Annotated in this window: 103 protein-coding genes and 2 pseudogenes (1 of these 105 cut by a window edge); 44 read left to right on the top strand and 61 right to left on the bottom strand. The window is 59.9% G+C overall.

Going from position 1 to position 115,343, the window contains the following annotated elements; all coding sequences use genetic code 11:
* The first annotated feature begins 109 nt into the window (after positions 1-109).
* Positions 110-1,054, top strand: coding sequence for a LysR family transcriptional regulator (locus BW33_RS25000; protein ID WP_047602037.1), 945 nt, complete (start codon positions 110-112; stop codon positions 1,052-1,054).
* Here BW33_RS25000 and BW33_RS24995 read toward each other — a convergent pair.
* A complete protein-coding gene (locus BW33_RS24995; protein WP_236645239.1) occupies positions 1,039-1,587 on the bottom strand; it encodes an oxidoreductase in 549 nt (182 codons plus the stop codon). The two genes, BW33_RS25000 and BW33_RS24995, sit on opposite strands and share 16 nt — an antisense overlap.
* On the opposite strand from BW33_RS24995, the gene BW33_RS30585 reads away from it, so the two are divergent.
* On the top strand, positions 1,498-1,809 hold the full coding sequence (locus tag BW33_RS30585) for an FCD domain-containing protein (protein WP_442965418.1): 312 nt from the start codon (positions 1,498-1,500) through the stop codon (positions 1,807-1,809). The genes BW33_RS24995 and BW33_RS30585 overlap by 90 nt on opposite strands.
* A 117-nt stretch (positions 1,810-1,926) precedes the next feature.
* Here BW33_RS30585 and BW33_RS24985 read toward each other — a convergent pair whose 3' ends face one another.
* From BW33_RS24985 to BW33_RS24975, 3 genes and pseudogenes are all read right to left on the bottom strand, one after another.
* The gene (locus BW33_RS24985; RefSeq protein WP_047601930.1) at positions 1,927-2,943 is read right to left on the bottom strand and encodes a zinc-binding dehydrogenase; all 1,017 of its coding nucleotides are present in this window, start codon (positions 2,941-2,943) and stop codon (positions 1,927-1,929) included.
* Positions 2,944-3,146: 203 nt separating this feature from the next.
* On the bottom strand, positions 3,147-4,109 hold the full coding sequence (locus tag BW33_RS24980) for an ornithine cyclodeaminase family protein (RefSeq protein ID WP_047601929.1): 963 nt from the start codon (positions 4,107-4,109) through the stop codon (positions 3,147-3,149).
* Between the two features lie 85 nt (positions 4,110-4,194).
* Positions 4,195-4,437 (bottom strand): annotated as a pseudogene (locus BW33_RS24975) (tautomerase family protein); the annotation flags it as partial.
* A gap of 48 nt (positions 4,438-4,485) precedes the next feature.
* Here BW33_RS24975 and BW33_RS29730 point away from each other — a divergent pair.
* The 3 genes from BW33_RS29730 to BW33_RS24965 all read left to right on the top strand — a co-directional run bounded on the left by BW33_RS29730 (position 4,486) and on the right by BW33_RS24965 (position 6,735).
* Positions 4,486-4,791, top strand: a complete 306-nt coding sequence (locus tag BW33_RS29730) for a hypothetical protein (RefSeq protein ID WP_152546157.1) — start codon at positions 4,486-4,488, stop codon at positions 4,789-4,791.
* A gap of 112 nt (positions 4,792-4,903) precedes the next feature.
* Positions 4,904-5,569, top strand: coding sequence for a GntR family transcriptional regulator (locus tag BW33_RS24970; RefSeq protein ID WP_047602035.1), 666 nt, complete (start codon positions 4,904-4,906; stop codon positions 5,567-5,569).
* Positions 5,570-5,769: 200 nt separating this feature from the next.
* Entirely contained in the window at positions 5,770-6,735 is a 966-nt protein-coding gene (locus tag BW33_RS24965) for an NAD(P)/FAD-dependent oxidoreductase (protein WP_236645238.1), read from the top strand.
* Between the two features lie 20 nt (positions 6,736-6,755).
* Here BW33_RS24965 and BW33_RS24960 read toward each other — a convergent pair whose 3' ends face one another.
* Genes BW33_RS24960 through BW33_RS24950 form a run of 3 tightly spaced genes read right to left on the bottom strand, consistent with a single transcriptional unit; the run spans position 6,756 to position 10,526 of the window.
* Entirely contained in the window at positions 6,756-7,196 is a 441-nt protein-coding gene (locus BW33_RS24960; protein ID WP_047601926.1) for a GNAT family N-acetyltransferase, read from the bottom strand.
* Positions 7,197-7,249: 53 nt separating this feature from the next.
* Positions 7,250-8,290 (bottom strand): Ldh family oxidoreductase, encoded by a 1,041-nt coding sequence (locus BW33_RS24955; protein ID WP_047601925.1) that lies wholly within the window; start codon positions 8,288-8,290, stop codon positions 7,250-7,252.
* A 4-nt stretch (positions 8,291-8,294) separates the two neighbouring features.
* Positions 8,295-10,526: a N,N-dimethylformamidase beta subunit family domain-containing protein gene (locus BW33_RS24950; protein ID WP_047601924.1), complete on the bottom strand. Its 2,232-nt coding sequence runs from the start codon at positions 10,524-10,526 to the stop codon at positions 8,295-8,297.
* Between the two features lie 241 nt (positions 10,527-10,767).
* Here BW33_RS24950 and lhpH point away from each other — a divergent pair, with 241 nt between their 5' ends.
* The 5 genes from lhpH (at position 10,768) to BW33_RS24925 (ending at position 14,823) form a co-directional block, all read left to right on the top strand.
* On the top strand, positions 10,768-11,775 hold the full coding sequence (gene lhpH / locus BW33_RS24945; RefSeq protein WP_047601922.1) for a trans-3-hydroxy-L-proline dehydratase: 1,008 nt from the start codon (positions 10,768-10,770) through the stop codon (positions 11,773-11,775).
* A 124-nt stretch (positions 11,776-11,899) separates the two neighbouring features.
* Positions 11,900-12,721 carry a transporter substrate-binding domain-containing protein gene (locus tag BW33_RS24940; RefSeq protein ID WP_081794250.1) on the top strand — a complete coding sequence of 274 codons (822 nt, stop codon included), beginning with the start codon at positions 11,900-11,902 and terminating at the stop codon, positions 12,719-12,721.
* Between the two features lie 56 nt (positions 12,722-12,777).
* Positions 12,778-13,440: an amino acid ABC transporter permease gene (locus tag BW33_RS24935; protein ID WP_047601920.1), complete on the top strand. Its 663-nt coding sequence runs from the start codon at positions 12,778-12,780 to the stop codon at positions 13,438-13,440.
* Between the two features lie 10 nt (positions 13,441-13,450).
* A complete protein-coding gene (locus tag BW33_RS24930) occupies positions 13,451-14,104 on the top strand; it encodes an amino acid ABC transporter permease (protein WP_047601918.1) in 654 nt (217 codons plus the stop codon).
* Entirely contained in the window at positions 14,101-14,823 is a 723-nt protein-coding gene (locus BW33_RS24925; RefSeq protein WP_047601916.1) for an amino acid ABC transporter ATP-binding protein, read from the top strand. Before BW33_RS24930 ends, BW33_RS24925 begins: the two co-directional genes overlap by 4 nt.
* A 112-nt stretch (positions 14,824-14,935) precedes the next feature.
* On the opposite strand, the gene BW33_RS24920 is transcribed toward BW33_RS24925, so the two are convergent.
* Both BW33_RS24920 and BW33_RS24915 read right to left on the bottom strand, forming a co-directional pair.
* Positions 14,936-15,139, bottom strand: a complete 204-nt coding sequence (locus BW33_RS24920; RefSeq protein WP_045122186.1) for a hypothetical protein — start codon at positions 15,137-15,139, stop codon at positions 14,936-14,938.
* Positions 15,140-15,209: 70 nt separating this feature from the next.
* On the bottom strand, positions 15,210-15,485 hold the full coding sequence (locus tag BW33_RS24915) for a hypothetical protein (RefSeq protein WP_047601915.1): 276 nt from the start codon (positions 15,483-15,485) through the stop codon (positions 15,210-15,212).
* Between the two features lie 167 nt (positions 15,486-15,652).
* On the opposite strand from BW33_RS24915, the gene BW33_RS24910 reads away from it, so the two are divergent.
* A complete protein-coding gene (locus BW33_RS24910) occupies positions 15,653-15,982 on the top strand; it encodes a hypothetical protein (RefSeq protein WP_047601913.1) in 330 nt (109 codons plus the stop codon).
* Positions 15,983-16,039: 57 nt separating this feature from the next.
* Here BW33_RS24910 and BW33_RS24905 read toward each other — a convergent pair whose 3' ends face one another.
* Positions 16,040-16,453, bottom strand: a complete 414-nt coding sequence (locus BW33_RS24905; protein WP_047601912.1) for a VOC family protein — start codon at positions 16,451-16,453, stop codon at positions 16,040-16,042.
* A gap of 202 nt (positions 16,454-16,655) precedes the next feature.
* On the opposite strand from BW33_RS24905, the gene BW33_RS24900 reads away from it, so the two are divergent.
* A complete protein-coding gene (locus BW33_RS24900; protein WP_047601911.1) occupies positions 16,656-18,467 on the top strand; it encodes an ABC transporter ATP-binding protein in 1,812 nt (603 codons plus the stop codon).
* Here BW33_RS24900 and BW33_RS24895 read toward each other — a convergent pair.
* The 3 genes from BW33_RS24895 to BW33_RS24885 form a co-directional block, all read right to left on the bottom strand.
* Positions 18,464-19,408: an alpha/beta hydrolase gene (locus BW33_RS24895; RefSeq protein ID WP_047601909.1), complete on the bottom strand. Its 945-nt coding sequence runs from the start codon at positions 19,406-19,408 to the stop codon at positions 18,464-18,466. The two genes, BW33_RS24900 and BW33_RS24895, sit on opposite strands and share 4 nt — an antisense overlap.
* 109 nt (positions 19,409-19,517) lie before the next feature.
* The gene (locus BW33_RS24890; RefSeq protein ID WP_047601907.1) at positions 19,518-20,516 is read right to left on the bottom strand and encodes an NAD(P)H-quinone oxidoreductase; all 999 of its coding nucleotides are present in this window, start codon (positions 20,514-20,516) and stop codon (positions 19,518-19,520) included.
* A gap of 61 nt (positions 20,517-20,577) precedes the next feature.
* The gene (locus BW33_RS24885; protein WP_047601905.1) at positions 20,578-21,768 is read right to left on the bottom strand and encodes a YbfB/YjiJ family MFS transporter; all 1,191 of its coding nucleotides are present in this window, start codon (positions 21,766-21,768) and stop codon (positions 20,578-20,580) included.
* A 111-nt stretch (positions 21,769-21,879) separates the two neighbouring features.
* Between BW33_RS24885 and BW33_RS24880 the strand changes: the two genes are divergently transcribed.
* Together BW33_RS24880 and BW33_RS24875 are read left to right on the top strand one after the other, a co-directional pair.
* The gene (locus BW33_RS24880) at positions 21,880-22,755 is read left to right on the top strand and encodes a LysR family transcriptional regulator (RefSeq protein ID WP_047601904.1); all 876 of its coding nucleotides are present in this window, start codon (positions 21,880-21,882) and stop codon (positions 22,753-22,755) included.
* Between the two features lie 182 nt (positions 22,756-22,937).
* Entirely contained in the window at positions 22,938-23,426 is a 489-nt protein-coding gene (locus BW33_RS24875) for a hypothetical protein (protein ID WP_236645237.1), read from the top strand.
* Positions 23,427-23,478: 52 nt separating this feature from the next.
* Here the strand turns inward: BW33_RS24875 and BW33_RS24870 are convergent, their stop codons facing one another.
* Positions 23,479-24,201, bottom strand: coding sequence for a pirin family protein (locus tag BW33_RS24870; protein ID WP_047601901.1), 723 nt, complete (start codon positions 24,199-24,201; stop codon positions 23,479-23,481).
* 219 nt (positions 24,202-24,420) lie between these two features.
* Between BW33_RS24870 and BW33_RS24865 the strand changes: the two genes are divergently transcribed.
* Both BW33_RS24865 and BW33_RS24860 read left to right on the top strand, forming a co-directional pair.
* Entirely contained in the window at positions 24,421-25,371 is a 951-nt protein-coding gene (locus BW33_RS24865) for a GlxA family transcriptional regulator (protein WP_047601900.1), read from the top strand.
* A gap of 90 nt (positions 25,372-25,461) precedes the next feature.
* On the top strand, positions 25,462-26,931 hold the full coding sequence (locus tag BW33_RS24860; protein WP_047601899.1) for an ATP-binding protein: 1,470 nt from the start codon (positions 25,462-25,464) through the stop codon (positions 26,929-26,931).
* Here BW33_RS24860 and BW33_RS24855 read toward each other — a convergent pair.
* Positions 26,896-29,703, bottom strand: a complete 2,808-nt coding sequence (locus tag BW33_RS24855) for an ATP-binding protein (protein ID WP_047601897.1) — start codon at positions 29,701-29,703, stop codon at positions 26,896-26,898. The genes BW33_RS24860 and BW33_RS24855 overlap by 36 nt on opposite strands.
* A gap of 355 nt (positions 29,704-30,058) precedes the next feature.
* Between BW33_RS24855 and BW33_RS24850 the strand changes: the two genes are divergently transcribed.
* Positions 30,059-30,628, top strand: a complete 570-nt coding sequence (locus BW33_RS24850; protein ID WP_047601895.1) for a flavodoxin family protein — start codon at positions 30,059-30,061, stop codon at positions 30,626-30,628.
* A gap of 32 nt (positions 30,629-30,660) precedes the next feature.
* Here BW33_RS24850 and BW33_RS24845 read toward each other — a convergent pair whose 3' ends face one another.
* On the bottom strand, positions 30,661-31,116 hold the full coding sequence (locus BW33_RS24845) for a helix-turn-helix domain-containing protein (RefSeq protein ID WP_047601894.1): 456 nt from the start codon (positions 31,114-31,116) through the stop codon (positions 30,661-30,663).
* 316 nt (positions 31,117-31,432) lie between these two features.
* Between BW33_RS24845 and BW33_RS24840 the strand changes: the two genes are divergently transcribed.
* The 7 genes from BW33_RS24840 (at position 31,433) to ycaC (ending at position 41,031) form a co-directional block, all read left to right on the top strand.
* On the top strand, positions 31,433-32,356 hold the full coding sequence (locus tag BW33_RS24840; protein WP_047601892.1) for a LysR family transcriptional regulator: 924 nt from the start codon (positions 31,433-31,435) through the stop codon (positions 32,354-32,356).
* 121 nt (positions 32,357-32,477) lie between these two features.
* Entirely contained in the window at positions 32,478-34,232 is a 1,755-nt protein-coding gene (locus tag BW33_RS28100) for a hypothetical protein (protein ID WP_052032748.1), read from the top strand.
* A 123-nt stretch (positions 34,233-34,355) separates the two neighbouring features.
* Complete coding sequence (locus BW33_RS28095) at positions 34,356-37,262, top strand: RCC1 domain-containing protein (RefSeq protein WP_152546156.1); 2,907 nt, start codon at positions 34,356-34,358, stop codon at positions 37,260-37,262.
* 172 nt (positions 37,263-37,434) lie between these two features.
* Positions 37,435-37,851, top strand: a complete 417-nt coding sequence (locus tag BW33_RS24820; RefSeq protein ID WP_047601891.1) for a DoxX family protein — start codon at positions 37,435-37,437, stop codon at positions 37,849-37,851.
* Entirely contained in the window at positions 37,844-38,470 is a 627-nt protein-coding gene (locus BW33_RS24815) for an antibiotic biosynthesis monooxygenase (protein WP_047601890.1), read from the top strand. The genes BW33_RS24820 and BW33_RS24815 overlap by 8 nt, the downstream gene beginning before the upstream one ends.
* Positions 38,471-38,500: 30 nt before the next feature.
* Positions 38,501-40,339, top strand: a complete 1,839-nt coding sequence (locus BW33_RS24810; protein WP_047601889.1) for an amidohydrolase — start codon at positions 38,501-38,503, stop codon at positions 40,337-40,339.
* A gap of 68 nt (positions 40,340-40,407) precedes the next feature.
* Positions 40,408-41,031, top strand: a complete 624-nt coding sequence (gene ycaC / locus BW33_RS24805) for an isochorismate family cysteine hydrolase YcaC (RefSeq protein WP_047601887.1) — start codon at positions 40,408-40,410, stop codon at positions 41,029-41,031.
* Between the two features lie 199 nt (positions 41,032-41,230).
* On the opposite strand, the gene BW33_RS24800 is transcribed toward ycaC, so the two are convergent.
* Complete coding sequence (locus BW33_RS24800; RefSeq protein ID WP_047601886.1) at positions 41,231-42,658, bottom strand: mechanosensitive ion channel domain-containing protein; 1,428 nt, start codon at positions 42,656-42,658, stop codon at positions 41,231-41,233.
* Between the two features lie 108 nt (positions 42,659-42,766).
* Positions 42,767-43,786, bottom strand: a complete 1,020-nt coding sequence (locus BW33_RS24795) for an alpha/beta hydrolase (protein WP_047601885.1) — start codon at positions 43,784-43,786, stop codon at positions 42,767-42,769.
* A gap of 156 nt (positions 43,787-43,942) precedes the next feature.
* Here BW33_RS24795 and BW33_RS24790 point away from each other — a divergent pair, with 156 nt between their 5' ends.
* Positions 43,943-44,830: a LysR family transcriptional regulator gene (locus BW33_RS24790; RefSeq protein WP_047601883.1), complete on the top strand. Its 888-nt coding sequence runs from the start codon at positions 43,943-43,945 to the stop codon at positions 44,828-44,830.
* A gap of 199 nt (positions 44,831-45,029) precedes the next feature.
* The gene (locus BW33_RS24785) at positions 45,030-45,836 is read left to right on the top strand and encodes a class I SAM-dependent methyltransferase (RefSeq protein ID WP_047601882.1); all 807 of its coding nucleotides are present in this window, start codon (positions 45,030-45,032) and stop codon (positions 45,834-45,836) included.
* 338 nt (positions 45,837-46,174) lie between these two features.
* On the opposite strand, the gene BW33_RS24780 is transcribed toward BW33_RS24785, so the two are convergent.
* The 16 genes from BW33_RS24780 to BW33_RS24705 all read right to left on the bottom strand — a co-directional run bounded on the left by BW33_RS24780 (position 46,175) and on the right by BW33_RS24705 (position 64,033).
* The gene (locus BW33_RS24780; protein ID WP_047601881.1) at positions 46,175-46,861 is read right to left on the bottom strand and encodes a hypothetical protein; all 687 of its coding nucleotides are present in this window, start codon (positions 46,859-46,861) and stop codon (positions 46,175-46,177) included.
* The gene (locus BW33_RS24775) at positions 46,858-48,048 is read right to left on the bottom strand and encodes a GNAT family N-acetyltransferase (RefSeq protein WP_047601880.1); all 1,191 of its coding nucleotides are present in this window, start codon (positions 48,046-48,048) and stop codon (positions 46,858-46,860) included. The genes BW33_RS24780 and BW33_RS24775 overlap by 4 nt, the downstream gene beginning before the upstream one ends.
* 4 nt (positions 48,049-48,052) lie before the next feature.
* On the bottom strand, positions 48,053-48,742 hold the full coding sequence (locus tag BW33_RS24770) for a GNAT family N-acetyltransferase (protein WP_047601879.1): 690 nt from the start codon (positions 48,740-48,742) through the stop codon (positions 48,053-48,055).
* Positions 48,743-48,803: 61 nt separating this feature from the next.
* Positions 48,804-50,723: a hypothetical protein gene (locus tag BW33_RS24765; RefSeq protein ID WP_047601878.1), complete on the bottom strand. Its 1,920-nt coding sequence runs from the start codon at positions 50,721-50,723 to the stop codon at positions 48,804-48,806.
* Positions 50,720-52,027 carry a lipopolysaccharide biosynthesis protein gene (locus BW33_RS24760; protein WP_047601877.1) on the bottom strand — a complete coding sequence of 436 codons (1,308 nt, stop codon included), beginning with the start codon at positions 52,025-52,027 and terminating at the stop codon, positions 50,720-50,722. Before BW33_RS24760 ends, BW33_RS24765 begins: the two co-directional genes overlap by 4 nt.
* The gene (locus tag BW33_RS24755) at positions 52,024-53,025 is read right to left on the bottom strand and encodes a polysaccharide deacetylase family protein (protein WP_047601876.1); all 1,002 of its coding nucleotides are present in this window, start codon (positions 53,023-53,025) and stop codon (positions 52,024-52,026) included. Before BW33_RS24755 ends, BW33_RS24760 begins: the two co-directional genes overlap by 4 nt.
* Before the next feature lie 13 nt (positions 53,026-53,038).
* Positions 53,039-54,175 (bottom strand): glycosyltransferase, encoded by a 1,137-nt coding sequence (locus BW33_RS24750; RefSeq protein ID WP_047601875.1) that lies wholly within the window; start codon positions 54,173-54,175, stop codon positions 53,039-53,041.
* Positions 54,168-55,136: a glycosyltransferase family 2 protein gene (locus BW33_RS24745; RefSeq protein ID WP_047601874.1), complete on the bottom strand. Its 969-nt coding sequence runs from the start codon at positions 55,134-55,136 to the stop codon at positions 54,168-54,170. Before BW33_RS24745 ends, BW33_RS24750 begins: the two co-directional genes overlap by 8 nt.
* Entirely contained in the window at positions 55,133-56,500 is a 1,368-nt protein-coding gene (locus BW33_RS24740) for an O-antigen ligase family protein (protein WP_047601873.1), read from the bottom strand. Before BW33_RS24740 ends, BW33_RS24745 begins: the two co-directional genes overlap by 4 nt.
* On the bottom strand, positions 56,497-57,588 hold the full coding sequence (locus BW33_RS24735) for a glycosyltransferase family 4 protein (RefSeq protein ID WP_047601872.1): 1,092 nt from the start codon (positions 57,586-57,588) through the stop codon (positions 56,497-56,499). The genes BW33_RS24740 and BW33_RS24735 overlap by 4 nt, the downstream gene beginning before the upstream one ends.
* Entirely contained in the window at positions 57,585-59,174 is a 1,590-nt protein-coding gene (locus tag BW33_RS24730) for a GumC family protein (RefSeq protein WP_047601871.1), read from the bottom strand. Before BW33_RS24730 ends, BW33_RS24735 begins: the two co-directional genes overlap by 4 nt.
* Before the next feature lie 16 nt (positions 59,175-59,190).
* Positions 59,191-60,213, bottom strand: a complete 1,023-nt coding sequence (locus BW33_RS24725; protein WP_047601870.1) for a polysaccharide biosynthesis/export family protein — start codon at positions 60,211-60,213, stop codon at positions 59,191-59,193.
* Positions 60,214-60,234: 21 nt separating this feature from the next.
* Positions 60,235-60,882, bottom strand: coding sequence for a CpsD/CapB family tyrosine-protein kinase (locus BW33_RS24720; protein ID WP_047601869.1), 648 nt, complete (start codon positions 60,880-60,882; stop codon positions 60,235-60,237).
* Positions 60,882-61,628: a sugar transferase gene (locus tag BW33_RS24715; RefSeq protein WP_047601868.1), complete on the bottom strand. Its 747-nt coding sequence runs from the start codon at positions 61,626-61,628 to the stop codon at positions 60,882-60,884. The genes BW33_RS24720 and BW33_RS24715 overlap by 1 nt, the downstream gene beginning before the upstream one ends.
* An 18-nt stretch (positions 61,629-61,646) precedes the next feature.
* On the bottom strand, positions 61,647-62,684 hold the full coding sequence (locus BW33_RS24710) for an NAD-dependent epimerase (protein WP_047601867.1): 1,038 nt from the start codon (positions 62,682-62,684) through the stop codon (positions 61,647-61,649).
* Positions 62,681-64,033: a UDP-glucose dehydrogenase family protein gene (locus BW33_RS24705; protein WP_047601866.1), complete on the bottom strand. Its 1,353-nt coding sequence runs from the start codon at positions 64,031-64,033 to the stop codon at positions 62,681-62,683. Before BW33_RS24705 ends, BW33_RS24710 begins: the two co-directional genes overlap by 4 nt.
* A 389-nt stretch (positions 64,034-64,422) precedes the next feature.
* On the opposite strand from BW33_RS24705, the gene BW33_RS24700 reads away from it, so the two are divergent.
* The 6 genes from BW33_RS24700 (at position 64,423) to BW33_RS24675 (ending at position 72,093) form a co-directional block, all read left to right on the top strand.
* Positions 64,423-66,120: a sulfatase-like hydrolase/transferase gene (locus tag BW33_RS24700; RefSeq protein WP_047601864.1), complete on the top strand. Its 1,698-nt coding sequence runs from the start codon at positions 64,423-64,425 to the stop codon at positions 66,118-66,120.
* Positions 66,121-66,800: 680 nt separating this feature from the next.
* Positions 66,801-67,454, top strand: a complete 654-nt coding sequence (locus BW33_RS24695) for an ABC transporter ATP-binding protein (RefSeq protein ID WP_047601862.1) — start codon at positions 66,801-66,803, stop codon at positions 67,452-67,454.
* Entirely contained in the window at positions 67,451-69,922 is a 2,472-nt protein-coding gene (locus BW33_RS24690) for an ABC transporter permease (RefSeq protein WP_047601860.1), read from the top strand. The genes BW33_RS24695 and BW33_RS24690 overlap by 4 nt, the downstream gene beginning before the upstream one ends.
* Positions 69,912-70,982: a lipocalin-like domain-containing protein gene (locus BW33_RS24685; RefSeq protein ID WP_047601858.1), complete on the top strand. Its 1,071-nt coding sequence runs from the start codon at positions 69,912-69,914 to the stop codon at positions 70,980-70,982. The genes BW33_RS24690 and BW33_RS24685 overlap by 11 nt, the downstream gene beginning before the upstream one ends.
* 167 nt (positions 70,983-71,149) lie before the next feature.
* On the top strand, positions 71,150-71,392 hold the full coding sequence (locus BW33_RS24680) for a hypothetical protein (RefSeq protein ID WP_047601856.1): 243 nt from the start codon (positions 71,150-71,152) through the stop codon (positions 71,390-71,392).
* Between the two features lie 116 nt (positions 71,393-71,508).
* Positions 71,509-72,093, top strand: coding sequence for a hypothetical protein (locus BW33_RS24675; RefSeq protein ID WP_047601854.1), 585 nt, complete (start codon positions 71,509-71,511; stop codon positions 72,091-72,093).
* 328 nt (positions 72,094-72,421) lie between these two features.
* Here the strand turns inward: BW33_RS24675 and BW33_RS24670 are convergent, their stop codons facing one another.
* Complete coding sequence (locus BW33_RS24670; protein ID WP_047601853.1) at positions 72,422-73,228, bottom strand: glycosyltransferase family 2 protein; 807 nt, start codon at positions 73,226-73,228, stop codon at positions 72,422-72,424.
* A gap of 226 nt (positions 73,229-73,454) precedes the next feature.
* Here BW33_RS24670 and BW33_RS30580 point away from each other — a divergent pair.
* Both BW33_RS30580 and BW33_RS24665 read left to right on the top strand, forming a co-directional pair.
* Positions 73,455-73,589, top strand: a pseudogene (locus tag BW33_RS30580) (VanW family protein); the annotation flags it as partial.
* A 108-nt stretch (positions 73,590-73,697) separates the two neighbouring features.
* The gene (locus BW33_RS24665) at positions 73,698-74,672 is read left to right on the top strand and encodes a tetratricopeptide repeat protein (RefSeq protein WP_047601851.1); all 975 of its coding nucleotides are present in this window, start codon (positions 73,698-73,700) and stop codon (positions 74,670-74,672) included.
* Positions 74,673-74,722: 50 nt separating this feature from the next.
* Here BW33_RS24665 and BW33_RS24660 read toward each other — a convergent pair whose 3' ends face one another.
* From BW33_RS24660 to BW33_RS24605, 12 genes are all read right to left on the bottom strand, one after another.
* On the bottom strand, positions 74,723-75,748 hold the full coding sequence (locus BW33_RS24660; RefSeq protein ID WP_047601850.1) for a hypothetical protein: 1,026 nt from the start codon (positions 75,746-75,748) through the stop codon (positions 74,723-74,725).
* A gap of 240 nt (positions 75,749-75,988) precedes the next feature.
* On the bottom strand, positions 75,989-76,336 hold the full coding sequence (locus BW33_RS24655) for a hypothetical protein (protein WP_047601848.1): 348 nt from the start codon (positions 76,334-76,336) through the stop codon (positions 75,989-75,991).
* Positions 76,333-81,258, bottom strand: coding sequence for an RHS repeat-associated core domain-containing protein (locus BW33_RS24650; protein ID WP_081794249.1), 4,926 nt, complete (start codon positions 81,256-81,258; stop codon positions 76,333-76,335). Before BW33_RS24650 ends, BW33_RS24655 begins: the two co-directional genes overlap by 4 nt.
* Positions 81,255-81,998, bottom strand: coding sequence for a DUF4123 domain-containing protein (locus BW33_RS24645; protein WP_047601847.1), 744 nt, complete (start codon positions 81,996-81,998; stop codon positions 81,255-81,257). Before BW33_RS24645 ends, BW33_RS24650 begins: the two co-directional genes overlap by 4 nt.
* On the bottom strand, positions 81,988-84,030 hold the full coding sequence (tssI, locus tag BW33_RS24640; protein WP_047601846.1) for a type VI secretion system Vgr family protein: 2,043 nt from the start codon (positions 84,028-84,030) through the stop codon (positions 81,988-81,990). The genes BW33_RS24645 and tssI overlap by 11 nt, the downstream gene beginning before the upstream one ends.
* Positions 84,031-84,164: 134 nt before the next feature.
* Positions 84,165-84,680: an Hcp family type VI secretion system effector gene (locus BW33_RS24635; RefSeq protein ID WP_047601845.1), complete on the bottom strand. Its 516-nt coding sequence runs from the start codon at positions 84,678-84,680 to the stop codon at positions 84,165-84,167.
* A gap of 456 nt (positions 84,681-85,136) precedes the next feature.
* Positions 85,137-86,525: a 2-oxoadipate dioxygenase/decarboxylase HglS gene (gene hglS / locus BW33_RS24630; protein ID WP_047601844.1), complete on the bottom strand. Its 1,389-nt coding sequence runs from the start codon at positions 86,523-86,525 to the stop codon at positions 85,137-85,139.
* 88 nt (positions 86,526-86,613) lie between these two features.
* Positions 86,614-87,834 (bottom strand): glycolate oxidase subunit GlcF, encoded by a 1,221-nt coding sequence (gene glcF / locus BW33_RS24625; protein ID WP_047601843.1) that lies wholly within the window; start codon positions 87,832-87,834, stop codon positions 86,614-86,616.
* Positions 87,835-87,836: 2 nt separating this feature from the next.
* The gene (glcE, locus tag BW33_RS24620) at positions 87,837-88,886 is read right to left on the bottom strand and encodes a glycolate oxidase subunit GlcE (RefSeq protein WP_047601842.1); all 1,050 of its coding nucleotides are present in this window, start codon (positions 88,884-88,886) and stop codon (positions 87,837-87,839) included.
* The gene (gene glcD / locus BW33_RS24615; protein ID WP_047601841.1) at positions 88,886-90,385 is read right to left on the bottom strand and encodes a glycolate oxidase subunit GlcD; all 1,500 of its coding nucleotides are present in this window, start codon (positions 90,383-90,385) and stop codon (positions 88,886-88,888) included. Before glcD ends, glcE begins: the two co-directional genes overlap by 1 nt.
* Positions 90,386-90,569: 184 nt before the next feature.
* Positions 90,570-91,496: an alpha/beta fold hydrolase gene (locus BW33_RS24610; RefSeq protein ID WP_047601839.1), complete on the bottom strand. Its 927-nt coding sequence runs from the start codon at positions 91,494-91,496 to the stop codon at positions 90,570-90,572.
* Between the two features lie 21 nt (positions 91,497-91,517).
* Positions 91,518-92,969: a flavin-containing monooxygenase gene (locus tag BW33_RS24605; protein ID WP_047601838.1), complete on the bottom strand. Its 1,452-nt coding sequence runs from the start codon at positions 92,967-92,969 to the stop codon at positions 91,518-91,520.
* A gap of 190 nt (positions 92,970-93,159) precedes the next feature.
* On the opposite strand from BW33_RS24605, the gene BW33_RS24600 reads away from it, so the two are divergent.
* On the top strand, positions 93,160-94,233 hold the full coding sequence (locus BW33_RS24600) for a diguanylate cyclase (RefSeq protein WP_047601837.1): 1,074 nt from the start codon (positions 93,160-93,162) through the stop codon (positions 94,231-94,233).
* Between the two features lie 209 nt (positions 94,234-94,442).
* Positions 94,443-95,678, top strand: coding sequence for a M20/M25/M40 family metallo-hydrolase (locus BW33_RS24595; RefSeq protein ID WP_047601836.1), 1,236 nt, complete (start codon positions 94,443-94,445; stop codon positions 95,676-95,678).
* Between the two features lie 61 nt (positions 95,679-95,739).
* Here the strand turns inward: BW33_RS24595 and BW33_RS30050 are convergent, their stop codons facing one another.
* From BW33_RS30050 to BW33_RS24545, 11 genes are all read right to left on the bottom strand, one after another.
* On the bottom strand, positions 95,740-95,916 hold the full coding sequence (locus BW33_RS30050; protein ID WP_177327527.1) for a hypothetical protein: 177 nt from the start codon (positions 95,914-95,916) through the stop codon (positions 95,740-95,742).
* A gap of 17 nt (positions 95,917-95,933) precedes the next feature.
* Positions 95,934-96,593, bottom strand: coding sequence for a hypothetical protein (locus BW33_RS24590; protein WP_047601834.1), 660 nt, complete (start codon positions 96,591-96,593; stop codon positions 95,934-95,936).
* A complete protein-coding gene (locus tag BW33_RS24585) occupies positions 96,590-97,294 on the bottom strand; it encodes a hypothetical protein (protein ID WP_236645236.1) in 705 nt (234 codons plus the stop codon). Before BW33_RS24585 ends, BW33_RS24590 begins: the two co-directional genes overlap by 4 nt.
* A 396-nt stretch (positions 97,295-97,690) precedes the next feature.
* On the bottom strand, positions 97,691-98,560 hold the full coding sequence (locus BW33_RS24580) for an isocitrate lyase/PEP mutase family protein (RefSeq protein WP_047601833.1): 870 nt from the start codon (positions 98,558-98,560) through the stop codon (positions 97,691-97,693).
* 185 nt (positions 98,561-98,745) lie between these two features.
* Positions 98,746-99,780 carry an arginine N-succinyltransferase gene (gene astA, locus BW33_RS24575; RefSeq protein ID WP_047601832.1) on the bottom strand — a complete coding sequence of 345 codons (1,035 nt, stop codon included), beginning with the start codon at positions 99,778-99,780 and terminating at the stop codon, positions 98,746-98,748.
* A gap of 61 nt (positions 99,781-99,841) precedes the next feature.
* Positions 99,842-100,858 (bottom strand): arginine N-succinyltransferase, encoded by a 1,017-nt coding sequence (locus tag BW33_RS24570; protein ID WP_047601831.1) that lies wholly within the window; start codon positions 100,856-100,858, stop codon positions 99,842-99,844.
* Between the two features lie 119 nt (positions 100,859-100,977).
* Complete coding sequence (locus BW33_RS24565; protein ID WP_047601830.1) at positions 100,978-102,327, bottom strand: APC family permease; 1,350 nt, start codon at positions 102,325-102,327, stop codon at positions 100,978-100,980.
* Between the two features lie 88 nt (positions 102,328-102,415).
* On the bottom strand, positions 102,416-103,168 hold the full coding sequence (locus BW33_RS24560; protein WP_047601828.1) for an N-formylglutamate amidohydrolase: 753 nt from the start codon (positions 103,166-103,168) through the stop codon (positions 102,416-102,418).
* Positions 103,152-104,483: a glutamine synthetase gene (locus BW33_RS24555; protein WP_047601826.1), complete on the bottom strand. Its 1,332-nt coding sequence runs from the start codon at positions 104,481-104,483 to the stop codon at positions 103,152-103,154. Before BW33_RS24555 ends, BW33_RS24560 begins: the two co-directional genes overlap by 17 nt.
* Positions 104,480-105,124, bottom strand: coding sequence for an isochorismatase family cysteine hydrolase (locus BW33_RS24550; protein WP_047601825.1), 645 nt, complete (start codon positions 105,122-105,124; stop codon positions 104,480-104,482). Before BW33_RS24550 ends, BW33_RS24555 begins: the two co-directional genes overlap by 4 nt.
* A gap of 2 nt (positions 105,125-105,126) precedes the next feature.
* Positions 105,127-105,981, bottom strand: coding sequence for a MurR/RpiR family transcriptional regulator (locus tag BW33_RS24545; protein WP_027611641.1), 855 nt, complete (start codon positions 105,979-105,981; stop codon positions 105,127-105,129).
* 332 nt (positions 105,982-106,313) lie between these two features.
* On the opposite strand from BW33_RS24545, the gene BW33_RS24540 reads away from it, so the two are divergent.
* Complete coding sequence (locus BW33_RS24540) at positions 106,314-106,883, top strand: histidine phosphatase family protein (RefSeq protein ID WP_047601818.1); 570 nt, start codon at positions 106,314-106,316, stop codon at positions 106,881-106,883.
* On the top strand, positions 106,883-107,638 hold the full coding sequence (gene cobF / locus BW33_RS24535; RefSeq protein ID WP_047601816.1) for a precorrin-6A synthase (deacetylating): 756 nt from the start codon (positions 106,883-106,885) through the stop codon (positions 107,636-107,638). Before BW33_RS24540 ends, cobF begins: the two co-directional genes overlap by 1 nt.
* 146 nt (positions 107,639-107,784) lie before the next feature.
* Here cobF and ftrA read toward each other — a convergent pair whose 3' ends face one another.
* On the bottom strand, positions 107,785-108,759 hold the full coding sequence (ftrA, locus tag BW33_RS24530) for a transcriptional regulator FtrA (protein WP_047601815.1): 975 nt from the start codon (positions 108,757-108,759) through the stop codon (positions 107,785-107,787).
* A gap of 100 nt (positions 108,760-108,859) precedes the next feature.
* Between ftrA and BW33_RS24525 the strand changes: the two genes are divergently transcribed.
* The 4 genes from BW33_RS24525 to BW33_RS24510 all read left to right on the top strand — a co-directional run bounded on the left by BW33_RS24525 (position 108,860) and on the right by BW33_RS24510 (position 112,599).
* Positions 108,860-109,288, top strand: coding sequence for a rhodanese-like domain-containing protein (locus BW33_RS24525; RefSeq protein ID WP_047601813.1), 429 nt, complete (start codon positions 108,860-108,862; stop codon positions 109,286-109,288).
* 331 nt (positions 109,289-109,619) lie between these two features.
* Entirely contained in the window at positions 109,620-110,399 is a 780-nt protein-coding gene (locus BW33_RS24520) for an ABC transporter substrate-binding protein (protein ID WP_003226194.1), read from the top strand.
* A 199-nt stretch (positions 110,400-110,598) separates the two neighbouring features.
* On the top strand, positions 110,599-111,711 hold the full coding sequence (locus BW33_RS24515; RefSeq protein WP_047601812.1) for a M14 family metallopeptidase: 1,113 nt from the start codon (positions 110,599-110,601) through the stop codon (positions 111,709-111,711).
* A 171-nt stretch (positions 111,712-111,882) separates the two neighbouring features.
* The gene (locus tag BW33_RS24510) at positions 111,883-112,599 is read left to right on the top strand and encodes an alpha/beta hydrolase (protein ID WP_047601811.1); all 717 of its coding nucleotides are present in this window, start codon (positions 111,883-111,885) and stop codon (positions 112,597-112,599) included.
* 3 nt (positions 112,600-112,602) lie between these two features.
* On the opposite strand, the gene BW33_RS24505 is transcribed toward BW33_RS24510, so the two are convergent.
* Both BW33_RS24505 and BW33_RS24500 read right to left on the bottom strand, forming a co-directional pair.
* A complete protein-coding gene (locus BW33_RS24505) occupies positions 112,603-113,169 on the bottom strand; it encodes a hypothetical protein (RefSeq protein WP_047601809.1) in 567 nt (188 codons plus the stop codon).
* A gap of 75 nt (positions 113,170-113,244) precedes the next feature.
* Positions 113,245-114,039 carry a hypothetical protein gene (locus BW33_RS24500; RefSeq protein WP_047601808.1) on the bottom strand — a complete coding sequence of 265 codons (795 nt, stop codon included), beginning with the start codon at positions 114,037-114,039 and terminating at the stop codon, positions 113,245-113,247.
* Between the two features lie 131 nt (positions 114,040-114,170).
* Here BW33_RS24500 and BW33_RS24495 point away from each other — a divergent pair, with 131 nt between their 5' ends.
* Together BW33_RS24495 and BW33_RS24490 are read left to right on the top strand one after the other, a co-directional pair.
* On the top strand, positions 114,171-114,707 hold the full coding sequence (locus BW33_RS24495; RefSeq protein ID WP_047601807.1) for a chalcone isomerase family protein: 537 nt from the start codon (positions 114,171-114,173) through the stop codon (positions 114,705-114,707).
* 143 nt (positions 114,708-114,850) lie between these two features.
* Positions 114,851-115,343, top strand: partial view of an Nramp family divalent metal transporter gene (locus BW33_RS24490; RefSeq protein WP_047602029.1) — the start only. It continues 827 nt past the right edge of the window; the window shows 493 of its 1,320 coding nt (coding positions 1-493); the start codon lies at positions 114,851-114,853; its stop codon lies off the right edge, out of view.

The following is a 115,343-nucleotide window of genomic DNA, read 5'->3' as shown; positions in this document are numbered from 1 at the left end:
GGAGGGTGTGTTCGATCGGCAGTCGCCTGATCGTTGATACAACTATATTCATGCCTGGATGGGCGATAAACTTGCTGGAAAGCAAAGCATCTGTTCTTTGGAGGTAAAGGTGAGCCGTCGATTCGATTATCTCGCGGACGTAGAAGTCTTTATCACCGTGGTGGAGAAGGGCTCCCTGAGCGCTGGGGCCGTGTTTCTGGCGACCACCCCGTCAGTGGTCAGCCGGGCAATCTCTCGCCTGGAAGCACGCCTGGGGGTTCAGTTGTTGCGGCGCACGACTCGACGCCTGAGCCTGACCGAGGCAGGTCTGCTTTACCTTGAACAGTCCCGCGCGGCGTTCTCGTTGATCGATGAAGCAGAGCGGGCTATTCGTGGGCAGGAAGGCGCGTTGACGGGCCGTGTACGGCTCAGTGTGCCGACGACGTACGGACACTACCGGCTGCCGGCATTGCTCTGTCGTTTTACTCGGCAGTACCCGCAGGTGCGCATCGAGTTGAGCATCAGCAATCGAAATGTGGATCTGGTGGCCGAAGGGTATGACTTGGCTATTCGCCTTGGGCAATTACCTGACAGCGGCCTGATTGGACGCAAACTTGAGGATGCGGGTTTATGCCTGGTCGCCGCGCCGGACTACCTGCGGCGCGCCGGTACGCCGCGCAGTGTCGACGAACTGCCAGCGCATGTCTGCCTGCCATTTGTGATGCCCAGCAGCGGCCGGATCGGCCCCTGGTTGTTCTGTGAGCAGGGTATTGATCGGGAGTGGATACCTGAGGCGAATGTTCAAGTGTCCGACGACGTGCTGGGCACTGTGTCTTTGGCCGAGCACGGTATGGGGATTTGTCAGACCTACGACTTTATTGTCCGGGAGCGGATTCAAAGCGGACGCCTGGTGCCGCTGCTCGAACAGTCGGGTGGACGGTCCCGACCGTTCTCGGTGATTTTCCCGCCTCATCGCCAGCTATCAGCAGCGTCCCGGGCGCTGATCGACTTCTTGACCCGCGAGGTGGCGGATCAAGCCCACACGCCACTCAACGAGCGTCAAGCGATCGAGTAGGTTGGGTAATCGGTATATCCCTTGGCGTCGCCACCATAATTCAGTGCGCGGTCTGGTTTTAACAGCGGCCAGCCGTTGTGCAAGCGTTCAACCAGGTCGGGGTTGGCGATAAAGGGTTCACCGAATGCGGCGAGGTCAATCAACCCGTTGCGCAGGAATTTCTCGGCACGCTCTTTGGTCATGCCCCCGGCGAGAGCGAATGTTCCTCGGTAGTGGCTGCGAAATTTTTTCAGGAAGTCGTCTGGAATCGGCGAGCTGCCACGCGACAGTTGATCCATGAAATGGACGTAGGCCAATCCACGCCGAGAAAGCTGATCGGCGACATACAGGTAGGTTTCTTCGACGTCCTCGTAAAGCCCCATGTCGAACAGGCCGCCAAACGGTGACAGGCGTATGGCCGTGCGTTGTGCACCAATTCGTTCAATGACGCCCCCCGACCTGAACTGGAGAACCTCGAGGCCATTCAGGATGCGTTCCAGAAAGCGGTAACGGTCGATTACAAACAAGCGGCGTTGCTCAACCGGGAGTTTCACTTCGGGTTGATCTCTGCGGCACGCATGCCCGTGGTGTCGAAAACACTCGAAAATATGTGGGTTATCATGGGGCCGCTGCTGAGCCGGTTTCACGCCGAGGTCCCAAGCGGGAGCTGGCCAGTGCCAAACACAAGCATTTCGAAGTACTGGAAGGTTTGCGCACCCGAGACTCGACCAAGGCCAAAGACGCACTGCAAGCGGACATCGCTTGGGGTGAGTTGATGATCGATTGGTTGGAGAAAAAGGAAAATCTCGCGGAGGTATAACCAGAGCGCCTCCGTTCGGTCATGCTGATCTGTCGCCCGAGGGCTCCCTAAAAGAGCCTCGGGCGATTTCTTTTTACGGCTGTCCGGAAGGCGTGACGCCTGACTCGTTCAACAGGGCAATCCATTTTCCACCTTCGCCACCTTGCTTGAGAGCCAGCAGGGCTTCAGGAAGGTTACGAAAATCAAAGATTCGACGTTCAGGTATTGTCAGGCGACCGCCCAGCATGCTTTCGAGGAGGTGTTCGCCAGCGTCTCGAAGCAGTTGTCGATCGCCCAGGCATGCGTAGGAATGGAAGCTGTTGAGCGCAACCTCATGCAGGGAAATCGCGGTGCTGAAGGCCGGCAGCGGTGCAGTTTCTTGCCGATCCTGAATACACACCAGATGACCGTTATAACCCAGCAGAGGTGCCAGGGCCGCTGCATGCGCGCCACTGACAGTATCGAAAACAACCTTGAGGCGACGCTCACCCAGGCTAGCTTGAAGGTTGTGCTGCCAGTTGTGGTCCTGGTAGTCGAATACGCCAACGGCACCCAGCGCTTTCAAGTTCGCATGATGCTTTGTACCCGCCGTGGCCCACACTCGGCAACCACGTTGCACTGCCAGTTGTACCAATAGCAGGCCCACCGCGCCACCTGCACCGACTACCAACATGTCACTCGGCCCGCTAACCGGAACTTTGTCCAATGCTTGCCAGGCTGTCAGGCCGGGGCAGGGGATTGACGCGGCGATGGAGTCATCAAGCGCTGCCGGCACCGTCATTACGGTCGCCCAATCGAGCAAACAGAACTCGGCAAAGCTGCCATCGCGCTCCAGTGACTGGTGATACGCCACGCGAGTCCCCGGTTTGATTGGCACTCCGGCACCGCAGGCAACCACTACGCCCATGCCATCCACGCCGGGCACGTGGCCGGTGTTCCAGGCAGGGTGACCCCATTCGATGATTTTCCAGTCCACCGGGTTGAGCGCCAGCGCTCGGTTGGCAATCAGAACCTCACCTGGGCCAGGTTGCACAAGGGGTTTGCGGATCAGTTGTAATCCGTCGATACCTCGACCAGCGGTCCAGGACCAGGCGGCGAAATCAGTTTGCATCGGGAGTCCTCATGAATGGCCGGATTGAAACTATTTCAATCCGGCAACAGGCTTCGAGTGGCACGACTTACGGTCGTAAGTATCCCCTCAGCCATCCATGGGGAGAACGTTGATTTACGCAAAGGTGTTGTGAACATGGATCATCAATTGATTCGACGTACTTCCAGGTGCCACAGATTATTCATGCTTGACCGCGTCATGGGTCAGTTGGCAGTCGTACTCCGCTGGTAAGCCAAGATCGCCGCCGCGAGATCCTCTACTGACGCGCCAACCGACTTGAACATCGTCATGGCCTGGGCGGGCTCCTTGAGGGCGGAGCGGCCGGCATGTTTTTCAGCGCACAGTTCGCTGAACTCGGCGATGACATCGGCTTCGGTGATGACGCCGCTGCGAATTGGCTGGATCAGGTCACCGGTCTCTGCGAGAGCACCTTCGCGTGTGTCCACGAATATGCTGCAGCGTGCCGCGACATCGTCGTCGACTTCACGCATGGTCGGAGTGAAGCTGCCGACCAGATCCAGATGTACTCCCGGCTGCAACCACTGGCCCTTGATCACGGGTTCGGTGGCCAACGTCGCGCAGCTAATGATGTCGGCGACCGCCGCGGCAGTGGGCAGTTCTTGGAGTGTCACCGCCTGCGCCTGGAGTCCCTGGTCGCGGAGGTCGCTGGCGAATGCTCTTGCTGCTTCGATATTGAGGTCATAAACCAGCACCTCTTCCAGATCGCGAACCGAGCGGTGAGCACTGACCAGATAACGTCCCATGCGGCCAGCCCCAACCATTAGCAAGCGTTTCGAGTTTGCACGCGACAGATAACGTGACGCCAGGGCAGATGCTGCGGCAGTGCGACGGGCCGTCAGTTCGTTACCGTCAAACTGACCCAGGGGTACACCGGTTTTTGCGCAGCTCAGGAGATAATGACTGCTGAGGCCTGGCTGACCTTTGGCATTGTTGCCGGGGAACACGGTGACTTGTTTGACCCCCAAGTATTCACCTTCGATCCAGGCCGGCATCAGCAGCAGCATGGCGGCGGGGTCGCCTGGTACATCAATTTTGTGATGATGACGCACAGGCGAGTGCACGGTGCGGGTGAAGATCTCGGACAACGCGTCCATCAACGCGTCCCAAGGCAGTGCGTTGGCCAGTTGCTGGGCATTCAAATACATGAGAGACACTCGACATTGGAGGAGAGAAAATGGCGCGCTGCGGGATTGGTGTTCAGCAATCGAAGCTGCCATTTGATGATCGATTTCAGCGTTGGGGCGGCGGGAAAACCGTCGCTGAAGCACTAAGCGGCTCACCGGGGATCACCCAGTCAGAAGTCGCCACATCCGTGAAGACAATGGTCACGTCCTTGGGCGCAGAGCCAAGGATTCTGGCGAAGGCAGCAGTAATTTCGCGCGCCAGTTGGTGCTTTTTCTCGTCCTTCCGCCCGGCGAGCATTTCAATTTTTACTATTGGCATTCCAGGGTTCTCCTGAGTGTTCGAACCGCGGGGTTCAAAGGCGCGGTTTGCGCTAAACCCGTATCAAAGAATCAGCATGTGTTCATTGGCGCTGGGGACCCACGCCAGGTCGTGGATGACGGATCTGATGTCGTCACGCCTGGCGGTTTTCTGTGCGTGCTGCTGATGCCCGCCGACTCGGTTAATGCCTCCGTATCTCTGCAATTTATCGTCAGCGGTTTTTTTCTGGTTTTGCATGCAGAGCTTCTCTTGTTGTTTTTTGAATTGGGGTGTAGCGCAGGTTATGCAGCGCGATGCAAGGCATCGGGTAAGCCAAACCGTTCATTGAATATCGTATACGCAAATGGTAATGTCAACCGTGTTTTAGGAGCCGATCAGCCATAGCCACCCTTAGGCGAGGTGGCGTCAGCTGACAGATCGGCCAATGGTAAGCTGTGATCTGATATAGAATACGTTATTTGATCGTGTCCTTCCGATTGCGTACGTGGAGTTCAAATTGCCCCTAAATCCTGTAGATCTGCCATCACTTGGTTTCGCGCCAACGGCGTCCGACATCATCGCCAACCATATTCGCGAGGCAATTATCAGCGGTGATTTTGACGAAGGCGAACCGATTCGCCAGGATGACGTCGCCAAGCTTTTCGATGTCAGTAAGATTCCGGTGCGGGAGGCACTTAAACGGCTCGAAGCTGAGGGTTTGGTCGAGTTTCAACGCAACCGGGGGGCTGTCGTCAAAAGCATTTCAGAGCCGGAAATTGCGCAGATTTTCGAAGTCCGGGCGATGCTGGAGTCCAGCGCGCTGAAGCTGTCCGTGCCGCTGATGACCGAAGCGACCTTCAAGAGAGCCGAACAGTATTGCGATGAATTCGCGCAAGAGACGAACGTGGCGCGCTGGGCGGAACTCAATTGGCAGTTCCATTCCTGCCTCTATGAAGATGCCAACCGGCCGTTCCTGATGGGCCTCATTCGCTCGGTCAATGACCGAATCGAACGGTACCTGCGCATTCAACTGACGCTTTCCGGTGGCACCGGGGTGGATGATCGTGAGCATCGGCAAATTCTCGCCGCGTGCCGCAAGGGCGATGCCGATAAAGCCGCCGAGTTGCTGTATCAGCACATCACCAAAGCCTGCGAGTCGTTGCTGACCAGCATCCGTAAATAAGACCAGCCGTTATATGTCGAGCATCGCCGTGGCCCTAGCTACGGCGAATTGGCATTGCTCATTATGGTATACGATATCTTAAGAGGTCTCGATTTAGCGTAGCCTTTAAAGGAGGGATACATGGCGCCTGTTCATTCTTCTGAGTCCCCTCGTCTATTTTCCGAAAGGGTCATTGTTGTTGGTGGGGGAATGGTGGGGGGGTGTTGCGCCCTGTATCTGCAGAGGGAAGGTTATGCGGTGATATTGATAGCCTTACTCATCATGTCCACGCTGATTATGCGCTGCTGCTGCAGGGCTGTACCGAGCAGGCACTGCTGTGCGAAAAACCGGTCATCAAGTTGTTCGAGTCCGCCGCAGGCATGGATCAGGAACGTCCCCATTTGGCGTTTCGCACGGCCCTGGGCTTCAAGGCAGAAGTACTCGATGCCGCCGCGATAGCCGATCTTGAACCGGCGTTGGCCGGTACATTCAGTCATGGCTTGTTGTTCCCCGACTGGTGTTCGGTCAGCGACACCGAAGGTTTCATTGCAGCGCTGACACGAAGCTTTATCGATCAGGGCGGCGTTCGGGGACGCGGTCAGGTCAAACGACTGGATGAGGTGGTCGATCATGCCAGTGGCGTCACACTCAACAACGGTGTGCGCTACGCAGCGGATCATGTGGTGATTGCGGCAGGTCTCGGTTCGCGAGCGTTTCTTCATCAGCTTGGCGTAAAGATCCCACTGGCTGGGATCGCCGGGTATCAAGTGCTTTTGCCGACACCAGAGGTGACAATACACCACTCCGTAACATTGCCTGATGGTGGGTTCTGCTTAAGCCCCATGACCCGCGGCCTGCAAATCGCTGGCACTATGGAGTTTGCCCGGCCCAATGCCGAGCCGAACTTCAAGCGCACCGACATCATTCTTGAGAAAGCGCGAAAGATCCTTCCCCGACCGCAAATGGCTAACTTCGAATACGGTGTTGGCTACCGCCCATATCTGCCCGACACCAAGCCGGTGATCGATCGCAGTACCCGGTTATCGAATGTGTTCTTGGCGTTTGGTCATGGACAGCTCGGCCTGACATTGGGCGCCACGACCGGACGACTCATCGCACAGATGGTCGCCGGTCGCGTGCCTGCGAAGAACCTGGAGCCCTTCAGCGCCGCTCGTTTTTTTCCGTGACGGTAGGCGGCCGACGCTGGTTATATCTCTGCCTTGCGCATGAAGTTCAGGCCGGCCGCTACGGTGGCAAAGCCCCATTTTTCATAGAACGGAACCATGTTATCCAGGCAGTAGAGTTCGCGATGTTTGATGTCGACCAGCGCTGGGTCGTTCAGCACGGTGTTCATCAATACACCACCCAGGCCCGTCCCGCGCCACGTCTCCTTCACGATGATGTCGAAGATCATCGCTTTATAGACACCGTCGGTCATCGCCCGGGCGAACGCGACGAGTTCGTCGTGGTGCGGGTCGATGAAAGCGAAGAGGGGGCCGCCCGATTGCAGCATCTTTTCCACGTCTGCTTTGTTGCGCCCCTTGGTCCACCATTCGGTTTGAAAAAGCGCGGTCAGTTGATCGATGTGGGAAGGGGTCAACGATCGATGGAATTGAAGCTTTTCGGTGTCGCGCGATAGGTCGTTCATGTCTGTTCCAGAGCAGTGCTTGTGAGGTGGGTCGAAGGTGTCTGTGGTGAGAATCACGGTGCGGGCGTGGGGCTGCGCGTGGCCAAATGATGCAAGTTCGCCAAGGCCTCATTTTCAAGCGGGATGCCGAGGGTTTGCGCGGCGTTTCGGTTCTTGTAGCGACGCTCACCCGGCAAGCGCTCCTGTCCGGCGTCGATCAGTTGCTTGCAGAGTATTGCCGCGCGCTGACTGAAGCAGGTTGAGCTACCGCGATCCGGATCGATAACGATCAACAGCTGTCCGGCCTTGGGAGTCTGCGCGCCAACGCAATGGCCGAAATCGTTCTCGAACGATAATTGCCCCCCGGTCAATGCGCCTGCCAGCAATTCGACCATGAGTGCAATCGAGGAGCCCTTGTAGCCGCCGAATGTATTCAGCGCGCCGCCGGCCAGCACCGCATGCGGGTCGGTGGTGGCTGCACCTGAGCTGTCGACCCCGACGTCGGGAGCAAGTGGCCGGTTGTCTAACGCATGAAGCCGGACTTCACCGTTGGCTATGACGCTGGTTGCCTGATCCACCACAATCGGATCGCCGTCGGCTATCGGCACCGCAAAGGCAATAGGATTGGTGCCGAAAACCGCAGTGTGTCCGCCGTGCGGGACGACATTGGCCAGGCCGTTGACGAAGCTGATCGCGACCAGTCCTCTGCGAGCAAACGGTTCAACGTCCGGCCAGAGTGCGCTGAAGTGATGGGAGTTGCGGATGGCAACGACGACCACGCCGGTGCGCTCGATTGCTTCATCAATGGCACCCGCGGCTGCGGCCAGGGCTGGCTGGGCGAACCCGTTCCGGGCATCGATGCGGATGAATGAGGGGCTAACAGCCTCCACCTCGGGTTCGGCTTGCCCATCCACCCAGCCGGTCTTCAGCGAGGCCACATAACCGGGCATGCGGAATATGCCGTGACTAAGGGCGCCATCTCGCTCACAGCCTGCACAATTGGTGGCCAGGATGTCAGCGACGAACGCAGACGTTCCATTGCGTATGAAGACATCCTTCAACAGCTCCGTCAGTTCGTCGAAGTCCTTGCGCACCAAGCGTTGTTCGTCCGTCATAGCGTCAATCACCTTTTGAATGGAGGTCGGGGCGATACGGGTACTGCGGCGCCTCATCAGTAATGTGTGAGGCTGCAAGGAATTTGCGCAGGCAGTTTTCCAGCAGGCGCGATACGTTGTTGTCGTAATGGTTGTGCGACAGGCTCCCACAAAACGTAATGGAGCCGACCGAGAACAAACCGCCTCCGTTTTCGTCGATGCCGTAGACGATGTTGGAGCGGATTCCGCCGTAAGGTCGCGGGCCTCCGTCAAAGACGCCCGGAAGCAGCAGCTCTTCAAAGGTGGTTTCAAAGGTCGGGCCATGACCTTCGGAGGCGGCTATCACTGTCACGAAGTCCGGGGTTCCCAGGTCCGAACAGACCTGGTCGATTTCGAAGCCGGCAGCGCCGCCTCCCGAAAGGCCGAAGTCGCCGATTTTTTGACCGGGGGGTATACCCTCGAACAGAAAGGCCAATTCACTGCGAAATGATTCGGGGGTGCGGACGTAATACGTTCCCTCGAAGGCTCCTTCAGCGGTAAAACCCACGCCGGAAATTTGTTGTGGTGCAATGCCGTTGCGGCGCCACAAGCCTCCGTACTCGCCATCGAGCTGGTGGTAATACTCGCCAGGCTGGCTGGCCCAAACTCGCATGCCGCCTTCCGCTCGGCGCACCTCGATCATATGCGGGTGGCTTGGGTCGCGGCCGATTTTCCAATAGAAGCCGTTGCCGCCGAGGTACATCAATTTTCCGCCGCCTTCTCGATAGGCTATCAGCGCTTCAAGTGTGCGGCGCGTGTGATATTCAGGCTGGGTGCCGGTCAACACGACATCGTAGTGCGCCAGGGTATCGACGCCTTCACGATCCAGATCTTCATCTGTGATGACATCGAACTCGAAGCCCTTGGCTTTCAACCAGTCCGTCAGGTGGGAGTCTGATGCGAAGCCGCGCATACCCGAGCCATTCTCATCGGGGTAGACCAGATAGCCCGGGCGCATAGTCATGATCGGCCGCAGTCGGGATGAAAGGGTTATCCCTGAACCATCCGGGTGGCGGTTGTAGTTTGAGTACCCAAAGGCTCCAACGGTATCCGGATTATATGGATAGGCGTTCCATTCCCTGACCCGGTTTTGTAGCGCGCCTGCGAATGTTCCGCGTGCATGGTTCGCGTAGGCCATGTAGGTGAATGTGGGCGCCAGAAAAAGGATTTTGCGGCGGGGTGAATCTGCGCCAGGCAGAACATAGAAGGGGATAGTATCGCTGCCTGATGGGTTGTCGACGATCAGGCCGTAGACCCCGGACGGCACACCTGCGGGCACTCGAATCGCCAGAGTCGTGCTCCATTGGCAGTCACTCAGGTCGTCGGCGTGGAAGGCGATGGCTGCGTATTCGTCAGGTGCAGTTTTCCAGTCCATGTTTCGGCCGGTCCATCCCGAAGACCGCACGCCGCGCATCGGCATGTTGATCAAGGTGAGATGGCGCGAGGGATCAATGTCATCGACGACCGTTTGCTTCTGAACGTCCTTTGCGAAGGACCAGCGTGTGAGGACTTCAGTATCAGTCGTCGCGGCAAACGGAGAGCTGCACAGGCAGGGCGCTTCTATGGAGCCGTTAAAGCAATCGACGGGATGGCCGCTCCAGCTTGCGGCGAGACACAGGTGATCGGTGTTCTTGAGAGTGGTTTGAAGCCCCTCCATCAGCGCACTGGATTCGACCGTTTTTCGAGTGTTCAGAGGTGTCGAACGGACAGTGACCTTTTGTAAGCCGAAGCAGATTTCCAGCTTGCTCCATCGGTTGATTTCCAGATGAAGGTCTACCTCTTGGCGGGTGGGCATCCCAAGCCTTTTTAAAAGCAGTGTCCCGTTGTTCAGCGCTAATACAAAGCCCGTCGATCCAGTCTCATCCTGCAGCGAAAAAATCACTTGGTCGGTGGTGCTCAGCAGTGTGGGTTTGATGAGCAGCGACAGCATCAGGTTTCGTTCGTCAGGGAGAGTGGGTACGGGGCCGATTGCACATGATCCGAGGCAGGTCTGTTGTTCGGTCGCCCGATAGCTTTGGTTCAGGCCGAAATCTACTTCTGTGCTTTTGAGTCCTGGGCCAAGTGGATTGGGGTCGCAGCAGTCCAGTCTGACGACTCTCGCGTTGATATCCCGATTATCGGTCGAGGAAATTTTGAAATCGAGTCGTTCCCCGGGCCGTGCGCTCAGGGGGGTGACGTAGCCAATCACTGCCGGGAAATCGATGTGTGAATGAGTCATGACTCGCTACCTGATGTTTTTTAAAATATCGTATACAGTATCTATAAAGTCAATAATGTCATGCCGCTCTGTATCGGCGTTTTTTCCTTCCTGGACCTTCCTGTAATTCCTGTCCTGTTTTTCCGGCGTTGAAGGGCCTTTTTGACAGTTGACGTTCATCGTTTATCGTATACCATAGCCAAAAAGATGCCTCGTCCAAGGCATTGTCAGCTTTCGCAACCCTGAGATATGGAGAATAGGAATGCAGTACGAACGTTCATTTGCCACGATTGAGCTGCATACGAGCGGGGAAACATTCCGGCTCGTTACCCAGGGACTTCCCAAAGTGCCTGGCGCGACCATCGTCGAGCGCAGCGCCTGGCTGCAAAGCAACGCCGACCATTATCGACGAGCCTTGATGCTCGAGCCTCGTGGCCACAAGGATCTGTATGGTGGGTTTTTAACCGAGCCTGTGAGTGAAGACGCCGATTTCGGCATTATTTTCCTCAACAACATGGGCTATAGCCCTCACTGCGGTCACGGTGTCATTGCGCTGGCAACTGCTGCTGTGGAATTGGGCTGGATCGAGCGTAAATCCCCTGAGACCCGAGTCGGTATCGATGCTCCCTGCGGTTTCATCGAGGCGTTTGTCGAGTGGGATGGCACGCGGACAGGGGCCGTTCGTTTTGTAAACGTGGCGTCATTCATCTTCGAGCGGGACGTGACGGTAACCACGCCCACATTCGGCAATGTGACCGGTGATATCGCCTACGGTGGCGCAACCTACTTCTACGTTGATGGCCGGCCACACAACATTGCCATTCGCGAGAAAGACCTGTCGACGATCACCCAGTTCGGCTACGAAATCAAAGCCGCCATTAATGCCCGGGGCCCCTTCATCCATCCTGAAATCCCTGAATTCAATGACGTGTACGGCGTCATGGTGTATGGCGATCCGCGTCACGAGGGTTCGACCCAGGCCAATTGCTGTGTGTATGCGGATCGGGCAATTGACCGGTCGCCGACGGGGTCGGGCACGGCGGGCCGTGTTGCGCAACTTTATCTGCGCGGCGAGTTGTCGGCATCCGATGCATTGATCAACGAGTCCATCATCGGGACCGTGTTCAAAGGCCGCGTGCTCAGCGAAACCAAGGTCGGGTCTTTGGACGCGGTCATACCTGAAGTGAGCGGTAAGGCTCATATCTGCGGCTTCGCCAACTGGGTCATCGATGAAACGGATCCTCTTACCTACGGTTTCCTAGTCCAGTGACACCAACAATAAAGATATAAGAGCTGTGATTTTACTGCCCCGATAATACGTATACGATATCCAGGATGCGCTAAAATTTGCGTGTCTTGTTTCTGAGTTCAATCAACAAACGAGGGGAACAAAAATGCGCATTAACCAACTCTTCCTGGTCGCAGCCCTTGCTGCCTTGGGTGCCACCGCCGTTCATGCAGACCAGTTGGACGACATCATTTCGTCAGGCAAGCTGCGCTGTGCGGTGGAGCTCGACTTCCCGCCCAATGGCGCTCGGGACAAGGACAACAAGCCGATTGGCTTTGACGTCGACTACTGCAACGATCTGGCCGCCGCCCTTGGCGTTAAAGCCGAAATCGTCGACACCCCGGACCCGGACCGAATCCCAGCGGTGTTGTCGGGACGAGCCGATGTTGGTATCGCTGTGGCCTCCGACACCCTGGAGCGTGCAAGGACGATCGGATTCTCAATTCCCTACTTCGTCTTCAAGACCATCATTCTCGCTCGCGAAGACTCAGGCATTAAAAGCGCCGCCGACATCAAGGGACATACGGTGGGAGGTCCGGCAGGGGCCTACGAGACGGCAGCTCTGAAAGAGACGGTGCAGAAAATCAATGACCCGGCAACCAAGCTTCTGACCTATCAGTCCCAATCGGACAGTTTTCTGGCGCTCAGCCAGAAGAAGATTGATGCGACGTACACCACCGCGACGATCGCTACCCACGTGATCAGCTCGGGGAAATACCCGGGCCTGAAGATCGTCGGTGATGCGCCAGTCGACCCCGATTACTGCGCGTTCCTCGTGCAACGCCAGGAGCAGGGGCTGCTTAACTACGTGAATCTTTTCCTTAACCGCCAAGTGCGCTCTGGCCGTTATGCCGAGCTGTATGCCAAGTGGGTAGGAACAGAGGGCGGGCCAGCTCCGGATCTGACCATTCCAGGTACTTATCGTTAAGGAAACGGAGCACTCGTTCCGACAAACAAAAACCTTTCGCGTAAAAAGGTAATCGTATGTCTTATACCTTCCAGTGGCGGCCAGTTCTGGAATCGCTTCCGGATATGTTATCGGGGGCGGTTGTCACTCTGGAGATTGCCACGCTTGCGATGGCAATTGGCACGGTGTTGGCAGTGCTTCTGGCGCTTGCAAAACGATCGGGTAACAAAACCCTTTCAGGTCTGGCCAGTGTGTGGATTGAAACGGCGCGCAACACCCCGGCACTGTTTCAGATTTACATGGTGTATTTCGGGCTGGGCTCCATTGGAATGGGTATCGACTCGTACTATGCACTCTTGCTCGGTATTACGTTCAACAACGCAGGCTATCTGGCAGAAACGTTCCGGGGCGGCTTTTCCGCCGTCCCGGAAACGCAAGTCCGCGCTGCTCGTTCGTTGGGCATGGGGGCGGCTCAGACGCTATGGCACATCGTACTTCCGCAGATGTTGCGGGCGGTGTTCCATGCCATGACTAACCAAATGGTCTGGTCAATCCTGATGACTTCTCTCGGTACTATTGTTGGTCTGACGAGCGATCTGACGGGTGTTACTCAACAACTTAATGTCATGACTTATCGGACATTTGAGTTCTTCTTCGCCGCTGCTTGCCTGTACTACCTGATATCGAAAATATTCACGATTTGTGCGCGGCTATTAGCTTGGCGCCTGTTTCGTTATTGAGAGGTGCGCCATGTTTTTTGAAGGGACACTCGCGTGGAGCGACATCCTGTTTTTATTGAAGGGTGCTGTTGTCACCATCGCTATTACTTTGGCTGCTGTCGGTATAGGCACCTTGTTCGGCACGTTGTTCGGTCTGATAAGGGCCGGCGCAGCGTGGTGGATCAGTTCTCCCGTCGGCTGGATTCTGGATATCTTCCGCTCGGTGCCACTGTTGATTCAATTGGTGATATTCAATTCGTTCAACAGCATGTTTCGCCTGAACTGGCCAACTTATGTTGTCGCGTGCATTTGTCTTGGGGTTTATGCCGCAGCATTGTGCACCGAAATCGTCAGGAGCGGGGTGGCGGCAGTACCTATGACTACCCGTCGCGCCGCGCGATCACTGGGTTTGACGTGGAGTCAGGAAGTGGTCTCGATCACGTTGCCGATTGCCACCAGGATCGTGTTTCCAAGCTGGATCGGTTTGGCCCTTGGCATCATGAAAGATACTTCGCTGGTGATGTGGATTGGCATTATCGAACTGTTGCGCAGCTCGCAGATAGTGACAACCCGACTTCAGGAACCGCTGCTCATTTTAGCAATTACAGGCGTGATCTATTTCTTAATGAGCTTCCCCATTGCGAGACTCGGCGCTCGTCTTGAGAAAAGGTGGCAAATACAATGATTAAAATTGAAGGCGTACATAAACACTTTGGCCCCTTGCATGTTCTTAAAGGTGTCAGCCTGAGTGTGAACAAGGGCGAAGTGTTATCAATGATCGGTGGTTCGGGTTCGGGCAAGTCGACCATGCTGATGTGTATCAATGGCCTGGAAGATATCCAGCAAGGTCGTATCAGTGTCGATGGAATTCACGTCCATTCGAAAAGGACCGACCTCAATAAACTTCGGCAAAAGATCGGAATTGTATTTCAGCAATGGAATGCTTTTCCTCATATGACAGTGCTCGAAAACGTGATGCTCGCCCCGCGAAAAGTCCTGGGCAAGTCGAAGCAGGAAGCCGAGGCGATTGCTGTCGAAAAGCTCAGGCATGTGGGCCTGGGTGAAAAGCTGACGACGTTTCCAACGCGTCTGTCAGGTGGACAGCAGCAGCGGATGGCGATTGCGCGCGCGCTTGCGATGTCGCCGGACTACATGCTGTTCGATGAGGTGACGTCCGCGCTCGATCCGCAACTTGTTGGTGAGGTATTGGATACATTGCGCATGCTATCTCATGAAGGGATGACCATGATCGTGGTCACCCATGAAATGCGATTCGCCCGCGAGGTGTCGGATCGTGTCGCGTTCTTCCATAAAGGGCAGATCCACGAGTTAGGGACTCCCGAGCAGATCTTCGACCGTCCGGAAAAAGCTGAAACAGCAGACTTTTTACGCTCGGTGCTCTGAAGCTCACGCTCTTGCAATGAGAGCGGTGAATACCGCGGTTATCGGCTGATGCCGTAACCGCGGTTGTGAGTCTTGCGGGATCACCAAGGTGTGCGCAGCCAGCGGCCACGGCTCAATGCAGAACCCTGCGGCTCTCGCCAATCCTGATCCGGTCCAGCGCCCTGTTCAATGCGTCCAGTGCATCCAGAAGCGCCTTTGCTTCTGCCTCTCGGCCATCGCCCCATAAACGTTCCGCCATTTTGTTCAGGGCCTGGATCGAGCGTTCGATGTCAGCGGCGGTCGCTGGTGTCTGGGGTTGCGCTTCTTTACTGGGCATACGGTCATTCATCTGCAGGGTATTGGCGATCCCCGGCATGATCGGCGTTCACTGCCGTTCAATCCAGTGGTTACTGTTTCGGCTTGCTTTGAATATCTTCCGAGTCGCTGGAAGTTGCCGCGTCTTTCTCGGTTTCTTTCGATTCTGCGCCCGAGTTCGACCCCGAGGCTTCTTCACCTTTCTTGTTGGCTTTTTCTTCGTTGGATTCTGCCTTGTTGCTGGACTGATTCACGCCCGGGATGGCAGTGGGCGGCGCGGCTGATCCTGCTTTCTCGCTTGCCAGTGTCAAGCCAGAGCCTGCCAGCATCAGGCTTGCAAGCGTCAGGGTTGCAATCTTCTTGTTCATTTTTCCGGCCTTGTGCTGAGGGGTGTACCGCATTGGAGGTGTCAGTCACGCCAAGGTGCTGGTCATTGGACGAACGGTTGGCGCCGCACAAATGCGGCAAATTGCTGGCCCCCAGGTTATCCCGTACCGGGCAAACTCGCCTTTTTTCAAAAGGTTAGGTTGGCTATATGCGGACGATTGTCATAACCGTTGCAACGCTTTCCCTGGCTGCATTCGCTTCGGCCATTGAAGCGAAGGAGTTGAGCAAGAGTCATCGTTTTGCCTGTATCTGGGGCTCGGACATCGCTGCCGGGGCGCAGCAGTCGAAACTGTCGGGGATCTCGTTGTATGGCGCGCGCAAACAGTTGCAGGTGCGCAAGTTCCAGCAACCATGGATGCGCATGACGGCGATGGGCATTACCGAGCAGACCTACAACAGTACGTCGAAGCTCAAGCCAGCGGCGGTCAAACAGACCTATTACGAACAATGCGTGCGGCATGAGCTGGCCCAGCGATAAACCCAAAAGCCCAACCTGAACAGGTTGGGCTTTTTCATGCCTGACGAAAAGTCGGCGTCACTTGTCGCTCTCGCAATTGACCATCCACGACACGCCGAAGCGATCCACCAGCATGCCGAAACGAGCGGCCCAGAACGTGGTTTCCAGCGGCATGTCGACGCGACCATCCCTGGCCAGCGCATTAAACACTCGCTCGGCTTCGGCAATGCTGTCGACGTTGAGGGAGATTGAGCAACCACTCATGCCCCCGGTCGGCCGGTCAGGCGTGGTGTCGGAGGCCATGATCATCTGGTCGCCGACTTTCAGGCAGGTGTGGATCACCAGAGGGTGGTGCTCTTTGGGTACGTGGTCGGCGGCGGGTGTTTCGCCGAAGGTCATCATTGCTTCAAGTTTGCCCTGCAAGGCTTGTTCGTAAAAGGTGAAGGCCTCGCGGCAGTTGCCGTTGAAGATCAGGTAGGGATTGATTCGCATGGCGGCGTTCCTGGCAGTAGGCGCGGAGAGAGGCGATGTTCGCCAGGTTCCGCGAAAGGCGGCTAAAACATGTCAGAGCATTGGACGCCGCAACGGCCAGAGTTTTTCCAGATGTTTTTCTTCTGAAAACGCCGCGCTTCAGCACGGATAAAACCTGCGGAGTACCATGACGCCCTGTACGACCTGTCGAGCTAAATGTGCCATGCCTTTGATTTCCCGCTTCAACGCCCTGTTCGATCAGGCCCGGCGCGCCTTGCTGTTGGTCTGGGCGACCTCACGCGGTTTGTTTTTGGGCTTGGTGCTGGCCACTCTGATTGCCGGTGTTCTGCCGGCGCTAGCCGCGTGGCTGGGCCAGCGCATTGTCGATGCGGTGGTGACAGCGATGCAGTTGCACGCGCAGCAGGGCGATGCAGCGCTGTGGCCGGTGTTGCGTTACGTGCTGATGGAGGCGGGGGTGTTGGCGTTATTGTCCGGCACGCAACGGGGCCTGTCGGTGCAGCAGTCGCTGCTGCGGGTGCAATTGGGGCAGAAGGTCAACACGCTGATTCTGGAAAAGGCCCAGACCCTGTCGCTGGTGCAGTTCGAGAATTCCGAGTTCTACGACAAGCTGGTGCGTGTGCGCCGCGAAGCCTCGACCCGGCCGCTGGCGTTGGTGATGAAGTCGCTGGGGCTGATCCAGAACCTGATCATGCTGATCAGCTTTGCTGTGCTGCTGGTGCATTTTTCACCGTGGGCGTTGCTGTTGCTGGTGATTGGCGCGTTGCCGGTGTTCTTTGCCGAAGCGCATTTCTCCGGCGACGCTTTCCGCCTGTTCACCCGCCGCGCCCCGGAGAGTCGGCAGCAAAATTACATCGAAACCTTGCTGTCCCATGAGGCCTATATCAAAGAGGTCAAGCTGTTCGGCTTTGCGCCGTTGCTGTTGCAGCGCTATCGGGACACCTTCGCCAGGCTCTACGCCGAGGATCGGCGTCTGACATTGCGTCGTGATGGCTGGGGTTTCGGTCTGGGCTTGCTTGGCACCGGGGCGTTCTATCTGGCCTATGCCTGGGTGGTCATCGATGCGGTGCACGGCAATATCAGTCTCGGTCAGATGACCATGTACCTGGTGTTGTTCAAGCAGGGGCAGAGTGCGGTCAGCAGCAGCCTGAGTGCGATCAGCGGTTTGTACGAGGACGGTCTGTACCTGTCGAGCCTGTATGAGTATCTGGCCGAACCGGTGTTGGCCGATTGCGGTCATCTCACCGTCGGCGCACAACCGGGTGATGGCCTGCGCTTTGAAAACGTCGGTTTCCGTTATCCCGGGGCCAGCCGTGCAGCACTGGAAGGCATCGACCTGCACGTGGTGCCGGGCAAGAGCGTGGCGCTGGTGGGGGAGAACGGCTCAGGCAAGACCACGCTGATCAAGTTGCTGACGCGTCTGTATCGGCCCGACCAGGGACGCATTCTGCTTGATGGCAGCGATTTGCAGGATTGGGAAGAGAACACCTTGCGTCGGCGTATCGGGGTGATTTTTCAGGACTACATTCGCTACCAGTTCACCGTGGGCGAAAACATCGGCGTGGGGGATACGTCGGCGTTCAACGATGAATCGCGCTGGCAGGCCGCAGCGGCCGAAGGCATGGCCGCGCCGTTCATTGAAGGGCTCGACCGTGGCTATGCAACGCAACTCGGGCGATGGTTCGCCGGCGGTCAGGAGTTGTCGGGCGGGCAATGGCAGAAGATTGCCTTGTCCCGGGCCTACATGCGCCGCGATGCCGACATCCTGATTCTCGATGAACCGACCTCGGCGCTGGATCCGGCGGCGGAAGCGGCGGTGTTCGAGCATTTCAGCCAGCACACCGAAGGTCGCATGACCCTGCTGATCTCCCATCGCTTTTCCAGTGTGCGCAATGCCGATCAGATCATGGTGCTGGAGGCCGGACGGATACTGGAGCAGGGCGATCACGACAGCCTGATCGCCGCCAACGGGCACTACGCCAAACTGTTCGATCTGCAGGCTCGCGGCTATCGCTAGGAGTCCTGCGCGCTGCGCACCCGTGCGGGGCCGGCCACGCGCGGTGCAGGTTTGGTCTGCATCAGCGCATCGATCGCCTTGCGATAATTCTGCCCGCCCAGCGCCATGCTGTTGTTATGGGTGGCGCCCGGTACCAGCAGCAGTCGTTTCGGTGGTTGGGCGGCGTTGAACAGTTGCTCGCTGAAGCGCGGCGGCACGAATGCGTCGGCCATGCCGTGCACCACCAGCAGTGGCATGTGAATCTCGGCGATCTTGTCGATGGAGTCGAACTTCTGCGACAGCAGCCAGCGCACCGGTAGCGAGGTGTTGGCCACGGCGGCGGCCACGTCGGCGAGAGAGGTGAACGTCGATTCAATCACCAGGCCTTTGACCGGCAGCGGTGTCTGGTCCCGAGCCGCCTCCTGGCCGAGTTCGGCGGCCAGATCAATGGCCACGGCGCCGCCCAGCGAGTGGCCGTAGATCAGGCGCTTGCTCGGGTCGGGCTGCAGCAGTTTGAAGCGCTCCCACGCTACACGGGCATCTTCGTACACACTGCTTTCCGAAGGCAGATCGCCCTTGCTCTGGCCGAAACCTCGGTAGTCGATGGCCAGTACCGAGTAGCCGGCCGCGCGCAACTGTTCGATGCGGAACAGCTGTCCGGTGAGGTTCCAGCGCACGCCGTGCAGATAGAGAATCGCCGGAGCGTTCGGCCGGTCTGCGGGCCACCACCAGGCATGAATGTTTTGCCCGGCCTTGAAGCTCTTGGGCTGCAAGTCGAGCTCCTGCACGCTGCCCGGCAAGCCGTGATACCAGCCGGCCGTGCCCGGTTCGATGCGAAACAGCAGTTTGCGCTCGGTGTGTTCGAGCACCGCACAACTCGTCGGCACGCCAATGATCAGCGCGGTCATGCAGGCGAACGCCAGACGGCGACGACGCAAACGAGTCATGAAGGACAGGAGCATTAAACGGTTCACCACAGCGCAGACAAAGAAGGCTTTTTACCAGAAGGCTCGGTCTGCGCGTGACTTTTTCGACCGCCGTGTGCCCGCAACGATTACAAAATGCTGCGGCTCAGCCCACGCGCAGGACGATTTTGCCGATGTGGTCGCCACCTTCCATGCGTGCATGCGCCTGGGCCGCGTCGTTCAGCGAATAAATCTTGTCGATGATCGGCAGGCAGCGTCCGGCGGCCAGCGCCGGCCACACGTGTTCGCGCAGTTGCTCGGCAATTTCGGCCTTTTCCTCTGAGGTGCGTGCTCGCAGCAAGGATCCGGTGATTACCGCACGCTTGGCCATGATCGCCAGCAGGTCGATGTCGTTGGCCTTGCCGCCGCCGAGAAAGCCCAGCATCACCAATCGGCCATCCATTGCCAGCGCGCTGACATTACCGTTGAGGTACGAGGCGCCCATGATGTCCAGGATCGCGTTAACGCCTTGGCCAGCAGTTTTTTCGGCGATGACCGTGGCGAAATCCTGCTCGCGATAATTGATCGGCTGCCCACCCAGCTTGCTGATTGCCGCGCATTTATCGGCGCTGCCGGCGGTGGCAAAGGCTTCGATGCCGAATTCGCGGCAGAGCATCAGCGCGGTAGTGCCGATGCCGCTGGTGCCGCCGTGGATCAGCACGCGCTGACCACGCTGGGCGTCGCCGAGGCCGAACAGGTTGGCCCACACGGTAAAGAACGTTTCCGGGATAGCGGCGGCCTGCACCCAATCCAGTCCTTCGGGGATCGGCAGGGTTTGCCTGGCCGGGACGTTGCAGTATTCGGCGTAACCGCCACCGTTGGTCAGCGCGCAGACCTTGTCCCCCACGGCAAACTGACTGACACCGGCACCCAGCGCCACCACTTCGCCGGCCACTTCCAGACCGGGGATCGGATTCATGCCCGGCTTCATTGGATATTTACCGGCCCGTTGCAGGGCGTCGGGGCGGTTGATCCCGGCGGCATGCACGCGGATCAGCACTTCACCGGCTGCGGCGACCGGTAGCGGCACACGTTTGGCTTGCAGAACATCGGGGCCACCGGGTTCAGTGATTTCGATCCGGGTCATCTCGTTGGGCAAAGTCATGTCGATTCCTGTTGCTTGAGGTTCTGAAGATGGGAGCACGGCCCGCAGGCAATGATTCCCTTCAATTTTCACAGACGCGTGGTTCAGTCGATGAGGGCAGCCATTTCAGGGCGTGCTCCAACAGGATCGCCACGGCAATCGCCCCTGCGGCGATCAGGAAGAGCAACGCGTGCTGACCGCCCGTGGCATTGAACAGCGCCGAAAAGGCAAATCCGGCCAGCGCCTGAAACGTGGCAAACGATACGGTGGCGCGGCTCCAGGCGATTTGCTGGCGATGGTGATCCGGCACCAGTTCATGCACGCGGGCCAAGGCCAGAGGCACGATGCCGGGCGGGAATGAGCCGATAATCACTGCCAGCACCGCCAACGCCATGAAAGAGTGGGAAACCGCCAGCAGTCCCAGCGCAATCGCCTGGATCACCAATACCAGCCGAATGCCGATCCGCGCGCCAAGCCGATCCGCGAGAAAGCCGTAACTTACCGGGCCGACAATTGCGCCCAGGCCATACATCACCCAAATCAAGGCGCCAATTTGCGCCCCGGCACCGAGCCCTCGAGCCACGTAATCCACCAGAAACACCATGGCCGGTACCAGCCCTGCCGCCATGAACGCATATTGGCCGAACAGCAAATAGACGGCGGAGGGCGTTGGCTCAATCGCCGCGCCTGCGTGAGTGGCGGTCGGGTGCGGTAGATCAACAGGCCAGCCAAACCAGCTCATCGCGGTCAGCAACAGCGACAATCCGCCCAGCCCCGACCAGGTAGCTTGCAGGCCCATATTCAACAATGGCGGGACAAGAGTTCCAGAGGCGGCGATCCCCAGGCCGATACCGAGAAAAATCGCACCGCTGGCCAGCCCTTTGCGGGATGCCGGCACGTGGGGCAGTACAGTCGCCGCCACCAGCACCATAATTGCGCCGCCGGTAATCCCCGACAGCAGTCGCCAGCCAAAGAACCAACTCACCGACAATGGAAATGCACAGGCAAAAAACGCTGCGGTGACCAGCAGCATCATCAGTCGCAGGGCGTTTTTATTGCCCAGTTGGCGCGCTATCGGCCGGCCGAGCAGGGCGCCGATCAGATAGCCGACCAGATTGGCTGCGCCGAGGTAGACCACGTCGTTGGCAGAAAACCACTGCGCCTGAATCAGCGAGGGAATAAGCGGTGTGTAGGCAAAACGCGCCAGACCAATGCCGACCAGGCTGGCGCAGAGTCCCGAGAAAATCGGTAACGCTGAGGTTGATGTACGCATGACAGCAATCCTGAGGAAGGTCTATGGCGCTCAGGATATCGGCTATCTTTGCTGCGGTAATGCAGCGATTTGGCTTTATAGTGATGCAAATTTGCATCGGTTGGGGGCAGCATGAACTGGGATGATGCACGGGTATTTCTCGCGGTATGCAGGGAGTCGACATTACGCGGCGCAGCGCGGGTTCTGGGGGTGGATCAGGCGACCGTCGGGCGACGGATCACGGCGTTGGAAAAGTCCCTGAGCGCGACCTTGTTCCTGCGCACCTCCGACGGCTACGCACTGACGGCGGTCGGCGAAGCCGCGCTCAAAAGCGTGGAGAAAATGGAGCAGTCGGCGCTGGAACTCGAGCGGCAGATTCAGGGCCTGGATGATCGTCTGACCGGCAACGTACGCGTCAGTACCACCGATTCGCTGGCCATCGACTTCCTGATCCCGGCCATGACCCGCCTGCACGCACAGCATCCCGACGTGCGCATTGAACTGGACGCTTCCACGCAGATCCTTAGCCTGGCCAAGCGCGAGGCGGACATCGCCGTGCGCAATACCCGGCCTGACAATCCTGATCTGATCGCGCGGCGGATTGCTCGCTGGCCCGTGGGATTGTTCGCTTCACAGGCGTATATCGACGCCCATGGCATCCCGCCGCAGGGTACGGCGTTCGAAGGCCATGACCTGGTGGTCTACCAACCGTATTTGCAGACGCACAAGGACATGACGCTGGTTTGCGAACCGCTGCATCGCGGGCGGATTGTCGCCAGCCTGAGCTCCAGTCTGTTGGTACGCCGCTCGATTGCGGCTGGCCTGGGCGTAGGAGAAATTCCGGTGTACATGGGCGAGCGCGATGGCCTGATCAGGCTTTGGCCGGAGCGCAATCGCCCGCAACCGTATGAGGTCTGGCTGGTGACCCACGCGGACTTGCGCCACACCGCACGGGTCAGGGCGGTGATTGAGCAGATTGTCGAGGCGTTTGCACTGGAGAATGAATGACTGCTTAGAGGGCTTTAGACAAGCTACATCGTCTGACGAAATGCCCTACATTCATAGCAGAATCAGCCGGCTTGTGGGCTTGGAGCGCCAGCCCTATTGTTGATGCAACTCGCAGCACCAGGAAATCGGTATGTGAGTGATGCGCCAGAGAAGGTATCGGTAACCCAGGGAAGGGGATCGGATTGAAAGCCAGGGAATTCGAGCAATATCAATGCACCGAAACATTGAGCAAAGGTCGTTACACACAAGCCATGAACGCTATCAGCCGTGAAGAATTCAATGCCAGGATCGAGACCATCGAGGCAAGGATGGATGCTCGGGTAGAGCGAGTGCACGCAGATATCCGAGAGTTCCTTTGCTCCCAGGCAGAGCGAGACAAGGCTAATGAACGCCTCCAGTTTGAGCGAGATAAACGCTACGACTCAATGATTCAAGGCATTGCCATCGAGTCCAAAGAGGCGCTCAAGAAGGCGGGTACCGTGAATGCCAACGTCTGGATGGCAACGGCTGTGCATCTGTTTGGTGTGGTCAGCATTGTCGTTGGTGGCTATTTCGCCAGTCAGGCCAACCTGTATGTAGCGATACAAACAACATTGGCGGCGGTTCAGGCGGGCAAAGATGTCGGTGCAGCCAAGCCTGCCGAGTTGCCATCATCGGTGTTGCCAGAATAAAAAAACGGCCTTCAATCGAAGGCCGTTTTTGTTGGCATTGGAAACCCATGCCTCATGGCATTTGCGGCAGCTCCTGCGGACGCAGGTCAAACACCAGTACTTCGGCATCCACGCCATTGCTCAGAGTCAACGCCTGTTCCTCGCGAACCCGCACGCCGTCACCTTCCTGCAGCAACTGGCCATTGAGTTCAACACTGCCGCGAGCCACATGTACGTAGGCGTAACGGTTGGCCGACAGTTTCAGGGTGGCGCTTTCCTTGCCGTCGAACAACCCGGCGTATACCCGCGCATCCTGGCGCACTGTCAGCGAACCATCGCTGCCGTCCGGCGAGATGATCAGTTGCAGATGACCGCGTTTTTTCTGCGCACTGAAATGCTCCTGTTGATAGCGCGGTTTGGCGCCGCTGATCTCCGGCACAATCCAGATTTGCAAAAAGTGCACTGGCTTGGTGGCCGAATGGTTGAACTCGCTGTGCGCCACGCCGCTGCCGGCGCTCATCAATTGTACGTCGCCAGGGCGGATCACCGAGCCGGTGCCCAACGTGTCTTTATGTTCCAGTGCGCCTTCGAGCACGTAGGAAAAGATCTCCATGTCGCGATGCGGGTGCTGGCCGAAACCTTTGCCGGCGGCAACGCGGTCATCGTTGATCACCAGCAGGTCGGAAAAACCCTGTTCACGCGGGTCGCGGTAGCTGGCAAAGGAAAAGGTGTGGAACGACTTCAACCAGCCATGATTGGCGAGGCCACGATCGGAGGCTTTGCGAAGAGTCAGCATGATGAAATCTCCTTGGGGACGTGAATTCGTCCGAGTGAGGAGAAGGTTACTGTTTACTCTTTGAGGTAATAAGTAGATGGAAATTGAAATACTGTCCGCTTGTGGTTGACAGTTGTGTGCGCTTGATCACGTATTTTTTTCCGACGACTGTGCCGCAGTTGGCCATAATGCTCATCCGGTCTTGTCCGTTTACCTTTCATTAACAGTGATGTGTACCCCATGAAAACCGTGGCAATGGTGTTGTTCCCCGACTTTCTACTGCTCGACATGGCCGGGCCGCTGGAGGTGTTTTCGGTGGCCAATCGCTATTTGAAACCGGAGTTGCACTATCAACTGACCACTCTCGGTACCGAGCGCGGGCCGTTGAGTGCGTCCAACGGTGTGCTGGTACACACCGACCGGCATATAGAACAAGCCCCTGAGCGCTACGACTTGCTGCTGGTACCCGGCGGGCCGGGGGCTTACAACGAAAAACACCCGGCGTTGCTGGCTTGGCTGAAAGCGGCCGTACCCTGTGCCGAGCGATATGGTTCGATCTGCACCGGCGCCTTCGTGCTCGGCCATGCCGGGTTACTCGATGGCTATCGGGTGACCACTCATTGGAACTACACCGAACGCCTGATCAAGGCATTTCCAAAGGCGAGCGTCGCCACCGACCAGATTTTCATTGAGGATCGCAATCTGATCACCTCTGGCGGGGTCACGGCCGGCATCGACCTGGCGCTGGCGCTGGTGGCGCAGGATCATGGCAAGAAGTTGGCCCAGGACGTCGCCAAAGTGCTGCTGGTGGTGATGAAACGTCAAGGTGGACAGGCGCAGTTCAGCCCATTGATGGCGGCGGTGGCGCCTCAGGAAACCCCGATCACCCGAGTACAGAATTACGTCCTGGACCATCTCGACGAAGCGTTCAGTGTCGAGCGCATGGCAGGATTGGCGAACATGAGTGCACGGCACTTCGCGCGGACGTTTGCCCGCGACATCAATATGACGCCGATGGAGTTCCTGCAAAGTGCGCGTATCGACTGCGCACGAAATCTTTTGGAAACCACTGACCTGCCTTTGAAAACCGTGGCCTACAAGAGTGGTTTTGGCAGTGTTCGGCACATGCGTCTGTTGTTCGCGGAAAAACTCGGCCTTACCCCTGTGCAATACCGCGAACAGTTCAGTTAGAGCGGTTCTGTCCGTTGTGCGCACCCGGATGTCCGTGCTGCGCCCTGTGTGAAGGTTGTGCCGTCATCGCAGGCTGCCAAGATAGTTGGCATGAACAGTCTCAACGATTTGAACTCGGCGTCAGTCCTGTATTTCGGCCCTTACGCCTTCCATTTGCGCCAACGGCTGATCCTCGACGGGGATCGGCAACTGCGCATGGGCGGGCGTGCGCTGGACATTCTGCAGGTGCTGGTCGAGCGCGCAGGCCGAGTGGTCAGAAAGGAAGAGTTGATTGCACGGGTCTGGCCCACTTCGGTGGTCGAAGAGATCAATCTTCGCGTCCACATTGCCGCCCTGCGACGGGCGCTCGGTGACGGTGAGAACGGCCAACGCTATATCGTCAATGTGCCGCAATGTGGCTACAGCTTCGTGGCCCCGGTGCAGGGCGACAATACCGGGCACGTGCCCCTGGAACACCTGCAAGCAGCACAACACAACCTGCCTGTGCGGCTGACGCCGGTGACCGGTCGCGATTCAGTGGTGGGCTCGATGGTGCGGCAATTGCCACTGTGCCGATTGATGACCGTGACGGGGCCTGCGGGTGTGGGCAAAACCACGGTGGCGTTGCGTGCTGCAGAGTTGCTGCTACAGCATTTTCGCGATGGGGTCTGGCTGGTGGATCTGGCGGTAGTCAGCGACGCCACGCCACTGCTCGACTATCTGTTGCAAACCCTCGATACCGATCTCGTCACGCTGGCGGCGCGTCACAGCTTGCTGGTGCTGGATAACTGCGAACATCTGCGTGAAGCCTGCAAGGTTCTGGTTGAACGTTTACTGGAGGCCGCGCCACGGCTGTCGATTCTTGCGACCAGTCGCGAAGCATTGCAGGCCAGTCTGGAGACCGTACAAACCCTGCCGCCACTGGCCATTCCCAAATCCTCGGCGTTGGGCAGTGTCGAAGAGACCATGGGCTATTCGGCCGTGCAATTGTTTGTCAGTCGTGCCCGTGCCCGGCAACAGGGTTTTACCCTGCGCGAACAGGATCTCAATGCTGTGCGCGACATCTGTCGGCGGCTCGATGGGCTGCCACTGGCGATTGAACTGGCGGCGGTGCACATTGATGCTTTGGCGATGGTCGGCTTGCAGTCACAACTCGACAATTGTTTACAGCTGCTCAGCCATGGCCGGCGTACTGCCGTGCCACGCCATCAAACCCTGAAAGCCGCGCTGGACTGGAGCTATCAACACCTGAATGAGCAGGAACAGCGGGTGCTGCAACGCCTGTCGGTTTTCAAAATGGCGTTTGCCATGGATGCGGCGATGGGCGTCATCAGCTGCGCGCAGTTACCTCCGTCGACGTTGGCCCTGATGATTGACCGGTTGGCGCAGAAGTCTTTGCTGGCGGTCGAGCGGGGCAGTGCCGGGTTGCGCTATCGCATGCTCAACACCACCCGTCGTTACGCCCGCGAACAACTGGAACGCAGTGGTGAATCCAACGAGTACGAGCGCCGGTATGCGCGCTTCGTCAGCCGCAGTCGTTGGGTGTCAGGCTCGCAGTTGGCGGCCCAACTCGTCGAGTAACAAGCGCACCTTGCGCAAGTCCGGGGTGGCATAGCCCTCGGTGAAGCGTTGATAGATCGGGTTCAATAAATCCAGCGCTTCGCGGCAGCGGTTCTGCCGTTGCCACAACTGCGCCAGCGAAGTGGCGCTGCGCAGTTCCCAGGCCAGGGCGCCCTGGGTCTGCGCGATCGACAGTGCCTGGTGCAAGACCTTTTCGGCTTGCCGGGTGTTGCTGTCGGGGCAAGCCGATTGTTCAATCAACATGCGATCGGCCCGAGCCCGCAGAATCTCCGCCGTGCTCCAGCCTGCAGCTCCGCTGTGTGCCCGCTCAAGCAACGCGTCATCAACAAAACGGCTGTCCAGTGTCACCATGATTTCCCTGATCAGGCCGCTGTCTTCGGTCGGTATCGGCACGGCGGCATCGGCGTCGAGAACCTGCGCGTACTGGCATGCCCAGCGATGGAACAGCAATACGGAGTGCTTCTGCGCCTGCTCCAGCAACTGCTGCAGCAAAGCACGGGCGTTTTGCTGGTCACCGTTGTAATGAGCAATCAGGCAACTGGCCAGCGCCAGGGTGTAGCAGATCGAAGTGCCGTGGTTGATTTGCACGGCGATGTCCAGTGCCTGCCTGGCCGTACGCCAGGCCTGTTCAGGGAAACCTTGTAGCCACAACACCCGGGCAAGCACCGTCAGCGAGGCGACGCTCTGGTCGTACTGCACGCCGAAGCCATGGGTGAAGCGGTTGGGGTTGCCGTTTTGAGCCATTTGCTGAATCACTTGCTCGGCATGCAAGCGTGCCTGCTGCTGGTCACCGGCGTAATGCAGCGCCAACACCCGCAGGCGGTGTGTACTCAGCGACAACTGCGGGTCGCCATGCAGGCCGAGTCGATCGAACTGTTCGCTCTGTTCCAGCGCCGACCGATAATGGCCACAGCTCAGGTTGACCGCCATGTGCCCGGACACCGCGCGCAGCTGTCCGGCCACGTCGTCGTACGCTTGTGCCAGCGTATGGGCATCGACGAATGCCGCGATGGTTTCCGGGGTGCCACCCCAGGTGTGGTAGCAGGCGCTGCCAAGCGCCAGCTTCAGCGCGATTTTCACCCGAGGACAAGGTTCGGCAGCGTTTTCCAGCAGGGCCAGCGCCCGGCGCACGTAACCGCCGTATTCCTTGAGCAGCGACAACTCTTGCCACAATGGCGCCGAGGTTGCGGCCAGATAAATCCCCACATCGTTGGGGCCGGCACCGTTCAGGCTCCAGTCGAGCGCCGCGCGCAGGTCTTCCAGACCGCGTGCGTAGCGTTCGATCCACAGTGCGGTTGAGGTATTTTCCCAATCGGTCTGCGCCTGATACATCAGCGCCAGACAGCGTTCAGCGTGGCGTTCGCGGGTTTCGGCAAGTTCGGCGCCTTGCTCGAGTTTTTCCAAGGCATAGCGCCGAGTGGTGTCGAGCAACCGATAGAACACTTCTTCATCACCGACTTCGACGTTGAGCAACGACTTGGCGACCAGTTGTGTGATCGAACCAAACACCTCGCCGGGCTGGATGTGCTGTCCACCGATCACCGCAGCGGCGGACTCCAGCGTGAAGCCACCCCGAAACACACCCAGTCGGCGCAGGCAGGTCTGTTCGCAATCGGTCAGCAGGTTGAAGCTCCAGTCCAGCGTGGCACGCAGCGTCTGGTGGCGCTCCACGCTGCTCTGATTGCCGGCAGCCAATACCGGCAGACGCCCTTGCAGCTGGCTGAGCAGACCATGCAGGCCGAGCTCTCCAGCCTGCGCCGCCGCCAGCTCCAGGGCCAGTGGAATGCCGTCCAGACGCCGACAGATTTCAAGCGCATCGGGCAGCTCGGCGTCGCTCAATTCGAAGCCCTCGTGCGCGGCCAGGGCGCGTTCGGCAAACAGTTGCAATGCTGAAAAATTCAACGCCTGCGCACGATCAAGCACGGCAATCGGCGGCGGGTAATCAAGCGACTCAAGGCGTTGCACATACTCGCCTTCGGCACGCAGGCTCTCGCGGCTGGTGGCCAGAATGTGAACCTGCGGCGCACCGCGCAAAATGCTCTCGCTGAGCAGTGCCATGGCGTCGATCAAATGTTCGCAATTGTCGATCACCAGCAGCATCTCGCGCTCGCGCAGTGCATTGACGAGGTGGGGCAGCGGATCGTTGTCATGCAGCACCACGTCCAGCAGGGCCGCCAGATGCGAGCAGATCATTCGTGCGTCGTTGATCGGCGAAAGATCCAGCAGCCGGATGCCGTCCCGATAGTGGCCGATCATCTGTTCGGCAACGCGCAGGGCCACGGTGGTTTTGCCGATGCCGCCGGGGCCGACCAGCGTGATGCAGCGCTGGCGTGGCAACTGCGTGATCAGGCTGTCGACCAGCGGCTGGCGGCCGATCATTCGCGTGCGGCGCAGTGGCAGGTTATGCCGGGTGCCGGTCTCGGCGCAGGTGTGCTGTTCGATCGATTGCAGCCTGATCGGTGCGACAAAGCTGTAGCCGCGCTGCGCCACCGTGACGATGTATCTCTGCCCGCCCTGACCGTCGCCCAGGGCTTTGCGCAAAGCCGCCATGTGCACCCGCAGATTGATGTCTTCCACGATGCTGTCCGGCCATACGCCGGCAATCAGTTGCTGCTTGCTCACGACATCGCCGGCATGCGCCAGCAGGATCAGCAGAATATCCATGGCACGTCGGCCCAGGCGTAACGGCTGCTCGCCCTCAAGCAGCAGCCGTTTGCCGGGCTGAATCCGATAGGGGCCGAAACCGAGGGCCTGATTCGGGGGAAGACTCAACAGCTCACTCCTGAGAAATTTTTATAATCCTGCCCACGGCGTGTGAAGCCTCCGTGAAGGGCAGCGCGGATCGGCGTCAGCGGCACGCAAGCCTTTTAATCCGCAGTTTTTCGGACATATTCCGCAGGTTCTGGCGTCAGTGCAACGTGCAGATTGCCGGCAATGCACGAAAGTGACGCAGCGATCGGCGTTTTTGCCCGCTGCAATGTGCAGACCAGCGCTTTGTCTCCCGGACAATTAACAACGATTAACTCGTCTGTGCCTGCTTCAACCCCAAAAATCCGCTGAGTCAAGCTTGCCCTCAGGCCAGGACCTGATGGCTGCAATGGAGTGCACACGTGCGGAGGGCGGCGCAATGAGCAACGTGGTGGTGGTCTATCACAGCGGCTATGGCCACACACGCGTCATGGCAGAAGCCGTGGCACAAGGCGTTGAACGGCACTCGGGCAGTACCTGTCGGTTGGTGGCGGTAGAAGAAGTCGAACGCTATTGGGATGAGTTGCACCGCGCCGACGCGATCATCTTCGGTGCGCCGACTTACATGGGCAGCGCGTCGGCGGGCTTCAAGCATTTCATGGAGGCCAGCGCGGCGTTCTATCTGGCAAAACCGTGGCGCAACAAGGTTGCCGCCGGGTTCACCAATTCCGGGACCCTGTGCGGCGACAAGCTCAATACATTGCTGCAAATGGCGGTGTTCGCCGCGCAACATTCGATGATCTGGGTGGGTCTCGACCTGCTCCCGGCGCGCTCGGCGGCGGGCTGCTTCGATGGACAGTTGAATCGTCTGGGCAGCTCGCTCGGGGCCATGGCCCAATCCAGTGTCGAACAGCCGCCCGAACACGCGCCGCCGCTCGAAGACCGGCGCACGGCAGCACATCTGGGCGAGCGGGTGGCGCAAGTGGCGCAGCGGTTGAGGCAGAAGTGAAGCACGGGGAAATGCGCGTAGCGCGACAGCGTCTAGACCGCCAGGCGTATGCCGACAGGCGCGGCCGTTGCTTGCGGTCTCTCGGCCTTCATGCCCGGCACCTCACGACACCGCCAGGCGAACGGGCTGATGCCTTCGCTGCGGGTGAAGATATGGCAGAAGTGTGCCTGATCACAGAAACCACATTCCAGGCTGATTTGCGTCAGGCTCAGGTGGGTGAGCCGGATCAGCTGCTTGGCGCGAGCGATGCGCTGGGTACGGATCCAGTCCTGCGGCGAGAGTCCGGTACTGCATTTGAACGCCCGGGAAAAATGACTGCGTGACAACGAACAGGCCTCTGCCAGTTCGGTGACTTCCAGGCTTTCACCCAGGCGATCGAGGATCAATTGTTTGGCCCGCCGTTCGCGCTGCGGACTGAGGCCGCCGATGCGCGGTGTGCGGGATTCGCTGGAGAGGGCGAGGGCGACTGTTTGTTGAAAGTGAGCCATGGCCAATGTCCGTGTCGGTGGGGCAACGCACACTCGGCACGTTTCCCTTTGGTCAAAAAAACAATGTTTCGCAGAGGGTTTCATTGTTGGACGGGGCCGGAAGACTGACGAGTTAAACGTTGTTAATTGCGCTGCAAAACGTTGAACTCAGCACATCGCTGCAAGTCGGCGACAGGGCAGATAGGCGAGGATGGCCCAATGGGTACCGGTGGAATACGGCCCATACAAACGTGCGGCCAACGTACCGTTGATCGAGTAAAGTACGGCGCTATCGCACCTGACTGAACACGACTTCTCAAGCAAGGAACACGAGCCCATGAACCGTAACGATCTGCGTCGCGTCGACATGAACCTGCTGGTGATTTTCGAAGCGCTGATGTTCGAAAAGAACCTGACCCGCGTCGCCGAAAAACTGTTCATGGGCCAACCGGCGGTCAGCGCCGCGCTGGGGCGTCTGCGCGATCTGTTCGATGATCCGCTGCTGCTGCGCAACGGCCGCAGCATGGAGCCGACGGCGCGTGCGCTGGCGATTCTGCAAGAGCTGCAACCGGCGATGGATGTGATCTCCGGCGCGGTCAGCCGGGCCAAGGAATTCGACCCGGCCAGCAGTTGCGACGTGTTCCGCATCGGCCTGTCGGACGACGCTGAGTTCGGGCTGTTTCCGCCGCTGCTGCGACAGCTCCAGCAAGAGGCCCCGGGCATTGTCGTGGTGGTGCGCCGCGCCAATTATCTGTTGATGCCGGCGCTGCTGGCGTCCGGGGAAATCTCGGTCGGGGTCAGCTACACCACCGATCTGCCGGCCAACGCCAAGCGCAAGAAACTGCGCGACATTCCCTGCAAAGTGCTACGCGGCGATGACCGTCCCGGGCCGCTGACACTGGACGAATACTGCGAGCGCCCGCACGCGATGGTGTCGTTCTCCGGCGACTTGAGCGGCAACATCGACCTGGATCTGGCCAAGGTTGGCCGGCGTCGGCGCGTGGTGCTCGGCGTGCCGCAGTTCAGCGGTTTGCGCGCGTTGCTCGCCGGGACCGAAATGGTTGCCACCGTGCCGGACTATGCCGCGTGTGCGCTGGTCGAAGGTTGCAACCTGCGCGCTGAAGATCCACCGTTCCCGATCGATGCCGCACAGCTGTCGATGGCCTGGAGCGGGGTGCACGACAACGACCCGGCCGAGCGCTGGCTGCGCTCGCGAATCAGCCAGTTCATGGCGGCGCCGCTGGATATACCAGCGACCTGATTGCCGTCCGTCCGTAACCGGCTTCACCTGTAAGTTCTGACAGTAGCGCAGGTTGGCGATCCGGTGTGAGATGAGTCCTTGCCCCAGTGGGCAGGGTTGTATCTCGCACAGGGAATGGATCATGAACAATCCGTCTGTTTCGCTCACCACTGACGATCTGCCGGCGCCCTTTATTCAAGAAAGTCCGATTTCGACTCTGCTCAACCCGCGTGACGTCAGAAATAACCTGACATTCGTCGCACCTTACGCCGGTATTCAGGTTGACGATCAGATCAGCATTCGTTGGGCGGGGGGCTCGGGGGAGGGGTCGTATACTTCGGCGTTATCCCCGGTGGGCAGTGCGCGTCCGGTGATACGGCGGCTGGACAAGGACCTGGTGACGTTCAACTTCGGCCGTACGGTGACGCTGTCTTACTCACTGGTTCGAGGCACGGCACCCGCAGTGGTCTCGCAGCCGCTGCTGTTGTATGTCTTGCCAGTTGCCCAGGCTGATTTGCCCAGACCGTTTATCCCGCAGGCATCGGACGGTGGTGAAGGGCAGGTGCTGAATGTGAGCGCGCTGAGCGAGTTTACCCTGCGCATCAATGCCTGGCTGTTGGAGCGCACGGGCCAGCCTGTGTGGCTGAGGCTCAGGGGGACGAAGGTGGACGGCAGTGCGTTCGATGTCAGGTATTGGCAAGCGCCGGAAAATGTCATTGCCGATGAGTTCAATCGTTTCGGTTTTTACGAAAGAAACTACCCGGCGGCACCGCTGCAGGGGCTGAGGAATCACAGCGCTCTCAATCTGCGGTTCAGCGCAGGGCTACAGAGAAGCCAGGACGAATCGTTTGCGCAGGTATTTGCCGAGCGCAATTACATCGTCATGACCAGCGCATCCGCCACACCGGTGATCCGCTCGGCGACCGGTGCGGACGGCCAGGATATTCCCGAAGGCGCCGACACGCGTCACACCCGGATCACCCTGAGTGGCAGCGCGCGAGCTGGCGAGGACGTAGAGGTGTATGACGAGGCACGACTGCTCGACACGGTCCGCGCGCACTCCGGACTCTGGCAGCTGGAGCTGGTTGATCTGGCAGGTGGCGGGTATGTGTTTACCGCAAAGGTCAGCAACGACAGCGCGATTTCAGCCCCCTGGAGGCTCAACGTGGTCTTGCAGGACTTGCCCCTGTCGATCCGAGAAGCTCCGGACAACGGCCGCCTCGATCCGTTGGCCGCCACGCAGAGTCTGACGGCGGTGCTGCTTTACGACATGCTGCCCGATGACAGGCTCCGGGTCAGCTGGATCGGCGCGGCAGGCACACTGCCGCAAGGTTCGCACACCACCAACACGCTGATTGCCGGGGCGACGAAACCGCGGGAAGTGCCGTTGTCGGTCTCGGTGGTGCCGTTCAACCTGGGCAAAAAGGTGAGCGTCACCTTTACCTATGAGCGCGGACTCTCGCCGCCGGTGACATCAGCGCCTTTTTTTCTGATGGTCGGCGATTTGCCGGCATCGGTATTTATTCCGCCGGTTTTCACTCAGGCAAACGGTACGACGCTGCTGGATCTGCGCACGGTGACCAATGGCGCGACGTTGCAGTTCGGCCGTTGGCCACATATCGCCGCGGGGCAAAAACTGTGGTTGGACCTGGAGGGCACGAACACCGAGGGCGAACCCCATGAACGGCAGCTCTGGACCGGTGATAGAAACAGCGTCACTCGCTCATGGGCAATCAATGGAATTTTCAATTTGACGGTTCTGTTCAGCGATTTGAGTGACCTTGCAGATGGCAGCACCTTGACCCTCCGCTTGCACGTGAATCTGGACGGTGTGGCCAATCGGCAGACGGCGATCGCGTTTACGCCCCGTGAGTACACGATCGTCACGGGGGACTGAACCACACAGTGATCGACCGCCGGTCTTAAATATTTGCGCACCTGTCAGATCTGACAGGTGCGTAATGATCCGTTTAGCGGTTTGCTGTCACCTGCCCCCAAATAATGCACAGGTGCACGGCTTATGAACCTCCCCGATTCTGATGACAACGGCGTATTTCAGGTACCTGCACCCTTCGTAGTCGACGCCACCATTCCTGTCAATGGCGCATCAATAGGCGTCCCGTTGCGCATCTATGACGAGGTGGTCGATGATCGCGGGGCGACTGTGACCGTCGATCCACTGTTGAGCGGAACGGTCGAACCCGGAGATGTCATGCGATTAAGGCTGGAGGGCGAGACGGCAACGCTCGACAGTCACATCTTCCGGGACGTCGACGTTAAAGTGTTCATGCATATCCCCAAGGGCCGGCTGCCCTTCGCCAGCGTTTTCAGGCTTTACTGCGAGGTCATGCGAGGCAGTCAGAATGTCGGCGCCTCGGCGACTGTGACAGGGTTGTACAACAGGATTCGTCCGGGCCACGAGGCCGCCAAGCCCACCAACGGAGTGCATTCGGAACTGAAGTTGCAATTGCCCGAAGCCATTTTGAAAGGCGTCGCTGCCGATTTCGTCAGCGCTCAGATTTGTTTCAGTTATCCGTATTGCCGGGCCTATGACCTGATCACGCTGAGGTGCAATGGTGAGCGCCAGACCTGCACCGTCAGCGCGATGCAGGCGCCGCCGCCGCCCGACCCGGGTTCGGCGGTGCCGGCCACCGTGTGTTTCACCATCACTCGGGCTTTTCTGGACAAAGCGAAGCGGAGTCACCATAAGCTCCTGTTTGACTACACCGTCACCGACCAATTGGGCAACACTGTCGACCCTGCCGCACTCTGGTCGGCTTCGCGGGAAGTCGAAGAGAACCTGGACGGCACCCGATTCCTGCCGTTGATCTTTCGCGAAGTGCAGAGCGATACCGGTGATATTTCGGAAACCATCGATCTGGAAAAACTCGCGCGCAACCCGCTGTTGATGATCGTGCGCACCGCCGGCGGACGCTTTCAGGCGGGTGACACGATTAACGCGACCTACATTTCGAGGAGTGCAGGTCAGGCGGACATGCGGGTATCGGCAAGTGGCGTGGTCGAGGCCGATGAATTCGGCCAGCTCCGGCCCTGCGTCCTGCAAGTGCCCAATGACAAGGTGATCAGCGCCAGTGTGGTGACGGCGACGTATGAAGTGCAACGCGGCGCCGTACCGGTCGGTCCATCGATGCCCGCCTCGGCACAGGTCATCGGCGAACGCCTGCCGGACCTGCAACCGCCACGGTTTCAACGGTCGGTCAATGGCGTCTACGACCCTGATGATCCGGTGAATGTTGACGGTGCAAATCTGCAGGTCGAACTCCTGGGCTTTCTGCCGGAAGACAGGGTGCAGCCGTTCTTCGAACAGCCGTCCGGAACCGGTGTACCGTCATTCGAGGCCAAGGCCTTGAACGCCAACAGCCGTGCCAATTATCCGGTGGAAAAGCAGTTCATCGAAAATCACCGGGGTGAAACGTTCACGCTGTTTTACCTTTTGTACCGCAATGGCCGGACCTATAAGTCGTCGCCCTTGTCCGTGTTGATCAGAGAAGCAGCGATCAAGGTCGCGCCGCTGGTCATCGGTTCACGCGGCACCACCACCCGCTACTGGTCGAACAGAGGCAGCTCGCGTTGGCTGACAGCGCTCGATCCCGGCAACCTCAGCCCCATGTCAACCGTGTGGCGGTACGACGGCGACAGTCAGTCATTTCGCGGCTCCAGTTTCGATGACAAGCAGCCCCGGCGTCTGCTTCGCGTGGGCAGCGATGCGTTTGAGGTGGTGTTGCAGCGCGCCAACCTGTTCGGCAATGGCTGGGGTGATCCCGCCAGGCCGGGTCAGGCGAATGCGGCATTTGTTGCCCTGCGTGACGCCCGAAGTCTGGTCGCTGGAAGTCTGGTCGCGTGGGGGCTGGCCGGGTATGGCGGTGTCCTGCCGTTGGACATTGACGCGCTAGAGGATGTCATCGATGTCGTCGGCGGAGCGCGAGCCATGGCCTTGTTGCGCGCCAACAACTCCGTCAAGGCATGGGGCGACGTTGCTTACGGCGGAGTTCTTTGCGCCGAGGTGGCGGGCCTGACCGATGTGGTGAACATCACGATGGGGGGTTATGCCGGTGCGGTCTTGCGCAGCAACGGTCAAGTGGCCGCCTGGGGCGACGTCCGGTATGGCGGATCGGTACCCGACGATATTGCACGGGTGCGCGATATCGTCAGCATCAGCGCGACGGTTTCAGCTTTCGTGGCGCTGCGCGGCAACGGGCAGATCGTCGCCTGGGGCGACGCCCGATTTGGCGGCAGCTTACCCGCCGAGATCGCGGCGCTGCGCGACGTTACCGCAGTCACCTGCAATCACAATGCGTGCGTGGCCTTGAGAGCCAATGGTTCCGTCGTCGGCTGGGGCGAAGGGGTGTCGGGCGGCACGCTGCCGCCCAGGATTGCCCGACTCAACAACATTGTCGAAGTGATCAGCTCCGGATCGGCGTTTGCCGCACTGCTCGCGGATCGCCGTGTTGTCGCCTGGGGCAATTCAAAGGCAGGGGGGGTAGTGCCTGGGCGAATTACCGCCTATACAAACGCCATCGAAATCATTGGCGGCGGGTACGGATTTGCGGTGCGCCTGGATAACCATCAAATCGATACATGGGGCGATCCGGCCCAGGGCGGGATTGTTCCCTCCGCGATAGGCCGGCGCACCGATGTCATGCAGATCGCCAGCACCAATGGTGCCTATGCGGTGCTCTATGCGGATGGCACGGTCGAAGCGTTTGGCAACCCGGTGTGGGGTGGCGATATCAGGTCTGTGGCCCATCAACTGACCCATGTCAGGTCGATCACCGGCAACGCCCAGGCGTTTGCCTTCCTGACGCTCGACCGCCGTTTGATCACCGCCGGTCTGCCCGAGGGCGGGGGCAACAGCGACGCGGTTCAGGATCCCCTGTTTCAGCAGCTGTCCTATCAGCTCAATTGATGCTGCGCGCACCCTCCCTGTAGGCGCTGCCGCAGGCTGCGATCTTTTGATGTTGATTTAAAAACAGGATCAAAAGATCGCAGACTGCGGCAGCGCCTACAGCACATATGTCCAATTTTTCTCCGCCCGCGACGAGCATGATTCACCTCGATGAGAATGAAAGGGTGAGGTCATGAACGCTTCTCAAAAGGATGAACGGGCGCGCGATACCGGTTTGCTGTTTCTGCGGGTCAGCGGCGGATTGTTTCTGCTGTGGGTGCACGGCTTGCCCAAGCTGTTGAACTTCAACGCGCAATTGCAGCAGATCGAAGACCCGTTCCACCTCGGCGCGCACCTCACGCTCTGTCTGGCGATTTTCGCCGAAGTCCTCTGTCCGCTACTGATCGTCGCCGGGGTGCTGGCGCGATTGGCCTGCTTGCCTATTCTTTTTGTTCTGCTGGTGGCGCTGCTGGTCGTGCATCCGCAATGGAGTGTGGCCGAGGGGCAATTCGGCTGGTTGCTGTTGATCCTGTTCGCCACTGTGTTTATCGCCGGGCCGGGACGCCTGGCGCTCAATGTTCGTCTGCCCGGAGTGCTGCGTTATGCCTGAAGCCCTGAGTCCAAAAGCACCGGGGGGCGGTGAAACCGTGACCCTGATCGTCAAGCACCGGGTCAAGGCCGGATTCGAACAGCCTTACGAGGCGTGGTTGCGCAACATCGTCAGGGTCGCCGGGCAGCGCGACGGCCACCTCGGGGTCGACGTGGTGCGCGGCAAACTCAAAGGCCTCGACACGTACACCTGCGTCCTGCGCTTTTGCTCCACCGAGGCCATGCAGCTGTGGCTGGAGTCGCCGCAGCGTCAGGCGCTGGTGGATGAAGCGGCGCCGATGCTCGCCGATGGCGACCAGACCGAAGTCGCGCCGGTCAACGAATTCTGGTTTGCGCCGCTGGCCGATGCCGCGAAGCCGCCGCCGCGCTGGAAGCAAGCGGTGATCACCCTGCTGGTGATTCTGCCGCACACGCTGTTGGTACCGCTGATCTGGGGGCCGCTGCTCAAGCTGCATCCGCTGCTTTCCAACTACGTCGTCGCCACATTCCTGATCACCCTGACCATCGTCCTGTCGGTGGTGTACGTGTTCATGCCCCGCGTGACCCGGTTGTTCGCGCCGTGGCTGGAAGCCGGTCAGGCCCATGCTCACGTCGAGCCCGCGAAACAGCCGTCACGCTGACACCCATTCATCTACTCGAAAGGAACTGCGATGAACGCCGATCTGATTCTGTTCAATGGCCAATTTCATACCGTAGACCGCAGCAAGCCGCTGGCCAGTGCGGTGGCGATCAAGGACGGACGCTTTGTCGTCGTCGGTAACGACGCCCAGGCCATGGCCCTGCGTGGTTCGGCCACGCAAGTGATCGACATGCACGGGCGCTGCGTGATCCCCGGCCTCAACGACTCGCACCTGCACCTGATCCGTGGCGGCCTCAACTACAACCTCGAACTGCGTTGGGAAGGCGTACCGTCGCTGGCCGATGCGCTGCGCATGCTCAAGGAGCAGGCCGACCGCACGCCGACCCCGCAATGGGTGCGCGTGGTCGGTGGCTGGAACGAATTCCAGTTCGCCGAAAAACGCATGCCGACCCTCGAAGAACTCAACCAGGCGGCGCCGGACACCCCGGTGTTCGTCCTGCACCTGTACGACCGCGCGTTGCTCAACCGTGCCGCCCTGCGCGTCGCCGGGTACACCCGCGACACACCGAACCCGCCCGGCGGCGAGATCGTGCGCGATGCCAACGGCAATCCGACCGGGATGCTGGTGGCAAAACCCAACGCGATGATTCTGTACTCGACGCTGGCCAAGGGGCCGAAGCTGCCGCTGGAATATCAGGTCAACTCGACCCGGCAGTTCATGCGCGAACTCAATCGCCTCGGCCTGACCAGCGCGATCGATGCCGGCGGTGGTTTCCAGAACTATCCCGACGATTATCAGGTGATCGAGCAACTGGCCAAGGACGACCAGTTGACCGTGCGCATCGCCTACAACCTGTTCACCCAGAAGCCGAAAGAAGAGCTGACCGACTTCCAGAACTGGACCGGCAGCGTCAAGTTGCACCAGGGCGACGATTACCTGCGGCACAACGGCGCCGGCGAGATGCTGGTGTTCTCTGCGGCCGACTTCGAAGACTTCCTCGAACCGCGTCCGGATCTGCCGCAGACCATGGAGCAGGAACTGGAGCCGGTGGTGCGCCATCTGGTCGAGCAGCGCTGGCCGTTCCGCTTGCACGCCACGTACAACGAATCGATCAGCCGCATGCTCGACGTGTTCGAGAAGGTCAATCGTGACATTCCGTTCAACGGTCTGCCGTGGTTCTTCGACCACGCCGAAACCATCACCCCGCAGAACATCGAGCGGGTGAGGGCGCTGGGCGGCGGCATCGCGATTCAGGATCGCATGGCGTTCCAGGGCGAATACTTCGTTGACCGTTACGGCGCGAAAGCCGCCGAAGCCACGCCGCCGATCAAACGCATGCTCGCCGAAGGCGTACCGGTCGGCGCCGGTACCGATGCCACGCGGGTTTCCAGCTATAACCCGTGGACATCGCTGTACTGGATGGTCAGCGGCCGCACCGTCGGCGGTCTGGCCTTGTACGAAGAAGGTCTGCCACGCACCACCGCGCTGGAACTGTTCACCCACGGCAGCGCCTGGTTCTCGTCGGAACAGGGCAAGAAGGGCCAGATCAAGGTCGGGCAACTGGCGGATCTGGCGGCGCTGAGCGCGGACTTCTTCCACGTCGAGGAAGAAGCGATCAAATGGATCGAGTCGGTGCTGACCGTGGTCGGCGGCAAGATCGTTTACGCCGCCGGCGATTTCGAAGACCTCGGCCCACGCTCGATCCCCGTGCTGCCGGACTGGTCGCCGGTGGTCAAGGTGCCGGGCCACTGGCGCCCGAACTCGCCTCTGCAGGCGCAAGTGCACCAGTGCGTCGGTGCCTGCGCAGTGCACTCGCACAGCCATGAAAAAGCCCGACTGTCGAACGCGCCGGTCAGCGACTTTGCCGGTTTCTGGGGCGCGTTCGGCTGTTCCTGTTTCGCTTTCTGATCGCTACAAAAAAGCGCCGGCCATCCGGTCGGCGCCCCACGCAACAACCATCCACCGAGGAGTTTCCCATGAGCGTTCCCTACAAGCGTCTGAACAAAGATGATGCGGTCGTGCTGCTGGTCGACCACCAGACCGGTCTGATCTCGCTGGTACAGGATTTCACCCCCAACGAGTTCAAGAACAACGTGCTGGCGCTGGGCGACATCGCCAAGTTCTTCAAGCTGCCGACCATCCTCACCACCAGTTTCGATGCCGGCCCGAACGGCCCGATCGTGCCTGAGCTGCGCGAGCAATTCCCGGACGCGCCATTCATTCAACGTCCAGGCCAGATCAACGCCTGGGACAACGAAGACTTCGTCAAGGCGATCAAGGCCACCGGCCGCAAACAACTGATCATCGCCGGTGTGGTGACCGACGTCTGCGTAGCATTCCCGACCCTGTCGGCCATTGCTGAAGGTTTCGAAGTGTTCGTGGTGACCGATTCTTCCGGCACCTTCAACACCACCGTGCAACAAGCGGCGTGGGCGCGGATGTCGGCTGCCGGTGCGCAACTGCTGAACTGGTTCTCGGTGGCGTGCGAGCTGCAAGGCGACTGGCGCAACGACATGGAAGGCCTGGCGCATCTGCTGTCGGAACGCCTGCCGAACTACCGCAACCTGATCAACAGCTACACCAAGTTCACTGCCAAGTAATTGCTTGAACTGAAAGTGCCCGCTTGATTGCGGGCATTTTCATGTGCAGTAAAAAGTGGCGCAATCCACCATCCTCTGTGGCGAGGGAGCTTGCTCCCGCTGGGCTGCGCAGCAGTCCCCGAAATCCTGTGAGCGCTGCGCACTCAAGCGGGAGCAAGCTCCCTCGCCACTAGGTTTGGCTTTCAACTGGTGGATGGGGCTAGCGTTTCTGCAACCAGCCGAGAAAACCACCCTTGCGCACCGCCACCGGTTTGGCCATCAACGCCAGCCGGCTGTTCTGTTGTCGCACCGCCTGCAATTTGTTCAGCGCCTGGCCGACTTCGCTGCGCTGCGCCATGCACTCGCGGGTCAGGGCTTTGTCGAGGCGATAGATGATGCTCGACGTCAGCGCGGTGAACGTCGCTTGCGACGGGGTATCGGCGAGGATGCTCTGTTCGCCCATGACCTCGCTCGGCCCCATGCGTCCGGCCTCGATCTGGCCGTTGCCGTCGGGCACGGTCGCACTGACCACACCCGTGGCAATGACAAACAGACTGTCGGGCACTTCATCCAGATCCAGCACCACCTGACCGGCCGCGTACTGCTGCGCGACCATCGATTCGGCGAGGCGATCACGTTCCTCATGGCTCAGCGAGCGAAAGATTTTCACTTCATCGAGCAACGCGCGGGCGCGGGTCGAGGGCTCGATCACGCCATCGGGATGGCGGGAAATTCCTGCAGCTTCGAGATGACGGTGGGCGAGGTCGAACAGTTGATTGCGCACTTCGCCTTTCTTGCTCAGTTCACTGATGAAACCGCTGGCAAGATACTCCGACATCTCCTCGCCGGCCTCTTTCAACACGGCTTTGGGCGGCGGATTGAGCAGCAGACTGCTGCTGCCCTGGAGGGTGCGGTCGAGGGCGTCGAGCACCCGCCGCGGGCGAATGTGATTTGGCACCTTGATGCTGATCGAGACGCCGTGCAGGTTGGTCGGACGACTCAGATTGACGATCTTCGCCTTGGCCGCCACCGAGTTCGGCACCACGGCCAGCGTGCCGCTGCTGGTCAACAGATGCGTGGCGCGCCAGTCGATGTCGATGACTTTGCCCTCGACACCGTCGATCACCACGAAATCGTCGACCTGATACGGTTTGGTGGTGTTGAGCACGATCCCCGAAAACACGTCGCTCAAGGTGCTTTGCAACGCCAGACCAACGACGATCGCCACTACCCCGGAGGTCGCCAGCAAGCCCTTGACCGGCAGCTCCAGCACATAGCCGGCGGCCGCGACGATCGCCGCCAGAAACACCAGCGCGCCGATCACGTCCTGCAACAGCCGACCGCTGTGCCCGATGCGTCGCATCAGGATCAGGCCGACCACTTCGGTCAGCACCCGCGCGGCGTACAGCCACCAGACAATCCCCAGCGCCGTCGCGCCCAGTTGCATCACCCGGTCATCGGCGAACAGTGGTGCCTGCAACGGGCTGATCTCGGCGTTGATGATCAATGCGCTGAACGCCAGAAACAGCGCCAGGCGAATGCCGACTCTCGGTGCGCGATGCTTGAACGGGGCGAGGTGCCAGAGCAGCGCATCGAGCAGCAGCAGGGCGGCGCTCCAGGACAGCAGGTGGGCATAGAAAAAGGTCATGATCGAGACTCCGCGATGCGGCTGAGAAAAAAGATCGCAGCCTGCGGCAGCTCCTACTTTGGAATGCATTTCCCTGTAGGAGCTGCCGCAGGCTGCGATCTTTTGCTTTTATTGATTCAGATGCGTCTTCAACTCAGCCGCCGCCTGCCGCACGGCCGCTTTCACTTCGGGAATCTGACTCAGCGGATTGAGCAAACCAAAGTCATGAATCATCCCGTTGTAGCGCACCGAGGTCACCGACACACCGGCCGCATCCAGATGCCGCGCGTAGCCTTCACCTTCATCACGCAACACGTCGAATTCGGCGGTCTGTATCAGCGCGGCGGGCAGGCCCTTGAGCTGTTCGCTGCTGGCGTTCAGCGGCGAAGCGTGGATCTGTGCGCGCTCGGCCGGGTTGGTGGTGTAGTTGTCCCAGAACCATTGCATCATGCCCTTGGTGAGGAAGTGTCCCTCGGCAAACTGCTGATACGAGCCGTCGTCGAACTGCGCGTTGGTCACCGGCCACATCAGCAGCTGGAAGCGCAGGGCCGGGGTCTGCTGTTCCTTGGCCATCAGCGCCACGACTGCCGCCATGTTGCCGCCGACGCTGTTGCCAGCCACCGCCAGACGCTTGCCGTCGACCCCGATCTGCTTGCCGTTTTCCGCGACCCATTGGGTCGCCGCATAGGCCTGGTTGATCGCCGTCGGGTACTGCGCTTCGGGCGACGGCGTGTAATCGACGTACACCGCCACTGCACCAGAACCGACCACCAGATCGCGAATCAGGCGTTGATGCGTCGGGTAATCACCCAGTACCCAACCGCCACCGTGGAAGAACATGAACACCGGCAATTGGCCTTTGACCTTGGCCGGACGCACCACTTTGAGGTTGATCGTCTGGCCATCGACCTTGATTGCCTTGTCGCTGACTTCAACCCCGGAGAGGTCGACTTTCACCGATGCTTGCGCACCGGTCAGCACCGCACGGGCATCCTTCGGGCTGAGTTGCTCCAGCGGTTTGCCACCGCCCGCTGCGAGGGCTTCGAGGAAGGCCTGGGTCTGGTGTTCGACACCCGGGCTGCCGGCGGCGAACGCGTTGCCGATGGAGAGGGCGAGGAGGGATGCGGTCAGGGTTTTTTTGATGTTCATGCTCAATTCCATTTTCGATTGTTTGAGTGCCCTGTAGGAGCTGCGGCAGCTCCTACAGGTTTGGGGTTGGTTTCAACACCGTGAGCACAGATTAATGAGCTGTCGAAAAGTGAAAAAGCGGCTATAAAGCGTTTGACTGTCTACCAGAGAGTGACAATGAACCCGTTCGAAGACATGCGTATTTTTTGCCAGGTCATGGACTCCGGCAGTTTCACTGCTGCGGCCGATCAGTTGGGCCTGTCCAAGCAGTTCGTCAGCCGTCGTTTGATGCAACTCGAAGAGCGCCTCGGCGTGCGGCTGTTGAACCGCTCGACCCGACGCCTCGACGTCACGCCACTGGGCCAGAGCTACTACGAGTCGGCGCTGCGTCTGCTCGGCGAAGTCGAGCAGGTCGAGCAGGGCATCGCCGGGCAGACTGCCGAGCCGCGCGGGACCATTCGCGTCAGTGCACCGCTGTCGTTTGCCGTCGCGCATCTGGGGTGTCTGCTGCCGCTGTTTCTGCAGCGCTACCGCGATGTCACCGTGGAGGTGGATTTGAGCGACCGCCCGGTGGACCTGCTCGGTGAGGGTTATGACCTGGCGCTGCGCATTGGTGTGCTGGAAGACTCGACGTTGATTGCGCGGCGCATCGCCGCCATCGAACGGGTGTACTGCGCCAGCCCGGCGTATCTGGCCGAACGTGGCACACCGCTCACCCCCGAAGACCTGCACAGTCACGACTGTTTGCCGTACGGCCACGGTCGTTCGGTGCAGTGGCGCTTCAACGCGGGGCAGGGCAAGCCGCTGCTGGTCAATGTCACCGGGCGCATGCGGGTGAACAACGGCGAGCTGCTGCGCGATGCGGCGGTGCAGGGGATGGGGATTACCTATCTGCCGACGTTCATCGTTGGCGCGGCGCTGAAGGACGGGCGACTGGTGCCAGTGCTCGACGACTACCGCCCCGAACCGCTGACCCTGTCGGCGGTGTATCCGCAACATCGCCAGGCTTCGCGCCCGGTGCAGGCACTGGTCGAATTCCTGCGTGAACGCCTCAACCAGATGTAAGCGCTCCGAACTGTAGGAGCGAGCCTGCTCGCGAAAGCGGTGGTTCAGGCAATGAAGATGTTGGCTGGGCCGACGCCTTCGCGAGCAAGCTCGCTCCCACAGTGGAACGGCGGTGTGGCTTACAAAGTCGCAACAACCGTACTGATCGGGCTGTTCTAGACTCGGGGTCGCTCAATCACGAGCAGTACCGGAGTGCGCCATGGAAGTGCCCAACAATAAAGCCGCCATCGACAGCAATCGACAGGCGTGGAACGATTCTGCTCGTCATCACCGTGAATCGGCGGAATGGCAAGCGCTGTTGAACGAGGTGTCACAGGCTGATTTCACGTGCCTCGACGACACCCTGCGCGGTCTGCTGGAACAGGTCGGCGTGGACGGTAAAGCGCTGATTCAACTCGGTTGCAACAACGGTCGCGAAAGCCTGTCGCTGTTTGCCCTCGGTGCGCGCAGTGTGGTCGGCGTCGATCAATCGGAGGCGTTTCTCGAACAGGCCCGTGAGTTGAACCAGCGCTCGCCGTACAACGCCGAATTCATCGAAAGCGATATCCATCACCTGCCGGCTGCGCTGCACAGCCGCTTCGACGTGGCGCTGATCACCATCGGCGTGCTGAACTGGATGCCCGATATCGGCGAGTTCTTTCGCCACGTGGCGTTGACCCTGAAGCCGGGCGGCATACTGGTGATCTACGAAACCCATCCGTTTCTGGAAATGGTCGACCCCGACGCCGAAGACCCGTACCGCCTCGCCAGTTCCTACTTCCGCGCCGAGCCATTCGTGCAGGAAGAACCGATTGTCTACGTCGGCAAGGTCGAGCAGCAGGCGGCGAAGTCCTACTGGTTCGTGCACACCCTCGGCGCCATTTTCAGCGGCGCCATCGCGGCCGGGTTGAACATCGCGCACTTCAGGGAATATGCGCATTCAAACCGGGAAGAGGTGTATGACCAGTATCTGAATCGCGAGGCGCAGATGCCGTTGTGCTTCACCCTGGTCGCTCGCAAGGCCTGAGAATTTGTTGCTCCATCTGGCCCCATCGCGAGCAGGCTCACTCCTACAGTTGATCGGTGTCGTACACAAATCCACTGTAGGAGCGAGCCTGCTCGCGATGGCGTCGATAAGGTTTCAAGTCTGGCTGAAAGAATCAGATGTTTCAGATATTCACCAATTGCCGCGACATCAACGAGTAATGACGGCATCTCCAGGCTGACAGCGAACGACTTTCCTGCCTCATCGCGAGCAGGCTCACTCCTACAGTTGAATAGTGTCGTATACAAATCCACTGTAGGAGTGAGCCTGCTCGCGATGGCGGCCGAATGATCGCCATCCGTTTTACGATTGAACCACGCCTACGCCGTCGCACTCACCGCCGGCCGTTCCGGTTTGCGCAGCAGTTCCAGGCGTGAGCCGTCATAGCGGGTTTCGCGGAAGAACCGCCAGTGCCCGAACAGGTCGTACACATGCGTGATCCGCCCTTGTTCCTGATAGCCCAGGCGTATATGCATCTTCAGGGCCTGAATATTGGCGCCGTCGCAGATATCCACCACTTTTTTGTAGCCTCGGGCAGCCATGACTTGCCACAGTGCGGTCTGAGCATCGACGGTCAGGCTACTGCCGAAATAGTGCCGGGTAATTTCGGCACCGAACTGGAAGTATTCACCGGGCTTGACCGGGAACGTGCAGCGGTAGAAGTGGCGGTCGTAATAGTCGCGAGTGCTGGCCCAGACGAACCCGACGGTGTCATCGTCCTGATCCAGGTACATGTGCCCCGTATGCCCTTCAGTGGCCAGCTCGGCCATGGTCTGCACGCGGTCACCGAAGTACTTGCTGAAAGCCTTGGCGTTTTCCGCGGTGATGTCGACTCTGCGCAAACCTTCACAGGGGCGCAGTTTGTTTGGGGCAATCGGCGTGACCAGGTCGCGGTCCATCCACAGCAATTCACGGTGAGCGAAGACGTAACGTTTCCACAGCGCGCCCAGGGTGCGGCGCAGGCCTTTTTGTTTGATGCGCAGAAGCAGATTTTCGATGACGCTCATGATGCCCTCCGAGGCGCTAGCCCAGGTGTGGTGGGTGGTGTTGCCGGTTGAATGTCGGATGTGATCGCCGCTGGCGAGTTGCCGGCACGCTGGGCGCGCCATGTTTGCAGGAACGGTTTGACGTGGTGCCAAAGGCGTAGCCCCAGGCCCAGCAGCAAGCCGCTCGGGCGCCACGAGTAGAAACTCCAGCGCCAATGCTCCAGTTGCCCGGTCATGCGTTCGTGCAGTTGATGGCTGGAGTTTTCCAGGCTGACCCGCGACGCATCGATCCAGCGCCAGCGCTCATCCAGCCCCCAGCGAATCCACTCCTCCAGCAACACCCGGCCGCTACCGAGGTCGGCGTACTGCGGCACAAACGCCAGGTTGTAATCGTAGAGCCGGCCCTGTTCGAGCAGACCGAGGCGATAGCTGATGCAGCGGCCGCCCAGTTCGAGCGTCACCACGCGTACCAGGCCTTGGCCGGCAAGCGCGGTGAAGGCGTGTTCGATCCATTGGCGGGTGCGCGGCGTGGCGAAAATCCCCACGCCTTCATCGCCTTTCCAGCTCACCGCTTCGACTTCGCCGAGGGTCTGCAGCAAGGCGCCCATGCTCAGCGCATCCGGGGTGATCCGGCGTATCTGCGCACCGCATGCGGCAATCCGTTTGCGCGCCCGACGCAACTTGTAGCGCGGGTCGCCAGAGACTTCCTGATGATCGGCGTCGCTGATCAGATGCACCGGCACCCGGCAACTCAGGCGTCGTTCTGCCGTGGAACTGCGCGCCATCCATTCGGTGAGCGCACTTTCTTCACCGGCAGGTTCCGACAGTTCGTTGAGTTGCAGCAGCGCATGGGGCAGATGTTCACGGATCAGCAGCAGCGCCTTGTGCATGTCTTCGCTGCCGAGCAACGACAGCAGGGCCAGGCGATCGGCCAGCGGATAACCCAAGTGATGCAAAACGCGAAATGGCACGCCAGCGAAGCGTTCGCGGCTGGCCACCAGTGGCAGGCACAGCAGCAATTGCCCGGTTTCCCAGCCGAGCAGAATCTGCAGACGCTGATCCTCGCCCAGGGCCTGCTCTGCCGCGCACAGCCAGCCAAGGCTGTTGAACGGCGTGTGGTCGGCCACCCGCAGGCGCAGTGCCTCGTAGGCTGTTGCCGGGAAGTCGGCAGCGCACAGGGACGTGCGCCATTCGAATCGCATCACCATGGGTTCAGGCCGCCGTTGCTGGGACAGATGGACGGGAAGTTTTACGCAGGGCTTCCAGGCGCGAGCCGCTGTAGCGGGTTTCGCGGTAGAAGCGCCAGCGGCCGAACAGCGTGTAGATATTCATGATCCGCTGTTGTTCGGTGTAGCCCATGCGCAGGTGCAGCTTGAGCGCCGGGATGTTGCTTGCGTCACAGACATCGACCACTTTGCGGCAGCCTTGGGCGGCCATGGTTTTCCACAGGCGCACTTGCACGTCGACTGACAATTCGCTGCCCCAGTAGGCGCGGGTCATTTCGCCACCGAATTCGAAGAACTCGCCGGGTTTCACCGGGAACCGGCAACCGTAGTAGTGCCGATCGACATAATCACGCGGCGTGCCCCAGATAAACGCCACGGCATCGCCTTGCTCGTCGATATGCATGTGCCCGGTGTGACCTTCACTGGCCAGCTCGGCCATGACGCCGACACGGTCGCCGAAGTGGCGGGTGAAGGCGCTGGCGTTGTCTGCGGTGATCTCCATTACGCGCAGCGGCGGGTAGGGTTTGAGGCTGTGCGGCGGCACGGGGCTGACCAGATCGCGCTCCATCCACAACAGTTCCTGATGGCTGAAAATGTACATTCTGCGGATCTTCGCCAAGGTCGCTCGCAGGCCTTTACGACGGATATGTCCGCTGAGTCTTCGTAGAATATCCATGGTTTCTTCTCCTGATGAAGATGCCATGCGCAGCCTGACGCGCGCAGGGCAGAAGGGCGGTTCATGACGCGCTCCAGTTCAGGGCGAACAGGGTTTGCCCCGGTAAATCGAAACGCACGCGCCCGTTTTCGCAGGCAAACGGTGCGTCGCGGCTGCGATTGTCGGCACCAAAAAAACGCAGGGCGCCGGTGTTTGGCGGGCACCTGGCACCGCTCAGCTCAACGCGTTGCAGGCGCGTGCCTTTGTTCACCCCGAGCAATGCGCGCTGCTCGTCGCCGGCCATCGCCAGGACATCCACCTCAAAAGCGTCGTTATCCAGTTGCAGCACTTGTGGCAGCCAATGCCCGGCGATGAATTGCTGGGCAAGGCCCACGGGTTTCAGCTCGAAGCGACCGTCGTCATGGATGCGCACCATGCCCTTGCCGTAGGGTGGTTCGTCGGCGGCCTGAAACCAGTTGAGCATGCTCAGCAGGCCATCCTGAGAGGCGTTGATCACCACCGAGGCCCACCACAGCGCGGCGTAATGGGTTTCCTGATCGTAGGGGCTCAGGGCTGAGCCACTGGACAGATTGGTCTGATCCAGCAGCAACGCTTTGCGGGGCTGACCTTTGGCGTCCAGACCCACCAGATCGGCGGCGCGGCGCACGCTGTCGCGGTAGACCCGGGTTGCGAGCAGGTCGCGGATCATCCATTCGTGCCAGGCCAATGCGTCGACCTGATCGGCGGACTCGCCGAGCAGTCGCCGGGCCCAGTCAATGCCGCGCTTGTCTGCTGCGTTTTCGGTGAACGGCCCGTTGACCAGCCGTGAGCTGGCCGGCATTGCGATGCGCACGCCTGCCTTGGCGTTGGCTGGATCGCTGCGCACCTGCCGCGCCATGCTGCTGAAGATCGCCCGGTATTGTTCGTAGCTTGAATAGTTGAGATTGGGCTCGTCGGCGAAACCGATGTAATGCGTGCCTTTGCCACCCAGGGCGCGGGTGCCGGCGAGCCAGGCGTCGAGGCCGCTGTTGCTCTGCACATCGGCGCGCAGATCGGCCTGACGCCCGGTGCCGGCGAGCAGGGTGATGTCCTGGCGAATGCCGAAGCGATTTTGATAAAGCTCACGGAACGCGTCTTCGAAATGCGGATTCTTCGAGGTGACGTCAACGAAACTGTAGTAACTGGCTGCCCCCGGCTTCAGCGCATCCAGCAAGGGATGACTGGCGGGTGGCGGCACGAGATACGGCAGAGCAATGCCCAGATCCGGCGTGCGGCCGAGAACTTTGTCGTGCAGGGTCAAATGCGTTTGCCCCGAATCTTCGCGCACGGGCTGCAACTGCTGCGGATTTTGCGCAAACAGATTGGCCGTGCCGTCGAGCCAGAATGCCGCTTTGCCAGTGCCGCGCAGACGCAGGCGCCAGACTTGTTCCTGCTGGCTGACCGGCAGGGCGACCTGATCGAATTGCCAATAGGCACGATAGGGTTTCAGTGCCAGCGTCAGCGTTTGCTGATCGCCGACCCGCTGTGCCTGCAAACCGCTGACGCCGCCATGAAACTTGCCGGCCAGCACCGCGCGCTCGCCGGCGGCTACCTTGAAATACAGTTCGTCGCCGTTACGCGCTTCGGCGCTGAAATGCACTTTGGCCGGGGCGAACAGCGCCACGGTTTTTTCGTCATGTTCAATCCGATAACTGCGAAAGCTATAGCCGGGAATTTCCAGTCGACTGCTGGCAGCCCCGGGCCGCAAAGTCCAGCGCTGCGAACCGCGAGTTTCGCTGGCTTTGATCAGCCGTTCGCCCTGCAGCTTGCCCTGACCATCGAGCAGATAAATATGCTCTTCATTGGCCTCGGCCTGCCATGCCGGCACCCATTGCACTGTCACGGTGTCCGGGCGATCCGCTTGCAGGTACAGACTGCCGTCACGGATATCGCCCCAGTGCATCGGCGCCGCGAAACCGTTCAGCGTCAGGCCGAGTCCGAACAGCAGGGCCAGGCGTTTCATGCTGTCTTCCGACGTTGCAACATCAACCACATCGGGCTGATGTCGCTGGGCAGGATGATCAAGGTTTGCCAGAACGGCACGTTGCTCAAGCGGCAATAAAGCACCAGCATCGCCACCGTCACCGCCAGATAGGCGATTGATGAAGCCGCCGCTGCACCGACAATGCCGAAGGCCGGAATCAACAGCAGATTCAGCGCCAGGTTGAGCACAGCGCCGATGCCCATCAGCAACGACACCGTGCCGGGGCGATCCTTGCCGATCAGATCCAGGCGCAGAATGCTCGCATAGCACAGGCCCAGCAGACCGGGCAGCAACGCGAGCAGCGCCGGATACGCCGGTTGATACGCCGCGCCGAACAGCGTGACGATCAACCATTCGCCGATCACTGCCATGGCCAGGCAGGCGCCGAGCATCACCGTCGCGGTCAGGCGCAGGGCCAGCGGCGTGACCTTGTCCATGCCTTTGTCCTGTTGCAGCAGTCGCTTCATCAGCGGCGTGGTGACCGCTTCCGGAACGATCAGCAACAGTTCGGCGGCGGCGCTGGCCATGGCGTAGTGGCCGAGCGCGGTACTGCCCAGCAGGGCGCCGATAAACAAGTAGTCGGAGCGCAGAATGATCTGTTGAAACAGCAGGTCCGGATGGCTGCGCGCACTGAAGCGCAGCAGCTCGTTCTGACTCGCACGGTCCCATTGCAGTTGCAGCGGCTGTGCGCGTTTGAGCCACATCCAGCCCACCAGCACCACCAGGCTGATGCCGGCCAGCCAACTGATCAGCGCGGCTTCGAGTGCTGCCTGTTTCCACATCCAGAACAGCGCAAGAAACAGCAGCAGCGGCGCCAGGGATTCGATCAGACGCAGCACATTGAAAGCGACCACGCCGCCCGACGCGTTGTGCAAGGTCAGCAGCCCGCTCTTGAGCACAGTCAGCGGCACCGCCAGCAGCAACAGCCACGCGAGCAGACCGAGCTGCATCGTGACATCGAGTTCGCTGCCAAATTCTCGCGCCAGCGCGACCACCAGCAAGGTCAGCAGCCCGGCCAGGAAACAGCCGAACACCAATACCTGAGCGAGCAACAAGCCCATCGGCCGCTGATTGGCCGCTTGATAACCGACTGCCGAATTCAGGCCGCCGCTGGTCGCCGCGCTGATCAGATCCGGCAGGGTGCTGAGCAGGGCGAACAAACCCCGTTCACTCGGGCCGAGAATCCGCGCCAGCAACACGTTGCGCAGCAGGCGCAAGGCGATCATCGCCAGTTTGGTGCCCATGCTCAGGGCCAGATGCTTGAGGTAGCTGCCGCGACTCATGGCCGTGCTCCACGAAAGATCCGCAATGACAGCAGTTCAGGATTGCGTGCGGTACGTTGGCTGACGCCGAAGCGCGGCAGGTTCAAGGGGTCGCCGACGCCGCGATAAAGGCCACTGGTCGTGCCAAGGGCAAACGGATAATCGTGATTGGCAACCTGCTCGCGCACGTGCTCATCGTTGTCTCCGTTGGGGTAGCAATACACCGGCAGTGGCCGATTGCAGCCGTTGTGCAAGGCATCGCGGCTGCGGCTGATTTCTTCGCGCAGACGCACTGCATCGAGTTCGGTGAGGATCGCGTGGCTGGCACCATGTGGGCCGAAACGCACCAGCCCGGACGCTTCCATGGCGCGCACCTGATGCCAGTCCAGGGCTTGCGGCAAGGATTCCGGCGGACATTCATCGGTCAGCCGTTCAAGTGCCTGCGGTTCGAGACGCTTCAAGCCTTGCAGGTAATGCAGCAGCGCCAGGCTGCGCCGGTCGACATCGATATCGTCGAGCAGCACCGGCAGTGGGTGACCGGTGATCCGCAGGTACTCGATCAGATGCATGCGTGCCTTTTCGCCATGGCTGCCCCATAGCGTTTCGCCCACGCTTTCCCACCAGAAGCGTTGCCGGCTGCCAATGAAGTCCGTGGAGAGAAAAATGCTCGCCGGCACCTGATGTTTCTGCAACAGCGGATAGGCGTTGACCGCGTTGTCACGCCAGCCGTCATCGAACGTCAGCGCCACGCGAGGGCGCTCGGTGCGCAGGGCGCTGGGCTGCAGCAACTCCATCAGCGGCACACAATCGAAATGCTTGCGCAGCCACACCAGCAGGTGTTCGAACGCTTGCGGGCCGACGCACAGTTCATTGCGGTGCGGCAGGCTGGCCGCGCGGTCGTTGGCCAGCACCCGGTGGAGCATCAGAATGACCCCGGCCCCGTGCAACTGGTTGCGCCCCACTGGCGAGTTGAGATAGAGCCAGCCGCTGGTGCGTTTTATCAGTTGTTTGATCGCCATGGCTTGAGTCCTCTCAACGATTCTGGTCAGGATTCCACTGTGCGTAACGTTGCCCGCGCAAGAACTGCCAGAGGCCGACGCTCATGCCTGCCAGCGTCACCAGCAGAAACGCCGCGAGGCGGAACGGTTTGGGCAAACGGTGTTGCGAATCCAGCAGGCCGGCGATGGCCAGCACGTAGCCGATCAGTTGCGCGATCAGACTCAGGCGATAGAAACCGTGTTCGTTCCACAGCCAGAAATTGCTCAACAGCAACGGCAGCAAGAGCACCGGTGCCAGTCGACGGATCAGCTTGTGGCTGATCAAGGCGATCGAATACAGGCCGTGCTTGAATGGATTGAGCAGTTCGCTGCGTTGCGCCAGGCTCTGCAGGCCGCCAACGGTGACCCGCTGGCGGCGCCGCCATTGCTTGTCCGCTTCGTCGACGCCTTGGTCGATCACCTGCGCCTGGGGGACGTAAACGATGCGTTTGTGTGCGACCGGCGCGCAGGTACTGATGAAGAAGTCGTCGTTGACCTCGGCCGGCACGTTCTGGAACAGCTCGCGGCGCAAGGCGAGCAGGGCGCCGTCGGCGGACACCATACAGCCGGTGCGATTCTCGACCCGGCGCAACCAGCCTTCATAATGCCGATAGAGGCTGTCGCCGATGCTCAGGCCGCCACCGGTGACCGGGATCACCATGTGCCCGGCGCAGGCACCGACCTGCGGATCGCTCAACGGCGCGAGCAAGTGGCCGAGGGTGTCGCGCGACCATTGGTTGTCGGCGTCGGTGAACACCAGAATGTCGCCGCTGCTCACGGCGACGCCGGCATTCAGTGTGGCGGCCTTGCCCTGACGCGGCAGGTCGAGGACGGTGATGCGCGGATCAAGCACTTTATGCGCGCAGGCCACGGTGTCATCGTTCGAGCCGTCGCTGGCGAGAATGATCTGCAGCGTCGCCGGTTGATAATCCTGAGCCAGCAGCGTGCGCAACTTGTGCTCGATGTGGCGCGCCTCGTTGTGCGCGGCGATGACGATGCTGACGTTCAGCGGCGGTGCCGGTGCGTGCCGCCAGGCCGGGAACAGCGGCGCCAGCAAGGTCAGCAGCAGCGGATAGCCGATGTAGGCGTACGCCGGCAGCACAAGGCACAGGCAAAAAATGAATTCAGCCACGGGCGGGCCTCCTGGCGTTCCAATGACACAGACCGAGAAGCAACGCCGCGCTGGCCAGGTGCAGGCGCACCCAGTGCAGGCCCCAGAGTTGCAAGGTCAGGTTGACGTTATGGTGGCGAATACTTTGCCGTACGCTGAGCAACAGACTCGGCAGCAGGCCCAGCAACAGCAGCAGCAACGCTTGCTGCGCATAGCCCGCAAGCACTGCAAACACCGCCAGCGCATCGAGCACCCACACCAGCAATGACAGCAACGGAAAACGCAGCAGACGCAGGCTCATGCCGTGGGCGCGCAGTAATTGCAGGTGGCTGCCCTGGCGCCACAGTTCCTTGCCGATCCATTCGCGCCAGGTCATTTCGTAGCCCCAATGCAGGGCTACGCTGGAGTTGACCGACAGCAAGCGCGCGCCGTGTCCGGTCAGACGCAGGGTGTACTCCTTGTCCTCACCGGTGCGCAGGGTTTCGTTGAAACCGCCGACACTGTCGAACCACTGCTTGCGCATCAGCAGATTCGCACTGGGCAGCCATTGCACGGCGCGAGTGGCGCGGTTCGACGGACGCAAAGAGCGGCGCTGCCACGCGTCGGCATACCATGGCGCGGCGGCAGGGGTGTGCAGGTCCAGGCCGAAGACGTCGCCCTGACCGCTCGCAGCCAGGGCAAACAACGGGTTCAGCCAGTCTTCGGGCATTTCGATATCGGCATCAATGAACGCCAGCCATTCACCGCTGGCAACCGTTGCGCCACGATTGCGCAAGGCGCCGATCAGCAGCCCGGGCAGCACCAGAACCTGTGCGCCGAATGTGCGGGCGATCCGTGGGCCGTCATCCGTGGAGCCGTTGTCGACGACAATCAGTTCACAGTCGATGTCGGCGACGTTCGCGGCTTTGCGAGCGGCCAGGAGGGTGCGGCCGATATGCCGTGCCTCGTTGTACATCGGAATGACGATGCTGATCCGGCTCATGCCCTGGCCTCCGTCAGCGGTGCCTGCTCGGCTTTCAGGCGCAGCACCCAGGTCAGCGCAAGCATGATCCACAGGTACTTCAGGTTCGGCGCGCTGAGAAACATCAGAAACAACGTCAGTGACAGAAAACTCATTCCAAGATGAGTCACCACGTCCGCGTGCTGCCACTCGCGCCGTTGCAGCCACGCGCGTCGTGCGCGGATCAGGTTGTAGAAACCCTGCACGAGCATGCCGACAAACAACAGGCCGGCAGGAATGCCCAGTTCGCTGAAAATCTCCAGATACGTGTTATGCGCCCGGCGATACAGATCGCCGATCTTGCGGTTGGCCGAGAACGCCTTGGCATACCCGGTGGTCGCGTAGTGCAACGGGAAGGTCCCGGGGCCGGAACCGAGCAGCGGATGCTCGCGGATGATCTGGCTGCCGACGACAATGTAGGAGGCGCGACGGCCAAGGGATTCATCCTGTGCCTTGGCCCCGGCGCTCAAGATGCTCAGCGACTGGATGCGCGCCAGATAACCGGCAGGCATCGCATAAATCGCCAATGGCAGCACGATGGCGGCACCGAGCATGGCGAATCCGAAATGCCGGGGACGGATGCGATTGAGGTGCTGGCGGTAATGCCAGACCCCGATCGCCAGACTCAAGGCCAGTACCACCAGGCCTGAGCGTGACTCGGTTTTGGTCATGCCGCCGAGCAGCAAAAGGCAGCAGCCCGCCCAGAACAGACGGTGCAGCAGGTTCGGGCTGCGAATCACCAGCAGCAGGCCCAACGGCACGGCGAAGGCGATCAGCAGAGCAAAGGCATTCGGGTCTTCGAGCAGGCCGGCGGCGCGGCCCTTGTCCTGGAATCGGCTGGAAAACATCGCCATCGCGCAGGTCGTGCTGACGCTGAGCGTGACCAGTCGGGCGAACAGATCGAGGTTCAGCTCGCGGCCGATCAACAAGGTGATCACGAACAGAATCAGACCCACGCTCAGTTCACGCAGATGACTCTGTGACATGCCCAAATTGTCGGAGGCGAGCAGGCTCAGAAAGTACAGCGCCATGAAACCGATCAGGTAGCGCCACAGATTGCTGCGCAGGCGCTGCGATGGAATCTGATGCAATGCCAGTTGCAACATCAGAATCAGTGCCAGCGAAGCACCGAGCAATTTGCTCCCGGAAACCAGGCTGTCCTTGAAGAACCCTTCAAACGGCACCAGCGCCGCAATGCCAAGCAGGCCCCAGGACGGTTTGCGGTACAGCACCGTGAAACCCAGCAGCCCCAGCACCGCCCCCGGCGCCAGATACGGATAAGGACTGACCAGCAAAGCCATGCAGACCAGTGCCAGCAGGCTGACGATCGAGAGCGGGAAAATCATGCGCGTGCCTCCCGTGCCGTGTGGATGTACAGCTGCGACCAGCGTTCAGCCAAAGCCTTGAGGTCGTAGCGTTCCTGTTGTGTGCGTCTGGCGTTGTCGCGCAGTTGCGCGGCGAGCTTCGGTTCGGCCAGCAACGTGTCGAGTTGACGGGCGAGGGCGACGGTATCGGTCGGTGCGGCGAGCAGGCCGTTGTGGCGGTCCTGCAACACATCGGGAATGCCACCGACCGCGAACGCCACCACCGGCACACCGGCCTGCATCGCTTCGAGCAGAATCATCGGTGTACCCTCGGTGCGCGAGCTGATCACCAGCGCATCGAGTTGCTGCCACCAGCCTTGCATCGCCGTCTGATAGCCCGGCAGGCGAATCCGCTGTTGTAAACCGGCCGCGTCGATGCGCGCCTGCAAACCCTCACGTTCCGGGCCGTCACCGAGCATCACGGCGTCCAGTTGCGGATGCTGGTGACACAAGGCAATCAGCGCATCGAGAAACAGATCCGGGCCTTTCTCGCTGCTCAACCGACCGACGTAACCGGCCAGCCAGCGTTGTCGTTCCAGCGCCGGTGGCATCGCGGGTGCCGCTGGCAAACCGTTGGGAATCACCTGCAACTTCTCCGCCTGCACGCTGGCGTCAAGGTGCAGCGAGGCGATGCTTTGTGCCACGCAGACCACCTGCTTCACCGACGCCGTGCGGCACAGTTGCAGGCTCAGCCAGGTGTAGAATTTCTGCTTGCGACTGCGCGGCGTGAAGCCGTGCTGAGTGATCACCAGTGGCAGGCGCAACAGCGTTGCGCCAACCCAGCCGAACAGCAGCCCTTTGAAGTTGTGCGTGTTGAGCAACGGTTGATCGCCTCGGCGCTGACGCAAGTGCCGCAGCAGTCCGCCGAGCCCGGCACAGCCGCGAGCGTCCAACCCGGCCTGGCGAAAGCGCTCGATCAGCTCCGGTGGCGCGTCGAGGAACAGCACCTGATGCTGCCCCGGTGTCGCCAGGCAATGATCCAGCAACATCCGCTCGGCTCCGTAGAAGCCGCCGCTGCTGAGCAAATGAATGATCGGCAGCGCGACGCACGGGGTGGACGCCGCGTTCAATTGCGCACCCAGTGAACCAGGCTCGGCATGGTCCAGTTCTTGTGCGGATTGCCGGGCTGCGAGGTTTCTTCGTTGAGCACCATCAGCACCGGCAGGCCGAGTTCATGGCTGATCTGCGCTGGATGCTTGAAGCGGTGATCGAAGAACTCACGCACATAGACAAAGGCAATGGCCAGCAACAGACCGGTGAGCAGACCGAACGGAATGATCAGCATCGGTTTCGGAAAAGCCGCCTCGGTCGGTTCATACGGCGGGCTCAAGACCCGGGCATTGGACAAGTCGTTATCCAGCGCGCGTGTCGTGCTGCTTTCGGCAAAGCGTTGCGCATAGGTTGAAAACGCTGCGTGCAACGCGCCGATCTCGGTGTCCATCTGGCGCAGCTTGCTTTGGGTCTGCTGCAATTGATGGATCCGATTCTTGAACTCGGCGATGCGCGCGGTTTTCTGCTCGATGACCTGGCTGACCACCGACAGGTCGATCGTGCGTTCCTGGATGCGGTTGTTGACCACTTTGAGGAACTGCTGGCGGGTGCGGGCAATTTGCTCGCGGGCCAGCAACATCGGTTCGCTACCGGGCTGAAAGACCGCAAGGTCATTCATGTAGCGGCTGACCTGAGTGGTCAGCGCCTCGCCCATCTGCCGGATCTCGCGATCCTCGAACGCGATGTTGTCCACCGTCGTCGTGAAGGTGAACGGAAAGGTGTAGTCATTGAGTTTGTTGGTGTTGGCGGCGGCCAGGCTGGATTTCAGGTAATCGAGCCAGCGCTGGCTTTGCAGCAGGCGATCGCGATACAGGTTGAGTGCCTGCTCTTCGGTGTTGATCGCGTTGAGGCGAAAGGTGATTTCCTCTTTCGGATCGGACGAGCCGACGCTTTCCAGCAGGCTCAGCCGCGCGCCTTCCAGGCCATCGAGCCGGACCTGATACTGATGCTTCTTGGTCTCGTAGAACGAGTGCGGCAGTTCGATCGACTGTAACGCCTGACGATCGACCAGATAGTTTCGCAGCAGCGTGGACACGAACACCGTGCCCTGGGCCGGATCAGCGAAGCTGTAGACGATCGAGATGACATTGGAGCCCGGCAGGGTTTCAATTTTCAGGTTGTCGATGGCGTCCTGGGTCAATCCATCCAGTACCGTGTCGCGCACCGGATCGGTTTCCATGCCCAATGCGTCACGCAGTGGATTGATCACATATTCGCGCAGCGGCGTGCTGACGTAGCGCTTGAACGGTTCGGCCAGCTTGCTGAGCATCCCCGGCGTCGGGTTGTATTGACCCTGGTCGCGCAGTTCGCTGATGGTCTGACGAATCAGCGCCGGCGAACGGAGGATATTGCTTTCGGTCTCCATGTCCGCCAGCGATGGCGGAATGAAGGTGGCGTTGTCCTGGGTGAGCGAGGTGGTCGCATCGCCCTGAGACAGTTTTTTCGACTGCACGATCACCTGCGCGGTGATATCGAAGCTCTGTTTGAGCAACAGCGGCAGCAACAACGCGATCACTGCAAAGATCAGGAAGATGCGCTTCACCAGTTGCTTGTTGGCGAAGAAGATCCTGAAGAACTCGTGCAGGTAATTTTCTTTTGGGTTCATGTCGTTCACCTGAGAGTCAGTTGTCACTGCCTTTGTTGTCGACGCGGTAGCCGAAGCTGAAACCCACGCCCTGGAACAGCACCACGTCGGCCAGTTGGCGGGCGAGTTCGCCGGCGCTGGCCAGTTTGGTTTTTGGCACGTAGAGCATGTCGTCGGGTTGCAGGTAGGCGATCTGTGACGCGTCGCCCGACAGGGCTTTCTCCACGTCGTAGTTCATGGCCTGCACCTGATTGCCGTTGCGCCGCATGATCACCACCGAATCGAGCCTCGCCTTGACATTGGTACCGCGCGCCAGGGTCAGCGCTTCAAGCACCGACACGGGACGGCGGATCGGGTAGGAGCCCGGTTGGCCGACTTCGCCGAGCACGTAGATCTCGTTGCCAGCGGTGGACTTGAGCATCACATCGACGCTCATCCGCCCCGGCAATTGCGCGTACCTCTGGTTAAGGAAGGTTTCCAATTGGTTGATGGTCATGCCTTGCAACGGCACAGCGCCGATTTCCGGAAAACTTGCATAACCGTCGTTGCCCACGGTGATCTCGCGGCTCATGCCGGTGGCCGGGTGGTTCAGCGCACTTTTGAGGTTCTGCTCGTTGCTCAGCGGGCTGAGAATCTGCACCGAGAGCTGATTGCGGTTGGGCTGGAACAGCTGCTTGCGTTGATAGGCCCGCTGGATTTCCTGACGGGCCTCGTCGCTGGTCAAACCGGCGATTTTCACCGAGGTGTTGGCGCCCGGCAGTTCGATGGTGCCGTCGGGCAGCACCAGTTGCGTGCCGTTGAGCTGACTGGCGGCGGTGAAGTTCAGGCCGATCTGGTCACCCGACTGCACGCGGTAAGCGTCCGAGCCGCTGGTGCTGATGTGGAAAATCACATCCAGCACGTCTTTCGGGCGCAGGGTCTGTTCGACCCTCGGCATGTCGGTGGCCTGGGCATTGGCCGGTGCGGCGGTGAGGATATTCACCGGCATGTTGCGGGTCTCGGAATTGCTGGAGCAGCCCGCAAGCGGCAGCATCAGCAGAACAAGTATCTTGGCGTTCATGGCGTCATCCTTTGCGTTCGCTTACAGGTTTTTGTAGAGCCACTTGGGCATGTAGTACTTGCGCCGGTTGAACACACTGCCGACCACTTTTGCTCCGGCCTGAGTCAGGCGTTGCACGGCGGCCTGGGCGACTTCCCAGCGGGTGTCCTCGGCGCGCACCACGAACACCACACCATCGACCTGAGTGGCGAGCACCAGCGTGTCGGCGGCGGAATACACCGCGTCGCCGTCGATCACCACGAAGCGGTACTGCGTGCCCAGGCGGTCGAGCAACGGGCTCAGGCGCTCGGCGGTCAGGTGCTCCAGGGTGCGGATCGGCCGGCCGTTGGGCAGCACGTGGAAGGGCAGGCTCGACACCTGCACCACGCAGTCCTGCAACAGCGGCGGGTTGTCCGGGTTGAACAGCAGGTCGCGCAGGCCGCGCTCCTTGCCCAGGTTCAATTGCTGCGTGAGGTTGCCTGCCGAATGGCTGGCATCGACCACCAGCACCTGGCCGCTGCTCATCTGCGCCAGTTGGCTGGCCAGCGCCAGGGCACTGGTGGTGGTGCCCGCGCCGGGGTTGGCGGCGGTTAGAAAGAGGATCCGCAGATCCAGATCCAGCACGGTCGAAATCAGGTTCGATTCGCTGGGGTTGGCAATGCTCAGGCTTTTGCTGGTTGAACCGTCCATTAGCTTGCTCCGTGGCCGCTGAATACTTTGAAGGGGGTTTTCAACAAGATCTTCAGATCAAGCAAAAGGCTTTGCTCGGCGATGTAGCTGAGGTCCAACTCAACGCGCTGGTCGAAGTCGATGTTGCTGCGCCCGGAGATCTGCCAGAGGCCGGTCATGCCGGGGTAGATGCTCAAGCGAGCGAGATGATTGTCCTTGTAGCGGTAGGCGTTGAACGAGGTCGGCCGCGGGCCGACCAGGCGCATGTCACCGCTGACCACGTTGAACAGGTTGGGCAGTTCATCGAGGCTGGTGCGCCGCAGGAAACCGCCGATGCCGGTGATGCGTGGATCCTTGTCGATCTTGAAATCAATGGCGTCGACCCCGTGCTTGTTGAGGTGGCGCAGCGATTCCTTCAGTTCTTCGGCGTTGCAGACCATGGTGCGGAACTTGTACATGCCGAAGGTGCGGCCGCGATAACCGGTGCGTTTCTGCACGAACATCACCGGTCCCGGGCTGGTGAGTTTGATGGCCAGTGCCAGGCCCAGCAGCAGCGGCGAAAACACCACCAGAATCAGCAATGCACCGATGCAGGCCAGCACCCGGTTGGTGCGTGACAGCGTCCATGGGCGGCCACCGTCGCGGCCGGTCAACCAGCCCCGGCCCTGCCTGTGGATGGCGCTATCGAGGCGCATTCGGTGCTCGGGATCCATGCGCTTGTCGCGGCGCATCTGATGGATCGATACACCTTGTTCATGTCCAGTCATGGGGTCCTCCGCTGATGTTCAGCCGCGAGCGGCGCGTGGGCGATAGGCAGTGGGGTAGTAGTCGCGAAACCAGGCGATGAAACGCCCCAGTCCTTCATCCAGCTCGATCCGGGGCTGGAACCCGGTGGCCTGGGCCAGATCATCGGTCTCGGCACAGGTGTTGAGCACATCACCCGGTTGCAGGGGCAAGAGCTCGACAATGGCTTTCTGGCCGAGGTGTTTTTCCATCAGCGCCAGATAGGTTTTCAGCTCCACCGGGTGGTGGCCGCCGATGTTGAACAGGCACCACGGCGCCATGCTGCTGCCCGCGTCGGGATGTTCACGATCCCACTCCGGGTGGTCGTGCGGCGGATGGTCGGTGAGGCGCGCGATGCTTTCGACGATGTCGTCTATATAAGTGAAATCGCGCTGGTGCTCGCCGTAGTTGAACAGCTTCAGCGGCGTGCCTTCGGTGATCGCGCGGGCGAACTGGATCGGCGACATGTCGGGCCGACCCCATGGCCCGTACACGGTGAAAAAGCGCAGGCCGGTGCTGGGAATGCCGAACAGGTGGCTGTAACTGTGGGCCATCAGCTCGTTGGCTTTTTTGGTCGCGGCGTACAGCGACAGCGGGTGATTCACCCCGTCATGCACCGAGTACGGCGTGTGCTGGTTGGCGCCATACACCGAGCTCGACGAAGCGTAGATCAGGTGATCCACCGGATGATGCCGGCAGCCTTCGAGAATGTTCAGGAAGCCGCAGAGGTTGCTGTCGAGGTAGGCCTTCGGGTTTTCCAGCGAGTAGCGCACCCCGGCCTGCGCCGCGAGGTGGATCACCACTTGCGGTTGCTCGCGGACAAACAGCGCTTCAATCGCGGCGGCATCGGCCAGATCAATCCGCGCCAGCGGGAAATGCCCGACCTGATCGCGCACCCATTGCACCCGATCGTGTTTGAGCTGCGGGTCGTAGTAGCCGTTGAAGTTATCCAGGCCGACCACCGCATGCCCGTCGCGCATCAGTCGCAACACGCAATGGGCGCCAATGAAGCCGGCTGCGCCGGTGACCAGGATTTTCATGGGCGCAGTCCTTCCGGAGCGATGTGGCGCAGACCGATGCCGCTGTAATGCAGACCGGCAGCGGCCACGTGTTCCGGGTTGTAGAGGTTGCGACCGTCGACAATCACTTTCGAGCGCAGCTTGCTCGCCAGCAGCTCGAAATCCACCACGCGGAAATTCTTCCACTCGGTGCAGATCACTAACGCATCGGCATCTTCCAGGGTGTCGTCGCGGGTGGCGCACAGGTGCAGGTCGTTGCGGTAACCGTAGAGGCGCCGGCATTCGGACATGGCTTCCGGATCGTAGGCCTGCACGCTGGCGCCTTCGGCCCATAGCGCGTCCATCAGGTAGCGGCTGGGGGCTTCGCGCATGTCATCGGTATTGGGTTTGAACGCCAGGCCCCAGATCGCGATCGACTTGCCGGCCAGACCTTGCGGAAATTGCGCCTTGAGTTTGCTGAAGAGGATGTGCCGCTGGCTGTCGTTGACATCGGTGACGCTGCGCAGCAGTTTCAGCGGCATGCCGTTGTGTTCGGCAGTGTGCAGCAGGGCGCGCAGATCCTTGGGGAAGCACGAGCCGCCGAAGCCGCAACCGGGGTAGATGAAGTGGTAGCCGATGCGCGGATCGGAGCCGATGCCTTTGCGCACCGCTTCGATGTCGGCGCCGAGCAGTTCGGTGAGGTTGGCCAGTTCGTTCATGAAGCTGATGCGCGTGGCGAGCATCGCGTTGGCCGCGTACTTGGTCAGTTCGGCGCTGCGGTTGTCCATGAACATCAGTTTTTCGTGGTTACGGCAGAACGGCGCGTACAGCTCGCTCATCTGCTCGCGGGCCGCGTCATCGCGGGTGCCGACGATGATCCGGTCCGGGCGCATGCAATCGGCGAGGGCGCTGCCTTCCTTGAGGAATTCGGGGTTGGACACCACGCGAACCTTGAGGCTGCTGCGGTCCCGGCGCTGCAACTCTTCGTTGGCCTTGGCGGCGACCTGGTCCGCCGTGCCGACCGGCACCGTGGACTTGATGATCAGGGTGCGATCGGCCTCCATGTGCGAGGCGATCTCCCGGGCGACATTAAGCACGTGGGTCAGGTCGGCGGAACCGTCCTCATCGGCCGGCGTGCCCACGGCGATGAAAATCAGCTCGGCATGCGCCACGGCGTCGCTGGCCTGGGTGCTGAACAGCAAACGGCCGGCCTTGATGTTTTCTTCCAGTGCGGCGGATAACCCAGGCTCGCTAATAGGCGGCACGGCTTGTTGCAGTTGTCTGATCTTATTTGGGTCAATATCCACACATAAAACCCGATGCCCTACATCTGCAAGTGCGGCGGCTTGAATTAATCCGACATAGCCGGTGCCAAATACGCTCACGTCCATCTACGCACCCTCGATAGAGCGAAAAGAAGAACTTCGGAAGAAGACTGTAAAAGGGGTATAGCGCAGGGTTTGGAAAGCGTGTCAGCAAAATGACATGTTGCACCTGTATAACACTTGAGCGCTTTTTGGCGATTGGCCATCAAGTCATTGCTGCGATTGAATTTGTTGTTTAGTTGCAGATTTGTTCAGATTTAAAATAAGCGATAAACGGTTGTAAACCGCTAATCTAGAGGCTTGCAGCGTTTGCTGTGTGTCAGATTTGAGTCACCGGTTTTTTGACGCTTTCTGAAGAAAACAGTCAATTCTTGCGCTTTGGGGGGTGGGTGCTAGTGTCAGGTTCTGACTGACAAACCTTTGACTCCCTGCCGTTTTGCACGAGCGGTATCGCCATGTTCAGATATGCCAAAGAAGTACTTTTAATTGTTTATTTGCTGCTTTATTCCGAATATTACGTTGATCGGTTAAATGCTATCGGCGTCGGTTTTGCTGTACTTCTTTTTGGCGCGATGTTTTTGGCGCTTACTTTGGCATTATATCTGACGGCTTATATTCGTCAGACTCTCATTCGCCACTTGTTCGCAATAACACTGTTTGTCTCGGCGGTGTTTTTTGATGTCTATACCCGGGTCACCGCGGATTACCTGAGCTACAGCAATTTTATCTCGCTGGTGTACTCCGGCGGCTTCATTCAGGAAGCCGCCTACCAGTATCGCGACGCGATCATTCATGGCGCGCTCAGTGGTCTGCTGTTGCTGTTCGGTATCGGTCTGAAACCGCGCCATGCACTGGTAGTGCCCAACGCGTTGCGTGTGGCGGCGCCGGTATGTGGTGTGCTGCTGTTGAGTGCGGTGTTGTTCTTGCGGGCGGGCGAGGGCGCGCGCGGTTTGCCGATCATGTACACGCCGCTGGCCTATCTGAACCTGTTCGCCTATGAAGCGCTGCACAACACGGTCGGCCCGCGAGAGCCGGTGACGCTGGCGCGCAGCAACACGGCGGTCAATCACGACATCGTGCTGATCATCGACGAAAGCATCTCCGGCAATTACCTGGACATCAATGCGCCGTTCGGCGTGCACAGCAACCTCAATCAGGCGCACCCGGGCGTCGACATTTTCAACTACGGCTACGCTGCGTCGATTGCCAATTGCAGCGCCGACACCAACGTCACGTTGCGCTACGGCGGTACCCGCGCCGATTACATGCGGATCAACAGCACGCTGCCGTCGATCTGGCAGTACGCGAAAAAGGCCGGTTTGCGCACGGTGTACATCGACGCCCAGCGCACCGGCGGCAATTTGCAGAACCTGATGACCGACAGCGAGAAAAAGGACATCGACGAGTTCGTCCAGTTTGACCGGACCAGCGTGCGTGACCGCGACATGGCCGCCGCCGCAAAGCTGATCGAACTGCTCAACGATGATCAGCCGGAGCTGGTGGTGATCAACAAGGTGGGCGCGCATTTTCCGGTGCACGACAAATACCCGGACACCTTCATGGCGTACCGGCCGACCTTGCCGCGTGGGCAATTCACCGAAGTCGCCGACACCGGCAAACGCGACGGTTTCAACGGCCAGCCGGATGACTGGGTGCTGTACCGCAACGCCTACAAGAACACGGTGTTATGGAACGTCGGCGAGTTCTTCGCCCGAGTGTTTGCCCAGGCCAATTTGCACAATGCGCTGCTGATCTACACCTCCGATCACGGCCAGGACCTGCATGAACGCGGCAACCCCGGGCTCAATACCCACTGCGGCGGCGATCCGGTAGAGGAAGAAGGGCTGGTGCCGCTGGTGGTGATTCAGGGCGATCAGGTGCACGGCCCGGACTGGGCGCAAGCGTTGTCGACGAACAAGGACCGCTCCAGCCACTACAACATTTTTCCGACGCTGCTGCAGTTGATGGGTTATGACCTGGAGGGGGTCGAGGCGCTGTACGGCAAACCATTGACGCTGCCGACGGCGGACGACTTCACCTTCAACTACCGCTTCAATGCGCGGCTGGGGGCCAAGCCTGAGTGGAAGCACATTGATCTGAATACCATTGTCACACCAGGGGAGGCGGCGACCAGTGTGGCAACCGGGCAGTGAGAATTGTGTCGGCTTTACTGGCCTCATCGCTTGCAGGCAAGCTCCCACAGTGTTTTAGGGTGTACTCAGTATTTGTGGGGATCTGAAGAGACCTCCCACAGTGTTTGATGGCGAAGCTGATATTTGTGTACACCCCCATTCCCTGTAGGAGCTTGCCTGCAAGCGATGGGGCCAGTTCGAACACCACTGGTCTGAGAGACCTCCCACAGTGTTTGATGGCGAAGCTGATATTTGTGAGCAACCCCAATCCCTGTAGGCGCTTGCCTGCAAGCGATGGGGCCAGTTCGAACACCACTGGTCTGAGAGACCTCCCACAGCGTTTGATGGCGAAGCTGATATTTGTGGACAACCCCAATCCCTGTAGGCGCTTGCCTGCAAGCGATGGGGCCAGTTCAAACACCACTGATCTGAAGAGACCTCCCACAGTGTTTGATGGCGAAGCTGCTATTTGTGGACAACCCCAATCCCTGTAGGCGCTTGCCTGCAAGCGATGGGGCCAGTTCAAACACCACTGATCTGAAGAGACCTCCCACAGTGTTTGATGGCGAAGCTGCTATTTGTGGACAACCCCAATCCCTGTAGGAGCTTGCCTGCAAGCGATGGGGCCAGTTCGAGCTCCATTGATCTGCTGAGACCGCAATCCGCTATCCTTGCCCCACACTGACCCAACGGATGGCGGCATGCTTCAGGTTCAAGGCGTGTTCAAAAGTTACCTCACCCCCCAAGGCCCGCTCCCGGTGCTGCAAGGCGTCGACCTGACGCTCGAAGCCGGCAGCAGTCTGGCGCTGATGGGCGAATCCGGCAGCGGCAAAAGCACCTTGCTGCACCTGATCGCTGGCCTCGACAAGGTTGATCGCGGCATCATTCACAGTGGCGAGCATCGGCTGGAGCAGATGAACGAAGCGCAACTGGCCGACTGGCGCCGTACTGAAATCGGTCTGGTGTTCCAGCAGTTCAACCTGATCGGCAGTCTGCGGGTCGAGGACAATCTGGCGTTTCAGGCGCGTCTGGCCGGGCGCCATGAACCGCGCTGGCAAGCGCATCTGGTGCAGCGTCTGGGTTTGGGCGATTTGCTCAAGCGTTATCCCGAACAATTGTCTGGCGGCCAGCAGCAGCGGGTCGCGCTGGCCCGGGCGTTGGCGTCGCGACCGAAATTGCTGCTCGCCGACGAACCCACTGGCAGCCTCGATGAAGCCACCAGTGATGACGTGCTGCGGCTGTTGCTGGAGCTGCTCGACGACACGCCGACCACGCTGCTGATGGTCACGCACAGCCCACGCGTGGCGGCGCGACTGGCGCAGCGGGTGGTGTTGTCCAACGGCCATCTGACGTGAACGTATTCTGGCAAACCCTGCGTGCGCTGCTCAGCCACTGGCGGCGGCATCCGGTGCAGTTTTTCAGTGTACTGACCGGGTTGTGGCTGGCGACCAGTCTGCTGACCGGGGTCGAGGCGCTGAACAGTCAGGCCCGCGACAGTTATGCCCGGGCCAGTCAGATGATTGGTGGCGAACCTCAGGCAAGTCTGGCCACACCGAGCGGTGCGACCTTCAGTCAGCAGTGGTTCATCGATCTGCGCCGCGCAGGCTGGCCGGTGTCGCCGCTGCTGCAAGGCCGTTTGGTGCTCAAGGATCACCAGGATCAGCGTCTGCAACTGATGGGCATCGAACCGGTGTCGCTGCCGACGGACTCGGCAGTGGCCGGACAGGCGATGCCGATCGAGCGCATCGTCGAGTTTTTCTCGCCGCCGGGCAGCACGTGGATTTCACCGGAAACCTTGCAGGCCCTTGGCTTGACCGAAGGCGCTACGCCGCAGACCGCCAGCGGCCAGACGCTGCCGCCGTTGCACACGCAACCGGACATGGCGCCGGGCATGTTGCTGGTGGACATCGGTATCGCACAAACCCTGCTCGAACAGCCCGGGCAACTGTCGCGCTTGTTATTGCCGAAGGATTTTCATGGCGAACTGCCGGCCGCGTTCAATGGCCGGCTGCAGCTCAAAAGCAGCGCCGAGGAAAACAATCTGGCGCGCCTGACCGAGAGCTTTCACCTCAACCTGGATGCCTTGGGCTTTCTCTCGTTTCTGGTCGGGCTGTTTATCGTGCACGCGGCCATCGGTCTGGCGCTGGAACAGCGTCGTGGTCTGTTGCGTACGTTGCGCGCCTGCGGGATCAGTGCGCGGATGTTGATCGGCTGTCTGGTCGTCGAGCTCGGTGTGCTGGCGTTGGTTGGCGGGGTGTTCGGGGTCATCAGCGGTTACTGGCTGGCGAGCGTGTTGCTGCCGGATGTCGCCGCCAGCCTGCGCGGTCTGTATGGCGCGGAAGTGGCGGGGCAGTTGCGTCTGAGTCCCTGGTGGTGGTTCAGCGGAATCGGTTTGAGCCTGTTCGGCGCGTTGCTGGCCGGTGCCAACAGTCTGTTACGGGCGGCACGCTTGCCGCTGTTGGCGGTGGCGGATCCGCAGGCCTGGCATCTGCAGCATGCGCGCTGGTTGCGCCGTCAGGGTTGGCTGGCGGCAGGGCTGGGCCTGATTGCACTGCTGGCGTTGCTGTTCGGTGACAGCCTGAGCAGTGGTTTTGTGTTGATGGCCGGGTTGCTGCTCGGCGCCGCGCTGGCGTTGCCGGTGGTGCTCAGCGCAGTGCTCAATCCCTTGCTCGGACGCAGTCGTTCGGTACTCGGTCAGTGGTTTCTCGCCGACTGCCGCCAGCAACTGCCGGCACTCAGTCTGGCGTTGATGGCGTTGCTGCTGGCGCTGTCGGCCAATATCGGTGCCGGCAGCATGACCGCCGGTTTTCGCCAGACCTTCGACGACTGGCTCGAACAACGCCTCAGTGCCGAGCTTTACCTCAACCCGGTCAATCCGGCGCAATCGCGCGAGATGTACGTCTGGCTCAAGCAACAGCCGAACGTCAGCGCGGTGCTGCCCAACTGGCAAGTGGCAGTGTCCCTGCAGGGCTGGCCGGCGGATGTGTTCGGGGTGATCGATCATCCTTATTACCGGCAGCACTGGCCGTTGCTCGAGGCGATCGCCGGTGATCCGTGGACGCACCTGGCGAACGACGATTCAATGATGCTCAGCGAGCAATTGGCACGACGGCTGAAAGTGCGCGCGGGGGATCATCTGAGCGTGCCGACACCGGGCGGGGCGTGGTCACCGCGGATCGTCGGGATCTACGCCGACTATGGCAATCCCAAGGGCCACGTGCTGGTCAACAGCAATCATCTGCTGCGGCTGTGGCCGACTTTGACGCCGAACCGTTTCAACTTGCGCATCGCGCCGCCCGACATCCCGCCGTTTTTGCGCGCACTGCAAACGCGCTTTCAGCTCGATGACAGCCGCATCGTCGATCAGGCGCGGCTCAAGGGCTGGTCGGTGCAGGTTTTCGAGCGTACCTTCGCCGCCACCGCCGCGTTGAACAGCCTGACCCTGGCGGTGGCCGGTGTGGCGCTGTTCATCAGCCTGCTGACTCAGAGCCAGAGCCGCCTCGGGCAACTGGCGCCGCTGTGGGCCTTGGGCGTGACGCGCCGCCAGTTGATGCTGCTCAACCTCGGCCAGACCTGGCTGCTGGCGGTGTTGACGCTGGTGCTGGCGTTGCCGTTGGGGATCGCGTTGGCGTGGTGTCTGGACGCGGTGATCAACGTGCAGGCATTCGGCTGGCGTTTGCCGTTGCGGATTTTTCCGCTGCAACTCCTGCAGTTGCTCGGGCTGGCGTTGCTGGCGACGTTATTAGCCTCGGCATGGCCGCTGTATTCGTTGTATCGCACGCAACCGGCGGATCTGCTGAGGACGTTTGCTCATGAGGATTAATCAGGTTGCGCTGCTGTTCGCGCTGCTGCTGTTGGGCGGTTGCGATCAACCTGTGCCTGAGCAGAAGGGCTTCGCCGGGCTTGGCGATCAGGCTGTGCAGTTTACGCCGGTGGTGCCGGGGCGAGTGTTCAGCTTCCCGGCGGATCACGGCGCGCACGAAGGTTTTCGTATCGAATGGTGGTATGTCACCGCCAATCTCAAGGACCGGCAGGGCCACGATTTCGGTGTGCAATGGACGCTGTTTCGCAGTGCGTTAAAACCTGCGGCAGAGCAACCGGGCTGGGCCAATCAGACGATCTGGCTCGGGCATGCCGCGGTGACGTCGGCCACCGCGCACCATGCCGCCGAGCGCTATGCCCGGGGCGGAGTGGGGCAGGCCGGGGTGAACGTGGCGCCGTTCGAGGCGTGGATCGATGATTGGCGCTTCGCCAGTCAGGCGCAGGATCCGCTGACCGATCTGCAACTCAGTGCCCGAGATAAAGCCTTCAGCTATCAACTGCACCTCACCTCCAGTCGGCCGCTGGTGTTGCAAGGTGACAACGGCTATAGCCGCAAATCCGAACAGGGCCAGGCCTCCTACTACTACAGTCAGCCGTTTTTTCAGGCCAGCGGCACCCTGCAAATCGACGGCCAGACCTACACCGTCAGCGGCCCGGCATGGCTGGATCGTGAGTGGAGCAGTCAGCCGCTGGCAGCCAATCAGACCGGGTGGGACTGGTTTTCCCTGCATCTGGACAGCGGTGAGTCGCTGATGCTGTTTCGCACCCGGCAAACCGACGGCGCGCCGTATCTGACCGGCACCTGGATCCGCGCCGACGGCCGGACCGAAACCCTGCACGGCGAGCAGATCAAACTCACGCCTCAGGACACCGCCAAAGTCGCCGGCCGCCAGATGCCGGTGCGCTGGTCGATCAGCATTCCCGACAAACACCTCGACATCAGCCTCGACGCGCTAAATCCCGACGCCTGGATGAACCTGCGCATTCCTTACTGGGAAGGGCCGGTGCGGATCAGCGGCAGCCATGGCGGGCGCGGCTATCTGGAAATGACCGGGTACTGACTGCTGCATTGCAATCCCTGTAGGAGCTGCCGAAGGCTGCGATCTTTTGCTTTTAATTTTACAAACAAGAGCAAAAGATCGCAGCCTGCAGCAGCTCCTACAGGGATTGGGTTGAACTCCGTTTCGTCGCGCAGCCTCTACAACGTAATACCCGCGGAGAATTGGCCATGAGCGACGACCTGCAACCCCCAGACCTCGCCACCTGGCAGCGCCTGTTCGACGATCAGACCTACTGGCAGCAATCCCCCGACGCTCACTATTTCGACCTGCAACGCATCGCCGACGACCTGCTCGGCCAAGGTGCGATCGATCTGGAGCAGTGGCAGATCCTGCGTGCCAAGGCCGACGAGCTGCACAAGGATTCGCCCGCCGTGAACGTCGCCAATGAACTGGATGACCCTGAAGCCTGAGGAGCCCGCACAAACAACAGCCAAGCTCTGAACAGCGTCTATGCTCAATGGCACATTCGGTGTCGACCCTGCGTGGGCGCCGGTTGTTGCCATTCATTACAGGGAAAGTACCGCTTATGAAGCTTCACGCTCTGGCCAAGGCCATCACCTTCGCAACCGTTCTGTCCGCCACCAGCTTCGGCGCAATGGCGGCGGATATTCCGCTGTCCGCCACCGTCGAGGCCGATCAGGTCACCACCAAAGTGCTGGCCGTCGATGCGGCCAACCATCAGGTCGTGCTCGAAGGCGCCGAAGGTCGTCAGGTTCACGTTCAGCTCAGCGACAAGGCGAAAAACCTCGCCAACCTCAGGGTCGGTGATCTGGTCAAAGTCGAAGTGCAGCGTTCCGTGGCGGCCTACCTCGATACCGATGTGGATAAAGGTCTGCCTGGCACCGTCGAGCGCAGCGGTGAGCTGCGCAACGCTCCGGGCACCGAAAACCCGGGCGGCGAGGCTTATCGCCAGATTCAGGTGCAACTGAAAATTACCAAAATTGATTTGAAGAATAATCAGGTAACCCTGGAAAACCCCCAAGGCCAGTCGAAAATCCTCGACGTTAAAAAGCCTGAAATTCAGGCCAGGCTGAAAGATCTGAAAGTCGGGCAAAGCGTAGTTGTCACTTATACCGATGTATTAAAAGTGACCAGTCAGCATGAAAGCTGAGCATTAACTCTACAAGATGATTGTTCTTGTACAGCTTATTGTATGAGAACAATCATCTGAAATGAGTTGAGCCGTGCTTTGAAAGTTTCACGAAAGGATTTCGTCGATAAATATCTATCAACTTCCTCGTACATAAAATTTACCTTTGGGTATGACGACATATCCGCCAACTTCTATTAAAATCCTTCCCGTTCGCCCAGTGTCAGGGCTCTTTACCGGTGCATGGATTGCCAGGCCATTACACTGGGCGAACACCTCCTCGGAGCGGATGTATACAATTTCAGATAAAAAAGGGCGACTTTGCAGTCGCCCTTTTTTGTGTTCGCGATTATACCGACGCCTGCCCCTCAAAGCGTTTGAGGGTGGCTTCATACATCTTGGTGCGGCGGTGGTTTTTGCCGTACGTGCCGGCGGCGGCGACAGTTCCTGCCTGGATGTGATCCAGATAGCGGAAAATCTTGCGCGGCGACAACAGCTTGATGCCATAGCCCAGGCCGACCATTCGATCCTGCAGGGTATAACCGGGAACTCGGTCATCCATGCAAAAGTGCAGTCCCTGGGACTTCATCAACTTGGCGTTCCACAAGGTGCAAAAACTCTTGAGGTGAGTTTCCCGATAAGGTTTCGGCTCTTTGCTGCGCAAGCCCAACGAAGTTTTCGCCCGGCGAATATAGTGTTTGCAAAACCGCGAAGTTAGTCGCCAGGTGTCTCTGACAATTCCACGATTGATTTGCTCGACACACCCGACTGCGGCGATATCCGAAGTCCTCGTGCACTCGCGCAACATCATCGAGAAGACTTCCTTGTCGTAGACAAAGGTGTCGGTGTGCAGCAGAAACAGATAGTCGGTTTCAACTTTTTCCAGCGCCAGATCCAGCGCCTTGCCATGCGCAATATGTCCCGCTTCTTTGCCGGGGGAGGGGCGTTCGATCAGATTGATCCAGTCCAGCGAGCGCAAATAATCCAGGCTGGCATCCGCCGAATCATTGTCCACCACCCAAACCGGAATGCGCTGCGCCTGAACGTGCTGACGCAACAACTCCAGGCACATCCGGGTGATGTCCGGGGTTTTGTAATTTACCAATACAAGACTGAAATTCGGCGGCGTAACGGCTGGTAAATCAAACTGGCTCATTCGGTAAGCTCATCCGCGGTTGATCGGCGACAGGTGTCTCTCGGTCCGGGATGCTAGCGACGCAAGCTTAGTTGAAGCTTAATTCGCCGTTCAGCGAGCCATTCGAAGTGTGTCGAGACACGACATCTCGCGCACGTAATCCGGTCCACACGTTAAACTGCGCGTCTTTACCGGATAGGCGGCGCTTTGGCTTCGCCACCATATCAATGGCGTCATCATCGCTCCCGGTGACGCACGACGCGTTATCGGCAGCGGAATCTGCGAACTGACCAATCTGATCCAGATGACAATCCACTTACCGCTGGTAGTTGTTGAACGCTCCAACCGCGGCTTCGATCCATTCCCGGACGAGGGGCGAGTTCAGAATCGGGTGGTGGTTGGTATGAGGTTGCTGATCAAGCGTTTGAAGCAACATGGTGATTACTGCCAATTTTTTGCCTGGATTTTTTAAGCCACAAGGAAGTATCAAATGAGCAACAGTTTCAAAACTATCGGTGCGGTAGGCACTGCTTTTTTTTCGATGTTCATCGCCTGTAATACGTGGGCACAAGAGCCGCGTGAGCTCTACGACGGGATGAAGGCAGGGAAGTGCGCACCGAATTCGGAACATCTGCATGAGCAAGCGGTTGCAGGTGATCTTGAAGCGCAGACGCAGTTTGGCAAAGCCATTCAGGAGAACCTTTGCGGGGTGGTCGAGCAGTGGTCGCCGGGCATGCCGGAAGAGTGGTTTCGCAAGGCTGCAGAGCAAGGTAATGCCGAAGCGCAAGTCGGACTTGCTGAGGAGCTTCGTTGGGACCGGAGTGTTGAGGGTGAAGATGCAGGTGTTTATTGGGATCTGAAAGCGGCGGAGCAGGGTAACGCCAAAGCTCAATTCAGTCTGGCGCAGATCTATCATCGCGGCGGCCGATCAATCAAAAATCTCAAGGATATGGACAAAGCGTTGGCGTACTACAACCAGTCGGCCGAGGGCGGTTATGTCATGGCCTATATGTTGCTGGCTTACATCTACGAAAAGGGTGACGAAGTTCCTCAGAGCGATGTAACCGCAGCAAAATGGTTTCTTAAGGCCGCTGAGGCAGGAGACGCATCTGGTCAAAACAATATAGCCGAGATGCTTGCCACCGGGCGCGGTGTGGAAAAGGATGAGAAGCTTGCTGTTGCTTGGTATCGGAAATCGGCGTTGCAAGGAAACCAATACTCGCAATATGAATTGGCGCAGATGCTGGAGCAGGGGCGTGGAACTACGCGCAACGAGCGCGAAGCTGCGAAACTTTACCGCCAGTCAGCGGACGCAGACTTTGGCAACGCTCAGTTGGCATTAGGCAAGATGTATGCGCAAGGGCGAGGAGGACTGCCCAAGAGCCGATCCAAGGCGGAGTTCTGGATGCTCAAGGCAGTGGGTCGTTATGCGCCTGGAGCCAAGGAAGAACTGGAAAAGCTCTGAGATACAAGCAGAAGGGGGCGATTAAAATCGCCCCCTTCTGACTGAATGAATCAGACCTCTTGACTCCAGGCTGAGAGCGTGATGACCGTTCCTTCGTCTTCTCTATTGCTTATTTCGATTTTGTAAGTACCGCCACCGACGTAACCCTCGACCAGCGCTTTTCGTTGGTTGCCGCTGATTTCGGCGTCCTTCGCATGCTGCTGATAGAAATTGATGACATCTGCATATGCGGTAAAGGTGCGGAGAATGACCTCAAACTCATGTTGAGGACGTCCGGCAATTTTGTCCCAATCACCTTCAATCGGAGATCCCTCCATCCCCGGTGTGGTGAATACACCGTGAGCACCAGCACCTATCAGATGCGCCCGCTGTGGCAGCATCGCCAGCATTGCTTCAGGGAAATCGGAAGGTAACTGAGCTGCCGTCCAGGCACCCTGGTTCGGGTTAGTGGCAGCGTATTCAATGGTCGCAATTTTCTGCGCGGCCGCCCGTCGCTCCGGATTATCGCTTTCCGCCCACATGGCCAAGAGCGGCGGCAACTGCTTGCTCCAGCCAATCAAGGGTTCTGCGTCAGCTTTTTTCGCGCCTTGTGGCTGGAAGATCGTCAGCACCGTGTCCGGCGCATCATTACAGGTCAAAGCCTCGTCACGAGACTTCACCGTGCAATGACCATTCACCAAGCCGACAGCGATCAGTTGACCCTTGTCATCCAGTAACAAAGCCCCACGGTCGAACCCGTTGTTGCCATCATCCATGGCGGTGATCATTTTTCTGCCGACAGGCACACCCTGTTCAAATATCGACATTTCCGAATCGAGCGCTTCCAGAACTTGTTGCACGATCATCGTTTTGTCGTTGGTGTAGCTACCTGTTTGGTATCCAAAGAAATCGACTAGCGCGGAACGAATGGCTGGATCCTTATTGAGCTTTGGCGCTCTGTCCGGGGCTGGGTCATTGGTGAGTAGCAGGGCCGTCGTTCCGTCCGGGCGTTGTTCGGAGCGAAGGGATAATGCGGTGGCACTAAGGGAGAAGGTTAGGGCGAGGAGAAGGGTTAGAGGGCGATTCAGGTGTTTCAAGGGGACAGTCCTTTGAGTGTGTGATCCGGTTGCTGTAATGTCGGTGGGAAAAAGGGCACGGGTTTATTTTCGGAAAAACTGGGCTAGAAAAAGGTGCAAGCCGGAAAATAAATCTATCCCTTTGGTCTTGTCCCCTTTGGTCGCTAGAGTGCATGTTGCACCATTCAGCAGCGTTGTTTGTATAGGCGTTTTGGGGAAATTGGGTGAACGCCATTTATAACAATGCTCCCAATTTTTTCGTCAATTTTTTTCTTTGTATTTTTTTAGGCAGTTTAGAAGAATCGACATGAATTGGCGCTTATCAGCTGGGTCCTCAGCAAGGTATGTGGTGATATCCGAGAATACTCGGTTAAATTTTTCATTTTTATTTAGATAAAAGGTGAGTGTGTCGATGTACCACTGCTGTTCACTCGCTATGCGGCATTTGAATTCTGGCTCAATGAGCGCGTCAAATAGTTTGACAAGTTCATCTTCGCTGCTTGTGTCTATGTTCGCTATAAATGTTGCTGTGGTGTCATCTTGTTCGCTGTTTACGTCAATAGGAAATAATAGTGAAGGTAGTATGTCGAGGCTAGGTTCAAGTTTCATTTTTCATACTTTGGGAATGAGGTTTTTGGTAGACCGTTAGTGTCCAGAATTGTAACGGCTTTAGTTTGCTGTTTGTACTTTGTTCCGCCCTTTTTGTATCCCTCTCCGATTATGCCGCCCATGCTCATTGGACGCTCAGCCAATGCTTTGTTTCCAGTGTTTTTATATATTCGCATTGCACGTTTTATAGCTGTCAGCTGCGCTTTGTGACTGGTGTATCTTGTTGAGTTTGGAGTGATTGTCTTGCCGTTTGGATATGTTTCTACTATGCCTGTGGTCGGGTTTTTTCCAGTAGCAGCACGTTCCATCTGCGACTGAGTGGTAGTTTGCGCGCCGTGTTTTTCAAGGAAGTGATATCTTGGCGAAAGATCCTCCATTGATTTTAGCTCTTTATAAGCTATTGCCTCTGTCAGCTCATGAATCCTTGCTTGTCGTTCAGCACGAGACATTGTTGGCGCATTGGGTTCTCCGTCGTTAACTGCGGCTTTTTTAGTAGGGTTATTAACGTCTTCAGTTGATGTCCCTCCGTTACTACCTGGACACCCATTCAACCCCAATGGATCCACCCACCCCGTAGGATTAGGCACGTACTGGTAGCTATTCAAACCGCCTGCAAGCTTGATCGGGTCCGGCGTCAAAAACCTTCCAGTCCCAGGATTGTAGTAGCGGTGCCGGTTGTAATGTAACCCCGTCTCGGCATCGAAATACTGACCCTGGAAGCGCAGCGGGTTATCAATCTCGCTGACATCCAGCGCAGCGAGGTTACCGTAGGCGCGGTACTTCGCGGACCACATGATCTCGCCACTGTAGTCGGTGAGTTCCTGCGGTGTGCCCAGATGATCGAGTTGGTAGTAAAACGGCGTGGCCTTGCGCGGACCTTCGCCGTCGAGCATCGCCAATGGGCGGAAGCTACCGGGTTCGTAGATGTAGCTGCGATAGCGGTTTTCGGCGCTTTCCGCGATCAATCGTTCGCCTTGCCACAAGAACTCGGTAGTGTGGCCGTCAACGGTTTTTTCGATGCGTCGACCGAATGCGTCGTATTTGTAGGACACGGTGCTGCCACCTGGCAGGCTTACGCCGATCAGGCGGTGCTGGCAGTCGTAGCGGTATTCAGTGACGAGTTTCTGGCCGGCACCACGGCGTTCGCGTATCAGGTTGCCGTAGGCATCGTAGTCGTAATGGCGATCACCCTGCATCAGCAGACGGTTGCCTTTGACGTTGGCGAGGTTCGCTGTGCCTTCGTTGTTCTGACCCAGCAGGTTACCCGCCGGGTCGTGAGCGAAGCTTTCCGGTGTGGCGCCGCGCACGCTGATGAGTCGGTCGAGCGGGTCGTAGTGGTAGCTGCGCTTGCCTTTGCGGCTGTCATCGATACCGGCGAGGTTGCCGTTGGCATCGTAGTTGTAGCGTCGCTGGAACAGGTCTTTGTCGCGTTGGCTGACGCTATGGGCTTGCAGACGGCCCTGTTCGTCGTATTGGTACTGACTAAGTAAAAGACCTTGCTGGCGCTGCTGCTCGCGACCTGCGCTGAACTGATGGCTGGTCAAGCGTGAGCCGTTGAGGTCGATGCTGCTCAGGCGTCCGCCGGACAGGTGACGGTAGTCGAGTGTGCTGCCGTCAGGGAGACGGCAGTGACTCAGTTGGCCAACGCTGTCGTATTCGTAACGCGTGGTGCCCCAGCCCTGGTGTTCGGTTATCAGGCGATCCTGCACATCGTATTCATAGGCGAGCGGCCAGTGGCCGTCGTCGACATTCACCAGACGACCCAAAGCGTCGTAGCCGTAATGAATCTCTTCGCCGTCGGCTAGGGTTTTCACCAGCAGCCGGCCGGCAGCATCGCGCTGATATTCGGTAATCAGCTCGCTGCCGTCATCGCCGAACTCGGTTTTCTTCAGCAACTGGCCGTTGAGGTCGTATTCGTAGGCGGTACGGCGACCGTCGAAGCCGGTTTCCTGCTGGATCAGGCCGTTCGAGTAGTAATCGAGCTGATAGCGCTCACCGCGCTCGTTCTCGATCTCGGTGAGGTTGAGTTGCGAGTTGTCGTAGCGATAGCGCAGTTGGCTACCGTCTGGATTGATGCGGCGGCTGACCAGGTGCAGGTTGTCGGCGTATTCGTAACGAGTGATGCGCCCGAGTTCGTCGCGTTCGGCGGTGACCCGACCATACGGGTTATAGGTGAACGCGCGAGTGGCGCCGCCTGGCAGGGTTACTTGGGTCAGGCGATCAGCGGCGTCCCATTGATATTGAGTAATCGCGCCAAATTCGTCCTGACGAGTGATTTGTCGGCCAAGTGCATCGTAGCGATACTTGCGTTGACCGCCGTCCGGCAGGCGTTCTTCCAGCAACTGGCCGAGGTTGTTCCAGCCCAGTTGATGGCGGCCGCCGTCGGGGTGACGAATTTCCAGCAATCGGCCCTGACGGTCATAGCTGTAGTGGGTCTCGTTGCCGTCCGGGTCAGTTTGTTGGGTGATATCGCCCTGACGGTTGCGCTCATATTTCCAGCGGGCCTTGCCACGCTGTACGTCGATAAGTTGACCGTTGAAATAGTTGTATCGGGTTGGAACACCTTCTGGCGGGATCACCGCGATCAAGCGGCCAGCTTCGCTGTACTGATACTCGGTAATCGCGCCCATCGGATCTTTTACTGCGACCAGACGGCCCTCATCGTCATAGGCGTTTTGCGTTTCACCGCCATCAGGCGCAGTTTCGGAGACTAGGCGCGCATTTTCGTCATGCACATAGACCAACTCACTGCCGTCAGCGTTATAGACGGTCACCGAGCCTTTGTCGTCCCACTCGTACCGCGCTTCCATTTGCGCATAATTGGCCCAGTGACGTACACAGCGAGAGTGTTTGCCTTCACGTTCCCATTCCCAGAAGAAACTGGCGCCGCCGGCCATTTGCCGTTCGAGAATGACGTTCTGATCGTTGTACCGGTAGTGCTCGGTTTCACCGGCCGCATTTGTCGAGGAAACCAGTTGATTCCGTGCGTTATATCGGTAGGTGACAAGTGTCTGAATGGTCAGCCATGGATCCTGGCGCTCACCACGTTCGGTGTATTCCGGGCGCTGTTGCTGCTGATCGACGGCCACAATGTGTCGGTCGTCGTAACGCAGTAGCAGGGCACGGCCTGCGCCGTTATCGATACGCTGGATGCGGTCAACGAAGTCGTAACTGATATGCAGTCGATTTTCGTAAGCGTCGCTGATGGTAGTCAGGCGGCCAGCTCGGAAATGGTAGAAGCGAGTTTTGGAGCCTGCCTGCGTAAGGATCAATTCTCCGGGAGCATCCCCAAGGAAGATCGCTGCCTGGGCAAGGCTGTTGGTGATGGCCGGACGTTGCTCGGTCGGCATCGGGAAACGGGTCTGGCGGTTCTCATTGTCGGTCCAGAGCACGCCTTCATCGTCTACCAGCAGGCGATGAGAGAGTGAATGGCTCCAGCCATGGCCGAGGCGGCTGTCGATTTCCACCGCACTGCTGCGATAAAGGCGAGTCCACTCGAATGGCAGTAGACCACCCAGTTCGCCATCAGTCAGCGTGAGCAATTCTTCACCGGTCACCATCGACACGGGTTCGCCGTTGGAGCAGGTTTTGTCGACGCATTGCGCAGGTTCGTCAGCCGGGTTTTTCGACTGTTTGGGCGCGTTATCGACGGGTTCTACCTGTTCGACACGCGAAGCCGGCTCATCTTTTTTACGGGCCTGAACCTGCGCATCGGATTCCACTTTTCCACCGCTCACCGGTGGCTTGTTTTTCGGCGCTGTAGCGGTTTCTGCAGGTTTAGGGGACGCAATCTGAACATCTGCCTTGCGTGCCGGATTGAACTTTGAATCACCATTAAGCAATAACGGTTTCGACGCCTCGGTATGCGGCGTAGCTTTGGATTTGCTGACTTTCATCAGCATGCCGGTAAAGTCTTCAATCAGTTTTATGACCTTACCGCTGCTCTGCACACCCTTGATTGTTTTTGTACCGATACGCACGGCCAGGCCCAAGCCCCCCGTCAGAACCACACCGACCAGAATGTTCAGCAAGAATTCAGTGCTCATCTGCGCCAGTACTTCTGTGCAGGTCTGTGGCGGCAGCATTCTTATCCACGCCACAATGGCAGCGACGTAGATCCACATCAGTGGTTCATCGCTGGCGATCAGCAGGGCTGTGTGGATGGCCTCTGACGAGGCGTCATAAATCTTCTTGATCTGTTCTTCAGTGAAGAAATTTTTCAGCTTTTCGTAGTTTTCGCGGGGGTGTGCAACGAGGTCATAGAGGCTTTTGATATCGCCCCACAAACCCATGATCGCTTTGAGAAAACCTTCCCACGCTGCTTCCAGTTCTTGCAGGGCGCGGCCGCCCAGCGATGCATCGGTATGCGCTTGCCACAGTGGCAGGAAACTGGTGCTCCACTCGGTTTGCAGCCATCCGCCCAATTCACCAATCACGCCTTGATAGGAGTTGAACAGGCTATCGATCTGGGCAGGCGTGGGATTTGGGAAGAATGTAATCTTGTATTGCTGATTGGGGGTGAGTCCGGAAACTTCCAGAATCCCCGTCGAGTCGATGGTTTTGTTGATCGTCGGACCCACTTCGTTCTTGCCAATGAAGCGGCCATCTACGACGGGCGTCAGGCGTACCGGCGTATTACCAATCGGAACAAAACGCGCGGATTCGAAGCTATGTACCAGCACGAGCTTGCCGTTCGCCGGGCAGTTGGCATAAAGCGTATTTTCCTTTTTGCTGTCCTTGTCTGCAGTGCCGACTTCGTCTCCGACCTTGAACTGCTGCTCAGCATCCAGAATGCCGCCATACCAGGCTTCGGCGTGTTCGCGGTAATCCTTCAGGCACTTCTTGAAGTCGGCGATGATTGCCTGAGCATCAGGTTGCTTTGCTGTGAGGCCGCCAACGATCCCACCCATCAAAACGCTCATACAACCACCTCACTTTCCAGATGGGCTTTCAGCAGCCCGGCAAAATTTTCTTCCGTGAGCGGCGTGCGTTTTACAAAACGCGCCACTTTTTGTTTCAGGTTCGATTCGGGGAACGAGAAGTACAGATCGGCATGTTCATCCAGCAACCACTGCATCATGTTGCCAATGATGGTTGATGGATTTTCGGCCATCAGACCATCCAGCAAATCCTTCGGCACCTCCCACCACGGCCAATCCTTCACCTTCGGCAACACCCGCGTCCCAACCTCCAGCGTCTGTCCATTAATCAAATACCGCTCAAACACCGGCAGTACTTCCCCAGCCTTCTCCCCAAGCCCCTTCAGAATCGGGTAGATATGCCGCCCATCCCAGAAGCGGAAAAACACCTCAGTCCCGTCGGGCATCTTCACCTGGGTCAGGCTGCGCAGATGCTCGAACACGTTGTTCGGTTCGGCGCGTGAGACCGCCAGCCAGCCCCAGTCGAGCGCGTCGGTTTCGGCGATCCAAGGCAGGAATGCCGAGTTCGGTTTGAGTTCGGTGACGTAGGGCATCACCGGTTGCCAGGTGGAGTAGGGCGTGCCGCCCCAGATCGGCAGGAGCTGGGCGGTGGGTTCGGTCAGGTACAGGGTTTTCAGCGCGTCGGCATCGCTCGCCGCGCTGATGATCAGGTACAGGCGCTCGCCGGTTTGCAGCGGCTGTTGTGCCAGCCAGTCCTTGGGTGTCAGTCGATCAGATGGCACAGGCACCTGCCTTGCATTTTTCGCATTCTTCGCAGAACGGCGCGTTACGTTTGAGGGTGTTGATCTGGGCCGGGGTCAGGACCTGGCCGGCCTTGTCGGCATCGGCCTGTTTCAGCACGCCGGGCATCAGCGGGGCGGCGCCAGTGCCGCTGCCGGGGCTGCCGCCGGAGTTCATGTTGATCACCGGGCCGCTCATGGTCACGCCGCCGGCGTCGATCTTGATGAAGCTGCCGCCGCCGACCAGGGTCAACTCGGCGCCGGCTTCCATGACGACTTTCATGCCGCTGCTGAGGTGGATTTCCTGGCCGGCGTCGATGAACTGGCCGGTGCCGATCTTGATGTGCTGGTTCACGCCCACGGTCAGGTGGTCGTTGGCGCGGGCTTCGACTTTGCGGTCGGCGTAGACGGTGTGGTGTTCTTCGGCCTTGAATTCCGTGTAGCTGTTTTGCTCGACGGTGTCGTGGCGTTCGTTGCCGACGCGGATCTTCTGGTCGTGCTCGATGTTCTCGTCCCAGTCGCGCTGGGCATGGAGGAAGATCTGCTCCTGACCTTTCTTGTCTTCGATGCGCAGTTCGTTGTAGCCACCGCCGCCCATCGAGCTCAGGGTCTTGAAGGTGCTGCGGGTCTTGTTCGCTGGCAGCGGGTAGGGGACGGTGTTTTCCTTGTGGTACAGGCAGCCGCTGATCAGCGGTTGATCGGGGTCGCCTTCAAGGAAGGTGACCAGCACTTCCATGCCGATGCGCGGGATGGCGATGCCGCCGTACTGGGCGCCGGCCCAGGCGCTGGAGACACGCAACCAGCAACTGGTCTTGTCGTCGGCCTGGCCTTCGCGGTCCCAGTGGAATTGCACTTTGACGCGGCCGTACTCGTCGCAGTGAATCTCTTCACCTTTGGGGCCGGTGACCACGGCGCTCTGGCTGCCGAGAATGCGCGGTTTCGGGTGGCGCAGCGGTGGCCGATTGGGCACGTCCCACGGGGTCGCCTGGAAGCGGTTGCGATAGCCCTGGTGGAAATCGTCTTTCAGGGCAGTGGTGTCGCTGGTCACCGATTCTTCCAGCACTTGCGGCTGTTTGCCTTCGTGCAGGACTTCGGTGAGCAGCCACAGGTCATTCCACTTGGCTTTCGGGTGCTCGGTCAGAGCGAGGAAATGGCCGCTGACCAGCAGCGGCTGGTCGCTCTTGCCTTCGGCGAGCTGGAAGTCGCTGCGGTGACGTTCGAGGGCGCGTTTGGCCAGGTGCTTGCCGCGCTCGCGGTCGATGAAACGGCCCGGATAGTCATAGTCTTCGAGGTCGGGCAGGGCGTCGCCGCGGTTTTCGCTTTCCAGCGTCAGGCGTGGTTTTTCGAAGTCGTAGTCGCGGCGGGTGGTGCGACTGGTGCGGGTTTCCAGGCGCAGGTCGAAGCGCTTGATCACCGGGTTGCTGGCGACCATGCCGGAGTCTTGCTGGTAGGCCACAGGCTGGAGTTTCGGGAACACCGTCTGGTCATCGCCGAACACCAGCTTGTGCGCCGTGGTGCTGTGCTGGAAGTGGTAGTGAATACCTTCCTCCTCGCACAGACGCTGGATGAAATGCAGATCCGATTCATCGTATTGCACGCAGTAGATGCGCTCGGGATAGATGGAACCTGTCTTGAATTCGTAGGCGTTACTCTGGATACCGTGCTCTTCGAGAACCATGCCGATGATTTTTGGCACTGTGAGGTTCTGGAAGATCCGCTGGTTGACGCGGTGCGCCAGGTACGACAGTTGCGGGCGCAGGGTCACCGAATAGCGCGTCAGGCGTTTGCCGGAATCGCCCTGGGCGGCGCGGTAGATCTGGCCGTGAATGCCGCTGCCATCGGGCGACAGCTGCAGAAAGGCCGGTTTGTGCAGCAGGGTTTCGAGGTCCAGCGACGGCTGCTCACTGACCAGCTCCACCTCAAACACAAAAGGCTGGCTGATGGCTTCCCGGCCGGTCAGGGTGAATACCTGAAAATCGGCGGAGAGCCCTTCGATGGTCAGGGCAAAGTGGGTTTCATTGGCCGGCGCGAACATCCCTTGTTCCTCGTGCTGTACAGCGGCGCTCGTCGACGGCCGCAAAAAAGCGGCTCAACGTACGCGAAATTCTGGAGGGGCGTAAACAACATCGACCAGCAGGGCTGGTCGATGCTTGTAACGATCAGCCGTAATTAAACGACTGGAGCACGCCAGTCATCGGAACCCGAAGTACCGGAGACTTCGTGGGTCCAGGTGATTTTGCGGTAGGTGAACTGCACTTCTTCCAGGTGGGTGAAGTGCGAGTTGCCTGGATCCTGGCAGTTGTGCATTTTGTTGTTGATGGCGACGATGATCGCGTCTTCCAGTTTGGTGGTGTAGTAGTGCTCTTGAGTACCTTGAGCAGAAGTACGGTACCACTGGATAACGATTTCGCTCATGCGCTCGCCGGAGGTCAGAGCGGCTTGCAGCAGAGGCGAAGCCTTGTCGTAGACCTTGGTGATCACAACTGGCTTGTGAACGCGCTGACCGGTTGGCTGACCGGACTGTGGGTCACGCGGGATGATCACGTCGTGGCTGAAAGCCTGAACCATAACCTGGTCTTCGTGGCCTTCCTGGTAGGTGTTGCCAACGGAGTCGGCGGTGAAGGCGCCGGCAGTGATCAGGCCTTGTTTTTCGCCGGTAACCGACATGTACGCTGGTGTTGCCATGGGGTGCTCTCCTTGCGGATAAATTTAGGGTGCCCGGGGCGGAATCGCCCGGTGGGTGCCTGACTGTTATCAAGGAGCGTGCCAGGTTTGTCGAAGATCCCGGCAACCGGGGGTGAAGCGGCTCTAACCTGCGGTTTGGCCGATGTTTTTTGCTGAATCGAGATGGAAAGTGCGCAACTTCTTGCGCAGTACTGCGCAAGAAGTTGCGCACTTGGCTGCAAGCCAGGCCAGTCAAGGCCTGCAGCAGGATGAGCAAGCTGTTTGGCCGAACAAGTGCGCAAGAAGTTGCGCAGTAAGGCCAAGTGCCAGCATCGGGCGTTTCGCCTTGTGGTCACGGTTGCGCTAGAAGCAACATTTGATTCTGTGGCGAGGGAGCTTGCTCCCGCTGGAGTGCGCAGCGCTCCCAAAAACGAGGGCCGCTTCGCAGCCCAGCGGGAGCAAGCTCCCTCGCCACAGTCAGAGCGGTTTCAGGCCCAAAACCTGGGCACACTCCTCAATCGAACGCCGCTGCGTATCGGCATACAACCCCAGTTCATCAATGGTCGCACGCCCCAGCGCCTGTTCGAATGCCTGGCGGTTCGAGTGTTCGCTATAGTGCGTCTGCGCCGCGTCCCCAAGGTTCGACTGAAAAATCCCCGCCGCACTCACCGGCAGGAAATCTTCGTACACCAAAGGTTCAGCTTTCACATGGCCCTCACGGAGCAAATCCTCCAGCGATGCCGACGTGAGGCTACGCGCTGCCAAGCCTTTTTCCGTAGGGAAGTAGCGAAAATACGCCAGCTCTTGTTCTCGCATGCCGTCGACGCTGTCAGGAAATTCGCCAAAGTGTTGGGTCATCAGCGCGTTGTAGCGTGCGGCGTTGCCTTCGTTGGGGAAGTCTCCGAGTTCATCGCGCGCAGCATTCAGCAAGCGGTCATACAGCGCCCGGCCTTTGGGCGTCAGCGCCGCACCACGTTGTTCGATCTCGCCGAAACGCGCGCTGTGGCTGCCACGGGTGTTGTGCTGGTCGGTGAAAGTGATCGGCTCGTCGAGCGCCTTGAAACTGGTCTGGCGCAACAGGATCGGACATTGCCGGCGCGGTGGGCCTTCGATCACCGCTTTCGGGGTGATGCCGTGCACCGGCATTTGCGCCTGCACCCTGTCGATGTCGAGGGTGCGCGGGGTCAGGTGATTGATGTGCGGGCCTTTGAACGCCACCACATCGGCGATCAGGCGATGCTGAGCGCTGAGGGTCTGGTACTGCGCGGCGGTGACGGTTGCGCTGTGATGCCAGCGAAAGGTCTCCAGTGCCTGTAGGACAAATTGCGCCGCTTCATCCTCTTTCAGCCCACCATCTGACTCAGCCTGCTCAATCAGGTGCAAAACAGTAGGGGTAAAGATCGAACGCTGATTCAGTACCGATTCGGCAAACGCGCGCAGCTCGGGATCCTCGATCAGTTCCAGGCGCAGCAACGAAGTGAATACCCGAAACGGGCTGACCTGCAACGCTGCTTCATGCACCGCGCGAAAAGCGGTGGAGTGCACCGGCACACCCGCCGGGGTCAGGTCGTAATAACCCACCGGTTGCATGCCCATCACTGCGAACAGGCGGGCGAGGGTTGCCAGCTCTTTGGCGGTACCGACGCGGATGGCACCGTGGCGTTCCATGTCCAGTCGTGCGATTTCACCGGTGCTGCCGAGCTGCCGTGCGATATCCGGCTGAGCCGCGAGCACTTCGCGGTTGGTCTGTTCCACCAGTTCCATCAGCGCACCGTACAACGGCACTTCTTCGCGGTACATGTCGGACATCGCTTTGGAGAAGCGTTGGCGGATCAGGTCGGGGCTGACGAAAGGCTGCACGGTCATGAAAAAAATTCCTGCCACGGTCACGGTTTGGATGGAGGAAAAGATCGCAGCCTTCGCCGACGGCGGCAAACGAAGAATCCTACGAACTTCATTCTGCCAACGACTGATCCACCAGTTCGATCCAGTGCAGAGCCTGTGTGCGTCCGGCGCCGGCCAGATGATTCTGGCAACCGATGTTGGAGGTGACGATAAGGTCCGGGCGATCGCTCTCCAGGGCGTTGAGGCGGTTGTCGCGCAGTTGCCGGGCAAGGGTGGGTTGTGTCAGCGAATAGGTGCCGGCCGAACCGCAACACAGATGACCGTCCGGCACCGCCGTGAGGTTGAATCCGAGGCGGGTCAGCAGCGCTTCCACCGCGCCACCGAGTTTCAGCGCGTGTTGCAAGGTGCAGGGGCAATGCACGGCGATCCGGCGTTGGGCGGCGGCGCACACTGTCTCCAGGGGTTCCTGGGCCAGGATCTGCACCAGATCCAGCGTTCGCTCGCTGATCTGCCGCGCCTTTTCGGCGTAGCGCGGATCCTGCGCCAGCAAATGCCCATAATCCTTGATGAATGCGCCGCAGCCGCTGGCCGTCTGCACGATGGCTTCCGCGCCGTTTTCCAGGTGTGGCCACCACGCGTCGATGTTCTGTCGCGCTCGGTCGAGGCCTTTGGCCTGGGCGTCGAGGTGATAGTCCAGCGCGCCGCAGCAACCGGCCTCGGCCACCGGCGTGACGCTGATCCCCAACCGATCGAGCACTCGCGCCGTCGCATCATTGGTGTTCGGCGACAGGCCCGGTTGCACACAGCCTTCGAGCAGCAACACCCGCCGTGCATGGCGTAGGGCAGGTCGTGTACCGGCCATCGGCGCGCGTTGCGGCAGTTTGCTTTCGAACAGGCGCGGCAGCAAAGGCCGAAACGTCGCGCCAACCCGCAGCAAGCCCTTGAACACCCCGGGATTTGGCGCCAGTGCGCGCAAGCCTTCGCGTAATAGACGCTGGGCAGCAGGACGCGGTACGGCCTGATCGACCACTGCTCGGCCAATGTCGAGCAGGTTGTGATAGTCGACCCCGGAAGGGCAGGTGGTTTCGCAGTTGCGGCAGGACAGGCAGCGATCCAGATGCAACTGCGTCTGCTCGGTGGCCGCTGCGCCTTCGAGCACTTGCTTGATCAGATAGATGCGCCCGCGCGGCCCGTCGAGTTCATCGCCGAGCAATTGGTACGTCGGGCAGGTCGCGTTGCAGAACCCGCAATGCACGCAGGTTCGCAGGATCTTTTCCGCCTCGGCAGCACGCGGCAGTTGTCGGGACTCTTCGCTGAGGGTGGTTTGCATCGCTAGAACTCCGCGTACATCCGGCCGGGGTTGAACAGCCCTTGCGGGTCGAGTTGCGCCTTGAGTTGCTGGTGATAGCGCATCAGCGTGCGCGGCAGCGGCTGGAACGGTGTGTCGCTGGCGCCATGGGTAAAGCAGGTGGCGTGCCCGCCGAGTTCCTGGGCGAGGATCTGAATGTGCTCGTGATCGGACTTCAGCCAGCGTTGCGCACCGGCCCAGTCGATCAACTGTTGGCCGGGCAAGTCCTGCGGCCCGAGATTGTTCGGCAGCGACAGGCGCCACAGCGGCAGGCCTTCGTCGAAAAAGCTCAGGCGTTGCTCGTTCAAGTCGCGCCAGAACGTCGAATCCAGCGGCTCGCCGCCGAGTCGTTGATGCGCGGCGGTGACCGAGCCTTCGCCGCCCTCAAGGCGCAGATACAGGCTTTGCCCGTCATGGCAGGCGCCGCTGATCGGCAGCGGTTGCTGGCCCCACTCGGCCAGTCTGGCCAGCGCCCGCGCGCAGTCGATATCGAGACGGATGCTCAGGCATTGACGCGGTTTCGGCAGGACTTTCAGCGAGACTTCGGTCAGCACCCCGAGACAACCAAAACTGCCGGTCAACAGGCGCGACAGGTCGTAGCCGGCAACGTTTTTCATCACCTCGCCACCGAACCGCAGGTGCTCGCCGAGGCCGGTGATGACCCGGGTGCCGAGGACAAAATCGCGCACCGAACCTGACCAGGGCCGCCGTGGCCCGGACAGTCCGCTGGCGATCATCCCGCCCACCGTGGCGCTGTCGCCGAAGGCTGGCGGCTCGCAGGGCAGCATCTGCCCGGCCGCGTCGAGCGCCGTGAGCAACTCGCGCAACGGCGTACCGGCACGCACGCTGACCACCAGTTCCGTCGGTTCATAGCGAACGATGCCGCGATGCGCGCGGACGTCGAGCACTTCACCGGCCACCTCGTGGCCGAGAAACGCCTTGCTGTTGCCGCCTTGAATTTTCAGCGGCGTGGCGTTGGCCCGGGCCTGGTTGACCTGATCGAGCAGCGCGCTGCTGGCGTCGAAATCAGCCATCAGAAGCGCTCCAGTTCGGGGAATGGCAGTTGTCCGGCATGAATGTGCATCGCACCGAATTCGGCGCAGCGATGCAGGGTCGGGATGTTCTTGCCGGGGTTGAGCAGGCCTTGCGGGTCGAACGCGGTTTTTACCGCGTGGAACAGGGTCAGTTCAGCGCTGTTGAACTGCGCGCACATCTGATTGATTTTCTCGCGGCCGACCCCGTGTTCACCGGTGATGCTGCCGCCAACCTGCACGCACAATTCCAGAATCTTCCCGCCCAACGCTTCGGCGCGCTGCAGTTCGCCGGGCTGGTTGGCGTCGAACAGAATCAGCGGGTGCATATTGCCGTCGCCGGCATGAAACACGTTGGCCACGCGCAAGCCGTATTCGGCACCGAGGCTGGCGATGCCCTGCAACACGCCGGGCAACTCACGACGCGGGATGGTGCCGTCCATGCAGTAGTAGTCCGGCGACAAGCGGCCAATGGCCGGAAAGGCGTTTTTGCGCCCGGCCCAGAAGCGCACGCGCTCGGCTTCATCGCGGGCCTGACGCACTTCGCTGGCGCCGGCCTGGAGCATCACCTCGCGCACCCGCAGGCAATCGTCGTGGACATCGGCTTCGACGCCATCGAGTTCGCACAACAGGATTGCCTCGGCATCGACCGGGTAACCAGCGTGAATGAAGTCTTCGGCTGCGCGGATCGCCAGGTTGTCCATCATCTCCAGGCCGCCGGGAATGATCCCCGCAGCGATGATGTCGGCCACGGCGCGACCAGCCTTTTCCACCGAGTCGAAACTGGCCAGCAGCACTTTGGCGACCTGCGGTTTGGGCAGCAGTTTGACCGTGACTTCGGTGATGATTCCCAGCAAGCCTTCGGAGCCGGTGAACAGCGCCAGCAAATCGAAACCCGGCGCATCGAGGGCCTCGCTGCCCAGTGTCAGACGTTCGCCTTCGATGGTCAGCACTTCGATTTTCAGCAGGTTATGCACGGTCAGGCCGTACTTGAGGCAATGCACGCCACCGGCGTTTTCCGCGACATTGCCGCCGATCGAGCAGGCAATCTGCGACGACGGATCCGGCGCGTAATACAGGCCGAACGGCGCGGCCGCCTGGGAGATCGCCAGATTGCGCACCCCGGGTTGAACCCGTGCGGTACGGGCAGCCGGGTCGATGTGCAGGATGTTGTTGAAGCGCGCCATCACCAGCAGCAAGCCTTTTTCCAGCGGCAGCGCGCCGCCCGACAACCCGGTGCCGGCGCCACGGGCAACCACCGGCACGTTGTGTTGATGGCAGAGCTTGAGCAGGGTTTGCACCTGATCGAGTCGTCGGGGCAGGGCTACCAGCATCGGCGTGGTGCGATAGGCCGAGAGGCCGTCGCATTCGTAGGGCTTGAGTTCATCTTCACGCCAGAGCAGGTCGAGATCCGGGAGGGCGCGCTGCAGGGTTTTCAGCAGTTCGGCCTTGTTCACCTCCGGTAGCGGGCCGTCGAGGCGTTCGTCGTAGAGAATGTTCATTTCGACCTTCCGAATCTATGTCGCCAAGAGGGCTTTTTGTGGCGAGGGAGCTTGCTCCCGCTGGGCTGCGCAGCAGACCTGAGATCGATACCGTGGCGAGGCGGGCTAGTCGCATTGGCTGGATCAGGGCCGCTTCGCGCCCCAGCGGGAGCAAGCTCCCTCGCCACGGTGCCAGCGGTGGAATTCAACGCTGATTGCCCAGAAACTCCCGATACAACCGTGCGGTGTTCCCCGGTTGTTCGACCATCGGCATGTGTCCGACACCGTCCCACACTTCGACCCGAAGATTGGCGATGCCCTTGCTCCAGATTGGCACGCTGCTGACGTCGATCAAGCGATCCTTGCGCCCCCACAACAGCAGCGCCGGGCACTTGATGTCTGTCAGTTTCGGCTCCATCGGCGGGCTGGCGCGGAAGTCGCGGAAGATCTCTTCCAGTTCGTCGCGCTGGCGTTCGTAGCGCTGGGCGATGGCGTCCAGCACCAGTCCGGGCACCCACGGTGGCGAGGCCATGGTCATCGCATAAAACTGGCGGAATTCTTCCCGGGAATTGATCAGGAACGGGTTATGCCCGCGGGCCAGATGGCGCTCCATGTCGCTGGCCTGCGGCGCGGTGACGCCGGCCGGGTCGATCAGCGCCACCGAGGCAATCCGTTCCGGATAAGTCGCTGCCAGCCATGCCGCGATGTAGCCACCCATCGAGTTGCCGATCACATGCACCTTCTCCACGCCGCAGACGTCCAGCAACTGGATCATGCGCTTGGCCTGCAGCGCAATGTCGTAGCCGCCGCCGGCCTTGAACCCGGTTTCACCATGGCCGGCGATGTCCGGAATGATCACCCGGTACTGGCGGACAAAGTGCTTGGCGAAGCGCAGCCACAGATTTTTCTCGGCGCTGTAGCCGTGCAGCATCAGGATCGCGCTGGCTGCTTCATAGGGGCCACCTTGCCAGGTCGAGACCGTCATTTCGGCAATCGGCACCTCGATTTTGTGCAACTTGTACAACCTGGCCTCGAGCGCCGTGCTCAGGTCATACAGCCAATGCCCGACCACCGGGTAACTCAACCAGCTCCAGGCCACGAAAACCGCGAGAGCGACAAACAGCACAAGCATCGACGTCTTCCTTTTACGTGTTCAGGACAGAATGTGGTCAGCCGGTTTCAGCGCCCGGGTCAACCGGTAGTAGCTGAAACTGAACCCCGGAAATATTGCGATCACATGACCGCTCTTGCTCTGATACCAACTGTGACAGCCACCGGACTTCCATACCGTGCGTTCCATCTCACGGTGGATCATTGCAGTGTAGGTACGTTCCGCTTCGGGGCGCACTTCGATGCTGCGCAGTCCTTTTGACTGCAAGGTGTGAATACAATCGAGGATGTAGTTCATCTGCGCTTCGATGATGAACAGCGCCGAGGTATGCCCGATGCCAGTGTTGGGCCCGGTGACGATAAACAGGTTAGGGAAGTCCGGCAGGCTGGTGCCCAGATAGGCGCGCGGGTACTGCGCCCAGACGTCCTTGAGTTGCACGCCGTGCTTGCCGGTTACCGGATAGGAGACCACGCCGTCGGTGGCGTCGTAGCCGGTCGACCAGACAATCAGGTCGACCTCGATGTGCTGGCCGTCCTGGGTGACGATCCCGGTTTCGTCGAGCGCGACGATGCCTTGTTCGCGGCTGTGCAGCGTGACGTTGGGTCGGGTCAGCGCCGGGTAATAGGTGCTGGACAGCAGGATGCGCTTGCAGCCGATGGTGAAGTCCGGGGTGAGTTGTGCGCGCAACTGCGGGTCCGGCACCTGTTGCTTGAGAAAGCGCAGGGCCTGGCGCTGGACCAGGTGAATCGCCGGTTTCGAATATTTGAAGGCGATGACCCGGGTTTCGAATTGCCAGTAGAGCAGCCAGCGCAGCAGCTTGTAGGCCGGTTTCACCCCCAGCAGCCAGCGCTGGAAAGACCCAAACCTGCGATCGGCGCGCGGCAGCACCCAATGTGGCGTGCGCTGGAACACGTGCAATTGCTCGACTTCTGGAGCAATCGCCGGTATCACCTGCGCGGCACTGGCGCCGCTGCCGACGATGGCCACGCGTTTACCGCGGTAGTCGTAGCTGTGATCCCAATTGTTTGTATGAAAAGTTTTGCCTTCAAAACGATCCTGGCCGGGGAAGGGTGGGATCACCGGTTGGCTCAACGGCCCGGAGGCGTTGATCACGAACTGTGCGTAGAAAATCCCGTTGCTGGTGTGTACCGCCCAGCGCTTTTCGGCGTCCTCCCATTCGATGCGTTCGACGTTGGTTTGCAGCTCCACGCGCTCGCGCAGGCCGAAGCGCTCGATGACGTATTCGGTGTAGCGATGCAATTCGGCCTGGGCGGCGAACATCTGTGTCCAGGGAAATGGCGCAAACGACAACGAGTACAGCGGCGACGGCACATCCACCGCAGCGCCGGGGTAGGTGTTCTGGCACCAGGTGCCGCCGAAGAAGTCCCTGCGTTCCAGCAGGCGAAAATCGTTGATGCCGGCCTTGAGCAAGTTGACCGCCGCGCATTGGCCGCCAAATCCGCTGCCGATGATCAACACTCGGTAGGTCTGCATGGGCCTCCTTCTTATAGTCGTTTTTCCGTTTTCGTCCTTTCAGGTATAGCTAAAAATTTGCACTGTGCGCGACGGCGATGGCTCGGTATTCAGCGGCTGGCCGGTGATGGCTATTTAACGGCTGCCTGTTAGACTTCCTGCACATCCGTCTGACGGTGTTCGCAGGTTCCGTTGAGTGGTCGAGGCCCTTATGCGAAACAAGGGGGGAAAGGGACTTTCATTGGCCAGGAGGCTTTATACATCGCGAACCCTCGGGCTGGTGCTGGGGCTGTTGTGCGTGAGCGCGGCGATGTACCCGCTCGACCCGCCGCTGTGGGTCTGGGCGCTGATGCTGTTCAACGGCCTGCTCTGGCCGCACCTGGCGTTTCAATGGGCCCGTCGCGCCAGCGTTCCTTACCATGCGGAACACCGCAATCTGTTGGTTGACGCCTTTATGGGCGGCTTCTGGGTCGCCGCCATGCACTTCAATCCACTGCCCAGTGCCACCACCGTTTCGATGATGGCGATGAATAACGTCGCCATCGGCGGTTTGCGTTTTTTCGCCGCAGGCCTGGCGGCGCAGATCCTCGGTATCGGCGTCGGCCTGGTGGTTTTCGCCCCGGCGTTCATCCCGCAAACTTCGCCTCTGCAGCTGTATGCCTGTCTGCCGTTGCTGATGCTGTACCCGCTGGCGCTGGGCTGGATCTGCTTTCGCCAGGCCTACACGCTGGGTCTGCACAAGCGTGAGCTGCTGGCGCTGAGCCGTACCGACAGCCTCACCGGGCTGCTCAATCACGGCGCGTGGAAGGATCAACTCGAAATCGCCTTTCAACGTTGCCGCCGGCAGAAGCAGGGTGCAGCGATCGCGTTGATCGACATCGACCACTTCAAGGCGATCAACGATACCTACGGGCATGTGGCGGGTGACATCGTGCTGCGCCAGTTGAGCAAAATGCTCAAGCAGAACCTGCGTGCTGCGGACGTCGCCGGGCGCTATGGCGGCGACGAGTTCTGCGTGATCCTGCCCGACTTGCCGCTGTTCAATGCCGCGCAGGCGATGGAGGCCTTGCGCGAACGTTTCGCCACCCTGGGTTACGAGCAGAACCCGGCGCTCAAGGTCAGTCTGAGTATTGGTCTGGCGGCCTATGAGCCGGCGCACGGCGATGCGACCCGTTGGCTTAATGATGCGGATCAGGCGCTGTACGAGGCCAAGGCGACCGGGCGCAATCGGGTGATCTGCAACAGTGATGATCTGCCGAAGCAGGAACTGCTCGATTCGGTCTGACTGCCCAGCACCATTCCCTTTGTAGGCCTTCGCCTGCGCGCGACAGCGTCATATCGGTCAACATCCGGGTTACTGATGGATTGCTGGCGCGAGCAGGCGAAGGCCTACAGGTGTTCGGTGTCCGCCGCAGAGATGTCGCATCCGGTATAGAGCCTGGCGTCGATGTCAGGTACGGTCTGAATCCCCTGACGCGAAACAAGGATCGATTCATGACGTTCTCATTTTCCCGCTCGCTGCTGGCCGCGAGTCTCGGCCTGTCCCTCGTCCTCAGCTCCGCCAGCGCCTTCGCCGAGCCGCACAAGCAAGTGCTGGCGGATGCCGAGCAGTATCAGCCCGAAGCCCTGAAACTGCTGGAACGGCTGGTCAATATCGACTCCGGTTCCGGTTATGAACCGGGTCTCAAGCAAGTCAGTGAGATCGCCATCGATGAGCTGAAAAAGCTTGGCGCGTCCATCGAACTGGTGCCCAACACTCCGGAAAAATCCAACCACGTGCTGGCGACCTTCAAAGGCACCGGCAAGGCAAAAATCCTCTTGATGGCCCACATGGACACGGTGTTCAAAGAGGGTTCCGCCGCCGAGCGTCCGTTCCATATCAAGGACGGTCGCGCTTACGGGCCGGGGGTGATGGACGACAAGGGCGGCATCGTCGCCGGGATCTTCGCGCTGAAGATTCTGAAGAACCTCGACTTCAAGGATTACGCGCAAATCACCTTCCTGCTTGATGCCAGCGAAGAAACCGGCTCCGACGTCGCCACCGACCTGATCAAGAAAACCGCCAAAGCTCACGACGTGACCCTCAACCTCGAACCAGGGCGGCCGGCCGATGGACTGGTGGTGTGGCGCAAAGGCAGCGCGACGGCGCTGGTCGAGGTCAAAGGCAAGGCGGCGCATGCCGGGGTCGCGCCGGAGCTGGGGCGGAACGCGGCGATGGAGGCGGCGCACCAGATTCTGCAACTGGGCAAACTCGGCGACGAAGCGAAGAAAACCACGATCAACTTCACCGTGCTCCAGGCCGGTGATCGCACCAACGTGATCCCGGATCACGCCACCGCCAAGGCTGACGTGCGTGCGGCGGTGCCGGAAGAGTTCGACCGGATCGAGAAAGACCTGGCGCGAGTGTCGCAGGACAAGCTGATCGCCGAAACAGAAGTCACCACCAGCCTCAAACGCGGGCTGCCACCGATGCCGCAAACGGCGGAGTCGGATCGCTTGATGGCCATGGCGCAAGGGATTTACGGCGAGATCGGCCGCAAGCTGACCGAAGAGGGCAGCGGTGGTGCGGCGGATGCCAGCCTGTCAGCCGGCGTGGGCACGCCGACGCTGGATGGTTTCGGGATTGTCGGCGGCAATATTCATACGCCGGAGGAATACGCTGAAGTGGCGAGCGTGGCGCCGCGTATTTATCTGTTGTCGCGGATGATCATGGAGTTGGCGGGCAAATAGTTGCCACGCGTGAAGGCGGCAGCCTTCAATGCCTGCCACCTTCATGCGTTGAATCCTGAAATCAGGCTTGTTGCGGGGTGTTCCAGAATTGTTTGATTTCGTGAATGTTGCCCACGTTATAACGCGGTATGAAGCCGGAGCACGGCGATGCAGCAGCTGTCGCCACCGGCGTATTGATGACGTTGGCGCCGGCGTGCAGCAGTGGAGTCTGGTTCCAGTTATCGAGTTGCTTGTTCATGCAGATTTCCTTTCTGATTAAGTGAGCAGTGAAGTCTGCTCACGTTGTAGCCGGGACAGCAGGCTGTCATAGAGCGCTGTCTCCTGGCGGGCGATGCCGGGATAAGTCGGCACGAGATTGTCGTCGAAGCACCAGGCTTCTTCGGTTTTGGCTGCCTGCGGAGGATGAATAAGCAAACTCAGCGAGGCGGACATTGTTTCAGGTGGTAGCTGTTTGTGTACTTCCTTTAGTGGAAGCATGTGCAGCACCTCACCCGGAATAAGTTTAAGGACTCGTTCTTCGCCGAACTCGGGCCTTCTGCCAGCCTGTAGCGGTGCTTGATCCAGAATCTCCCGTGAAACAGTGGTGTAACCATCACCGCTGTAACCCACGCAATAGAGTTCGAAGTCATGACTGTGGTTGAGGTCATAGATAAAGGTTTCCCTTTCATCCCGTGACGTGACCGGCGACCAGAAACCCAGGCGAACGGTAAACAGATCGTTGGAGTGCAGGACAAATGCGTAGGCCCCGTAAAGCCTGTTTTTGGTACTGAAACCGTCCTGTTGAATCGTGGTGTAGAGGTACTCGCTCAACAACGTGCGGTTAGTCGCGAGTTGACGCAGATCTTCCACGATCCTTGAACTGTCCAGTTGCAGATCGTAAGTCGTCATGCGCTCGATAAATGTCTGTAATTTCATGCCGCTTCACACTGGTCGAGTAAGTAGTTCAGGCGACTGTCTTGCAAGTTTCTCAACAGCGGGACGCAACTTAGTGCGGCCTGACGATCCGTTCTGTTGATCATCTGAAAGGCCCGCCAGGCGACAGCGGGGTGATAGTGATAAATCAATTCCTGCGCCACTTTGCAGGCTCCGGGGTCCTGTGCTGCGTCGAGCAGTTCAAGACTCACCAGACAGCGCGCGGCGCTGTCGTCATGAGGGAACCAGCCGATTTTGCGCAACGAGTGGGGGGCGAACACACTGATGTCGGCAGTTCTGTCGGGCAGATTGATGCTGCCAATAAACGCCGGGTGCCCGTTGCCCTCGGGATTGCTGTCGTACAGGGTTTTGCTGCCGTCGATGAACAACGGATTTTCGGCATCCACGATCACCTGCTCTGCGCGCGTCAGATATTCACCGTCGAGTCGATAAAGCTGAATGGAATACGCTTGCCCGTTGATGGCGAACAAAACGCTGTTTCCGGGAACGGAATATAGCTGCTCAGGCGCGGGTGCGTTATCAGGTGTCTTGAGGCTGATGTTTCCATCTTTGTTGCAATATAACGTCAGCGTTCCGGTGTGGATGTTCGTCGCTTGCATGATCGCGGCGTGACGGGACACATTCTCGGTATCTGCTTTAGGTTCGGATAACTGGTCGACCAGATTCTTTACTTCGTTCCCCATGTTTGTTGTCTTGATGCAGGTATAAGCTGGTCAGGCTTCAAGTCTGGGTTGAGCAGGTTTTTTATCATGGGAAGTCGCTTTGTCTTTGTCCCGTCAAATATGTTTTTTGGAATATTTGATCAGGCGTAATGATCAGGTTTGTTCTTTTGTTTTGTTAAACAGATCTCCGCGCTTGACGGGTTGAATGTTTTTTGCTGTTTAACGGTTTGCGATTATAGAGAAGCGATATTTAATATCAATGCAGTAGTTGTTGTTAAATGTTGGTGTTTGTTTGTGGGTATGTATCGCTGGTAAAAGCGGGTTACGATTAATTCGCCTTTACTCGCAACTTGGCCGGTGACATTGCGCCTACCGGCCATCTTTAGAGTTGCCCGAGACCTTCGTATCAGTGAGCAGTCACTCCTTTACGCTCATGTATTCCTTCGCCCAGAGAATGTAATCCTCAGGTTGGGTATAGGTGTGCGTCAGCTCGGTGGCGCTCAGGTCCGAGGCCTGGGTGAAGATCTGGCGTTGTTCGCGCAGGCTGTCGTAGGTGGCCTTGATCGCCGCGAAGTACGCACCGTGGCCGTCGATGGTCACGCGCACGCCGAGTTCGGCCAGGCGTTTGTCGTCGCGCAGCGCCGGATTGCCATAGGTGACCAGCATCAGCGGCACGCTCAGATGCTCGGCAATTTGCTCAAGCTGATCGAAGTCCTGCACCCCGACCATACAGATGCCGTCGGCACCGGCGGCCTGGTATTGCTTGGTGCGGCTGATGATTTCCTGAATCGGCAGGATCCCGGCGTTGGTGCGGGCGATGATTGCCATTTCCGAATCGACTCGGGCTTCCAGCGCCGCGCGGATCTTGCCGACGCCTTCGGCGACCGAGATCAGGTCGGTGGATTTACGGCCGAACTGCGCTGGCAGCAGGGTGTCTTCAATGGTCAGGGCGGCAACGCCGGCGCGTTCCAGTTCGACGATGGTGCGCATCACGTTGAGGGCGTTGCCGTAGCCGTGGTCGGCGTCGGCGATCACTGGCAATTGGGCGACGCGGCCAATGCGGGTGGCCTGTTCGGCGAACTCGCTGAGGGTGATCAGGGCAAAGTCGGGAGCGCCCAGCACCTGCAACGAGGCCACGGAGCCGCCGAGGATCCCCACTTCAAAACCCAGGTCTGCGGCAATGCGTGCGGACATTGGGTCGAACACCGAGGCGGTGTGGTAGCAGGTGTCGGAAGCCAGCAATTGACGGAAGTTACGGCGCAAATCTTGATGGGAAAGCCTGGTCATACGAGTTCCACCAATACAAAGGAATGGAACGGCTTGAGCAAAGGTGTCAACGCCGAAGAATGAAAAGGCTATCACGCGAATGGGTCAAGGTTCATGACGAATTTGCGAGCGGGGCGTTGATGACGGATCCAGCGGCTGAAAGGTTTCATCTGCAGTCAGCGGATTTTCAGTGGCAAAACCGCAGATCAGGCGGCTACCGCCTGTTGCTGTTGCCTGGGCAGCAGCACCGCGCGTACCGAATTGCCTGGTTGCAACTGCAAGCGCTTGGCGGTGAGGCGATCGACCACCAGGCTATTGCCGACCAGACGACCGGGGGCGACGGTGATGCGGCAGTTCTCCAGGCGACGGTTGTGGATCAGCCATAACGGGGCCTGATCGTCCGGTGTGCCGAGGCTCAGGGTCAACGCGAGGCTGTCGCGCACGGTACGAATGTTGCCGATCGGTGCTTCGATCACCGGGCCGCCGTCGAAGATGTCGATGTAGCCCTTATGCGTGAAGCCTTCTTCGCGCAGAATCTTCAGCGCCGGTTCGGTGTTGGGATGCGGCTGGCCGATGACGGCCTGCGCCTGCTCGGTGAGCATGCAGGTATATAACGGCTGGCGCGGCATCAGTTCGGCGATGAACGACTTGTTGCCCAGACCCGACAAGTGGTCGGCGTGGCTGAAGTCCATCTTGAAAAAGTGTCGGCCCAGGCTGTCCCAGAACGGCGAGCAGCCGAGTTCATCGGCACTGCCACGCAGTTCGGCGATCATCTTTTCGCCAAACAGCTGCGGAAATTCGGCCACGAACAGCAGGCGCCCTAGCGACAGGAGCCGACCATTGCTGCCTTGGCGGTGTTGCGGATGCAGGAACAGCGAACACAGTTCCGACTGGCCGGTCAGTTCATTGTTGAGAAACAGTGTGGGGATCTGCCGCGAAATGCCCAGATCCGGCGACGAACTCACGGTCAGACCGACCCGATAGTTGTACCACGGCTCGCGCAGGCCCACCGCGCCGGTCAGGGCACTGACGCCGACCACCCGCAGGTCGTCGTCTTCGAGCACGAACAGATAATCGGCGTCGGCCCGTTCCACCTGTTCGGCGAACGCGCGCTGAGCCCAGCGCACCCGGTGGGCGAGGCGATCCTCATTGGCCGGCAGGGTGGTGAACCCCGGGCCGGCCTGTTGCACCAGGGTCATCAGCGCTGGCAGGTCGCTGACTTTGACCGGACGGACGATCATGCGGTAACTCCTTGTACGCGCCTGTTCGGGCACTGTCGTTGGGTATGCAACCGGGCGCGGTTCACAGGGCTGTCAGCCTGACCGTGCTGCCATCGGAAACCTTCAGCGCCGCGCACAGGGCCGGCGTCAGCGACAGCGGTTGATCTGGCTGGTAATCCAGTTGGGCGACGATGGCCCGGAAGCCGTGCAGGGCGTCGTTGCTCAGCAGGTAATGGCCGCGGGCGTCGATCTGTGCCTGCTCGCGCACGCTGGCGGTCTGGCTGCGGGCGATCGAACGGATGTTCGCGGTGCGCGCATACAGGGTCGGACCGGCGTCGAACAGGTCGATGTAGCTGTTGGTTTCAAAGCCTTCGCGTTCGAGGATGTCGAACGCTTCCTGGCCGTCCGGGTGAATCCGGCCGATGCATGCCTGCGCCGCCGGAGGCAGCATCGGTACGTAAATCGGGTATTGCGGCATCAGTTCGGCGAGGAACGTGCGGCTCTGCAGGCCGCACAGGCGCTCAGCCTCGACGTAGGGCAGGTCGAAGAAATGTTTGCCCAGCGCATCCCAAAACGGCGAGTGACCGTTCTCGTCGCTGTAACCGACGATTTCGGTGATCACCGCATCGGCAAAGCGTTGTGCGTGAGCGGCGATGAACAGCAGTCGCGCCCGTGACAGCAATTCGGAAAAGGCGCTGCGCACCAGCGCGTTGTCGATGTGAAAACCGCGCAGCAGGGTGTGGTCGTTGAGGTCGTGACACAGCGACAGCGCCGGCACCCCGTGTTCGATGTTCAATTCCCGCGAGGCACTGGTGAAGTGGCGGTTGCGCAGGCTGTAGAACGGTTCGTTGAAACCGGCAGTGGCAAGGATTTCCGAACAGCCGACCAGCCGCTGAGTGTCGAGGTCTTCCAGCACGAAGAAATAGTTCTCCGGGCCTTGCGCCTGAATGTCGCTGGCGAACGAGGCGCAGGAGCCGGCAATTTTTTCGCGCAGGCGATCGCTGTCGTCCGGCAGCGACGTAACGCCGACCAGACTGTCGCGGGCCAGTTGCTGCAATTGCGGCAGGTCGGTTGGCTCGACTGGGCGTAAGACCAGCATGGATGCACTCCTGTATCAAAGGGTCCGGTGATCCTCACCGAACCTGACTATCACTGTCGGTTGCCACGCTTTAAAGCGGCGGTCGCCTGATTTTTTGTCAGACGCCGCTCTTTTTCTTGTCAGCCATTGCTCGGATCAGGCAGCGCGGTGCTGGCGCCGAGCTTGTTCAGGAAGAACAGGTACACCAGACCCAGCGCGATCCAGATCAGGCCGAGTTTCTGCGCATCGACGCCCATGTTGTACATGATGGCGGCGACGATGATGAAGCCGATCACCGGACAGATCAGATGGCGCACCACCTGACCTGACTTCTGCCGGCGCCAGTAATAGTTGATCACTGTCAGGTGCAGCAGCATGAAACCGCTGAGGGCACCGAAGTTGACCAGCGAGGTCAGGGTGTCGACCGAATTGATGAACAGGTAGCAGATCACCAGCGACAGCACCGCCACCAGATAAATGCTCAGGTACGGCGTGTTGTGCTTCGGGTGCACCTTGGCCAGCACTTTCGGCAACTTGCCATCGCGGGCCATGCCGAACAGCAGACGCGACACCGCGGCTTGCGAGGTGATCGCTACCGCGACGCCCCAGGCCAGCGCCGTGGCGACACCGGTCAGTGTGGCCAGCCAGCTGCCAGCGGCGATTTCGGCGATTTCATAGAACGCGGTGTCGGCGGACTTGAAGCCCATGCCGGCGGCCAGATCGGTAGCGATCCAGGTCTGCACGACGAAAATCACGCCCATCACCACCAGAGTGATCAGCGCTGCGCGGCCAACGCTGCGGCCCGGATCGCCTTTGATTTCTTCGGCGAGGGTCGAGATCGCATCGAAGCCAAGGAACGACAGCACGGCAATCGACACGGCTTGCATCAGCAGGACGAAGTTGAACGTTTCCGGGTGATACAGCGGCGCCAGCGTCAGCTCGCCGTTGCCGCCGCCGTTGTGCAGGGCGTTCCAGGCGTAGAACAGGAAGATGCCCAGTACCACCAGCTGTGCCAAGAGGAAAACGATGTTCATCCGTGCGGTGAAGGTGATCCCGCGCAGGTTGACGAACGTTGCGCTGACCAGGAACGCCAGAATGAAGCCGACCTTCGGAATGTCCGGGTACAAATGGTTCAGAGCCATCGCCGCGTAGACGTACAGCAGCGGTGGAATCAGCAGGTAGTCGAGCAGCATCAGCCAGCCGGCGATGAAGCCGACGTGTTGATTGAGGCCGCGTTGCGCGTAGGAATACACCGAGCCTGCGATCGGAAACGCCTTGGCCATGCTGCCGTAGCTCAGCGCGGTGAACAGCATCGCCACCATGCCGATGATATAGGCCAGCGGCACCATCCCGGGCGCCTCGGCATTCACGTAGCCATACACGCCAAACGGGGCGATGGGGATCATGAAGATCATCCCGTACACCACCAGGTCGGTCAGTGTCAGGCTACGTTTCAACTCTTGTTTGTAGCCGAACTCTTCTATTTCCATGAAGCGCAACTCCTTGTCAGCCTATCCAGCGTTTTTAGTTGTTATATCGGTCCATCGTTTACAGCGTCAGCAGTCTCTGCCGCATGGGTTACAGCAGTGGCGCCAGGCGCTCGGCCCACATTGATACCGCTTCGGGGCTGTAAAGCAGATCGTTGCGCACCTCGATCAACACCGATTCCAGTCCTCGGGCATCGCCATGCACCGGCACCGTCATGTCGCCCAGCGGATCAACCCGGTACGGCTGGTTGCCGGCGACTTTCAGCGGGTGCTGGCCGAGGCCGTCGATCACCCGCTGCGCGTACGTTTTGGCCTGACCAAACAGCACGCCGACTTCCAGTGGGCGCGGCTGGCCGTAATAGACCGGGGTAAAACTGTGAATCCCGACCACTCGTACTGCCTGGCCTTGTGCAACGCGCTGGTCGATCAGGGTCTGCAGCCGTGCGTGAAACGGTTTGAACAGGGTCTGGCGCCGGTACTCGCGAGTGGCTTCGTCCAGTTCGCGGTTACCCGGCACCTGATAAATCTCGCTCTGCGCCGGAATGCTGTCGGGGGCATGCCGGGGCCGATTGAGGTCGATCAGCAACCGTGAATAGTTGGCGCTCAACAGTGTCGCGCCGAGTTTCTCCGAGAGCTTTTCAGCCAGTTGCAGTGCGCCGATGTCCCAGGCGATGTGCTCGCTCGCGGCTGCATCGTCCAGGCCCAGATTGTTCAGGGCCTCGGGAATGTAGCGGCTGGCGTGCTCGCACACCAGGATCAACGGATGCGATGAATCTTCGCGGCTCAGGTTGTAGACCGGGCGGGTGTACAACCCCAGCTCGGCGGATTCAGTACAGGCGTGCATAGTGCTCACACAGGTCAGCGGGCGAGAGCTGTTCCGTCAGCGCCAGTTCCTCGGTTTTAAGGGCGTGGTAAGTGTCGAGCAACGGCTTGGGCAGCCATTGATTGAAGGCTGCACTGTCACGCAGGCAATCCAGCGCCTGGGCCAGCGAGGCGGGCAGGGCCACAATGCCCCGGGCCTTGCGTTGCTCGTCGTTGAGTGAATCGGGAATTTCATCGGTGATCGCGTTCAGCGCCAGACGCTGCTCGATACCCAGCCGTCCGGCGATCAGCAGTGCGGCCATCGCCAGATGCGGCGAGGCGGTGGCGTCCATGGCGCGGAATTCGAGGTTGTACTGCGCCGCCACGGATTTGCCGCCCAGGCTCACGGTCGGACAGATGCGCAGCGCCGCTTCACGGTTCTGCTGCCCCAGACACGCGTAGGACGCGCTCCAGTGGTGCGGCTGCAAACGCTCGTACGACACCGGCGTCGGCGCGGTGAACGCGCACAGCGCCGGCAGGTAATGCAGGATCCCTGCGGCCCAATGCTGGCCGAGGGTCGACAGACCGTTGCTGGTGCCGGCGTCGTACAGCAGCGGCAGACCTTGCAGGTCGAGCAGGCTGACGTGCAGGTGCACACCATTGCACACCGCGTCGGCCTTGGTTTTCGGCGCGAAGCTGACGTCGACGCCCATTTGCCGGGCGATTTCGCGGGTGATCTCGCGCACGTTGACCGCGCGATCCGCCGCCGCCACGCCGAGGGTCGGCCGGCAGGTGATTTCGTATTGGTGCTTGCCGTATTCGGGCAGGAACATTTCCGGCTCGACACCCCCCGCGCGCAGCGCGCTGAGCAGCCAGCCGCCGAACTCGGCCGCCTGACGCTGGGCTTCGAGGGAAAACGCCAGATGCTCGGCAAAACCGGCATGCAGGTTGAATTCGTGTTCGAACGCCGCGTTGACCTGCAAACCGAGGTCGTCGCGATAGCGCTCGATTTCATCGCGCAACAAGGTGCGTGGGCAGGTGCTCCATGGGCGGCCATCGGTCTCGCGGATGTCACCATGGATGAAGTCCAGCGCCGGTGCTGCGGCATCCGGGCCATTACCGACGGTGACGCGACTGGCCAGATCAGGGATCAGCCGCAAATCGCCATAAGCACCCCACGGGTTGGTCTGGGCGATGATGTCCTGCGGGGTCAACGCGCTGTTGGCCGGCACCCAGCCGCAACCGGCAGCTTGATAGTGCTCCAGCTGATCGGTGGGAAACGAACGGCCACGGGTGATACCGATCAGGTCAGTGGTGACGATGGTGGTCATCGGCAACGGCGTCAGGCGCTCGCTCATGGACGCATCTCCTGCAAGCGGCCGAGCACGGTTTGCGTGTCGCTGATCCAGCAGTAGCCCTTGATCGCGTTGAGGCAGGCGTCATGCCGCGCCGGGGTGTAAGTGGCGCAGGCGTCTTCGACCAGTGTCACCAGATAACCGCGGTCGGCGGCATCCCGCACGGCCATGTCGACGCACTGGTCGGTGACGATGCCGGCGATGATCAGGTGGCGGGTTTCGAGATTGCGCAGCACGTAATCGATGTTGGTCGAGTTGAACACCCCGGACGAGGTTTTCGGCAACACGATTTCGTTTTCCACCGGGGTCAGGTCGTCGATGATCCGCGCCTGTTGACTGCCCTTGGGCAGGTGCATGTCCGACAGTTTGTGATCCAGCGAGCGGTCGCGACCGTCGGCGGTCAGGCTTTCGATAATCGTGTGCAGCACGTTCTGCCGTGTTTCGCGAAAGGCACTCAGCAAACGGCGCTGGTTGGGCACCACCTGCATGTGCGCGCGGGTCAGGAAGTACTCGGCATCAGGCCCGTTCAGGTGCGGATCGAACTGCGGTTCGAGCCAGGCACGCTGCATGTCCACCAGCAGCAACGCGGTGTGACCGGTGACAAACGGCAAATCCCGTGGCGAGCGGTGGGGAAGACTGAACATCCTTATTTATCCTCCAGCAGATGGGTGTTGAAGTCGTTGCGCAGGGCGTCGATGCCTTCCAGGCGATCGGCCAGATCGGGGCTGCGCAGGGTCAGGCAGGCAATGAGCGCCTCGACCTGGGCCAGCGCCGGCACCATGGTGTCGAACGGCGAGGCCGATTCCACCGGAGCACTGATGATCAGGTCAGCCAGTTCGCGCAGCGGCGAGGCATAGATGTCGGTGAACAACACCACCCGCGCGTTGTTGTTCTTCGCTGCCGAGGCAACCCGCAGGGCCTGGGACTGGTAGCGCCGATAGTCAAACAGCAGCACTACGTCCTGACGTTGCAGATCGAACAGGCGATCGGGCAGTTGCGCATTGTCTTCCAGGGCAAAGCAGCCGGGTCGCAGCAGGCGCAAGTGATTGAGCAGGTAGTTGGCCATCAGGCTACTGAAGCGCCCGCCGAAGCAGTAGATCTGGTGCCGGGTATCGAGCAGCCAGTCGAGCAGAATGCGCACGTCTTCAGGTTGCGTCAGGACCTGGGTTTCCACCAGCAGGCGTTGGCTGTCAGCCAGATAATGGCCCCAGGCATCATCCTTGTTCAGGTGCGAACGGGGCTGCAACAGGGTGCGCGGCGAACGCAGGCGGTGATCCATGTCGCTGAGCAGGGCGTCCTGAAACTCGGCATAACCGCCGAATCCGAGCTTCTTCACCAGCCGCACGATGGTCGGATCGCTGACGCCAGCGTGTTCGGCCAGACGCGCCATCGGACCCAGGCCGTTGCGCGGATACTGGTCGAGCAGGGCGCGAATCACTTTGCGCTCAGAAGGCGTCAGCTCCAGGCCGGGATCGGTGATCAAGTCTCTGAGAGGCGGCATCCGGGCTCCTGCTGGATGAAGGGGGTGTTGAATTCGTTTCATAATCCGTTAAAACAGTATTTATGTAACTCAGGTTACATGTCTAGTGAATTTTTAGCGGTAGCGATTCAGCGTTTAAGTAACGTTAGAGCCCTGTGTAACAAGGCCTACACAGATGTCGCCGGTCCTTGTAGTCCATTGCCCATCGGTGTGTCAGACATTGCCGTTTTTTCGCCTTCAGTATGTCAGGCCAGAAAATCCCGGGATCCCCTGCAGCGCCCGGTTTACGGCACAATTGCCGCAAGACCGGCCGTTTGCCGCCGATTTACCGGATCTCCATCGAGTGCAATACAGTGCAATCCACCCGTTTGACTTTGATTTGCCACGCTCGAACCGTCGCACAGAAATTGTCGTGTTTTCCTACGAACGAGCCTGTTGAAAATCCGCCATTGGCGCCCGGTGCGTTGGCCACACAATTCGCCAGCGCCAACCGTGTGTTGTGCGGGCCGGAATTGCGCACCCGCCAGACTGCCGAGTGGTTCGGTGCGGCGCCGCAAGTGGACGAAGCGCTGCGCGATTGCGATTTGGGGCGCTGGCACGGGCAAGCGATCAAGGATCTGCAACTGCGCGAGGCCGACGCTTTGCAGGCGTGGATCAGTGATCCGCAGGCGGCACCTCATGGTGGCGAGTCGGTGATGCAATTGGGCGAGCGTGTGGCGGCGTGGCTGGCCAGCCTGCAAGGTGCGCCGGGGCATATCGTCGCCATCACCCATCCGTTCGTGGTGCGAGCAGCATTGCTGCAGGTAGTGCAGGGCGCAGCGTTCAACGCGATTGATGTTGAGCCGCTGTCAGTCGTTGAACTGCGGTTCAACGGTATCTGGCGGCTACGCTTGTCGGGTATCGATCTTGCGGGAGCACTGTGATGAAACAACTGCTGGTCATCGGCATCGGCGCCGGAAATCCCGACTACATCACGCTGCAGGCGGTAAAGGCGCTGAATCAGGTCGACGTGTTCTTTCTGATGGATAAAGGCCAGAGCAAGGACAAACTGATCGATCTGCGGCGCGACATCTGTGCGCGCTACATCACCGATCCTGCGTATCGCTTCGCCGAAGCCTACAGCCCGGAGCGCGAGCGCGGCGAAGTGGACTACACCCGCGCGGTCGATGATCTGAACCGCGCCAAGCAAGAAACCTTCGAGCGGCTGATCAATGAAGAATTGGCTGACAACGAATGTGGCGGTTTCCTCGTGTGGGGCGACCCGGCGCTGTACGACAGCACTATTCGTATTCTGCAGGCAATTCTGGCGTCAGGCCGCTGTGCTTTCGAGTTTGAAGTGATCCCCGGGATCACCAGCGTTCAGGCACTGGCCGCGCAGCATAAGGTGCCGCTGAACAGCATTGGCCGGTCAATTGAAATCACCACTGGCCGGCGTCTCGCGGCGGGGCAGGTGAGTGACACGGACAGCCTGGTGGTGATGCTCGACGCTGAAGATTCCTATCGCCATGTGGCGGATCAGCAGACAGAGATTTACTGGGGCGCCTACCTGGGCACGCCGGATGAGATCCTGATCAGTGGCAAGCTCAAGGATGTCGCGGCTGAGATCGAGCGCACGCGCAAAGCGGCGCGGGCCGAGCATGGGTGGATCATGGATACCTATCTGTTGCGCAAGCCCTAGATTGTGTCTGTCAGGGCTGGCCTCTTCGCGAGCAGGCTCGCTCCCACAGGGAACGCATTTCAAATGTGGGAGCGGCCCCTTCGCGAGCAGGGAACGCATTTCAAGTGTGGGAGCGAGCCTGCTCGCGAAGGAGTGTCACAGCCAACTCAGGAAATCGCTTTGACTCCACGCCCAAACCGCTCCCGATACACCGACGGCGGTACCCCGACCACGCTGCGAAACGCCACACGAAAACTTTCCACCGAGCGATAACCGCAGCGCTGGGCGATCTGCTCGGTGTTGTGCACGCTGCTCTCCAGCAACTCCCGCGCCCGTGCCAGTCGCTCGTGTTGCAGCCACGCCTTGGGCGATTGCCCGCTGGCCTCGGTGAAACGTCGCAGAAAGGTGCGCTCGCTCATCGCCGCTTCGCTGGCCAGATCGCGCACTTCCAGCGGTTGGTGCAGGCGCTCGCGGGCCCACTGCATCACCCGCGACAAGTCGTTGCGGGGTGTCGCGCTGACCGGTGTGGGGATGAACTGCGCCTGACCGCCAGTGCGTTGCGGCGACATCACCAGGCGCCGGGCCACTGAATTGGCGATCTGGGTGCCAAAGTCCCGCGCCAGCAGATGCAGGCAGGCATCGATCCCGGCGGCACTGCCCGCCGAGGTGATCAACTGGCCGGAGTCGACGTAAAGCACATCCGGATCCACCGCAATCGCCGGGAAGCGCCGCGCCAGTTCATCGGTGTAGCGCCAGTGGGTGGTTGCGCCGTGACCGTCGAGCAAGCCACTGGCGGCCAGCACAAATACCCCGGAGCAGATCGACAGCAGCCGCGCACCCTGGGCGTGGGCCTGTCGCAAGGCGTCGATCAGTGCCGGCGGCACCGGGGCAGCGCGATCACGCCAGCCGGGAATGATGATGGTGCGCGCCTGCGCCAGCAGCTCCAGGCCGCCGTCGGCCAGTACGTGAATCCCGCCCATGGCGCGCATCGGCCCTTGATCGACGGCGACGATGCGGTGCTCGTACCACGGGAAATCGAACTCCGGTCGGGGCAGGCCGAAAATCTCCACGGCAATGCCGAACTCGAAGGTACAGAGGCCATCGTAGGCCAGAATCGCAACCAATCCAGGTGAGTCAGGCATTTGGCGGAAAATTCCCGGTGAGTGTCTTGCGCGCCACTGTAGCGCCAAGTGCCGGCCCGTTAAAGTCTGCTCACCCCAACTGACGTAGGAGCTACACAGCATGACCAGCCTGGTTCGCGACATTCCTGCCGCACCGTCGGCCATTGCCCTGATGCATTTCAGCAACCGTCTGACTTTTGAAACCGATTGTTCTGACGTGTACAGCAGCCAGGAGGCCGGTGAAGTTGATTTTGTTCTGGTCGATGTGCGCGGTTCTTTGGCGTTCAAGCGCGGTCACGTACCGGGCGCGATCAACATTCCGACCCGCTTGCTCAGCGCCGATGGCCTGGCGGATTACTCGAAGGGCACGCTGTTCGTGGTCTATTGCGCCGGCCCACACTGCAACGGCGCCAACAAGGCTGCGGTGAAACTGGCGGCGTTGGGCTACCCGGTCAAGGAGATGATCGGCGGTGTGACCGGCTGGCTGGATGAGGGTTTTTCGCTGAGCGTCGAACAGCCTGCCAAAACCCCCATCGCCTGCGAATGCTGAAAGTTTTTGTAGGAGCTGCCGCAGGCTCGGGCCGCGTTCGGACGATCTTTTGACTTTTAAAGAGCAAAAGATCGCAGCCTGCGGCAGCTCCTACACGGGTGATTTTGGTCATTTTCGAGGATTTGTCCTACAGCCTTTGCACCATGTCGGCGCACCGTTGATTCCGGTCAATGCGTGCGCCGATTTTCTGTAAGTATTTGTCGCCTAAACACAATTTGCCCTGTGCGCGCCGCCATAGACTGCCGTCCACTTCGGTTTTTGCTGCTCAATGGCCATGACCGAACGCCAATCGAAAGCTGCCAATAAAAGCCTCCGCACACAGGAGTAATAAATGAAGAAGCTAGTGATGTTCGGTGCCCTGGCACTGTCGATGTTGTCCCTGACCGCTGTGGCCGAAGACGCCAAACCGATTCGTCTGGGGATCGAAGCCGCTTACCCGCCATTCTCGATGAAAACCGCTGATGGCAAACTCACCGGGTTCGACGTCGATATCGGCGATGCCCTGTGCAAACAGATGGACGTCAAATGCGTGTGGGTCGAGCAGGAATTCGACGGCCTGATCCCGGCACTCAAAGTGAAGAAGATCGACGCGATCCTGTCCTCGATGACCATCACCGACGACCGCAAGAAAAACGTCGATTTCACCATCAAGTACTACCACACCCCGGCGCGCTTCGTGATGAAGGAAGGCTCCGGTGTCAAAGACCCGCTGACCGAGCTCAAGGGCAAGAAAGTCGGCGTGCTGCGCGCCAGTACCCACGACCGCTACGCCACCGACATGGCCAAGGACGCCGGGTTTGAAGTAGTGCGCTACGGCTCGCAGCAGGAAGCCAACCTCGACATGAAGTCCGGTCGTCTCGACGCGATGCTCGCCGACTCGGTCAACCTCAGCGACGGTTTCCTGAAGACCGATGCCGGCAAAGGCTTCGAATTCGTCGGCCCGACCTATGAAGACGCCAAGTACTTCGGCGGCGGTGCCGGGATTGCCGTGCGCAAAGGCGATACCGAGCTGGCCGAGAAATTCAACAAGGCCATCACCGAAATCCGCGCCAATGGCGAGTACAAGAAAGTCCAGGACAAGTACTTCGACTTTGATGTGTATGGTCATTAATACGCTGTAGAAAAAAGTGGCCCCGTGCAGACGGTGGCCACTTTTTTTGTGCTCTGACTCATAGGAGAGCCCTGCAGGAGTGAGCCTGCTCGCGATAGCGGTTTAACATTCAGCCGCTTTAGTGCCTGATACACCGCTATCGCGAGCAGGCTCACCCCTACAGGGGATCTGCGTGATCCAGCCATTCAGGAGTTTTCTCATGCAACGCATCGACCATGTCCTGCCCTGGAGCCACTTGGGCAGCGAACGTTCCCTCAGCGTGTTTCGTTACGGCACCGGCAGCCGCAAAGTCTATATCCAGGCCAGTCTGCACGCCGATGAACTGCCGGGCATGCGCACCGCGTGGGAACTCAAGCAACGTCTCAACGCGCTGGAACAGCAGGGCCGTCTGCAAGGCGTGATCGAGCTGGTGCCGGTGGCCAACCCGATTGGCCTCGACCAACATCTGCAAGGCAGTCACATGGGCCGCTTCGAGCTGGGCAGCGGCAAGAATTTCAACCGCTCGTTTGTTGAACTCAGTGCGCCGGTGGCGGCGCGCATCGGCTCGCAACTGGGCAGCGACGCCGAGGCCAACATCGCCTTGATCCGCCAGACCATGGGCGAGGCGCTCGATGAGTTGCCAGCCCCGGCCTCGCAACTGGAAGCACTGCACCGCTTGCTGCTGCGCCATGCCTGCGACGCCGACATCACCCTCGACCTGCATTGCGATTTCGACGCGGCGATTCACCTCTACGCACTGCCGCAACACTGGCCGCGCTGGCAATCGCTGGCGGCGCGACTGAAGGCTGGCGTTGCGCTGTTGTGCGAGGACTCCGGTGGCAGTTCGTTCGATGAATCGTGCTCATCGCCGTGGCTGCGTCTGGCGCGAGCGTTTCCAAACGCGGCGATCCCCCCGGCCAACCTCGCCACCACCCTGGAACTGGGCAGCATGGGCGACACCCGGGTCGATCAGGCGCAGGCCAATTGCGAAGCGATTCTCGGCTTTCTCGCCGAACAGGGTTTCATCAGCGGCGAATGGCCGGCGGCACCGCAGGAATGCTGCGAAGGCATGCCGTTCGAAGGCACCGAATATCTGTTCGCGCCGCACCATGGCGTGGTCAGTTTCCTGCGCAATGCCGGGGAGTGGGTCGAGCAGGGCGATGCGCTGTTCGAGGTGGTGGATCCGTTGAATGACCGGCTGACTACCGTGCACACCGGCACCAGCGGCGTGCTGTTTGCGATTGATCGTGGGCGTTACACCCAGCCGGGGATCTGGCAGGCCAAGGTGGCGGGGCATGAGCCGATTCGGGTGGGCAAGCTGATCAACGACTGACAGATTTCCTTTGAGTCTTCCGGCCTCATCGCGAGCAGGCTCACTCCTGCATTTGGAATGCGGTGCCCCTGTAGGAGTGAGCCTGCTCGCGATAGCGGTCTCGCCAGCACCACAATCTTCAGACAGTGTTAGGCTCATCGACGAACCCGACACTCTGTGAAGGAAGGCTTTATGTTGAAGGCGTTTGCCCTGTTAATCCTCCTGGCGTCCAGCGCCGTCCACGCGCAAACCACGCTGCAAAGCGACTTGCCACTGAAATACATCGAACAGGTTCACCCGGACGCGAACACCCGGCCACTGGTGATCTTTCTGCACGGCTATGGCAGTAACGAAGCCGATCTGATCGGTATGAAATTTCAGCTGCCGGCGCAGTACAACTACCTCTCGGTGCAGGCGCCGCTGGCGTTGGGCGAAGGGCGTTTCCAGTGGTTTCGCAAGAAAGGCGAAGGGGCCTACAACGGTGAGACCGATGATCTGCACGCCAGCGGCCGGAAGTTGCGGGAGTTTGTCGCGCAGGCAGCGAAGAAATATCACGCCAGCCCGGACAAGGTGTACCTGATCGGCTTCAGCCAGGGCGCGATGATGACCTATGAAGTGGGCCTGCGTCCGCCGGTGGCGGTCGGTGGGATCGCGGCGTTGAGCGGACGCCTGCTGCCGGTGTTGAAGGCCGAACTCAAGGCCGGGCAGCAACCGTTGCCGCTGAAGATCTTCATTGGCCACGGTACCGCCGATGATCGGGTGCCGTACCGCGACGGCACCGAAGCCAATGCGCTGCTGCAGAAACTCGCCTACAGCCCCGAGTTTCACGCCTATCCCGGCGTCGGCCACAGCATCAGTGCGGCCGAACTGCGGGACTTGAACGCTTGGCTGCAGCAACTCAATCCGTAAGGATCACTTGTCCTTGAGGATGGTTTTCACCAGCGCATCGTGACCGCTCTTGTCGCTGGCCCGGGAAATCACCTGGACCAGCGCCATGCGCTTGCCGGACGCGGCGAGCAGGGTGGTATTGAGGGTCTGGCCGCCGCCCTGGGTGGCGGTGCTGTCGACCTGACGCACACCGAGGCCGCTGCTTTTCTGGGTCAGGCTTTTTTCGCTGAGCTTGTTGAAGTCCGGCAGGGCCTTGCGCTGGTCATCGATGAAACTCGCCAGGCTGCCATCGAGAAATTCGTTGTCGTTGTCCTTGACGCTGGTGCCTCCAGCGATCTGGTTTTCCGCGGCGATGACCACGGTCCTGGTCGCCTGATTGGTGTACATCGTGCCCTTGGCACCGGTTGGTCCGGCCGGCAGCGGGTCGGCGGTGAACCCCTTGGGCAGGACGAAGGTGAACTTGCCGTCGAGCATCGACACGTTGTTGGTCGAGGCCTTTTCCTTGGGCTTGGCTGCCTGGGCGTTGAGGGCGCCGAGACCGGCGACCGCCGCCAGCAACAGGACGACGGCTTTCTTGCTGAGCAATGACATGTGAATCTCCGAGGGATGGTCGCGCCAGGGCGGCGATGATCCCACGGAGCATGCCTGGCATTCCAGCGCGGTATGTCAGGTGTTTGCGTCAGCCTTGGGAAGGTCGGCCTTTGCCGGGACCGGTCGGGCCAGCAATTTACGGGTGACCCCGAGCATGGCCACCGACACCGCGACACCAGCGATGAATCCGCTGAGGCCCAGGGTTGGCAGGGTCAGCGCCGACACCAGGCAAAACGCCGAAAACGAGTACATGCCAGTTGCCGTCGCCCGCAGCAATGCCGCGGTAAACGCCGGGCCGAGGGTCTGCTGGGAAAATACTGCCATCACACCGCCGAGCACCGGGAACACCGCGAGCAAGCCACTCCAGCGCTCGCCCACGGTACTCGCGAGCATCGTCACCAACAGCGTCAGCGCTGCTCCGGCAACCATCCGCCAGAGCAGTTTTTCCGACTTCGGTGCCGTGCCGTTCAGCACCGGTTGCACGTCGGGGAACAGGTACGGCGCGGCGAGCAGGGCAGCGGCGGCCGCCGCGACCGAGAAGGTCAGTGACGACGGAACCAGCGACAACACCAGCGCCAGCATCGCCCACACCGTCAGGGAGATCGTCAGCGCCAGCGGCCAGTTCGCTCGCTGCGCCACCTGCGCGTAGGTAATGCAGAAGGCGATCATGGCGACCATCGCCGACAGCGCTGCAACCGCCGATTGCGCAGCAAACTGCGGCCCCTGTTCGATGGCGAGGAAAAACAGAATCGGCCCGACCACCACTGGCAGCCCCGACAGCCAACCGGCCACGCTCGGCCCCCAGCGCTTGCCGGCGAGGGAAATCAGCAGCAGAAAACCGGGAATCAGCAGCAGTTTGAGGATCAGCACGCGGAAGGCCTCCGGGGATGGAATGGCCAAGGTAACCGATTGTTGCCTTGATCGACAATTTTTGTATACAAAGTGTGCGAGTGATATCCGCTATGCTCTGAAGATCAGGGTTTACCGGAGTTGCTGCCGCGATGAGCAAACCATCGAAATTGCTGCGTGGGTGCTGTGGCATCGGCTTGTGGGCGCTGTTGCTGACGCCGACCTGGGCCAATTGGCAGGACGCCGTGCCCGGCGCGCGAATCATCGGCACCGGCGATTTCAGTGTGTTCGGCTTCGACGTCTACAACGCCCGGTTGTGGAGCGCGGCACGTCCGTTGTCCACCGAACAGCCCTTTGCCCTGGAGCTGATCTATCGGCGCAAGATCTCCCGCGATGATCTGGTGCAGGCCAGTGTCGATGAAATCAAACGGCTGGCAGGCTCGGGCGTCAGTCCCGCGCAACTGGCCAGGTGGCAAGAACAAATGCAGCAATCGTTCGTCGATGTGCAGGCCGGCACGCGGATTACGGGCGTGTATCTGCCGGGGCAGGGGGCGCGGTTTTTTGTCGGTCAGCAGTTGCAGCATGAAATTGATGATCCGCAGTTTGCCCGGGCGTTTTTCGATATCTGGCTGGATCCGCGTACCCGTAACCCCGAACTGCGTCAGCAGTTACTGGGTGTGAGTCGTTAAGCTCAAAAGATCGCAGCCTGCGGCAGCTCCTACACGCTACGCATTCCAATGCAGGAGCTGCCGAAGGCTGCGATCTTTTGCTCTTCAAGCCTGAAGCTGAAACGTCTAAGCTGCGTCTTTCCGACTTGTTTCTGGATGTGTGCGTGAAATTCAGCTTACCCAAAATCGCCACCGCGCCGTTCTGCCCGCCGGAAGTGGCCGGCAGTGTCGCGGTGGATCCGAACGCTTCGTTCTTCAAACGCGTGCTGCGTTTTGCCGGTCCAGGCTTGCTGGTGTCGATCGGCTACATGGACCCGGGCAACTGGGCGACCGCGATCGAGGCCGGTTCGCGTTTTGGTTACAGCCTGCTGTTTGTGGTGTTGCTCGCAAGTCTGGCGGGGATGGTCGTGCAATGCCTGTGCTCGCGGCTGGGCATCGCTACCGGCCGCGATCTGGCGCAATTGTCCCGCGAGCGCTACAGCACCCCAACCGCGCGCCTGCAATGGGTGCTGGCGGAAATCTCGATCATCGCCACCGATCTGGCTGAAGTACTTGGTTGCGCGCTGGCGTTTCATTTGTTGCTTGGGTGTTCGCTGACCTTCGGCATTGCCCTGACCGCCTTCGACACGCTGCTGGTGCTGGCGCTGCAGAACCGTG

The sequence above is a fragment of the Pseudomonas sp. RIT288 genome, assembly GCF_000631985.1.
Classification (GTDB): Bacteria; Pseudomonadota; Gammaproteobacteria; order Pseudomonadales; family Pseudomonadaceae; genus Aquipseudomonas.
This window is presented reverse-complemented; position numbering and strand designations above follow the sequence as displayed.

Bases quoted from the DNA above. Each gene is read 5' to 3' on its own strand.
- BW33_RS24985 (WP_047601930.1), bottom strand. From the start codon at position 2,943: ATGCAAACTGATTTCGCCGCCTGGTCCTGGACCGCTGGTCGAGGTATC.
- BW33_RS24980 (WP_047601929.1), bottom strand. From the start codon at position 4,109: ATGTATTTGAATGCCCAGCAACTGGCCAACGCACTGCCTTGGGACGCG.
- BW33_RS24960 (WP_047601926.1), bottom strand. From the start codon at position 7,196: ATGAACGACCTATCGCGCGACACCGAAAAGCTTCAATTCCATCGATCG.
- BW33_RS24955 (WP_047601925.1), bottom strand. From the start codon at position 8,290: ATGACGGACGAACAACGCTTGGTGCGCAAGGACTTCGACGAACTGACG.
- BW33_RS24950 (WP_047601924.1), bottom strand. From the start codon at position 10,526: ATGACTCATTCACACATCGATTTCCCGGCAGTGATTGGCTACGTCACC.
- lhpH (WP_047601922.1), top strand. From the start codon at position 10,768: ATGCAGTACGAACGTTCATTTGCCACGATTGAGCTGCATACGAGCGGG.
- BW33_RS24940 (WP_081794250.1), top strand. From the start codon at position 11,900: ATGCGCATTAACCAACTCTTCCTGGTCGCAGCCCTTGCTGCCTTGGGT.
- BW33_RS24935 (WP_047601920.1), top strand. From the start codon at position 12,778: ATGTCTTATACCTTCCAGTGGCGGCCAGTTCTGGAATCGCTTCCGGAT.
- BW33_RS24930 (WP_047601918.1), top strand. From the start codon at position 13,451: ATGTTTTTTGAAGGGACACTCGCGTGGAGCGACATCCTGTTTTTATTG.
- BW33_RS24925 (WP_047601916.1), top strand. From the start codon at position 14,101: ATGATTAAAATTGAAGGCGTACATAAACACTTTGGCCCCTTGCATGTT.
- BW33_RS24920 (WP_045122186.1), bottom strand. From the start codon at position 15,139: ATGCCCAGTAAAGAAGCGCAACCCCAGACACCAGCGACCGCCGCTGAC.
- BW33_RS24915 (WP_047601915.1), bottom strand. From the start codon at position 15,485: ATGAACAAGAAGATTGCAACCCTGACGCTTGCAAGCCTGATGCTGGCA.
- BW33_RS24910 (WP_047601913.1), top strand. From the start codon at position 15,653: ATGCGGACGATTGTCATAACCGTTGCAACGCTTTCCCTGGCTGCATTC.
- BW33_RS24905 (WP_047601912.1), bottom strand. From the start codon at position 16,453: ATGCGAATCAATCCCTACCTGATCTTCAACGGCAACTGCCGCGAGGCC.
- BW33_RS24900 (WP_047601911.1), top strand. From the start codon at position 16,656: ATGCCTTTGATTTCCCGCTTCAACGCCCTGTTCGATCAGGCCCGGCGC.
- BW33_RS24895 (WP_047601909.1), bottom strand. From the start codon at position 19,408: ATGCTCCTGTCCTTCATGACTCGTTTGCGTCGTCGCCGTCTGGCGTTC.
- BW33_RS24890 (WP_047601907.1), bottom strand. From the start codon at position 20,516: ATGACTTTGCCCAACGAGATGACCCGGATCGAAATCACTGAACCCGGT.
- BW33_RS24885 (WP_047601905.1), bottom strand. From the start codon at position 21,768: ATGCGTACATCAACCTCAGCGTTACCGATTTTCTCGGGACTCTGCGCC.
- BW33_RS24880 (WP_047601904.1), top strand. From the start codon at position 21,880: ATGAACTGGGATGATGCACGGGTATTTCTCGCGGTATGCAGGGAGTCG.
- BW33_RS24870 (WP_047601901.1), bottom strand. From the start codon at position 24,201: ATGCTGACTCTTCGCAAAGCCTCCGATCGTGGCCTCGCCAATCATGGC.
- BW33_RS24865 (WP_047601900.1), top strand. From the start codon at position 24,421: ATGAAAACCGTGGCAATGGTGTTGTTCCCCGACTTTCTACTGCTCGAC.
- BW33_RS24860 (WP_047601899.1), top strand. From the start codon at position 25,462: ATGAACAGTCTCAACGATTTGAACTCGGCGTCAGTCCTGTATTTCGGC.
- BW33_RS24850 (WP_047601895.1), top strand. From the start codon at position 30,059: ATGAGCAACGTGGTGGTGGTCTATCACAGCGGCTATGGCCACACACGC.
- BW33_RS24845 (WP_047601894.1), bottom strand. From the start codon at position 31,116: ATGGCTCACTTTCAACAAACAGTCGCCCTCGCCCTCTCCAGCGAATCC.
- BW33_RS24840 (WP_047601892.1), top strand. From the start codon at position 31,433: ATGAACCGTAACGATCTGCGTCGCGTCGACATGAACCTGCTGGTGATT.
- BW33_RS28100 (WP_052032748.1), top strand. From the start codon at position 32,478: ATGAACAATCCGTCTGTTTCGCTCACCACTGACGATCTGCCGGCGCCC.
- BW33_RS28095 (WP_152546156.1), top strand. From the start codon at position 34,356: ATGAACCTCCCCGATTCTGATGACAACGGCGTATTTCAGGTACCTGCA.
- BW33_RS24820 (WP_047601891.1), top strand. From the start codon at position 37,435: ATGAACGCTTCTCAAAAGGATGAACGGGCGCGCGATACCGGTTTGCTG.
- BW33_RS24815 (WP_047601890.1), top strand. From the start codon at position 37,844: ATGCCTGAAGCCCTGAGTCCAAAAGCACCGGGGGGCGGTGAAACCGTG.
- BW33_RS24810 (WP_047601889.1), top strand. From the start codon at position 38,501: ATGAACGCCGATCTGATTCTGTTCAATGGCCAATTTCATACCGTAGAC.
- ycaC (WP_047601887.1), top strand. From the start codon at position 40,408: ATGAGCGTTCCCTACAAGCGTCTGAACAAAGATGATGCGGTCGTGCTG.
- BW33_RS24800 (WP_047601886.1), bottom strand. From the start codon at position 42,658: ATGACCTTTTTCTATGCCCACCTGCTGTCCTGGAGCGCCGCCCTGCTG.
- BW33_RS24795 (WP_047601885.1), bottom strand. From the start codon at position 43,786: ATGAACATCAAAAAAACCCTGACCGCATCCCTCCTCGCCCTCTCCATC.
- BW33_RS24790 (WP_047601883.1), top strand. From the start codon at position 43,943: ATGAACCCGTTCGAAGACATGCGTATTTTTTGCCAGGTCATGGACTCC.
- BW33_RS24785 (WP_047601882.1), top strand. From the start codon at position 45,030: ATGGAAGTGCCCAACAATAAAGCCGCCATCGACAGCAATCGACAGGCG.
- BW33_RS24780 (WP_047601881.1), bottom strand. From the start codon at position 46,861: ATGAGCGTCATCGAAAATCTGCTTCTGCGCATCAAACAAAAAGGCCTG.
- BW33_RS24775 (WP_047601880.1), bottom strand. From the start codon at position 48,048: ATGGTGATGCGATTCGAATGGCGCACGTCCCTGTGCGCTGCCGACTTC.
- BW33_RS24770 (WP_047601879.1), bottom strand. From the start codon at position 48,742: ATGGATATTCTACGAAGACTCAGCGGACATATCCGTCGTAAAGGCCTG.
- BW33_RS24765 (WP_047601878.1), bottom strand. From the start codon at position 50,723: ATGAAACGCCTGGCCCTGCTGTTCGGACTCGGCCTGACGCTGAACGGT.
- BW33_RS24760 (WP_047601877.1), bottom strand. From the start codon at position 52,027: ATGAGTCGCGGCAGCTACCTCAAGCATCTGGCCCTGAGCATGGGCACC.
- BW33_RS24755 (WP_047601876.1), bottom strand. From the start codon at position 53,025: ATGGCGATCAAACAACTGATAAAACGCACCAGCGGCTGGCTCTATCTC.
- BW33_RS24745 (WP_047601874.1), bottom strand. From the start codon at position 55,136: ATGAGCCGGATCAGCATCGTCATTCCGATGTACAACGAGGCACGGCAT.
- BW33_RS24740 (WP_047601873.1), bottom strand. From the start codon at position 56,500: ATGATTTTCCCGCTCTCGATCGTCAGCCTGCTGGCACTGGTCTGCATG.
- BW33_RS24730 (WP_047601871.1), bottom strand. From the start codon at position 59,174: ATGAACCCAAAAGAAAATTACCTGCACGAGTTCTTCAGGATCTTCTTC.
- BW33_RS24725 (WP_047601870.1), bottom strand. From the start codon at position 60,213: ATGAACGCCAAGATACTTGTTCTGCTGATGCTGCCGCTTGCGGGCTGC.
- BW33_RS24720 (WP_047601869.1), bottom strand. From the start codon at position 60,882: ATGGACGGTTCAACCAGCAAAAGCCTGAGCATTGCCAACCCCAGCGAA.
- BW33_RS24715 (WP_047601868.1), bottom strand. From the start codon at position 61,628: ATGACTGGACATGAACAAGGTGTATCGATCCATCAGATGCGCCGCGAC.
- BW33_RS24710 (WP_047601867.1), bottom strand. From the start codon at position 62,684: ATGAAAATCCTGGTCACCGGCGCAGCCGGCTTCATTGGCGCCCATTGC.
- BW33_RS24705 (WP_047601866.1), bottom strand. From the start codon at position 64,033: ATGGACGTGAGCGTATTTGGCACCGGCTATGTCGGATTAATTCAAGCC.
- BW33_RS24700 (WP_047601864.1), top strand. From the start codon at position 64,423: ATGTTCAGATATGCCAAAGAAGTACTTTTAATTGTTTATTTGCTGCTT.
- BW33_RS24695 (WP_047601862.1), top strand. From the start codon at position 66,801: ATGCTTCAGGTTCAAGGCGTGTTCAAAAGTTACCTCACCCCCCAAGGC.
- BW33_RS24685 (WP_047601858.1), top strand. From the start codon at position 69,912: ATGAGGATTAATCAGGTTGCGCTGCTGTTCGCGCTGCTGCTGTTGGGC.
- BW33_RS24680 (WP_047601856.1), top strand. From the start codon at position 71,150: ATGAGCGACGACCTGCAACCCCCAGACCTCGCCACCTGGCAGCGCCTG.
- BW33_RS24675 (WP_047601854.1), top strand. From the start codon at position 71,509: ATGAAGCTTCACGCTCTGGCCAAGGCCATCACCTTCGCAACCGTTCTG.
- BW33_RS24670 (WP_047601853.1), bottom strand. From the start codon at position 73,228: ATGAGCCAGTTTGATTTACCAGCCGTTACGCCGCCGAATTTCAGTCTT.
- BW33_RS24665 (WP_047601851.1), top strand. From the start codon at position 73,698: ATGAGCAACAGTTTCAAAACTATCGGTGCGGTAGGCACTGCTTTTTTT.
- BW33_RS24655 (WP_047601848.1), bottom strand. From the start codon at position 76,336: ATGAAACTTGAACCTAGCCTCGACATACTACCTTCACTATTATTTCCT.
- BW33_RS24650 (WP_081794249.1), bottom strand. From the start codon at position 81,258: ATGAGCGTTTTGATGGGTGGGATCGTTGGCGGCCTCACAGCAAAGCAA.
- tssI (WP_047601846.1), bottom strand. From the start codon at position 84,030: ATGTTCGCGCCGGCCAATGAAACCCACTTTGCCCTGACCATCGAAGGG.
- BW33_RS24635 (WP_047601845.1), bottom strand. From the start codon at position 84,680: ATGGCAACACCAGCGTACATGTCGGTTACCGGCGAAAAACAAGGCCTG.
- hglS (WP_047601844.1), bottom strand. From the start codon at position 86,525: ATGACCGTGCAGCCTTTCGTCAGCCCCGACCTGATCCGCCAACGCTTC.
- glcF (WP_047601843.1), bottom strand. From the start codon at position 87,834: ATGCAAACCACCCTCAGCGAAGAGTCCCGACAACTGCCGCGTGCTGCC.
- glcE (WP_047601842.1), bottom strand. From the start codon at position 88,886: ATGGCTGATTTCGACGCCAGCAGCGCGCTGCTCGATCAGGTCAACCAG.
- glcD (WP_047601841.1), bottom strand. From the start codon at position 90,385: ATGAACATTCTCTACGACGAACGCCTCGACGGCCCGCTACCGGAGGTG.
- BW33_RS24610 (WP_047601839.1), bottom strand. From the start codon at position 91,496: ATGCTTGTGCTGTTTGTCGCTCTCGCGGTTTTCGTGGCCTGGAGCTGG.
- BW33_RS24605 (WP_047601838.1), bottom strand. From the start codon at position 92,969: ATGCAGACCTACCGAGTGTTGATCATCGGCAGCGGATTTGGCGGCCAA.
- BW33_RS24600 (WP_047601837.1), top strand. From the start codon at position 93,160: ATGCGAAACAAGGGGGGAAAGGGACTTTCATTGGCCAGGAGGCTTTAT.
- BW33_RS24595 (WP_047601836.1), top strand. From the start codon at position 94,443: ATGACGTTCTCATTTTCCCGCTCGCTGCTGGCCGCGAGTCTCGGCCTG.
- BW33_RS30050 (WP_177327527.1), bottom strand. From the start codon at position 95,916: ATGAACAAGCAACTCGATAACTGGAACCAGACTCCACTGCTGCACGCC.
- BW33_RS24590 (WP_047601834.1), bottom strand. From the start codon at position 96,593: ATGAAATTACAGACATTTATCGAGCGCATGACGACTTACGATCTGCAA.
- BW33_RS24585 (WP_236645236.1), bottom strand. From the start codon at position 97,294: ATGGGGAACGAAGTAAAGAATCTGGTCGACCAGTTATCCGAACCTAAA.
- BW33_RS24580 (WP_047601833.1), bottom strand. From the start codon at position 98,560: ATGACCAGGCTTTCCCATCAAGATTTGCGCCGTAACTTCCGTCAATTG.
- astA (WP_047601832.1), bottom strand. From the start codon at position 99,780: ATGATCGTCCGTCCGGTCAAAGTCAGCGACCTGCCAGCGCTGATGACC.
- BW33_RS24570 (WP_047601831.1), bottom strand. From the start codon at position 100,858: ATGCTGGTCTTACGCCCAGTCGAGCCAACCGACCTGCCGCAATTGCAG.
- BW33_RS24565 (WP_047601830.1), bottom strand. From the start codon at position 102,327: ATGGAAATAGAAGAGTTCGGCTACAAACAAGAGTTGAAACGTAGCCTG.
- BW33_RS24560 (WP_047601828.1), bottom strand. From the start codon at position 103,168: ATGCACGCCTGTACTGAATCCGCCGAGCTGGGGTTGTACACCCGCCCG.
- BW33_RS24555 (WP_047601826.1), bottom strand. From the start codon at position 104,483: ATGAGCGAGCGCCTGACGCCGTTGCCGATGACCACCATCGTCACCACT.
- BW33_RS24550 (WP_047601825.1), bottom strand. From the start codon at position 105,124: ATGTTCAGTCTTCCCCACCGCTCGCCACGGGATTTGCCGTTTGTCACC.
- BW33_RS24545 (WP_027611641.1), bottom strand. From the start codon at position 105,981: ATGCCGCCTCTCAGAGACTTGATCACCGATCCCGGCCTGGAGCTGACG.
- cobF (WP_047601816.1), top strand. From the start codon at position 106,883: ATGAAACAACTGCTGGTCATCGGCATCGGCGCCGGAAATCCCGACTAC.
- ftrA (WP_047601815.1), bottom strand. From the start codon at position 108,759: ATGCCTGACTCACCTGGATTGGTTGCGATTCTGGCCTACGATGGCCTC.
- BW33_RS24525 (WP_047601813.1), top strand. From the start codon at position 108,860: ATGACCAGCCTGGTTCGCGACATTCCTGCCGCACCGTCGGCCATTGCC.
- BW33_RS24520 (WP_003226194.1), top strand. From the start codon at position 109,620: ATGAAGAAGCTAGTGATGTTCGGTGCCCTGGCACTGTCGATGTTGTCC.
- BW33_RS24515 (WP_047601812.1), top strand. From the start codon at position 110,599: ATGCAACGCATCGACCATGTCCTGCCCTGGAGCCACTTGGGCAGCGAA.
- BW33_RS24510 (WP_047601811.1), top strand. From the start codon at position 111,883: ATGTTGAAGGCGTTTGCCCTGTTAATCCTCCTGGCGTCCAGCGCCGTC.
- BW33_RS24505 (WP_047601809.1), bottom strand. From the start codon at position 113,169: ATGTCATTGCTCAGCAAGAAAGCCGTCGTCCTGTTGCTGGCGGCGGTC.
- BW33_RS24495 (WP_047601807.1), top strand. From the start codon at position 114,171: ATGAGCAAACCATCGAAATTGCTGCGTGGGTGCTGTGGCATCGGCTTG.